At 63.4% G+C, this 114918-nt stretch carries 99 protein-coding genes and 3 pseudogenes (2 of these 102 running past the window's edge); 37 read left to right on the top strand and 65 right to left on the bottom strand.

The annotated features are described in order from the left end of the window. Window positions 1–1452 carry the 3' portion of a winged helix-turn-helix domain-containing protein gene (locus tag NLM27_RS04755; RefSeq protein WP_254142244.1) on the top strand. Its footprint begins 1389 nt before the window's first position, so 1452 of the gene's 2841 nt are visible here — the last part of the coding sequence; its start codon lies off the left edge, out of view; the stop codon is at window positions 1450–1452. A gap of 29 nt (window positions 1453–1481) precedes the next feature. Here NLM27_RS04755 and msrA read toward each other — a convergent pair whose 3' ends face one another. The 6 genes from msrA to NLM27_RS04725 all read right to left on the bottom strand — a co-directional run bounded on the left by msrA (window position 1482) and on the right by NLM27_RS04725 (window position 5271). Next, complete coding sequence (gene msrA / locus NLM27_RS04750) at window positions 1482–1997, bottom strand: peptide-methionine (S)-S-oxide reductase MsrA (protein WP_254142243.1); 516 nt, start codon at window positions 1995–1997, stop codon at window positions 1482–1484. A gap of 29 nt (window positions 1998–2026) precedes the next feature. Further along, window positions 2027–2272: a hypothetical protein gene (locus NLM27_RS04745; RefSeq protein WP_254142242.1), complete on the bottom strand. Its 246-nt coding sequence runs from the start codon at window positions 2270–2272 to the stop codon at window positions 2027–2029. 20 nt (window positions 2273–2292) lie between these two features. After that, window positions 2293–2715 carry an OsmC family protein gene (locus tag NLM27_RS04740; protein WP_254142241.1) on the bottom strand — a complete coding sequence of 141 codons (423 nt, stop codon included), beginning with the start codon at window positions 2713–2715 and terminating at the stop codon, window positions 2293–2295. A 112-nt stretch (window positions 2716–2827) separates the two neighbouring features. Beyond that, window positions 2828–3676 carry an enoyl-CoA hydratase/isomerase family protein gene (locus NLM27_RS04735; protein WP_254142240.1) on the bottom strand — a complete coding sequence of 283 codons (849 nt, stop codon included), beginning with the start codon at window positions 3674–3676 and terminating at the stop codon, window positions 2828–2830. Window positions 3677–3867: 191 nt separating this feature from the next. After that, entirely contained in the window at window positions 3868–4557 is a 690-nt protein-coding gene (locus NLM27_RS04730; RefSeq protein WP_254142239.1) for a VOC family protein, read from the bottom strand. 45 nt (window positions 4558–4602) lie between these two features. Continuing rightward, complete coding sequence (locus tag NLM27_RS04725) at window positions 4603–5271, bottom strand: sensor histidine kinase (protein WP_254142238.1); 669 nt, start codon at window positions 5269–5271, stop codon at window positions 4603–4605. Between the two features lie 325 nt (window positions 5272–5596). On the opposite strand from NLM27_RS04725, the gene NLM27_RS04720 reads away from it, so the two are divergent. The 3 genes from NLM27_RS04720 to NLM27_RS04710 all read left to right on the top strand — a co-directional run bounded on the left by NLM27_RS04720 (window position 5597) and on the right by NLM27_RS04710 (window position 10506). Continuing rightward, window positions 5597–8440: a winged helix-turn-helix domain-containing protein gene (locus NLM27_RS04720; RefSeq protein ID WP_254142237.1), complete on the top strand. Its 2844-nt coding sequence runs from the start codon at window positions 5597–5599 to the stop codon at window positions 8438–8440. A gap of 118 nt (window positions 8441–8558) precedes the next feature. Next, window positions 8559–9266 (top strand): hypothetical protein, encoded by a 708-nt coding sequence (locus NLM27_RS04715; RefSeq protein WP_254142236.1) that lies wholly within the window; start codon window positions 8559–8561, stop codon window positions 9264–9266. Between the two features lie 259 nt (window positions 9267–9525). Further along, window positions 9526–10506, top strand: a complete 981-nt coding sequence (locus tag NLM27_RS04710) for a helix-turn-helix domain-containing protein (protein WP_254142235.1) — start codon at window positions 9526–9528, stop codon at window positions 10504–10506. Between the two features lie 26 nt (window positions 10507–10532). On the opposite strand, the gene NLM27_RS04705 is transcribed toward NLM27_RS04710, so the two are convergent. After that, on the bottom strand, window positions 10533–12854 hold the full coding sequence (locus NLM27_RS04705; RefSeq protein WP_254142234.1) for a molybdopterin guanine dinucleotide-containing S/N-oxide reductase: 2322 nt from the start codon (window positions 12852–12854) through the stop codon (window positions 10533–10535). Between the two features lie 143 nt (window positions 12855–12997). Further along, a complete protein-coding gene (locus tag NLM27_RS04700; RefSeq protein ID WP_254142233.1) occupies window positions 12998–13852 on the bottom strand; it encodes a LysR family transcriptional regulator in 855 nt (284 codons plus the stop codon). A 240-nt stretch (window positions 13853–14092) separates the two neighbouring features. On the opposite strand from NLM27_RS04700, the gene NLM27_RS04695 reads away from it, so the two are divergent. Beyond that, entirely contained in the window at window positions 14093–15607 is a 1515-nt protein-coding gene (locus NLM27_RS04695; RefSeq protein WP_254142232.1) for an MFS transporter, read from the top strand. A gap of 69 nt (window positions 15608–15676) precedes the next feature. Next, entirely contained in the window at window positions 15677–16027 is a 351-nt protein-coding gene (locus tag NLM27_RS04690; protein ID WP_254142231.1) for a RidA family protein, read from the top strand. A gap of 19 nt (window positions 16028–16046) precedes the next feature. Here the strand turns inward: NLM27_RS04690 and NLM27_RS04685 are convergent. The 5 genes and pseudogenes from NLM27_RS04685 to NLM27_RS04665 all read right to left on the bottom strand — a co-directional run bounded on the left by NLM27_RS04685 (window position 16047) and on the right by NLM27_RS04665 (window position 22443). After that, window positions 16047–18069: pseudogene (locus tag NLM27_RS04685) on the bottom strand (TonB-dependent receptor). 1306 nt (window positions 18070–19375) lie between these two features. Then, entirely contained in the window at window positions 19376–20554 is a 1179-nt protein-coding gene (acdA, locus tag NLM27_RS04680) for a 3-sulfinopropanoyl-CoA desulfinase (protein WP_254142230.1), read from the bottom strand. 16 nt (window positions 20555–20570) lie between these two features. Continuing rightward, complete coding sequence (locus tag NLM27_RS04675) at window positions 20571–21146, bottom strand: peroxidase-related enzyme (protein ID WP_254142229.1); 576 nt, start codon at window positions 21144–21146, stop codon at window positions 20571–20573. Window positions 21147–21191: 45 nt separating this feature from the next. Then, entirely contained in the window at window positions 21192–21848 is a 657-nt protein-coding gene (locus tag NLM27_RS04670) for a TetR/AcrR family transcriptional regulator (protein WP_254142228.1), read from the bottom strand. A 94-nt stretch (window positions 21849–21942) separates the two neighbouring features. Then, window positions 21943–22443, bottom strand: a complete 501-nt coding sequence (locus NLM27_RS04665; protein WP_254142227.1) for an Lrp/AsnC family transcriptional regulator — start codon at window positions 22441–22443, stop codon at window positions 21943–21945. Window positions 22444–22601: 158 nt separating this feature from the next. Between NLM27_RS04665 and NLM27_RS04660 the strand changes: the two genes are divergently transcribed. From NLM27_RS04660 to NLM27_RS04600, 13 genes are all read left to right on the top strand, one after another. Continuing rightward, complete coding sequence (locus NLM27_RS04660) at window positions 22602–22889, top strand: hypothetical protein (RefSeq protein ID WP_254142226.1); 288 nt, start codon at window positions 22602–22604, stop codon at window positions 22887–22889. Then, on the top strand, window positions 22886–24118 hold the full coding sequence (locus NLM27_RS04655) for a 3-methyl-2-oxobutanoate dehydrogenase (2-methylpropanoyl-transferring) subunit alpha (protein ID WP_254142225.1): 1233 nt from the start codon (window positions 22886–22888) through the stop codon (window positions 24116–24118). The genes NLM27_RS04660 and NLM27_RS04655 overlap by 4 nt, the downstream gene beginning before the upstream one ends. Before the next feature lie 3 nt (window positions 24119–24121). Continuing rightward, entirely contained in the window at window positions 24122–25138 is a 1017-nt protein-coding gene (locus NLM27_RS04650; protein ID WP_254142224.1) for an alpha-ketoacid dehydrogenase subunit beta, read from the top strand. Next, window positions 25138–26424 carry a dihydrolipoamide acetyltransferase family protein gene (locus NLM27_RS04645; protein ID WP_254142223.1) on the top strand — a complete coding sequence of 429 codons (1287 nt, stop codon included), beginning with the start codon at window positions 25138–25140 and terminating at the stop codon, window positions 26422–26424. Before NLM27_RS04650 ends, NLM27_RS04645 begins: the two co-directional genes overlap by 1 nt. Window positions 26425–26445: 21 nt before the next feature. Then, entirely contained in the window at window positions 26446–27843 is a 1398-nt protein-coding gene (lpdA, locus tag NLM27_RS04640; RefSeq protein ID WP_254142222.1) for a dihydrolipoyl dehydrogenase, read from the top strand. Between the two features lie 128 nt (window positions 27844–27971). Next, window positions 27972–29177, top strand: a complete 1206-nt coding sequence (gene zigA / locus NLM27_RS04635; protein ID WP_254142221.1) for a zinc metallochaperone GTPase ZigA — start codon at window positions 27972–27974, stop codon at window positions 29175–29177. 11 nt (window positions 29178–29188) lie between these two features. Further along, complete coding sequence (locus NLM27_RS04630) at window positions 29189–29374, top strand: hypothetical protein (protein ID WP_254142220.1); 186 nt, start codon at window positions 29189–29191, stop codon at window positions 29372–29374. Window positions 29375–29962: 588 nt separating this feature from the next. Then, the gene (locus NLM27_RS04625; RefSeq protein ID WP_309144791.1) at window positions 29963–30787 is read left to right on the top strand and encodes a metallophosphoesterase family protein; all 825 of its coding nucleotides are present in this window, start codon (window positions 29963–29965) and stop codon (window positions 30785–30787) included. A 6-nt stretch (window positions 30788–30793) separates the two neighbouring features. Further along, window positions 30794–31963 (top strand): ABC transporter ATP-binding protein, encoded by a 1170-nt coding sequence (locus NLM27_RS04620; protein ID WP_254142218.1) that lies wholly within the window; start codon window positions 30794–30796, stop codon window positions 31961–31963. Beyond that, window positions 31960–32889 (top strand): carbohydrate ABC transporter permease, encoded by a 930-nt coding sequence (locus tag NLM27_RS04615; RefSeq protein WP_254142217.1) that lies wholly within the window; start codon window positions 31960–31962, stop codon window positions 32887–32889. The genes NLM27_RS04620 and NLM27_RS04615 overlap by 4 nt, the downstream gene beginning before the upstream one ends. Beyond that, a complete protein-coding gene (locus tag NLM27_RS04610) occupies window positions 32889–33764 on the top strand; it encodes a carbohydrate ABC transporter permease (RefSeq protein WP_375142229.1) in 876 nt (291 codons plus the stop codon). The genes NLM27_RS04615 and NLM27_RS04610 overlap by 1 nt, the downstream gene beginning before the upstream one ends. Before the next feature lie 29 nt (window positions 33765–33793). After that, window positions 33794–35098, top strand: a complete 1305-nt coding sequence (locus tag NLM27_RS04605) for an ABC transporter substrate-binding protein (RefSeq protein WP_254142216.1) — start codon at window positions 33794–33796, stop codon at window positions 35096–35098. Window positions 35099–35166: 68 nt separating this feature from the next. Further along, a complete protein-coding gene (locus tag NLM27_RS04600; RefSeq protein ID WP_254142215.1) occupies window positions 35167–36804 on the top strand; it encodes an inositol monophosphatase family protein in 1638 nt (545 codons plus the stop codon). 124 nt (window positions 36805–36928) lie between these two features. Here NLM27_RS04600 and NLM27_RS04595 read toward each other — a convergent pair whose 3' ends face one another. From NLM27_RS04595 to NLM27_RS04510, 18 genes are all read right to left on the bottom strand, one after another. Beyond that, window positions 36929–37318 carry an NUDIX hydrolase gene (locus NLM27_RS04595; RefSeq protein WP_254148752.1) on the bottom strand — a complete coding sequence of 130 codons (390 nt, stop codon included), beginning with the start codon at window positions 37316–37318 and terminating at the stop codon, window positions 36929–36931. A gap of 60 nt (window positions 37319–37378) precedes the next feature. Then, window positions 37379–38422: a zinc-binding dehydrogenase gene (locus NLM27_RS04590; protein ID WP_254142214.1), complete on the bottom strand. Its 1044-nt coding sequence runs from the start codon at window positions 38420–38422 to the stop codon at window positions 37379–37381. A 128-nt stretch (window positions 38423–38550) separates the two neighbouring features. Then, window positions 38551–39498 carry a sugar-binding transcriptional regulator gene (locus NLM27_RS04585; RefSeq protein ID WP_254142213.1) on the bottom strand — a complete coding sequence of 316 codons (948 nt, stop codon included), beginning with the start codon at window positions 39496–39498 and terminating at the stop codon, window positions 38551–38553. A gap of 97 nt (window positions 39499–39595) precedes the next feature. Further along, window positions 39596–41122, bottom strand: coding sequence for an alkaline phosphatase (locus tag NLM27_RS04580; protein WP_254142212.1), 1527 nt, complete (start codon window positions 41120–41122; stop codon window positions 39596–39598). Next, window positions 41119–41880 carry a glycerophosphodiester phosphodiesterase family protein gene (locus tag NLM27_RS04575; RefSeq protein ID WP_254142211.1) on the bottom strand — a complete coding sequence of 254 codons (762 nt, stop codon included), beginning with the start codon at window positions 41878–41880 and terminating at the stop codon, window positions 41119–41121. The genes NLM27_RS04580 and NLM27_RS04575 overlap by 4 nt, the downstream gene beginning before the upstream one ends. Before the next feature lie 9 nt (window positions 41881–41889). Further along, window positions 41890–42810: an ABC transporter permease subunit gene (locus NLM27_RS04570; RefSeq protein ID WP_254142210.1), complete on the bottom strand. Its 921-nt coding sequence runs from the start codon at window positions 42808–42810 to the stop codon at window positions 41890–41892. A 4-nt stretch (window positions 42811–42814) separates the two neighbouring features. Further along, the gene (locus NLM27_RS04565) at window positions 42815–43702 is read right to left on the bottom strand and encodes an ABC transporter permease subunit (RefSeq protein WP_375142228.1); all 888 of its coding nucleotides are present in this window, start codon (window positions 43700–43702) and stop codon (window positions 42815–42817) included. Between the two features lie 152 nt (window positions 43703–43854). Next, window positions 43855–45186: an extracellular solute-binding protein gene (locus NLM27_RS04560; RefSeq protein WP_254142209.1), complete on the bottom strand. Its 1332-nt coding sequence runs from the start codon at window positions 45184–45186 to the stop codon at window positions 43855–43857. Between the two features lie 158 nt (window positions 45187–45344). Next, window positions 45345–46853, bottom strand: a complete 1509-nt coding sequence (locus NLM27_RS04555; RefSeq protein WP_254142208.1) for a glycerol-3-phosphate dehydrogenase — start codon at window positions 46851–46853, stop codon at window positions 45345–45347. Then, window positions 46853–47596: a class II aldolase/adducin family protein gene (locus NLM27_RS04550; protein WP_254142207.1), complete on the bottom strand. Its 744-nt coding sequence runs from the start codon at window positions 47594–47596 to the stop codon at window positions 46853–46855. The genes NLM27_RS04555 and NLM27_RS04550 overlap by 1 nt, the downstream gene beginning before the upstream one ends. A 19-nt stretch (window positions 47597–47615) precedes the next feature. Beyond that, window positions 47616–48656: a 2-hydroxyacid dehydrogenase gene (locus NLM27_RS04545; RefSeq protein ID WP_254142206.1), complete on the bottom strand. Its 1041-nt coding sequence runs from the start codon at window positions 48654–48656 to the stop codon at window positions 47616–47618. Beyond that, the gene (locus tag NLM27_RS04540) at window positions 48649–50229 is read right to left on the bottom strand and encodes an FGGY-family carbohydrate kinase (RefSeq protein WP_254142205.1); all 1581 of its coding nucleotides are present in this window, start codon (window positions 50227–50229) and stop codon (window positions 48649–48651) included. Before NLM27_RS04540 ends, NLM27_RS04545 begins: the two co-directional genes overlap by 8 nt. A gap of 2 nt (window positions 50230–50231) precedes the next feature. Continuing rightward, on the bottom strand, window positions 50232–51347 hold the full coding sequence (locus NLM27_RS04535) for an ABC transporter ATP-binding protein (protein ID WP_254142204.1): 1116 nt from the start codon (window positions 51345–51347) through the stop codon (window positions 50232–50234). A gap of 16 nt (window positions 51348–51363) precedes the next feature. After that, window positions 51364–52470 carry an ABC transporter ATP-binding protein gene (locus NLM27_RS04530; RefSeq protein WP_254142203.1) on the bottom strand — a complete coding sequence of 369 codons (1107 nt, stop codon included), beginning with the start codon at window positions 52468–52470 and terminating at the stop codon, window positions 51364–51366. A gap of 5 nt (window positions 52471–52475) precedes the next feature. After that, window positions 52476–53333 (bottom strand): carbohydrate ABC transporter permease, encoded by an 858-nt coding sequence (locus NLM27_RS04525; protein ID WP_254142202.1) that lies wholly within the window; start codon window positions 53331–53333, stop codon window positions 52476–52478. A gap of 16 nt (window positions 53334–53349) precedes the next feature. After that, a complete protein-coding gene (locus tag NLM27_RS04520; RefSeq protein WP_254148750.1) occupies window positions 53350–54276 on the bottom strand; it encodes a carbohydrate ABC transporter permease in 927 nt (308 codons plus the stop codon). 129 nt (window positions 54277–54405) lie between these two features. Beyond that, entirely contained in the window at window positions 54406–55845 is a 1440-nt protein-coding gene (locus tag NLM27_RS04515) for an extracellular solute-binding protein (RefSeq protein WP_254142201.1), read from the bottom strand. A 13-nt stretch (window positions 55846–55858) separates the two neighbouring features. Further along, entirely contained in the window at window positions 55859–56872 is a 1014-nt protein-coding gene (locus NLM27_RS04510) for a sugar-binding transcriptional regulator (protein ID WP_254148749.1), read from the bottom strand. Between the two features lie 188 nt (window positions 56873–57060). Here NLM27_RS04510 and NLM27_RS04505 point away from each other — a divergent pair, with 188 nt between their 5' ends. The 3 genes from NLM27_RS04505 to NLM27_RS04495 are packed head-to-tail and all read left to right on the top strand — an operon-like array spanning window position 57061 to window position 60248. After that, window positions 57061–58341: an FGGY-family carbohydrate kinase gene (locus tag NLM27_RS04505; RefSeq protein WP_254142200.1), complete on the top strand. Its 1281-nt coding sequence runs from the start codon at window positions 57061–57063 to the stop codon at window positions 58339–58341. Next, on the top strand, window positions 58338–59201 hold the full coding sequence (locus tag NLM27_RS04500) for a TIGR01459 family HAD-type hydrolase (protein WP_254142199.1): 864 nt from the start codon (window positions 58338–58340) through the stop codon (window positions 59199–59201). The genes NLM27_RS04505 and NLM27_RS04500 overlap by 4 nt, the downstream gene beginning before the upstream one ends. 9 nt (window positions 59202–59210) lie before the next feature. Further along, entirely contained in the window at window positions 59211–60248 is a 1038-nt protein-coding gene (locus NLM27_RS04495; RefSeq protein ID WP_254142198.1) for a class II aldolase/adducin family protein, read from the top strand. A gap of 219 nt (window positions 60249–60467) precedes the next feature. Here NLM27_RS04495 and NLM27_RS04490 read toward each other — a convergent pair whose 3' ends face one another. The 3 genes from NLM27_RS04490 to NLM27_RS04480 all read right to left on the bottom strand — a co-directional run bounded on the left by NLM27_RS04490 (window position 60468) and on the right by NLM27_RS04480 (window position 63220). Further along, on the bottom strand, window positions 60468–61451 hold the full coding sequence (locus NLM27_RS04490; RefSeq protein WP_254142197.1) for a peptidyl-alpha-hydroxyglycine alpha-amidating lyase family protein: 984 nt from the start codon (window positions 61449–61451) through the stop codon (window positions 60468–60470). A 40-nt stretch (window positions 61452–61491) separates the two neighbouring features. Then, window positions 61492–62163: a 4-carboxy-4-hydroxy-2-oxoadipate aldolase/oxaloacetate decarboxylase gene (locus NLM27_RS04485; protein ID WP_254142196.1), complete on the bottom strand. Its 672-nt coding sequence runs from the start codon at window positions 62161–62163 to the stop codon at window positions 61492–61494. A gap of 97 nt (window positions 62164–62260) precedes the next feature. Beyond that, on the bottom strand, window positions 62261–63220 hold the full coding sequence (locus NLM27_RS04480; RefSeq protein WP_254142195.1) for a LysR substrate-binding domain-containing protein: 960 nt from the start codon (window positions 63218–63220) through the stop codon (window positions 62261–62263). 199 nt (window positions 63221–63419) lie between these two features. Between NLM27_RS04480 and NLM27_RS04475 the strand changes: the two genes are divergently transcribed. Genes NLM27_RS04475 through NLM27_RS04450 form a run of 6 tightly spaced genes read left to right on the top strand, consistent with a single transcriptional unit; the run spans window position 63420 to window position 68088 of the window. Further along, complete coding sequence (locus NLM27_RS04475; RefSeq protein ID WP_254142194.1) at window positions 63420–64178, top strand: SDR family oxidoreductase; 759 nt, start codon at window positions 63420–63422, stop codon at window positions 64176–64178. Window positions 64179–64225: 47 nt separating this feature from the next. Then, entirely contained in the window at window positions 64226–64684 is a 459-nt protein-coding gene (gene accB / locus NLM27_RS43765) for an acetyl-CoA carboxylase biotin carboxyl carrier protein (RefSeq protein WP_254142193.1), read from the top strand. Continuing rightward, complete coding sequence (accC, locus tag NLM27_RS04465) at window positions 64684–66039, top strand: acetyl-CoA carboxylase biotin carboxylase subunit (protein WP_254142192.1); 1356 nt, start codon at window positions 64684–64686, stop codon at window positions 66037–66039. Before accB ends, accC begins: the two co-directional genes overlap by 1 nt. Next, window positions 66036–66698, top strand: a complete 663-nt coding sequence (gene pxpB, locus NLM27_RS04460) for a 5-oxoprolinase subunit PxpB (protein ID WP_254142191.1) — start codon at window positions 66036–66038, stop codon at window positions 66696–66698. Before accC ends, pxpB (NLM27_RS04460) begins: the two co-directional genes overlap by 4 nt. Further along, on the top strand, window positions 66695–67672 hold the full coding sequence (locus NLM27_RS04455; RefSeq protein WP_254142190.1) for a biotin-dependent carboxyltransferase family protein: 978 nt from the start codon (window positions 66695–66697) through the stop codon (window positions 67670–67672). The genes pxpB (NLM27_RS04460) and NLM27_RS04455 overlap by 4 nt, the downstream gene beginning before the upstream one ends. Continuing rightward, window positions 67663–68088, top strand: coding sequence for an acetyl-CoA carboxylase biotin carboxyl carrier protein subunit (locus tag NLM27_RS04450; protein WP_254142189.1), 426 nt, complete (start codon window positions 67663–67665; stop codon window positions 68086–68088). The genes NLM27_RS04455 and NLM27_RS04450 overlap by 10 nt, the downstream gene beginning before the upstream one ends. Here NLM27_RS04450 and NLM27_RS04445 read toward each other — a convergent pair. The 9 genes from NLM27_RS04445 to NLM27_RS04405 form a co-directional block, all read right to left on the bottom strand. Beyond that, window positions 68081–68848, bottom strand: coding sequence for a LamB/YcsF family protein (locus tag NLM27_RS04445; protein WP_254142188.1), 768 nt, complete (start codon window positions 68846–68848; stop codon window positions 68081–68083). The two genes, NLM27_RS04450 and NLM27_RS04445, sit on opposite strands and share 8 nt — an antisense overlap. Before the next feature lie 35 nt (window positions 68849–68883). After that, complete coding sequence (locus NLM27_RS04440) at window positions 68884–69861, bottom strand: biotin-dependent carboxyltransferase family protein (RefSeq protein ID WP_254142187.1); 978 nt, start codon at window positions 69859–69861, stop codon at window positions 68884–68886. Continuing rightward, a complete protein-coding gene (gene pxpB / locus NLM27_RS04435; protein WP_254142186.1) occupies window positions 69858–70553 on the bottom strand; it encodes a 5-oxoprolinase subunit PxpB in 696 nt (231 codons plus the stop codon). Before pxpB (NLM27_RS04435) ends, NLM27_RS04440 begins: the two co-directional genes overlap by 4 nt. A gap of 138 nt (window positions 70554–70691) precedes the next feature. Beyond that, window positions 70692–71786 carry an ABC transporter ATP-binding protein gene (locus NLM27_RS04430; RefSeq protein ID WP_254142185.1) on the bottom strand — a complete coding sequence of 365 codons (1095 nt, stop codon included), beginning with the start codon at window positions 71784–71786 and terminating at the stop codon, window positions 70692–70694. A gap of 11 nt (window positions 71787–71797) precedes the next feature. Beyond that, on the bottom strand, window positions 71798–72862 hold the full coding sequence (locus NLM27_RS04425) for an extracellular solute-binding protein (protein ID WP_254142184.1): 1065 nt from the start codon (window positions 72860–72862) through the stop codon (window positions 71798–71800). 27 nt (window positions 72863–72889) lie between these two features. Beyond that, on the bottom strand, window positions 72890–73693 hold the full coding sequence (locus tag NLM27_RS04420; RefSeq protein WP_254142183.1) for an ABC transporter permease: 804 nt from the start codon (window positions 73691–73693) through the stop codon (window positions 72890–72892). Continuing rightward, window positions 73693–74625: an ABC transporter permease gene (locus NLM27_RS04415; RefSeq protein ID WP_254142182.1), complete on the bottom strand. Its 933-nt coding sequence runs from the start codon at window positions 74623–74625 to the stop codon at window positions 73693–73695. The genes NLM27_RS04420 and NLM27_RS04415 overlap by 1 nt, the downstream gene beginning before the upstream one ends. Window positions 74626–74843: 218 nt before the next feature. After that, window positions 74844–76046, bottom strand: a complete 1203-nt coding sequence (locus tag NLM27_RS04410; RefSeq protein WP_254142181.1) for a pyridoxal phosphate-dependent aminotransferase — start codon at window positions 76044–76046, stop codon at window positions 74844–74846. Further along, window positions 76039–76842, bottom strand: a complete 804-nt coding sequence (locus NLM27_RS04405) for an SDR family oxidoreductase (RefSeq protein WP_254142180.1) — start codon at window positions 76840–76842, stop codon at window positions 76039–76041. The genes NLM27_RS04410 and NLM27_RS04405 overlap by 8 nt, the downstream gene beginning before the upstream one ends. A gap of 240 nt (window positions 76843–77082) precedes the next feature. Between NLM27_RS04405 and NLM27_RS04400 the strand changes: the two genes are divergently transcribed. Beyond that, window positions 77083–77775 carry an SDR family NAD(P)-dependent oxidoreductase gene (locus NLM27_RS04400; protein ID WP_254142179.1) on the top strand — a complete coding sequence of 231 codons (693 nt, stop codon included), beginning with the start codon at window positions 77083–77085 and terminating at the stop codon, window positions 77773–77775. A gap of 13 nt (window positions 77776–77788) precedes the next feature. Here the strand turns inward: NLM27_RS04400 and NLM27_RS04395 are convergent, their stop codons facing one another. The 8 genes and pseudogenes from NLM27_RS04395 to NLM27_RS04360 all read right to left on the bottom strand — a co-directional run bounded on the left by NLM27_RS04395 (window position 77789) and on the right by NLM27_RS04360 (window position 86670). Then, window positions 77789–78961, bottom strand: a complete 1173-nt coding sequence (locus tag NLM27_RS04395) for a Gfo/Idh/MocA family protein (RefSeq protein ID WP_254142178.1) — start codon at window positions 78959–78961, stop codon at window positions 77789–77791. 13 nt (window positions 78962–78974) lie between these two features. Continuing rightward, complete coding sequence (locus NLM27_RS04390) at window positions 78975–80030, bottom strand: sugar phosphate isomerase/epimerase (RefSeq protein ID WP_254142177.1); 1056 nt, start codon at window positions 80028–80030, stop codon at window positions 78975–78977. Between the two features lie 115 nt (window positions 80031–80145). Beyond that, window positions 80146–82137, bottom strand: a complete 1992-nt coding sequence (locus tag NLM27_RS04385; RefSeq protein WP_254148748.1) for an alpha-glucosidase — start codon at window positions 82135–82137, stop codon at window positions 80146–80148. Window positions 82138–82202: 65 nt separating this feature from the next. Further along, window positions 82203–82349: pseudogene (locus tag NLM27_RS04380) on the bottom strand (3-oxoacyl-ACP reductase); the annotation flags it as partial. Window positions 82350–82387: 38 nt separating this feature from the next. Beyond that, a pseudogene (locus NLM27_RS04375) lies at window positions 82388–83241 on the bottom strand (carbohydrate ABC transporter permease). Then, window positions 83238–84179 carry a carbohydrate ABC transporter permease gene (locus tag NLM27_RS04370; RefSeq protein ID WP_254142176.1) on the bottom strand — a complete coding sequence of 314 codons (942 nt, stop codon included), beginning with the start codon at window positions 84177–84179 and terminating at the stop codon, window positions 83238–83240. Before NLM27_RS04370 ends, NLM27_RS04375 begins: the two are co-directional and overlap by 4 nt. Window positions 84180–84275: 96 nt before the next feature. Further along, entirely contained in the window at window positions 84276–85520 is a 1245-nt protein-coding gene (locus NLM27_RS04365; RefSeq protein ID WP_254142175.1) for an ABC transporter substrate-binding protein, read from the bottom strand. Window positions 85521–85596: 76 nt separating this feature from the next. Next, on the bottom strand, window positions 85597–86670 hold the full coding sequence (locus NLM27_RS04360) for an ABC transporter ATP-binding protein (RefSeq protein ID WP_254142174.1): 1074 nt from the start codon (window positions 86668–86670) through the stop codon (window positions 85597–85599). Between the two features lie 238 nt (window positions 86671–86908). On the opposite strand from NLM27_RS04360, the gene NLM27_RS04355 reads away from it, so the two are divergent. Beyond that, complete coding sequence (locus NLM27_RS04355; RefSeq protein WP_254142173.1) at window positions 86909–87949, top strand: LacI family DNA-binding transcriptional regulator; 1041 nt, start codon at window positions 86909–86911, stop codon at window positions 87947–87949. An 86-nt stretch (window positions 87950–88035) separates the two neighbouring features. Here NLM27_RS04355 and rhaI read toward each other — a convergent pair whose 3' ends face one another. After that, window positions 88036–89334 (bottom strand): L-rhamnose catabolism isomerase, encoded by a 1299-nt coding sequence (gene rhaI, locus NLM27_RS04350; RefSeq protein WP_254142172.1) that lies wholly within the window; start codon window positions 89332–89334, stop codon window positions 88036–88038. Further along, on the bottom strand, window positions 89331–91427 hold the full coding sequence (locus NLM27_RS04345; RefSeq protein WP_254142171.1) for a bifunctional rhamnulose-1-phosphate aldolase/short-chain dehydrogenase: 2097 nt from the start codon (window positions 91425–91427) through the stop codon (window positions 89331–89333). Before NLM27_RS04345 ends, rhaI begins: the two co-directional genes overlap by 4 nt. 184 nt (window positions 91428–91611) lie before the next feature. On the opposite strand from NLM27_RS04345, the gene NLM27_RS04340 reads away from it, so the two are divergent. The 6 genes from NLM27_RS04340 (at window position 91612) to NLM27_RS04315 (ending at window position 98607) form a co-directional block, all read left to right on the top strand. Further along, window positions 91612–92424, top strand: a complete 813-nt coding sequence (locus NLM27_RS04340; protein ID WP_254142170.1) for a DeoR/GlpR family DNA-binding transcription regulator — start codon at window positions 91612–91614, stop codon at window positions 92422–92424. A 2-nt stretch (window positions 92425–92426) separates the two neighbouring features. After that, window positions 92427–93968: a sugar ABC transporter ATP-binding protein gene (locus NLM27_RS04335; protein ID WP_254142169.1), complete on the top strand. Its 1542-nt coding sequence runs from the start codon at window positions 92427–92429 to the stop codon at window positions 93966–93968. Then, the gene (locus NLM27_RS04330; protein ID WP_254142168.1) at window positions 93965–94960 is read left to right on the top strand and encodes an ABC transporter permease; all 996 of its coding nucleotides are present in this window, start codon (window positions 93965–93967) and stop codon (window positions 94958–94960) included. The genes NLM27_RS04335 and NLM27_RS04330 overlap by 4 nt, the downstream gene beginning before the upstream one ends. After that, window positions 94957–95940, top strand: a complete 984-nt coding sequence (locus tag NLM27_RS04325) for an ABC transporter permease (protein WP_254142167.1) — start codon at window positions 94957–94959, stop codon at window positions 95938–95940. Before NLM27_RS04330 ends, NLM27_RS04325 begins: the two co-directional genes overlap by 4 nt. Window positions 95941–95989: 49 nt before the next feature. After that, complete coding sequence (locus NLM27_RS04320; protein ID WP_254142166.1) at window positions 95990–97105, top strand: substrate-binding domain-containing protein; 1116 nt, start codon at window positions 95990–95992, stop codon at window positions 97103–97105. A gap of 137 nt (window positions 97106–97242) precedes the next feature. After that, window positions 97243–98607, top strand: coding sequence for an FGGY-family carbohydrate kinase (locus tag NLM27_RS04315; protein WP_254142165.1), 1365 nt, complete (start codon window positions 97243–97245; stop codon window positions 98605–98607). Between the two features lie 173 nt (window positions 98608–98780). On the opposite strand, the gene NLM27_RS04310 is transcribed toward NLM27_RS04315, so the two are convergent. From NLM27_RS04310 to deoC, 8 genes are all read right to left on the bottom strand, one after another. Further along, window positions 98781–99875 (bottom strand): ABC transporter ATP-binding protein, encoded by a 1095-nt coding sequence (locus tag NLM27_RS04310; protein WP_254148747.1) that lies wholly within the window; start codon window positions 99873–99875, stop codon window positions 98781–98783. Window positions 99876–99956: 81 nt separating this feature from the next. Then, window positions 99957–101417 (bottom strand): extracellular solute-binding protein, encoded by a 1461-nt coding sequence (locus NLM27_RS04305; RefSeq protein ID WP_254142164.1) that lies wholly within the window; start codon window positions 101415–101417, stop codon window positions 99957–99959. A 25-nt stretch (window positions 101418–101442) separates the two neighbouring features. Then, window positions 101443–102480, bottom strand: a complete 1038-nt coding sequence (locus tag NLM27_RS04300; RefSeq protein ID WP_254142163.1) for a carbohydrate ABC transporter permease — start codon at window positions 102478–102480, stop codon at window positions 101443–101445. Continuing rightward, window positions 102477–103352 carry a carbohydrate ABC transporter permease gene (locus tag NLM27_RS04295; RefSeq protein WP_254142162.1) on the bottom strand — a complete coding sequence of 292 codons (876 nt, stop codon included), beginning with the start codon at window positions 103350–103352 and terminating at the stop codon, window positions 102477–102479. Before NLM27_RS04295 ends, NLM27_RS04300 begins: the two co-directional genes overlap by 4 nt. Next, entirely contained in the window at window positions 103349–104284 is a 936-nt protein-coding gene (gene rbsK / locus NLM27_RS04290) for a ribokinase (RefSeq protein WP_254142161.1), read from the bottom strand. The genes NLM27_RS04295 and rbsK overlap by 4 nt, the downstream gene beginning before the upstream one ends. A gap of 5 nt (window positions 104285–104289) precedes the next feature. Continuing rightward, window positions 104290–104745 (bottom strand): RbsD/FucU family protein, encoded by a 456-nt coding sequence (locus NLM27_RS04285; protein WP_254142160.1) that lies wholly within the window; start codon window positions 104743–104745, stop codon window positions 104290–104292. A gap of 77 nt (window positions 104746–104822) precedes the next feature. Beyond that, window positions 104823–107210, bottom strand: coding sequence for an aldehyde dehydrogenase family protein (locus tag NLM27_RS04280; protein WP_254142159.1), 2388 nt, complete (start codon window positions 107208–107210; stop codon window positions 104823–104825). Between the two features lie 10 nt (window positions 107211–107220). Then, the gene (gene deoC / locus NLM27_RS04275) at window positions 107221–108138 is read right to left on the bottom strand and encodes a deoxyribose-phosphate aldolase (RefSeq protein ID WP_254148746.1); all 918 of its coding nucleotides are present in this window, start codon (window positions 108136–108138) and stop codon (window positions 107221–107223) included. A 350-nt stretch (window positions 108139–108488) separates the two neighbouring features. Here deoC and NLM27_RS04270 point away from each other — a divergent pair, with 350 nt between their 5' ends. Continuing rightward, complete coding sequence (locus tag NLM27_RS04270; protein ID WP_254142158.1) at window positions 108489–109283, top strand: DeoR/GlpR family DNA-binding transcription regulator; 795 nt, start codon at window positions 108489–108491, stop codon at window positions 109281–109283. A gap of 89 nt (window positions 109284–109372) precedes the next feature. Here NLM27_RS04270 and NLM27_RS04265 read toward each other — a convergent pair whose 3' ends face one another. From NLM27_RS04265 to NLM27_RS04250, 4 genes are all read right to left on the bottom strand, one after another. Next, a complete protein-coding gene (locus NLM27_RS04265; RefSeq protein ID WP_254142157.1) occupies window positions 109373–110524 on the bottom strand; it encodes a substrate-binding domain-containing protein in 1152 nt (383 codons plus the stop codon). A gap of 56 nt (window positions 110525–110580) precedes the next feature. Next, a complete protein-coding gene (locus NLM27_RS04260; protein ID WP_254142156.1) occupies window positions 110581–111573 on the bottom strand; it encodes an ABC transporter permease in 993 nt (330 codons plus the stop codon). Next, window positions 111570–113111 (bottom strand): sugar ABC transporter ATP-binding protein, encoded by a 1542-nt coding sequence (locus tag NLM27_RS04255; protein WP_254142155.1) that lies wholly within the window; start codon window positions 113109–113111, stop codon window positions 111570–111572. Before NLM27_RS04255 ends, NLM27_RS04260 begins: the two co-directional genes overlap by 4 nt. Window positions 113112–113803: 692 nt before the next feature. Then, a protein-coding gene (locus tag NLM27_RS04250) for a Gfo/Idh/MocA family protein (protein ID WP_254142154.1) crosses the window boundary here: on the bottom strand, window positions 113804–114918 show its 3' portion. Its footprint extends 115 nt past the window's final position; the window shows 1115 of its 1230 coding nt (coding positions 116–1230); its start codon lies off the right edge, out of view; its stop codon occupies window positions 113804–113806.

The raw sequence follows: 114918 nt of genomic DNA, 5'->3' as shown, positions 1-114918 counted from the left end.
GAGCTCGGCGAAAGCAGGCAGTTCGCGCGGCGCCATGCGGAGCATTTTCGCGAGTTCTTCGAGCGCGCGGAAGCCGACACGTCGACGCCGCTGCCCGAATGGCAGAACATCTACGGCGCGGAGCTGGACAATGTGCGTGCGGCGCTGGATTGGGCCTTCGCACCCGACGGCGACGCCGCGCTGGGAATCGCCCTGACCGCCGCTGCGGTCACGCTGTGGGTGCGGCTTTCCTTGTTCGCCGAATGCCGCGAACGCACCAAAACGGCCCTCGCCGCGCTCGGCGACGCCGGCGATGACCGCATCCGGATGCAGCTGCTGTCGGCGCTTGGCTGGTCGCTGATGTATGGCGAGGGCCGCGCGCGCGAGGCGCGCCCGATCCTGGAGACGACCCTCGAGCTGGCCGACAGCCTCGACGACAAGGACTTCCGGCTGCGCGCGCTCTGGGGCTTGTGCATCGACCAGTTCAACAACGGGCAGTTCGGCAGGGCCCGCGCCCTCGCTGATCGCTTTGCGAACGCTGCCGCCAACTCACCCGACAAGACCGATCCCATGCTGGGCGACCGGCTGATGGCCGTCGCGCTGCACTATCTCGGCGACCAGAGCGAGGCGCGGGTGCGCATCGATCGGGTGAACGTCTCGCTGCATGTGCTGGCGGAGAAGCCGAAGATCTTCCCGCTCGACCTCAGAATCTCGACGCAATATTTCCGCGCCCGCATCCTGTGGCTGCAGGGCCTGGCCGATCAGGCCGAGGCGCTCGCCGCCAGGAACATCGAGGAGGGCCGCGCCAACGGTCACGCCCTGACCTTCTGTAGCGTGCTCGGACAGGCGGCCTGCCCGATCGCCTTCTGGGCCGGCGATTTCGACGCCGCGGAGCGCCACGGCACCGAGCTGCTCGAACACACCGAGCGCCACGCCATCCGGCTGTGGGGCCTGTGGGCGCGGGCCTTCAACGCGGCGGTCATTGCCAAACGCGGCGATGTCGCGACGGGCCTGCCACTGCTACGCGAAGAGCTCAATCGCGCCGGCGATGCGCGCTTCCTGCCGCGATTTCTGCCTCTCCTCGGTGAACTTGCGGCATGTTTTGGCGAGGCCGATCAGGCCGATCGCGGCCTGGACATGATCGACGACATCCTGGCGCGCTGCAACGATCGCCAGGAGCACTGGTATCTCCCGGAGCTGATGCGCATCCAGGGCGAGTTGATGCTCAGGAGCCCGCGGCACGCGTCGGGCGCCGACGCGCGCTTTCGCGAGGCCATGGACATGGCCGCCCAGCAGGGCGCGCGCTTCTGGGAGCTGCGATGCGCCATCAGCCTCGCGCGGTTCATGACCGGGGCTGGCCGGAGCGCGGATGCCCTGGCGGTTCTGAACAATGTCTGCGGGGCGTTTGCCGAGGGCGCAGACATCGCCGACATGCGCATTGCGCGCGACCTGATCGCACAATTGCGAACCTGACCGCGCTACCGACCGCACGACGACGCGGCCTAGCCTCCCGCAACCGTCGCGCGACGCGGCAACTTCCAGTCGGGCCGGATGAAATGGCAGGTGTAGCCGTCGGGATAACGTTCGAGATAATCCTGATGCTCCGGCTCGGCTTCCCAGAACTCAGCTACGGGCGCGATCTCAGTCACCACCTTGCCGGGCCACAGGCCAGACGCCTCGACGTCGGCGATGGTGTCTTCGGCGATCTGCTTCTGCTGATCACTCGTATAGAAGATCGCCGAGCGGTAGCTCGTGCCCAGATCATTGCCCTGGCGGTTGAGCGTGGTCGGGTCATGGATCTGGAAGAAGAACTCCAGCATGGTCCGGAAGCTCGTCTTCGCGGGATCGAAGATGATCTCGATCGCTTCGGCGTGGCCGTCATGATTGCGGTAGGTGGCATTCTTCACCCGGCCTCCGGTGTATCCGACACGGGTGGAGACCACGCCGGGCTGCTTGCGGATCAGGTCCTGCATGCCCCAGAAGCAGCCTCCGGCCAAAACTGCGCGCTCTGTCGTCATCTGATGCTCCATTTCGTTCGTCGAAACACTCAGCGCTTGTCCACAGCCTGATGCAAGCGCGGATCATCGTGGTCGTCGCGATATTCGAGGCCCAGCGGCCCGATGGCCGAGACCTGTGTGACGTATTCACCTGATTTCGCCCATTGAAAATGCCAGGTCTCGCCAGGCAGCACGATGACACTGCCCGGCGGATAGGCAGGAAACGGCTGCCATGCGACGTCCTCGGGCAGAATCGCCCGAAACCGGTCTTCATCCGGCTGATGTTGACGAGACATGGCAGCGCACCTGCGTTCGGTCAGGTCAGCTTGGCGTCGAGGGTGATTGCGGCGTTGAGCACCTTCGACACCGGGCAGTTCTTCTCGGCCTCGCCGGCGATGCGCGCGAAACCTGCGTCATCCAGCTTCGGCACCTTCGCGCGCAAGGTGAGCGCGGACTTGCTGATCTTGAAACCCTTGCCTTCGGACTCGAGCGTGACGGCTGCCTCCGTCGAGAGCTCGTCCGGCGTGAAACCTGCCATTTGAAGGCCGAAGGCCAGCGCCATCGTAAAACAGCCGGCATGGGCCGCCGCGATCAACTCCTCGGGATTGGTCCCCTTCTCGTTCTCGAAGCGGGTCTTGAACGAATAGGCGGTGTCGGCGAGCACGCCGGATTCGCTCGAGAGATGGCCCGTGCCATCCCGACCAGTGCCCTTCCATACTGCTTTTGCCTTGCGGATCATTCTGGTTCTCCTGGCTTGTTTTTTGAACACCGGCGCTCGGTACCGGTGGAAGGCGACCTCGACGTGACCGCCCATCCGCCATTCCAACCGGTCGAGCGCCATAGCGGTTCCGTTAGTTACCGATCTGCCCGACGTGGAAGCCAAGCCGGTTCTCGACGTCGCCTGCGCGGTGAAAGCCGCGCGCCATCAGCGCCTTGATCCGGCCCTGGCTGGCGGGCCGGCCGAGCGCAGCCAGGAACGCGTCCCACTCCGGCTTGATCTCGACATCCGACGGCAGGCTCGCAACGTCGACCAGGCGCTTGGTCTCCGCGATGGCTTCCTTGTCGAAGGACGCAATGCGCATGGCGAGCGCTTCGACGAAGCCGTCGAGCTCGGCATCCGGCATCGATCGGTTCACATAACCGTAACGTTCGGCGAGATCGCCATGGATGTCGTCGGCACCGAGCAGCACCTCGAGCGCGCGGCCGCGACCCATCAGGCGCGGCAGTCGCGCCATCGGCCCGCCGCCAGGCACGAGGCCCGCGCCGACTTCCCATTGCGACAGGATCGCCTTCTCCCGGCTGGCAAAGCGCATGTCGCTGGCAAGCGCGAGCTCGCTGCCGACGCCGGTCGCGCGGCCCCGGATCGAGGCAATGGACACGACGGGCGCGCGACTGAGGCGCACCAGCATGTCAGGCAAAGCTTGGAGACCGGTCGGCCCCGGCGGAACGCTGAGGGACTCTTCCAGCGGCGCCAGGAAATCGTAATGCGTGATGAAGAAGCCTTCGACGATGCTGTCGAACACGACCACCTTCACGTCGGAATCGGTCTCGATCTCAGTGATGATGTCGTTGAGTTGCGGCAGATGTTTGGGACCAAAGATGTTGACGGGCGGCATGTCGAAAGTGACACGCCAGTAGGATGGCAGGCGGCGCTCCAGATGGATGTCTTCGGTCGCGAAGGTACGCTCGGAACGGTTCATGGTCGGGCTCCTGGTGAGGATGTGCAGAGACAGTGGCGCAGGCATCGGCAATTTGCTCGGTATGGCTTGTTAGCCTACGTTAGCCGTTGCGAGTCCACGAACCGCAAGGCAGCGTACGTTCAGGACGGCGCACAACAATGACGATGCGCCGGCATGATGCGAAACGGCGCAGCTCGGAAGATGCATTCAACTCAGGACGGCAGCGGCTGACCGGCCTGTTCGCGCACGATGTATTCGGCGTACCAGTCCGGCCAGTTCTCGTCGTGCCCGCCGGTCCGCTTCTCGTGCTCACCATGTGCGACCGAGGCACGGCGCAATGCCGCCGCCAGATCGCTGTGCGAGGCGAATGTCGTCTCGTCTGCCGCGATGCGCCCGGGCAATCGCGTCGTGACTTCCTGGAACAGCCAGCCATTGCCGTCGGGATCACTGAACGAGGCGAACGAGCTGTAGCTGCCGCGCTTCGGGTCAGCGCCGCTGACGCGAATGCTGCCGAACAAATACGGCTCATCCGGCCCGCTGTGAACATCGCCGGCACCGTGGAAGGGTTCACTGACCGCGATGCCGCGGTCGAGCAGATCTTGTCGTGCGGCCTCAAGATCGGAGACGATCAGGTACAGGCCGCGCGCCGAGCCGGGCGCGGCCGCCGTGACGTCCCTGCCGAAGATCACCGAACAGGCCGAGCCTGGCGGCGTGAACTGGATCACGCGCCACTCGCTGCCCGACGCGAAGTCTGCGTCGAGCCGCCAGCCGAGGCGCGCATAGAACGCCTTGGCACGGTCGACATCGGACACGGGGATGACGACGACTTCGAGCTTCAGATCAAGGCTGCGCGATGTCGAAGGCTTGGTCGCGACGTCGCTATCGATTTCGATAGTAGCCATGTCGAACTCCCTGAGGTGAGACGTGAGGACGAGACCGTTTGATCTTCATGCGGCGACGGGCATCACGAGGGTCACCCGCGTGCCGCCCTGCCCCGCCTCGCCATGCAGCCGCCCGTGGATGCTGCGGGCGAGACCTTCCACGATGCGACTGCCGGTGCCCCGAAGCGGACCGGTCGCACCGATGCCGTTGTCGGCCACCGTGCAGGACCAGGCGCCATCGCGGTAAGCCACGTCGATGCGGATCAGCGCGCCATTCTTGTTCAGAAAGGCATGCTTTGCCGCATTCGTGACCAGCTCGGTCAGGATCAATGCGAGCCGATTGCATTGCGACGCCGGCAGCGTGCCGCTCTCGATCGCAGCCTCGCAGTGGATGCCCGCCGGCTCCAGCACCGCCCCGGAGAGCGCTCTGCACAGCCTTGCGAAAAAGACCTCCACCTGGACTGTCGACACACGATCGTTGTCGGACAGGAGCTGGTAGAGCCTCCCGAAGGCGACGATGCGCTGCTCGAACCGGTCGACCGCAACCGACACGTCCCCGGCGCCGGCCCGGGTGAAATCGCGGCGGACTGACGCACCCAGCAGCGTCAGCGTGTTCTTCATTCGATGATGGGACTCCCGCAGCACGAGCTCCCAATCCTGCGACTGATCATCATGGCCGGCGACAAACTGAGATCGAACCGCGCTGTCGTCCGACATGGAGCCGATAGCGGACATGATAGCCTCCCGTTGGATTAGGACCGAACTCGAGAGCTATACTGGACGCCTCGCGCGCGTTTTGCTCGTTAGACGTTGCAAGATTCTGTTATAGTTGGCGGCACCACCGTTCGCAGCCGACACTTTCATCTGGACCGTCAAGCACGCTGACGGATTGTCGCAATTCGCGTCGTAAGCCGCTCGCGTTTGAGCAAAATTGTGACGGATATTTCCATTGCGATCGACAAACAGCCGCGCGATTTCGCCACTTTCGGCCAGTTTACTCGGGGTTTCGTTCTGATAGATCAAATGCAGACATCAGTCCTTTCATTGGAATCGTTGGCCCGTGCCGAACACTAACGACCAGGATTCGGCCATTGCCTTCGGACCATTCCGGCTGTTTCCCAAGTCGCGGCTGATTGAGAAGGACGGCGCGGCGCTTCACCTCGGCGGCCGCGCGCTCGACATCCTCATCTTTCTCGCCGAGCGCGCCGGCGAGGTCGTGGACAAGCGAGAGTTGATGAGACGCGTCTGGGCCGACGTGAGCGTCGACGAAGGCAGCCTGCGCTTCCACATCACGACGCTGCGCAAGGCCTTGGGCGAAGCCGGCGAAGGTTCCCGCTACGTCGTCAACGTCCCCGGACGCGGCTATTGCTTCGCGGCCCCGCTGCTCCAGGCTGCACCGTCCGAGCACCGGGCCAGCCTGCCTACCGCTCTGCCCCACGCGCTTCCCTCGCCGCTTGCGAAAATGATCGGGCGGGATGATGCCGTCGAGAGGATCTCCGCAGAGCTGGCCCAACACCGCTTCGTCACCATCGTCGGCCCCGGCGGGATCGGCAAAACCTCGGTTGCGCTAGCCGTCGCGCACCGCGAGCTCAAGGCGTTCGATGGTCGGGTGAGCTTCGTCGATTTTGGTGCGCTGACGGATGCCCGGCTCGTGCCCGGAACGCTTGCGGCGGCGCTCGGCCTGACCGTCAACTCCGACGATCCCATGCCGGGCCTGCTGACGTTCCTGCGCGGCCAGCGGATGCTGCTGGTGTTCGACAGTTGCGAGCACATCCTCGATGAGCTCGCTCCCCTGGCCGAACGCATCATCCAGGAGGCGCCGGAGCTGCATATTCTCGCCACCAGCCGCGAGTCCTTTCGCACCGAAGGCGAGCGCGTCCACCGGCTGTTTCCGCTGGATTGCCCGCCGCAGCGGGAAGGGCTCGGCATCGCCGACATCCTTGCTTATCCCGCAAGCCAGCTCTTCGTGGAACGCATTGCCGAGAGTCTGAGCGAGTTCGAGCTCAGCGAGGAGGATGCGCCGCTCGTCGCCGAGATCTGCCGACGTCTGGACGGCATTGCGCTCGCGATCGAGCTCGCGGCCGGACGTGTGAACGCCTATGGCATTGCCGGGACCGCCTCGCTGCTGGACAGCCGCTTCTCGCTGCTGTGGCGGGGACGACGCACCGCAATTCCGCGGCACCAGACCCTGAGCGCGGCGCTGGCCTGGAGCTACGACCTGCTGCCGCCGGCCGAAAGCGCCACGCTGCGCGGACTGTCGGTATTCGTCGGCCCGTTCACGCTGGAAGCGGCGCTTGCTGTCGCGTCCAGCCAGGGCATCAGCGAATCCGAAGCGGTCGAGACGATCTCGAACCTGCTCTCCAAATCGCTGATCGCGACGTCGCCCGCGGAACGGCGGCTGCGCTATCGCCTGCTCGACACGACCCGCGCCTTCGCCGCGAACAAGCTCGTCGAGAACGGGGAAGCGGCCCGTGCTGCGCGCGCCCACGCCGAATATTTCCGCGATGCCTTGCGCGACATTGCCGTCAAATCCACCGGCATGCAGAGCGCAGGCGGCTTCCTTCCCCATGCCGACTACCTGCCCAATGTCAGGGCCGCACTGACCTGGAGCTTTTCGGACGACGGCGACCGGACGATCGGCGTGGATCTGGCGGCCTCGGCAGCCCAGTTCTTCCTCGAGCTGACATTGCTGACGGAATGCAACCGTTGGACCCGGCAGGCACTGGCGTCCCTCGATACTAATGCGATCGACATCCGCCAGGAGATGACGTTGCAGGCCGCGCTCGGTGTCTCCGTGATGTTCACGCAGGGCAATACGGAAGCGGTCCAGTCGGCGTTCACGCGCAGTCTCCAGCTTGCACGGGAGCTGGAGGATTTGCACTGGCAGCTCTGGCTGCTGCGCGGATTGCACATCTACCTTACCCGGGTTGGAGATTTTCACGGTGCGCTCGGAACGGGCGAACAGGGCGAAAGCGTCGCGCGCAGGCTGAACGATCCGGCCGCCACGCTGAACGTGGAATGGATGCTGGGCGTCGCGCATCATTTGATCGGCAACCAGGACAAGGCCGTGCAGTTCTGCCAGAGCGCGATGGTGCATAACCCCGGCTCGCAGCGGCTGAACATCGGGCATCTCGGTTATGACGACCGCATCGTCGCGCTTGTCGCATTGGCGCGCGGGCTCTGGCTCACTGGCAGCCCCGATCGTGCGGTCGAGGCGGCCAGATACACCGTTCGCGAGGCCGAGCTGCTCGAGCAGCCGCTCACCCTCGGCATTTCCCTGATCTGGACCATCTACGTGTTCCTATGGGTCGGCGACTGGGCCAATGCCGAAAGCCTGATCGAGCGGTTGATCGAGCATTCCGCCCGCCACTTTCTCGGCCCCTATCACGCGGTCGGGGTCGGCCAGAAGGGCGAGCTGCTGCTGCGCCGCGGCGACGTCGCCGCCGGCATGGAGCATCTTCGCCGCAGCCAGGCAACGCTGTACGCCACGCGGCACCGGATCATGACGACGGTGTTTGCGACGGCGCTCGCGGAGGGTCTGCTCGCCCAAAACCAGCCCGACGAGGCCCTGCGGACGATCAATGAGGCCATCGCGCAAATCCCCGATCATGGCGAGTCCTTCGACATGCCAGAGATGCTCAGGGTCAAAGGCGACATCCTTGTAAAGGCTGGCAATACCGCGGAGGCCGAAAGCGTCTTACGCAGATCGCTCGATCTGTCGCGGCGCCAAAGCGCGGTCGGCTGGGAACTCCGCGGCGCGATCAGCCTCGGCCACATCTGGGAACGGACCGGCAAGGCCGCCGACGCGCGTGTCCTGCTCGCCCCACTCGTCGCGCGGTATCAGGAGGGCCTCCAGACCCGCGATCTGGTTGCCGCAAGGGGCCTCCTCGCCGCCCTGAATTGAGAGCATCTTCAATAAGATGCCGTCATCTCACGCGCTTGCAAGTCCTAACAACTTCTAACATGCCAAGCCGCCCGCACCCCGCCATGGTGGTGTCACCTCACGGCGGATATGGCGGCTCATGGCGCTTCTCGACGATGTAATCGATGCCAATGGCGGGATGGCCCGCTGGAACAGCTTGAGTCGATTTACGCTCCACCTCTCCGTCGGCGGAACGCTGCTCTCCAGCACCGGACATGCCCGCGAATTCAAGGATGTGACCGCGGAGGGCTCGACACGGGCGCAATCCGTCCGCTTCACCGGCATCACAGGGGGCGAGCATTCCGGGACCTTTCAGCCGGACGCCATCACCGTCGAGAGCCTTGATGGCGAGGTTCTGCGAACCTGGCGCAACCCGAGCTTCGTGTCTCCCGGGGCCAGCTCGCCCGCGCTCGCGGACGAACTGCACCTCGTCTTCTTCTGCGGTGTCGCGATCTGGAATTATCTGACGACCCCATTCCTGCTCGCTGATCCCGATGTCGTCGTCGAAGAGCTGACGCCGTGGCGCGAGAACACCGAGACCTGGCGGCGGCTGCGGGCGCAATTTCCCCCGCGCCTGGTGACCCTCGCTCCCGAGCAGATCTTTTATTTCGACGAGAGCGCCCTGCAGCGGCGGGCGGATCACGATCTCTTCGGGATGAAGGTCGCGCATTCCTCCTGGGCCCATGACAGCTTCGGCGGCATCGTGGTGCCGACGCTTCGGCGGGCGCAGACGCTGCGGCCCGACGGAACCGTGATCGCCAAGCCCGTGCTGATGGACGTCGAGATCTTCGACGCCGTCTTCGAATAGCAGCGCATGCGTGTGCAAGCAGCGAGATATCGAACCGAGCTGCGCCGGCATGATGCCAACGGATTGAAGAGGTTCATAAAACAAGGTGCTCCTGCGGCGTGCTGTCGCACCGTTTCCCTCACACAAAAACTAACAGATCCTAATCAGCACTAACGGGCGTCCTGGCAAACTCGCGCCTATCCTCCGAGCATCGAAAGTATTGCGTTTGCGCGTTTGCCGGTGGGTTGCAAACGGCGGCGAAGCAAGGGGAGAACGAACGATGTTGAGCAACTTGCACGCGGCGCAGAGTTGGATTGATTTTCCGGCCAACCGGCGGGATCGCGAAGCCATTCGAGCGACACCGGCATTCGCCTGGGAAAGCCGCTGGCGTCAGGTCGATCGCAGCGCGGAAGCGGCGATCGACGGCATCACCATCTCGCGATGGGAAGATCCGCGTGGCACTTCATCGCACGAAGCGACGACGCCCAAAGATCGCTATTTCATCGGCATCGCGCTGAAGACGACGCGCGCGAAACTGACGCGGGACCGGCAGATCATTTTCGATGGCACCATGCCCGCGGGAACACTCTATGTCAGCGCGCCGTCGCAGTCTCTCGGCGCGCAATTCCAGTCGCCGTGCGCCTTCCTGCACTTTCATATCGCCACGGATCATTTTCCGGCGCAGTCCCCCGCGAGCGAAGGACTGAACGATCTCGTCCTGTTGCGCGACCCTCTCGCTGCCGAGCTTGCCAAGGCGCTGATCGATCGTGGTCACGCCGCGGACCACCAGTTCATGTGCTGCCTCGGCCAGACCCTTGCGATGCATCTCGCCCGGCTGGAGCCGCCGCGCGCCAGGGTCAACGCCCTGCCGAAATGGCGGCTACGGCGGGTCGAACAATATATCGCCGATCATTTCGACCGCTGCATCAGCCTGTCCGAGCTCGCCAATGTCGCCGGCCTGTCAAAAATGCACTTTGCGGCTCAGTTCCGCGCCGCGACCGGTTACCGCCCCCGCGAATATCTGCTCAATCACCGGATCGAGCGTGCGAAGACGCTGCTTGCGACCACCGGGCGGCCGTTGGCAGAGATCGCGCTTGCCGTCGGCTTCAGCACGCAGGCGCATTTTTCGACCGTCTTCAAGCGCATCAGCGGAGAGTCTCCGGCACGCTGGCGCCTCGCCAGTAAGGGCGACCGCGGTGAAGCATTGCCGCGGAGCCGGCCTGCGGTGGAGAGGGACTGGATCACCAGCGCGGCCGCGTAGCTCGTCGGGCCGCGGACCGCCCTGCCCTACACCGGATCGAACGCCCGGATCGGCGGCAGATTGCCGGTGAACTTCTCGACCTCGACCGACGTCAACTGCCCCGTGCAGCCCTGCGCGAAAGATGAAGTGCCGATGTCGCGGGTGAGCACGTTCGGATTGCCGTGAACGCAGAGCGGCGCGTCATCTTCGGGATCCATCGGGTCGTACCAGGCCCCGGTCGGAAGCTGCACGACGCCGGCCGCGATGCCGTCGGTGACGTGGACTGCAGCGAGGCAGGCGCCGCGGTCGTTGAACAGGCGGATGATGTCGCCGTCCTTGATGCCGCGCGCGTCCGCATCTTGCGGGTTCATGCGCGCGACCTCGCGACCGCGATGTTTTGAGCCGAGCGAATGTCCGCCGAAATCGAGCTGGCTGTGCAGACGCGTTACCGGCTGGTTGGCGACGAGGAAACACGGTGCCCCAGGCCGCGGCGTATCCGTCTTGTCGAGCCAGACCGGATGGCCCGGGCAATCCGCATCGCCATGGCCCGCGATCTTCGCCGAGAAAATCTCGATGCGGCCGCTCGGCGTCGGCAGCGCATGATCGACGGGATCCTCACGGAAGCGGCGCAGCCTGCCGCCGTCATCCGGCTGCTGCGGCACCACAAGGCCGCCGCGTTGCCAAAATTCTTCGAAGCTCGGCGCCTCCAGACCACGCTTGGCGAGCGAGGCGCGGGTCGGCTCATACAGATGTTCGAGCCACTCCCGCGAGGTGCGTCCTTCCGTAAAGGGTTCGCGCGCACCTAAACGCTCGGCAAGATCGGCAAAGATGTCATAGTCGTCGCGCGCGAGCCCGAACGGCTCGGCGATCCGGTGCATAGCGACCATCAGGGGATCGTTGGTGGAATAACCGATGTCCTCGCGCTCCAGCGTCATGGTCGCAGGCAGCACGATGTCGGCATGCCGGGCCGTCGCGGTCCAGCCGAGCTCGTGCACGACCAGCGTGTCGACCTTCGCAAATGCCTTGCGCAGGCGATTGATGTCCTGGTGGTGATGGAAGGGATTGCCGCCGGCCCAGTAGACGAGGCGGATATCCGGATAGGTCCGCGTCTCGCCGTTGTAGCGATAGGTGCTGCCGGGATCGAGCAGCATGTCGGCGATGCGCGCCACCGGAATGAAATCGGCGACGCCGTTGCGGCCCTGCCCTAGAGTCGGCCCCGGCACGTCGTTGACGCGGCGACCGTAATAACCGATCGCACCCAACGAATAGGCGTAGCCGCCGCCGGGAAGGCCGATCTGGCCGAGGGCGGCCGCCAGCACCATGCCCATCCACACCGGCTGCTCGCCATGCTCGGCGCGCTGCAGCGAATGCGAGACCGTGATCAGCGCACGCTTTCCGGCAAGGCGACGGGCCAGCGCGCGGATCGTATCCGCCTCGACGCCTGAGATCGCCGCGGCCCATTCGGCGTGCTTCGCCTGCCCGTCGCTCTCGCCGGTGAGGTAGCGTAGGAAGACGGGCCAGCCCTCGGTGTAGCGATCGAGGAAGGCCTGATCGTGCAGCCCCTCGCTCACCAGTGTGTGGACGATACCGAGCATCAGCGCGGTATCGGTACCGGGCAGACAGGTCATCCATTCAGCACCGGCCTCGACCGGCAGATCGTCACGGAGCGGGCTGACCAGGACGAACTCGCAGCCGCGCCGGCGCGCAGCTTGCATGGAGCCGCGCTCGACATGCTTGCTGATCGAGCCGCCGGCCACCATGGAGTTCTTCAGCGCCATGCCGCCGAACGCGAGCACGATGTCGGTGCTATCGGCGATCTGCTCCCAGGTGACGTTGCGCTTGGTGATGTCCTCGTATCCCGCCAGGATCTGCGGCAGCAGCACCGAGGACGCGCCGGAGGAATAGGTGTTGACCGAACGCACATAGCCGCCCATCGCGATGTTGAGGAAACGGTGCACCTGGCTCTGGGCATGATGAAAGCGGCCCGCGCTCGACCAGCCATAGGAGCCGCCGAAGACAGCACCGGGGCCGCTCGTGTCGCGGATGCGCGTCAACTCGTCACCGAGGAGGTCGAGCGCCTTCTCCCAGCTCACGGAGACGAAGTCGTCGCGGCCCCGACGATGGTCCGGGCCGGGACCGCGCTCGAGCCAGCCGCGACGGATCGCCGGCTGGGCAATGCGCGCCTGATGGCGGAGCGCACCGGGGAAATTGTCGATGATGCCGTTCGGATCGGGATCGCCCGCATAGGCTCTCACCTCGAGTCCGGCCTGGCCCTGACGCGCGGAAAACACGCCCCAGTGTGAAGTGTGTGGCTTGAAGCCGTCGGACAGGTCGAGGCCGGGGTCGGGGAAACCAATCGTATCGTCCATCGTCTGATCCTTGTTCCGGTGCGTGGTGGCAGTATACCGATCGGCACCTCGGTGTCATCGAGATCAGGGTTGACGCAAACGCCGGGCTCCCGTGCATTGTATCGCGTGACGAATCCGATGCTGTCGGCGAACGAAGTCAACGCTCACGCCGGCGTGCGATGCTCGCGGAACGCGGCTGACAACGCTCCCAGCGCGGCCCGCGACCGCCGGTCCGTCAAGGAGGAGTGAAGCACGACCTCGGACGGCGGGAGTTTTGGAAGCCCAAGCCTCTCGCCGATATCGATGGTTCCGCTCGGTGCTATGCGATACGACAGCGGCGCGATGGCGAGTCCTGCTACGACCGCGGCTTGGACCGCCGAGGAGCCGCCTCCTAAAAACACCTCGGTCCATTTTATGCCGACAGAATCCAGCGCCTGCGTGGCAGTGTTGCGGACGCCGCAGGTCGGAGCCAGTGCAGCGAGGCGCAAGGGCTCTCCCGGCCGGTGTTCAAACCCCTGCGCCGCGAACCAGCCGAAGCGTTCATGTGCCAGCGTCTCGCCATCGCGACGATCGTCTTCGCGCTGGACGATGGCCGCATCGAGCCTCCCCTGATCGAACAGGTCGAGGAGGTTGCGCGAACTGTCGAGCTGGACCTCGATGGTCAAGTTCGGATCGTGAGCGTGAAGCCGCGACAGCAAGGCCGGAACCTCCGGGCCCGCGACATGCGCGGCAATGCCGAGGCCGAAGTGGCGCGGCGGCGCATTGAGCCCGGCGATCGCTCGTTCGTGAGCCGCGATGAAGTCCCGCGCGCCTTGCAGGAAGGCGGTCCCCTGCGCCGACAGCCGCACCGATCGCGGAGTGCGTTCGAGCAAGCGATGCCCGATGCGATCCTCAAGCCGTTTGAGCTTGACGCTGATCGCACCTTGCGTTGTCCCCAACGCCTCGGCGGCGCGCGTGAAGCTGTGGAGGTCCGCCACGGTCACGAAGGCCCTGACGGCGTCAACATCGAGCGAGAGCATTGCATCATCCGGCTTTGTTGTCTCTGAAATCTATATTGATCGGATTTTGTTGTGATCAAGGGCCTCCTATGTTCGTCCGGCCTGACGCGAGGCGGCGCGCACCGGAAACCGATTTTTCCCGGGCGAGATGTCGCGCCTGCGCGCCGGCAATCTGCATCACGCCTGGAGGTCACGGCTTTGACGATCCCCCCATCACCACGAAACACGATCGCCCTGGCTGCAGCGTGCCTCGCATCCCTCATGTTCGGTCTGGAGATCTCCAGCGTACCCACCATCCTGCCGACACTGGAGACGGTGCTGCATGCAAGTTTCCAGCAACTGCAGTGGATCATGAATGCCTACACAATCGCGGTCACGACGGTGTTGATGGCAACGGGGACGCTGGCGGATCGTTACGGCAGAAAGCGAGTGTTCATCGTCAGCATCGCCGTCTTCGGCCTTGCCTCCCTGGTCTGCGGCCTGGCGCAGGACGCCCTCGTGCTCATCGTGAGCCGCTTCCTACAGGGCATGAGCGGCGGCGCAATGCTGATCTGTCAGGTTGCGGTTCTCTCCCATCAATTCCAGGAGGGGCCGGAGCGCGCACGGGCTTTCGCCGCCTGGGGGATTATCTTCGGAATCGGCCTCGGCTTCGGTCCGATCATCGGCGCGGCGATCGTCGCGGTCTCCGGCTGGCAATGGGTATTCCTGGTTCACGCCGTGATCGCCATCGCCACGACCGCGCTCGCTGTAGCCGGCGTGCAGGAGTCGCGCGATCCCGACGCCAAGCACCTCGACATCGGGGGCATCGTGACGCTCTCGACGTCGGTGTTCTGCGTGGCGTTCTATATCACGCAAGGCGCGGATTTCGGCTTCGCTGGCCCGACCGGCCTTGCCATCGCCGCGGCAGCCATTCTGAGCTTTGTCGCCTTCGTGCTGGCGGAAACGCGGAGTGTCCGCCCGATGTTCGACTTCTCCGTCCTGCGGATCCGAACTTTTTCGGGCGCGTTGCTGGGATCGGCCGGCATGAACTTTAGCTTCTGGCCCTTCATGATCTACCTGCCGATCTTCTTCCGCAGCGCGCTTGGCTACGACAATGTCGCGGCTGCCTTGGCGCTGCTCGCCTATACGCTTCCAACTCTCGTCGTTCCACCCTTCGGCGAAAGGATTTTGCTGAGGTTTGGTGGCGGCATCGCCATCCCGGCCGGCCTGTTCGTGATCGGTCTTGGCTTCGTTCTGATGTGGGCCGGCAGCGGCGCCGAGCACGTCACCTGGCTGACGCTGATGCCGGGATGCCTTCTGGCAGGCGTCGGCCTCGGCCTCACCAACACGCCGGTGACCAATGTCACCACCGCATCTGTGTCGAGCGCGCGGGCCGGCATGGCCTCGGGTATCGACATGAGTACCCGGATGATTTCGCTAGCAATCAACATCGCCCTGATGGGCTTCATCCTGATCGCCGGCATTTCCTCCTGGCTAAGCAGTACGCTTCCCGGCGCGCTCGATGCCGGCCGGTTGCATGAGCTTGCGGAACGGATTGCAGGCGGCTCGGTCCGCATGTCTGGCATCCCCGAGCTAGACCTGCTGTCGGCGGCGGACACCGTCCTGCAAGATGCATTGGTCCATGGCTTCAGGCTGGTGATGCTCTACGGCGGACTTTCCGTCTGGATCCTTGCACTGGCGAGCTTCGTGATCTCCGGCCAGCGCCATGCGCGACAGCGACGGGCTCGAAGAGCGATTGAACCCTGCTGCGTCCCTCGCTCCCCGTCATCGTCGTGATGCAGGGCCTCGCATTGGTGTTGCAAATGTGCGATATGCGTCTCCTCCTCAAGCAACATCGGTCGCATCATGATCAAGCGCGTCTTGCCCTACGAAGGTCTGCTCCACGAAGTCGTCGAGCATAACGGCGTGCTTTACATCGGTGGAATTGTCCCGGAAGACACGAGCCTCGATATGTCGGGCCAGGCAAACGATGTTCTCGGGCAACTCGCGAACCTGCTGAAGACCCTCGGATCCGATTTGGCCAACGTCTTGCAGGTGACCATCTACATGACCGACCTCAAGGAGAAGGCCGCATTCAATACGGCCTGGAAGGCCCGCTTTGCGGAAGCCGATCTGCCGGCGCGCGCCGCAATCGGCGTTGCCGATCTCGGTCCGGGGGTCAAGCTCGAGATGACCGCAATCGCTGCTCGGCAGTAGCCCAGCCACGGCATGTTGGTTAGAACGCCCCAGCCACGGTCAGGCGGATCGTCAGCGGTTCGACCGGATGGAGCACGTAGTCCATGACGCCGTTGCGGCAGACCGCGGCCGGCGCAGCGCCCGCTGTACAGAGACCGTACAGCGTGTCGGTCTTGAGCAGCGAGCCGTAGGCATAGGTGATCTAGTTCGCGCGCGTGTCGAACAGGTTGAGCACGTCGAGCTGAACGCGCCAGCCATTGTCGATGCGATAGCCGAGGCGTCCGTTGAAGACACTGGTCGCGGATGAACGGAACGCATTGTCCTCCGTCAGAGGGCTGGAGGCGAGATAGCGCCAGCGCAGGGTGCCGAACCAGCCCGTCTTCTCGCCGAGCGTGATGCCGGCCGAGGCCACCATGGGCGGCGCGTTGGGAATGTAGTTGCCGGGTGCGTTGCCGATCTGCGCCTCGGGATAGCCGGCAAGCTCGGCGTAGGCCTCGGCCTGCCCGCTGTCATACCCGCGAAAGCGCGCATGCGTCATGGCGAGATCGGCATCGATGTCGATCCAGGATGTCGGCCGGTAGTGGTTGGTCCATTCGAAACCGTAGCGGCGGCTGGCGCGCGTCGCCTCGGTGTCGCCGGCGTCGCCGGAGAACAAGATTTCGGAATCCTGATCAAGAATGAACGCGCTGAACGAGGTGTCGAGGCCGGGAACGATCCTGCTGCGAATGCCGATCTCGGCGCCCCTGGTCCGCACCAGCAGCGGCGACGGCGTGAGCCGTGTCGTGGGATCGGTCGGGTCTTCGGTCGCGGTCGCGCCGCGGGCGTCGTTGGAGTGCATGCCGTAGCCGGCGCCGAGGAAGAATTCTGTCCGGTTGAACGGGCCGAGCACCATCCTGAATTTCGGGCTGCCGAGCGCGGCATCGACCCGGCCGGAATTGCCGGAATTGAACAGCGAGGTGACGTCAGCGGCATAATAGTCGCCCCGCCACCCGGTTATCGTCCGAAGCCAGTCGGTCCAGCGCACGGTGTTCTCGGCGTAGACGCCGACGCTGCCTTCGCCGACCTTGTCGCTGCGGATGTTGGACAGGAAACCACGCTGGAACGTGTTCGTGAGCGCGAGGTCGATCGCGTCATAGCGCGATTGCAGGCCGAAGGTGGTCTGCATCGGCAGGCCCGCAAATGAGCCGTTCAGCGTGCACGAGATATTGGCGCCCGCCATCAGGCGGTCGTCGTGCTGGTGAAACTGGTCGCCGAGCACGGGATCGTTGAGGAAGTAGGTGAAGTTGTTGAAGAGATCGAGCTGGCTCTTCACGACGTAAGCGTTGGCCTTCCACGATCCTAGATCGTCGCTCTGGGCGATACGGCCCGAGAGCGCGAAGCGATTGGTATTGCCGCCATCGCTCGGGTCTTCCGAGCCGAAGCGGTCGAGCAGGCCGCTGGTGATCGCGCGCTGCGGCACCTGATCGGTCGAATTCCATTTGTTCGCGTAGGCCATGCCGGTGACGGACACGCCGTCGGTCGCGGTGCCCTGCTGTAGCGCACGAGTCCGTTGAGCTTGCGCACATTGTCCGGATTGTCCCAGGGACCGTTGTAGGTGCCGAGCTCGCCGGCCACGAGCAGCGCGCCGTCACCGAGCCTTGCCCAATCCATGCCGAGCAGGCGGCGATAGCCGAAGCTGCCGGCGGTCACCTGCGCGAGGCCTTTTTCGGTACGATCGATCAGGCCGATATGGACGCTGCCGACGGACGCGAAATCGCCCTCGTCGGCGAAGTACGGCCCCTTGCGCACGTCCATCGCGGCGATGGTCTCCGGGATCAGCCAGTTGAGATCGGCATAGCCTTGGCCATGCGCAGGGTGCGCATGTTGACGGGAACGCCGTCGACGTAGATCGCGAGATCGGTGCCGTGGTCGAGATTATAACCACGCAAGAAATACTGGTTGGCTTTGCCCTCGCCGGAATGCTGGGTCACGATCAGCCCCGGCACGGCTTCCAGCGCCTCGCCCGGCCGGGTCACCGGCCGCGCGTTGATCTCGGCACCGGTGAAGGTCATCTCGCTCGCCATGCTCGGCGAGCTCTTTGGACCGGAAGCAACGCTGGACGAGTCCGGTCCCGGCGTCGCTGCCGGCGACACGGGAATGCGGCTGCTGGCCGGCGCCGGCTTGCTCGCGCGCCGAACTGGCGGAGGCTTTCGGGCGCGCTGCGACCCGCCGCCGACGACCTGGACCGGCGGCAGTTCTTGCGAGGAAGCGTTCTGCTGTGCGGAGGCGCTCCCGCCCTCGCCGACGAGGGCGGCCCCGACGGGGCGCGCATCATCCCCGAATGCAAGAGGATTGAACGCGACCGAGCCGGACTCGAACGCTTGCTTTGCTACACGACCTGACAAACTCACGGCACCCCTCAGTATGAGGTTTATACATATACATCATACTCTCAAGCAAGAGCCGAGCCAGCTTCGGGAAACGGCGCCGGTCGCCCGACTGCCGGCAATGAGGTCATTGGTATCGGGCAAATTTGCATCGCGCGGTCAGCGATGTCTTCGACTGCATCGTGCCTCCCGCAAGCGAGTTGTCAAACAACGGACGCACGATCTCGTCCTCGCGGCACTTTTCGCCCGAGCTTTGCTTCGTCGCTCTCCCTCTAAAAGCCAAGAGGGCGCAGGGAAGGCCGGGTGCCAGCTTGCACCCGCGGTCCGCTGCGCGAAAAGCACACGCAGGAAGAACCGCACAGCAGCATACAGGTGTAGCCAATCACTCGGCCTTCCCTGCGCAGTGGTTGGACGGCTTATGCCGTGCTCTCCCGGGAGCCGAATTCCTTCTGGCCTCCCTCACCCTCACGGAATTCACCGGCACCGCGCCGGTTGACGCGACTGCCGCATCCGCAAGAGCTTGACCGTAGCAACGACGGCCAGGACCACACGGTTTTGCCGTACGCACGGCCCGCCATTTCGCCGCAGTTTTCCCGGCCCTGTCGACGGAGCCGGAAACTTACAGACGAGACGAATCTGACAGCGCCGTCCGTCCGCGCGATGGCTAAAGGGCTCACGGAGAGCAATCCGCCCTGCCCTTGGCCGCTCGCGCCCGACGCTGCTGCGTCCACCGCAAGCCCGGCCCTGCGATCACCACGACAATGACCGCCCCTCAAGGGTGAGCCGGGATGGGCAACACATACGATATTTCCGAATTTCGGTAAAGTGGAATGTTTTTGTGCGAAGGGATTGACAGAGCGTCGACACAGGGCGAGGTCTGTAGCCCGGATGGAGCGCCAGCGTAATCCGGGACAGTGCGAGATGCCGAGCAAGCGGACCCCCGGATTACGCTGGCGCTCCATCCGGGCTACCAGCACTCACCCCTTCGGCGGATGACCTTGCCTCACTGACGGGTCTGCGGCAGCTTCCAGCCCAGCACCTTGCTGGCGACCAGCGTTCGCAGCACCTGGGCCGTTCCGCCGCCGATCGTGAACATGCGCACGTCGCGCGCCATGCGTTCGAGCGGGAAGTCGCGCGAATAGCCGCGGGCGCCGAACATCTGAAGCGCATCATTGACGATCTTGATCGCCGCCTCGGACGCAAAGATCTTCGCCTGGGCCGCGAGGGTCGGATCGGGAAACGCGCTGCCGCCCGGACCGCGCGACGCTGCGGCCGCATGCAGCATCAGGCGGGATGCGGTGAGCTGCGTCTGCATGTCAGCGAGCATCCATTGCAATCCCTGGAATTCGCCGATCGGGCGTCCGAACTGCTCGCGCGTCTTGACCCATTCGACGGCGTGCTCCAGCGCGCCCGCGGCGATTCCCATGGCAACAGTGCCCGCACCGACACGCTGGCTGTTATAGGCGTTGATGAGATCGGCAAAGCCGCGCTTGAAGCCCGAGGGAGGCAGCAGCACCATGTCCGGCGTAATCTCCAGGTCCTCGAACACGAGCTCGCCCTCGGGCATGCCGCAGAGTCCCATCGTCGTTTCGCGCTTGCTCATGCGCAGCCCTTCGGCTTCCCCGCGCACGGCGAGGAAGCCGCCGACGCCGAGCTCTTCACCGCCCTCATCGAAAACCCGCGCGAAGATCAGGTGCAGGCGCGACACGCCGGCGCCGGTGATCCAATGCTTCCTGCCGTTGAGCACGTAGCGATTGCCGCGCTTGTCGGCCCGGGTCGTCATCCCGCTCGCATCACTGCCCGCGTCGGGCTCGGTAATGCAGATGGCGGGTTTGTCGCCCGCCAGGACGAGATCGGCAGCGCGCCTGCGCTGCGCATCGGTGCCGTAGGCCATGACGGTCGAGATCGCACCCATGTTGGCCTCGACCACGATGCGCGCCGAGACCGTGCACGCGCGCGCCATCTCCTCGATCACCAGAACCGTGTCGAGGAAGCTCCGCCCCTGTCCGCCATATTCCGTCGGGATGGTCATGCCCATGAAGCCCTCGGCTTTCAGCGCCTCGACAACGTCCCAGGGATACTCGCGCGACTGATCGATCTCGGCGCCGCGCTTGCGCAGCAGCCCGTTCGAGAAGGCGGCGGCTGTTTCCTTCAAGGCCAGTTGCCGGGATGAAAGCTCCATGGCATCGCTCCTTCCCTCAGCCGCGGCCCATGGAATAGAACTCGGCATTCGGGCGCATGCTCGTCACATTCGCGAGCCGGTTCGACATGCCGAAGAAGGCCGAGATCGCCGCGATGTCCCAGATGTCTTCTTCGGTGAACCCATGGGCCTTCAGCGCCGCGAAGTCGCTTTCAGACGTCTTTTGCGCCTCGGTCGAGACGCGAACGGCGAAGTCCAGCATCGCCTTCTGACGATCGGTGATGTCGGCCTTGCGGTAGTTGATGGCGACCTGATCCGCGATCAGCGGGTCCTTGGCACGGATGCGCAGGATCGCGCCATGCGCCACCACGCAGTACTGGCACTGATTGAGGTTACTGGTCGCAACCACGATCATCTCGCGCTCGGCCTTGGTGAGATTGCCGGGCTTGTCCATCAGCGCGTCGTGATAGGCAAAGAACGCGCGAAACTCGTCCGGCCGGTGGGCGAGCACGAGAAAGACATTCGGAATGAAGCCGGACTTCTCCTGCACGGCCAGGATGCGGCTGCGGATGTCGTCGGGCATGTCGCCGAGATCGGGGACAGGGAAGCGGCTGACGGCGGGTGTTTCGGTCATGAGTTGAGCTCCCGGGTTACGGCTCGTTGGAGACTGGCACAATAATCATCTTCCCTCACCCCTTGTCCGGATCATCGCGAGAAAGCCTGCAGCGAAGACGTCGAGCGCGTCCGGGCGCCGTTCGAGCTTGGCACGCAGCACTGCGCCCTCCCAGCCGATCCAGAAGAACTGCGCGAGACTCTCGCAGTCGAGATCGCCTCGAATCTCGCCCGCCTCTTGCGCCGACCGCAAGCAGCGGGACGTCCGCGCTTCCCAGTCCCGGAACACGGCGGCGAGACGTTTGCGGAACGGTTCCGGCAGAACACCCATCTCCTGCCCGAGATTGCCGACGAGGCAGCCGCGCCGGTAGCGATACCTCGCCATTCCCGAGCGAGCGTCCGCGATGAAATCACGGACGCGGTCGAGCGGAGCACGCTCGATGTTGTCGAACCATCGATCCAGCTTGCGAGCAAAATAGTCGGCATAGGCATCGATCAGTTCGAGACCGAAAGCCTCCTTGCTGTCGAAGTAATGGTAAAATGACCCTTTTGGCACGTCTGCGGCGTTCAGGATCTCCTCGACTCCCACGGCGCTGAAGCCCTTCTCGGTCAGGATCGCAACGCCGGTGCGGATCAGCCGCGCGCGTGGCGCATCTGATCGTGTCTGGTCCTTGGGCGGACGGCCACGGCGACGCGGTTCGGCTGCCGGCGAAATCGCTCTCATGGCGATTTATTAGACCGATCGTCTTGCAAAATCAATCCGGCATTTTCATCGCCAGCCTCGCGAGCAGACATTAATCAGATTGAGGCTGCGCCTGTTACGGCGGACTCGCCTTGGCAGGATCGATGGAGATCTGGCGCTTCAGCGTCCGCAAGCCGAATGTCGTTCGCGACTGCCGGATGCCCGGTATCCTGTACAACGCTTGTCGCAGGAAGCGTTCGTAGTGATCAGTGTCCCGCACGACGACCTTGATGAGATAGTCGTAATCGCCGGTCACCAGATAGGCTTCCATCACCTCCGGTATTCGCGAAAGAGCGCTGCCAAAGCGCTCAAGTGCCTTGTCGTCATGCTTGTCCAGCGTGATCTCGACGAACGCGATGTTGTTGTAACCGAGATTGGCGTGGTTGAGCACCGCGACATACTTCTCGATGGCGCCCGTTTCCTCCAGGCGCTTCACCCTGGTCCAGCATGGCGAACTCGAGAGCCCGACCCGCTCTGCCAGCGCGCTCGTCGTCAATCGGCCGTTCTCGCACAGCGCCGAGAGAATTCGCAGATCGAGTTGATCGAGCTCCTCGACGGGACTGCGCTTGGTGGGCATCGGTTTAGCTTTCTGTCTATCGGCATTTGAACGGGAAAATTTTCCGTGATTTCGGCCTATCGGTCTGAATTTTGGGAAATTTTCTCGAACAATGAGATTATCATTGTGCCGCGAGAGAACGTGACATGCAACCTCGACCGCGCCGATGCGTCAGCGTGATGGCCACGACGTCCGACCCCTTTGACGGGATCGTTCGGCTCGTCCTCGACACCGCGCGTTTCGGCTTCCGCCTCGACCAGATCTCGATGACGACTGGTCCCGACGGAGGCCGGTCGATCCGGATGGTCCTCGAGGTCCAGCCGTCCACCGATTGCGCGGACATCACGGATCGTTTGTCACGTCATCCGGCGATCACGGAGCTTCGCGTCGCGGAGCTCTCGCGCGAAGACCTGGGTCAAGCGGGTGTCGTCTCTCCAGAACCTGCCAACGAGCGGATGCTTCCATGAACAGCCTCACGCCACTTCGCTTTCGCGTTCCGGAGCCTGCAAGCCGGCCGGGCGGCAAGCCGGATTTCTCCGGCGTCGCGATCCCAAAGGCAGGCTCGACCCGACGCCCGCCGGTTGACGTCGCGCCCGAGGAGATCCGCGATCTCGCCTACTCGATCATCCGCGTGCTCAACCACGCGGGGCAAGCGATCGGGCCGTGGGTGCCGGACCTCACCCAGGACGAACTGGTCGCCGGGCTGCGTCACATGATGACGCTGCGCACATTCGATGCGCGCATGCAGATGGCACAACGCCAGGGGAAGACGTCCTTCTACATGCAGCACACGGGCGAGGAAGCCGTAAGTTGCGCTTTCCGCATTGCGCTCGGTCCCGACGACATGAATTTTCCGACCTATCGCCAGGCCGGCCTCCTGATCGCGCATGACTATCCGCTCGTCGACATGATGTGTCAGATCTATTCCAATGCGAACGACCCGATGAAGGGACGTCAGCTGCCGGTAATGTACTCGTCCAGGAAGCACGGCTTCTTCTCGATCTCGGGCAATCTCGCCACCCAGTTCGTGCAGGCCGTCGGCTGGGCCATGGCCTCGGCGATCAAGGGCGACAGCCGCATCGCGGCCGCCTGGATCGGAGACGGCTCGACTGCGGAGTCCGATTTCCATGCCGCCCTCGTGTTCGCCTCGACCTACAAAGCTCCCGTCGTCCTCAACGTCGTCAACAATCAATGGGCGATCTCGACCTTCCAGGGCATCGCGCGCGGCGGCTCCGGCACTTTCGCTGCGCGCGGCCTCGGCTTCGGCATCCCCGCGCTCAGGGTCGACGGCAACGATTACCTCGCGACCTATGCGGTCGCGAAATGGGCGATCGAGCGAGCGCGGCTGAACCTCGGTCCCACCCTTATCGAGTACGTCACCTACCGCGCCGGCGCGCATTCGACCTCGGATGATCCGTCCGCCTACCGCCCGAAGCACGAATCCGAGGAGTGGCCGCTCGGCGATCCCGTCATCCGGCTCAAGCAGCATCTCGTCGCGACCGGCGCCTGGTCGGAGGAACGTCACAAGCAGACCGAGGCCGAGATTCTTGCCACGGTCATCGCCGCACAGAAGGAGGCCGAAAGCTTCGGTACACTGCACTCGGGGAGCAAGCCCTCGGCCCGCGACATCTTCGAGGACGTCTATTCCGAGTTGCCGCCGCATCTGCGGCGCCAGCGCCAACAGATCGGGGTCTAAGCCATGCCGCGCATGACCATGATCGAGGCGATCCGCTCGGCGCTCGACGTGTCGATGCTTCGCGATGACAATGTCGTCGTCTACGGAGAAGACGTCGGCTTTTTCGGCGGCGTGTTCCGCTGCACCCAGGGGCTGCAGCAGAAATACGGCGTCTCACGCTGCTTCGATGCGCCGATCAGCGAGTGCGGTATCGTCGGCACCGCGATCGGCATGGCCGCTTACGGCCTGCGACCGTGCGTGGAGGTTCAGTTCGCCGACTACATGTATCCGGCTTACGACCAGATCGTCTCGGAGGCAGCTCGCCTGCGTTATCGTTCGGCCGGCGACTTCACCTGCCCGCTGGTCATCCGCATGCCGACCGGCGGCGGCATCTTCGGAGGGCAAACGCACAGCCAAAGTCCTGAGGCACTGTTCACCCACGTCGCCGGGCTGAAAACCGTGGTGCCGTCCAACCCGCATGATGCAAAGGGACTCCTGATCGCGGCCATCGAGGATCCGGACCCCGTGATCTTCCTGGAGCCGAAGCGACTCTACAATGGTCCCTTCGACGGTCACCATGATCGCCCGGTGACCGCCTGGTCCAAGCATGAGCTTTCCGACGTGCCCGAGGGGCACTACACCACGCCGCTCGGCAAGGCCGTGACGCGGCGCCAAGGCGAGGCCGTCACCATCCTCGCCTACGGTACCATGGTTCACGTCGCGCTGACGGCGGTCGAGGAGACCGGTATCGACGCCGAGGTGATCGACTTGCGTACGCTGATCCCGCTCGATCTCGAGACGATCGTCGCTTCCGTCGCCAGGACAGGCCGCTGCATCGTCCTGCACGAGGCAACCCTGACCTCCGGCTTCGGCGCCGAGCTTGCTGCGCTCGTGCAGGAACACTGCTTCTATCATCTCGAGGCGCCGGTGGTGCGTGTCACCGGTTGGGATACGCCCTACCCACATGCGCAGGAATGGGATTACTTCCCCGGCCCTGCGCGGCTTGGACAAGCCCTGCGTGATCTGATGGAGGCATGCTGATGGGCGAGCACACCATCAAGCTTCCCGATGTGGGGGAAGGCATCGCCGAAGCAGAGCTCGTCGAACTGCACGTCAAGGAAGGCGATCTCGTTCGCGAGGACGACCTGCTTGCCACCGTGATGACCGACAAGGCATCGGTCGAAATCCCCTCTCCGCGCGAGGGCGAAGTCATCTGGATCGGCGCCCGGATTGGCGACACCGTGGCGATCGGCTCGGCGCTCGTGAAGCTCAAGGTCGCAGGTGAGGATGTCGCCGAGGCTGACGACGGGAGGCCGACCAAGAAGCCCGCCACGCCCGCGGCTACGACCAAGGGTGAGAAGACGGTTGCACGCGCTTCCGCTCCGGCCGCTCCCGTCGCCCGGCGCTCGGTCGGAGATCAGCCGGCGGCACCACGCGCCATCCGCCGCGCACCCGGCGAGAAGCCCCAGGCCTCGCCCGCGGTCCGCCTCAAAGCGCGAGAAGCCGGTATCGACCTGCGCCAGGTCCACGGCACAGGCCTCGCCGGACGCATCACCCACGAGGACATCGATGCCTTCCTGTCGCGCGGGCCGGCGCCTGTCCATGGTCGCGGCTTGAGCCCGAAGACCGATGTGACCGACGTGAAGGTGGTGGGCTTGCGACGGCGCATTGCCGAGAAGATGGCGCTGTCGAAGTCGCGCATCCCGCACATCACCATCGTCGAGGAGGTCAATGTTTCTCCGCTGGAGGAGCTGCGTGCGACGCTGAACAGGAAGCCTAGCCCAAATCATCCCAAGCTGACGCTGCTGCCCTTCCTGATGCGCGCCATGGTCAGGGCGCTTGCCGAGCAACCCGCGCTCAACGCACTTTACGACGACGACGCCGGAATCATCCATCAGCATGCCGGCGTCCATATCGGGATTGCCACGCAGACGCCGTCCGGCCTCGTCGTACCGGTCGTGAAGCATGCAGAGGCACGCGACCTCCGGGATTGCAGCATCGAGCTCGATCGTCTGGCGCAGCGCGCCCGCGACGGCACCGCGACACGCGAGGAGCTGACCGGCTCGACCATCACCATCACCTCGCTCGGTGCGCTCGGCGGCCTGGCGACCACGCCGGTGATCAATCATCCCGAGGTCGCCATTGTCGGCGTCAACAAGATCGCAGTGCGCCCGGTCTGGGACGGCACCCGCTTCGTGCCGTGCAAGATGATGAACCTCTCCTCCAGCTTCGACCACCGCGTCATCGACGGGTGGGACGCCGCCGTCTTCGTGCAACGGCTCAAGGAGCTGCTGGAGAATCCGGCAACGATCTTCGTCGATCCCTAGAGGCGGAAGCAGGAAGCAACAATGACCGAGATCACTTGTCAGCTGGTCGTCATCGGCGCCGGGCCGGGCGGCTACGTATGCGCGATCCGCGCCGGCCAGCTCGGCCTCGACACCGTCCTCGTCGAACGCGGCAAACTGGGTGGAAGCTGCCTCAACGTCGGCTGCATTCCCTCAAAGGCCATGATTCATGTCGCCGAGGAATTCGAGAAACTGGTCGTTGCGGCCACCGGCAAGACGCCATTCGGCCTCACGGCGGCGCAGCCCGCGCTGGACTTCAAGCAGGCGATTGCCTGGAAGGACAGCATCGTCCACCGGCTGAACAACGGCGTCGCCGCGCTGCTGCGCAAGGCCAAGGTCAAGATCGTTCAGGGCCACGCGCGCTTCCGCGACGGCAAGACGATCGTCGTCGAGACCGAGACCGGTCCGAAGACGATCAAGGCCGAGACGGTGGTGATCGCGACCGGATCGGCTCCGGTTGAACTGCCGTCGCTGCCGTTCGGCGGCGACGTCATCTCTTCGACCGGTGCGCTGTCGCTCACCGAAGTGCCGAAGTCCCTCGCCGTCGTCGGTGGCGGCTATATCGGGCTCGAACTCGGAACGGCGTTCGCCAAGCTCGGAAGCAAGGTCTCTGTGGTGGAGGCCCAGGACAGCATCCTGCCGCTCTACGACGCCGAGTTGACCGCCCCGATCACCGGACGCCTGGCTGCGCTCGGCGTCGAGGTGTTGACCGGCGCCCGTGCACTCGGCCCGACTGCCCGAGGCGACGGATTGCGCGTCGAGACGGCCGATGGCCACGAGCGCAGCCTGCCGGCCGACAAGATCCTCGTCACGGTCGGACGCCAACCGGTGACGGCCGAGCTCGGGCTCGAGCAGCTCGTCCTCGACATGGACGGCCGTTTCATCCGCATTGGTCAACGCTGCGAGACCACGATGCGCGGCATCTACGCCATCGGCGACGTCACGGGAGAGCCGATGCTGGCCCATCGCGCCATGGCGCAGGGCGAGATGGTGGCGGAAATTGCCGCAGGTTTGCCGCGCGCCTGGGACCAGCGCTGCATCCCGGCGATCTGCTTCACCGATCCCGAGATCGTCTCCGTCGGCCTGTCGCCGAACGAGGCGCGTCAAGACGGACTCAACGTCAAGGTCGGACAGTTTCCGTTCGTCGCCAACGGCCGCGCGATGACGCGCCATGGCGAGACCGGCTTTGTGCGCGTCGTCACCAGGGCCGACAATCAGCGCGTCCTCGGTATCCAGACCGTCGGACAGGGTGTCTCAGAGCTTGCTGGCGTATTCAGCCTCGCGATCGAAATGGGCGCGGTCTTGCAGGATGTCGCCGGCACGATCCACGCGCATCCAACGCTGGGCGAGGCATTTCAGGAAGCCGCATTCAGGGCACTCGGCCACGCGATCCACATCTAGGCCCCAAGCGCGCCTTGACAGATCGCTGACCTTCGTAGATGTAATGTTATAACATTACATTGCGTCAGCTGAAATGCCCAGACCCAAGCGCGACCGCTCTATCCCCTTGAAAAGGCTCTTCGATCTCCATGCAGAAACTCCCCGTCACCGTCTTGTCCGGCTTCCTCGGTGCTGGAAAGACCACTTTGCTGACCCACGTCCTGAACAATCGGCACGGCCTGAAGGTGGCGGTGATTGTCAACGACATGAGCGAGGTGAACATCGATGCGGATTTGGTTCGCGATGGCGGTGCGAATCTGTCCCGGACCGATGAGAAGCTCGTCGAGATGACGAACGGCTGCATCTGCTGCACGCTGCGCGACGATCTCTTGAAGGAGGTCCGCGCACTCGCCGAACAGGACCGCTTCGATTACCTGCTGATCGAATCGACGGGTATCTCCGAGCCGCTGCCAGTCGCGGCGACCTTCGATTTTCGCTCCGAAGACGGCGAAAGCCTTTCCGACGTGGCGCGTCTCGACACAATGGTGACTGTGGTCGACGCCGTGAACCTGCTCAAGGATTATTCGTCGACGGATTTCCTGGAGCAACGCGGCGATGCTCTCGATAACGACAAGCGCACGCTGGTCGATCTCCTCGTCGAGCAAATCGAATTTGCCGATGTGATCGTTCTGAACAAGGTTGATGACGCCTCGCCCGAACAGCGTGGGGCAGCGCGGAAAATCATCCGGGCACTCAATCCGGAAGCGGACCTGATCGAAGCCAATCACAGCCGGGTCGCATTCGATCGCATTCTCGACACGGGCCGGTTCGACTTCGAAAAGGCTCAGCAGCATCCACTCTGGTACAAGGAGCTCTACGGTTTTGCCGATCACGTGCCGGAAACGGAAGAGTACGGCGTGAGGAACTTCGTCTATCGCGCGCGCCGACCGTTCGATCCTGCAAAGTTCGACGAGTTCATCAAGGAGCCTTGGCCTGGCGTCATTCGCGCCAAGGGGCACTTCTGGCTCGCGACCCGGCCACGATGGCTCGGTGAAATTAACCAGGCGGGTTCGATCATTCGCACCCAGGCCCTTGGTTTCTGGTGGGCCAGCGTACCGGCAGAACGATGGCCCGACGATCCTTTTTGGCGCAAGAAACTTCGACAAAACTGGAGCAGCATTTACGGCGATCGCCGTCAGGAAATCGTGTTTATCGGCGCCGGCATGGACGAAAATTCGATCCGCGCCCGCTTGGACGCATGTCTCGTGCAGGGAAAACCTGCCATGGACGTCGTGGAATGGGCAAAGCTCGCAGACCCGTTTCCGATATGGCGACGCGCGCACGAAGCAGCCTAGCGGGAGCGCACATGGGAGACATCATTCGGCTTGTCCCGAAATCCGAGCTTGAGCGGATTCGTCTCATTCAGGAAGCTCGCGCGATATACGACAGCATATTCCCGCCAAATGCTATGGTCGGTGAAGAGCCATGCCCAACACAAAGCGCGCAGAGCGCATTCGATTCTCTTGGAAATTCTGTGCCCGAGCGAGAATGATGAAAATCCTTTGGTTCGTGAGAAGGAACATTTCTCACTGTGCGTTGTGACGAAGAATGGAAGCGCCAAGCATCTATCGCCACGTTGCCGAAGTGTAGGTCTCGCAGGAATTAGCGGAGCCAGCTTGGCTGTCAGTTCAACGCTTGTGCACCGTACGGGGATCGTGAGCGCGAGGCCTAGCCTGACTGAATTCGGGCGCCATGACGTCCCTCGGCGTCGCCTGATCGAGCCGGGCTCGAACGTGATCCGCCGACCGGCAATCGAATTTGAAGCAACTACGTCGAGGCGTCACTGCCCCAGACCGTTCGACGGGTTCGTCTAGTTCGGGCGGAGGGTTTTGTACGGGGGCGCCGTGACCGGGATCTCGAAATTACATTTGTCACCACTACTGATCATATGTATAGTTGAGTGAAATACAATAATCCGCTCGAGCGACGTCACCAGCCAGGGAGAGCGCCAGAAACATGCAATCGCACGATTGCAATGACCGCCCAACTCCGCGCGGCGAGAGACAGCGCCCCCAATTCGAGCGAGCGACCGCTGCGGCGGCCAGCACGGCGTGACACGCGACCCACAAGCAGAGGCGTCATGGTCCGAGTTATTCAGATTTCCGATACACATCTCAGCCCGAAGAAGCAGCACTTCCACGCGAACTGGGCACCGCTTGCGCGCTGGATCGCGCAGCACAAGCCTGATCTCGTCATACATACCGGCGACGTGACGGTCGATGCTGCCGATCAGGAAGCCGACGCAGCATATTGCGCGACCCAGCTGGCGTCGCTCGGCGTCCCGGTCGTAACTGTTCCGGGCAATCACGACGTCGGCGAGGTTGGTAATCCGTATCAGCCGGTGAATGACGAGCGGCTCGCGCGCTTTCGCCGCCACTTCGGTGACGACCGATGGGTACGCGATATGGCTTGTTGGCGCTTGATCGGGCTCAACTCGATGATCTTCGGCGGCGGTCCGGAGGATGCGCAGCAGGCCGCATGGCTCGAAGCTACGATGGCGGATGCTGCAGGTCGCCGCCTTGCCTGGTTCATGCACCGGCCGCTCTTCCTCGACTCACCGGGCGAGGCCGACACCGGTTACTGGTCGGTCAAGCCGGAGCCGCGCCGCGCCCTCCTCGACTTGGTGCATCGTTATCGGGTGGAGATCGTGGCCAGCGGACATCTGCATCGCTGGCACGAAATTCGACTGAACGGCACGCACTACGTTTGGGGCCCGGCGGCCGGCTTTCTGGTTGGCGAGAAATTGGCACCGCCCATGGGCGGCGCCGCACGGCTCGGAGCAGTGATCTACGATATCAACGGCGAGAACATCGACGTGAGCATTCGTCGCGTTCCCGATCTTACCGACTACTGGATCGATGATGTCGTGCACGAGGTCTATCCGCCGCGCGAAGCAAAGGCGTGACTTGCCATGGCCGGCCTCACATTGCGCGGAATTCACAAGGCCTTCGGGGACACGCCCGTCCTTAACAACATCGATCTCGATATCGCGGACGGCGAATTTCTAACACTCGTTGGTCCGTCCGGATGCGGCAAGTCGACCCTCCTGCGCATCATCGCAGGCCTCGAATCGCAGGACCGCGGCTCAATATCGATTGGCGAGGCCTCGGTCGACCATCTGCGGCCGCACGAGCGCGGAGTAGCCATGGTGTTCCAGAATTACGCGCTCTATCCCCACATGTCGGTATTCGACAACATTGCCCTGCCGCTCACCATGACGCGCCTCAATCTGTTCGAGCGCCTGCCGCTGACGCGACACCTGTCGCTCCGCCGCCGACGCGTCATGGACGAGATCGCTCGGGACGTGCGGGCCGTCGCAGAGCAGCTTCGGATCGAAAACTACTTTGGTCGCCGCCCTGGGCAGCTTTCGGGCGGGCAAAGGCAACGGGTGGCGCTCGGCCGCGCGATGGTGCGTCATCCCAGAGCTTTCCTGATGGATGAGCCGTTATCGAACCTCGACGCCAAGCTGCGCGTGCACATGCGCGGCGAGTTGACCGAGTTGCACGCGCGCCTCGGCGTCACGATGATCTATGTGACACACGACCAGGTCGAGGCGATGACCATGTCCGATCGCCTTGCCGTGATGGACCACGGCGACATCCTCCAGCTCGGCACGCCCACCGACGTCTATGAACGACCCGCCTCGATCGCGGTCGCACAGTTCATCGGCAGTCCGGCAATCAATCTGCTCCCGGCACGTGTTGGAGCCTCCGGCCAGATCGAGCTGCTTGGCCGGACGCTGCCGATTGACGCTCGCAACGCGCCAACTCCGGAACTGATGGTTGGCGTGCGTCCGGAAGCGATGCGGATCGGAAGCGGACCGTGCGCCATCACGTGCAGGTTCCGGCGTCGCGAAAATCTCGGCTCGGAGAGCATCCTCCATTTCGACCTCGCGGCCTCTCCGGCCGTTGCGGTGCTCTGCCGGGTCGGCAATGACACGCCGATTCCCGAGGGCGAGGTCACGCTCGCCTTCGAACCACGCGATTGCCACCTGTTCGACGGCAAGGGACGTCGCATCGAAGTGGAAAGCCGCGACGCGGCCGGTAGCCGCGACCTGCGCCGCGTGGGCGACCTCCGATGAGCGCGGTCGCGGCCCAAGCCACTCCGCTCGACGACGCGGCGCCCGCCCGCCGTCAGCAATGGATCGAACGGCTCGCAGGCCTGGGCTTTGCAGCACCGGCGTTCATCCTGCTGGTTTTGACGAACCTGGCGCCGCTTGCGGCGCTCGCGTTCCTGAGCTTCACCAATTACGAGCTGGGCGCACTCGATTTTTCGTTCGTCGGCTTCAAGAACTTCAGCGCGGCGCTGCAAGATCCCGTGATCCGGCGCTCGGTGGTCAACACGCTGCTCTACGTGGCGATCGTCGTCCCCGGCGGCGTCCTGATCTCGCTTCTGGTTGCGATCCTGATCCATCAGCGCACCCGTACGCGCAGCCTCTATGAGGTGATCTATTTCCTTCCCGTGACCTCGACGCTCATCGCGATGGCGACGATGTGGCAATTCCTGCTGCATCCAACCCTCGGGCTGATCAACCAGACGCTGAAAGGGCTGGGTTTCGCCGAGACCGCGTTCCTGAGCGAGCCGCGCCTCGTCATCCCGACGCTCGCCGCGATCGGCATTTGGCAGCTCGTCGGCTTCAATATGGTCCTGTTCCTCGCCGGCCTCTCAGCGATCCCTCGCGACCTCTACGAAGCCGTCGATATCGATGGCGCGAGCCACCCCATTGACCGCTTCTTGAAAGTCACGTGGCCAATGCTTGGTCCGACGACAATGTTCGTGACCGTGACGACCTTCATCACGGCGTTCAAAATCTTCGACACGGTTGCGGTGATGACACGTGGCGGCCCCGGCGGCGCATCCGAAGTTCTGCTGTACGCGATCTATCTGGAGGGATTTCAATACTTCCACATGAGCTATGCGGCGACCCTCACGCTGGTCTTCCTGGCATTCACGCTCGTGTTCTCGGTGCTGCAGACCTTCATCCTCGACCGGCGGGTGCACTACTGATGAGCACATCGGCCACGATCGCACGCCCTCCTGCTCCGGTCGCGATCCGGTTGCGGCGCCTCGTGTCGCTTGCACTCGTCCATGCGGTCTTGATCGGGGGCGCGGTCTTCATGCTGCTACCGTTCGTATTCATGCTGACAAGCGCGATCAAGCCGCCAGGCGAGATCTTCGAGGCGACATTTCGGCTCTGGCCACGCCAGTTCTACGGATTGCAGAACTTCGAAGCCGCTCTGAGCACCGCGCCGCTGCTGCGTTTTCTGCTCAACGGCCTCATCGTTTGCGGCGGAATTCTCGTCGTGCAGCTGCTGGTCGCGATCCCGTGCGCCTATGCGCTTGCCAAACTGAAGTTCCCCGGGCGGCCGGTCCTGTTTTCCCTGGTCCTGCTCGGGCTGTGCATTCCGGTCCAGGCGCCCTCGCTGCCACTCTACATCGCGTTCGCCGAACTCGGCATCCTCAATACTTACCTCTCGATGATGATGCCGTTCTTCCTGTCGGTCTTCGCAATCTTCCTGTTCCGCCAATTCTTCAAGTCCTATCCGGACGAGATCATCCAGGCGGCACGGCTCGACGGTGTCGGCGAATTCGAGATCGTATGGCGCATCGTCGTGCCAAGCGCCTGGCCGGCCATCGCAGCGTTTTCCATCTTTTCGGTCGTGGCACACTGGAACGACCTGTACTGGCCGCTGATCGTCGTCTCGGACACCAAGCTCGCAACGCCGCCGCTCGGCATGATGTACTTCGCTGATTCCGAGTCAGGCTCCAACTACGGCGCGCTCGCCGCCGGCGCGACCATCATCACGGCGCCGCTCGTCATCGCCTTCCTGATCGCGCGACGGCGCTTCATTGCAGGCATCACGATGACCGGAATTAAGTGACCTTCAACCATGCCGAGGGAGACGCCATCATGCTGAATCGCCGAGATCTACTGAAGAACGCCGCGGCCGCCGGCACGGCCGCGCTCTCAAGTCCGTTCCTGGCGAGATCGGCAAACGCGCAAGATGTCACGCTGGACGTACTTTACGCCTTCCCGGCCTTCGCGAAATTCCATGAGCCAATTGCTCAGGAATTCATGAAGCAACAATCGAGCATCAAGATCCAATTCCGCGCACCGGCGGCCAGCTATGACGAGGGCCACCAGACCATGCTGCGGCAAGCCGTCACCAACCAGCTCCCCGACGTCTACTACTCCGGCTATCACCTGCTCGCCGAGCTCGTGCGCACGCTTGTGAAGCGCAACCAGATCACCGAGGTCGCGCCATTGCTCCAGAAAGAGGACGCCGCCTGGCGCAAGGCCAATTATTCCGACGGCATCCTGGCGCTCGGTGCGGTCGACGGCAAGATCTACGGTCTCGCATTCAACGCATCGCTGCCGGTCATCTATTTCAACGAGCAACTCGTGAAGGATGCGGGCAGCGATCCGAACAAGATGCCCGACAACTGGACTGACATGATCGCGCTCGCCGTCAACATCAAGAACAAGGGCTCCGACGTCGCCGGCATAGCCTACAACATCCATGATTGGCCGGACGACTGGCTGTTCCGCTCCCTGATCCTGCAAGGCGGCGGGCAGATGCTCGACGCCTCGGAAACAGCCGCCGGTTTTGGAAATGAGGCCGGGCGAAAGGCTCTGCTCCACTGTCGGCGGTTCGTCGCCGACGCCAAGATGCCACTGATCGATTGGGACGCTTCGCGCCAGCAGTTCATCGCCGGCAAGATCGGCATTTTCGCCGACACGCCGGCGCGGTTGCGCCAAGTCACGGACCTGATCGGCGACAAGTTCACCTTGCGCACCTGCACGTTCCCGATCGACGACAAACAGAAGGGCGGGCTGCCGACCGGCGGCAACGCGGCGATCATCACGGCGAAAGATCCAGCAAAGCAGCGCGCGGCCTGGGAGTTCCTCAAGTTCGTGAGTGGCCCGGAAGCGCAGAAAATCGTGGTCGAGACGACCGGCTACATGCCGACCAACTTGCGCGCTTCCGGCCCCGAATTCCTGGCCCCGTTCTATGACAAGAACCCGAACTTCCGCACCGTATCGCAGCAGCTCGAGCGCGCGAGGCCATGGCAGGGCTATCCGGGCCGCCAGTCCGTGAAGATCTGGCGTACCCAGCGCGAGATCATCAACGCGGTCATGCGCGGCGAGACGACCGCCGACGCCGGGCTCGAGCGTATCGTCAAGGAAAGCAATGCCCTGATGAAGAGTTCGTGAGCCATACGCGATCGGCTGGCAGGTGTCTAAGCGCCGGCCGCGGCTCTTCTCCTCGAGATGAGAATCCAGTGTTCATCGTTGCCCAGTTGAGCGACTTCCACGTCCGACCGCGCGGCAGGACCGCTTACGGTGACGTCGATACCAATGCGATGTTTCACGACGCGATCGATGCCGTGCTGAGCCTCGATCCGCGGCCCGATTGCGTCGTCGTAAGCGGCGACCTGACCGATTGTGGGCTCGACGAGGAATACAGGATTGTCGACGCTGGCCTCGCCAGGCTCCCGATGCCAGTGTTCGTCATTCCAGGGAACCACGACCGGCGCGAACAGCTCTTACAGTCCCTCCGCCCTCGCCACCGCTATCTTCCGCGCGACGGTTTCGTCAATTTTGTCGTGGACGATTTCCCGGTGCGCCTGATCTTCCTCGACAGTGTCGAGACCGGACAGACCTACGGGACTTTCTGCGCTGCACGGCAGACGTGGCTACGCGACGCGCTCGCGGCTGGACGCGGCAAGCCGACGGCCGTTATCATTCATCATCCGCCGTTCCTCGTCGGAGCCGACGGGATGGATGAATTGCGTCTCTTCAACGCTACGGCACTCAAGGCAATCATTGAAGATCACCCGGAAATCGAACGCGTGCTGTGCGGCCACTATCACCGCGCGATCACGGTCCGGTACGCCGGGACGGTCGGCTACGTGGCGCCAAGCACGGCGCATCAGGTCGCGCTTGACCTGCGGCCGGGTCGCAGCAATCGCTTCATCATGGAGCCACCGGCATTTGCCGTGCATAGTTGGCGGCCCGACATGGGCATCAGCAGCCATCTTGTTCCGATCGGAGACTACGGCCGCCCGTTCGAAATCGCGCTCGATCGGGATTATCCGGGGATTGATGGACCCAAGGGGATGGATGGGCCCACGAGTCTTCCGACCCTGCTGGCTGGCGCAGAGGCCGTTGTCGGTGAGGCCGCGGCCAAGCTGGTCGCGATGCAAGGCACGCCGCTGGTGACCGAGCGCAAGGACCGGCTCGATATCGTCACCGAGGCGGACCTCGCCTCGGAAGCGATCGTCGTCGCGGGTTTGAAGGAGCTGACGCCGGATGCCGGCATTTTGGCCGAGGAGAGCGGCACGAGCCAGGGGACCAACGGTGGGCGCTGGATCATCGATCCGCTCGACGGCACGATCAACTACGCGCAGGGACTACCGTGGTTTTCGGTGACGGTCGCCTACGAGGTCGGCGACGAGACCAAGCTTGGCCTCATCAATGCTCCCAAGGTCGGGCTGACCGCGCGCTATCTTGCGGGCCAAGGCGCGACGATCGATGGCGTGCCGGCACGAGTCTCCACGACGCGCTCGCTGTCGGACGCGGTCGTCTCGGTGGTCTTGACGTCGCATTTCTCGCAAGACGAGATCCATCGAACGACGCGTGTGATCGAGCTGCTCGGCAGGGTGGCACGCGGGGTGCGCATCGTCGTCTCTGGCGCCTTCGAGATCGCGATGGTCGCCTCGGGCCGCTTGGACGCATTTGTTTCGCTGAAAGCCGACGTCGTCTCGCATGCGGCCGCGATGCCGATGGTGTGGGCGGGCGGCGGACGGGTCACGACATTGACAGGAAACCCATGCCGCAACGATGATCTCGACAAGATCGCCTCCAACGGATTGATCCACGAGGAGTTGCTCTCTCACCTACACGAGGCGCTGAGATGATTCAGCAGCTCCATGCTCGCCTCGCCTGATCTTGTTACCCGGGAGAAACTCACTCAAGGAGAAATCGGCGAACGGCTCGGGCTTGCCCGTACACGCGCATCATCACGGAACGGTCGCTGACAAGTTAGCGACGCCCTCGCCTTGGAAACAGCCTATCGCGAATGTAGCGCGAGGTCGCAGTCAATCTGGCGCCACGCGGCTTGCGCCAAACCGCTCGATCGATCTCCTTCTTATCGCCCACCTTCAGACGACCTGACACCTTCTTTGCCAGGAAAATCGCGTCACTCATCCGGCGGCCCGATTGGCGATTCCTAGCTTTCACTTCCTTCCAGAGTTTCAGCGGCCCAAGCTTCAGCTTGGGAAGCTCCTCCTTGATCTCCCGACGAAGGCAGCTCCTGTCGCTCTCGCCAGCTCGCCGACGGCCCCCCGGGAACATCCAGAGCCCGTCGCGCCTGCGTCTCACCATGAGGACGCGGCCTTTTCTTGCGACCACCAGTTTCGACGATTTCGCCATCATCAGCCTGCTACTAGCCTACATTCATCGTACCAAACTCATGGCGAAACAGCCCTCAATCTACGGGCAAATGATCGCCTTGATGATTCCATCTCGTCGCTCGACCTGTTGCTCGAACGCCGCGGGCGTCTGGTCGAGCGAAAAGCGATGCGTGGCCAGCGGCGTGAGCTTGACGCGCCCTCCCTGCGCGAGCGCGATGGCCCGCGGATAGACCTCAGGCATGCGACGTGAGAACTTGATCGACAGGCCCTTTCGACGCGACTCCGCACCACTCAGGATGTACTGGTTGTTCTCGGGAATGCCGACGAGAACGACCCGGCCGCCGATACGGGCACAGCGCGCCGCATGCTCAAAGCCGTGCGAGGAGTCGGTCGCCTCGATCACCAGATCGACGCCGCGGCCCTCGGTGACGTCCCCGACCCCGGCGTAGCTACGGCACGCCACATCCGCGCCGAGGTCGCACGCCAGCGCGGTACGCTGATCGACCGGGTCGATCGCGATGATCTTTCCGGCACCGGCGAGCCGGGCGAGTTGCACCAACAACAGCCCCACTGGCCCGCAGCCCAGCACCGCCACGGATTCCAGAAGCCGTGGACGCGCCAGGTCCATGGCATGGATGGCGACGCCGAGTGTTTCCAGGATCGCAGCGCCGGCCGGGTCGATGCTGTCAGGCACCAGATGCACCGCGGATCTGGGCACGCAGACAAATTCGGCCATCGCGCCGTTGTGTGGTGCGTAGCCGAGGAACTTCACATTGGGACAGAGATTGGTGTGGCCGCGGTGACACCATTCGCAATGGCCGCATGGAATGGAAGGGTCGACGGCCACCAGCGCGTCGGCCGAAAGTCCCGCTTTCCGCGCCGAGTCCGGCGTGAGGACACCCGAGAATTCATGGCCCAGCACGAACGGTCTGACGCTCGTCGGGCCGGTTGTTCCGCCCTCGAGATAGGAATGCAGATCGCTGCCGCAGACGCCGACCGCTTTGACGCGGATGATGAGCTCATCGTCCGCCACCGGCTTCGGCTCGGGGATATCGAGGACGCGGATATCGCGAATGTCCTGGAGCACCGCAGCGCGCATGTCGAAATCATCCTGCTTGAACAATTGTCCTCACGATATTACATATGTAATTGCACTGTGACAAATGCTTTTGTGGCCTGCAGCCGCGCGGGGCGGTCACGCCAGCATCGGTGCCGAAGACGGATCTGATGCCTGCTCGCGGAAAAGCGCGGCTATTTCTGCTTGTCGATCAGCTTGAGCGCGGCGGCGGCGGCGTCCTCGTCCGTCACCAGCACCTTGCCGATCCGGCCGCGCAGCACCGCGGCGATGATCGGTGCCTTGTTGAGGCCGCCGGCGATCAGCATCGAGGTTGGCACGCGCGCCAGCTTCTCGAGCGGCAGCGCGATGGCGCGGCTGTTGATGCCGTGGTCGATCGGCCGGCCGGACTTATCGAGAAACTGCGCGAGTACGTCGCCGACGGCACCTGCGGCCCGCAGATGCTCGGCACGTACGTCCGGCGGCAGCCCATGCCGCATCAGCAGCGAGCGCGGCGTCAGATCTCCCATGCTCAACAGCGCCAGATCGATCTGCTCGACGCTCTTCAGCACCTCCTGATAGACCTCCTGGGCGAGGAAGGTGTCGCGCGAGCGCGGACTGCTGGCAAAAATCGGGGCTGCCATATAGCTGCATTGGGCGTGGAGCCGGTGCGCGAGCTCGCCCGCAATTTCGAAGGTGTTGAGCTCGAGGCCGCGCGACAGGCCGCCCATCATGGAGACGATGGAGAGATCGGGATAGTCGGCCGGCGTGACATAGCGGATGGTCTCGCGCAGGGTCGCGCCCCACCCGATACCGATGATGCGCGGGCGCTTCTGTTCGAGGAGTTTGGACAAATACGCACCCGCTGCCATCCCGACCAGGCTTGCAACCTGCTCGGGATTCCCCGGACTCGGTATGACGACCGCATCTTCGAGCCCGCATTCCCGACGCAACCGGTGCTCCAGCTCCGCGCAGCTCGCAAAGGCGGAATTCAGGCGGATGTTGACTATTCCGGTTTGTCGCGCCTCCGAGAGCATGCGGTTGACCCGGGCGCGGGTCAGCCCCAGCCGCTCGCCAATCTCGGCCTGGGTCAGGTTCTCCATGTAATAGAGCCAGGCGACCCGCAGAATGGTTTGATCAGTCACGGAGCAGCCCCCACTGCAGCCAAAAGCCTCGTCAGACGTCGGGTTATTTGAGGCGATCTTTCGTTGGTCGTCAAATGTGAGGCCATGAATTCGCCCGTCATGCGGCCTTCGCGCCCGGCGCGCCGTCCTCGACCACAAATGTCGTCAGCCGGCGTACGGCGCTCCTGGCATCCTTGACGTCGTCGAGCACCTCGAAGCCCACGGTGCCATGCCGGGCATCGAGCTCGACGGTCGCATAGCCGCGCTTGTCGCCGCGCGCAAAGATAAGATGCGGATTCTCCGCCAGTGCCTTGCGTACGCTGCTCTCGCTCGGCCCGTCCGAGGTGATGGAGGTGCCGACGAACTCGGTCGCAATGGTCGGGCCGTCAGGCCGGGCAAAATCATGCTTCAGATCGGCGGTAAAGAAGGCGTGGCGGTCGCCGCCGATCACGATCGGATTGCGCCGGCGATGCGCGAGGAGCGAATCAAGGAGACGACGCCGGGCGTTGGGATAGCCATCCCAGCCGTCCATCCAGAACCGCGCGCCATCGTCCCCTTCCCGCTTGTCCTGCGCCATCAATGTCTGCTGGGCGACGATCGTCCAGCGGCCGCGACAGTCGCGCAGGCGCGCATCGAGCCATTGCTCCTGTCGCTGGCCCAGCATCGTCCGGGCTTCGTCCAACCGGCCTGCACAGTCAGTCGCCCAGGTCGGGCGGCCGTTTCCGACACAGGCCGATGCCGAACGATATTGCCGGTCGTCGAGCAGCAGCACGTCGAGCATGTCGCCGAAGCGATAGTGCTCGTAGATCGTGACATCCGCGCCCCGTGTACGCGCCGAGGGCGGCAGTGGCATGTGCTCGTAATAGGCCTGATAGGCCGCCGCACGGATCTTCAGGAACTGGACGGGATCGCGCACGGTGTAGGAGCGATCATTGGCATAGTCGTCCATCACCTCATGGTCATCCCAGACTGAAAGCCAGGGGAAGGCGGCATGCGCCGCCTGCAGGTCGGAATCGCTCTTGTACAGCGCGTAGCGGTTGCGGAACTCCTCGAGCGTCGTCGGGATTCCGACGCCGTGCTGGCGGACATGGCGCGATCCCCAGGATTTCTCATAGATGTAGTCACCGAGATGCACGACCAGGTCGAGATCGCGCGCGGCCATGTCGCGGTAGGCGGTGAAATAGCCCTGCTCGTATTGCTGGCAGGAGGCGAAGGCAAAGCGGAAAGGCCGCCCCGACTCGGCCGGCGCGGTTCGGGTGCGTCCGACCCGGCTGAGCGCCGGACCCGCGCGGAAGCGGTACCAGTAGACGCGATCCGGCCGCAGTCCAGTCGCCTCGGCATGCACGGAATGTCCAAGCTCTGCCGTCGCCCGCACCACGCCGCGGCAGGCGATACGCGAGAAGCTCTCGTCCTCAGCGACCTGCCATTCGACATCCACTGGTGCCTGCATGCCACCGCCGTCGAGAGGTTGCGGTGCAAGACGCGTCCACAGGATGACGCTGTCCTGTCGCGGGCATCCGGACGCAACACCGAGCGTGAAAGGATCCGTGCCGAAGGAGATCGGCACTCCCCGCACGAACCCGGCGGGCGCAGCCAGGGCCGCACTCGCCAGCGATCCCACGAGAAAGCGGCGGCGGGGAATCATGGAAGCGTCGGCACGGCTTCGAACTTGCGGCGAATGCTCACGGCAAGATCGGGCCGATCGGTCGTGATCTGCCGCACCGGCTGGGCAAGCCAGTAGGCGATATCCTCCGGCTCGTTGGTTACCCATGCACCGAGACGCTCGGATCCCAGCACTTTGAGGGCCAACGGCAATGTGAGTCCCAGAAGCGATTTTTCGACCGCGACAATACAGCCCGGAATCGCGGCAAATTGCGCCAGCGCGGACGCAATTCCGCCCATCATCTCCGCCGAACGTCGGTCGAGCGAAGCAAGCACCCGCGCCTCCGGCCGCAGCCGGCGCACGGTCTCGATCACAGCCGGCACGAAGCAGGTAATGACGGCACGCCGTTCCAAGCCCCGGCGCTTGATCTCGTCGACCAGCCGCGCCTCGAGGCCCGAATAGGGATTACCGACCGCATCCGTCTTGATCTCGATGTGGAGCTCTAGCGTCGTTTCGCTGAACACATCGAGCACCTCGCCGAGGGTCGGAATGCATTCGTCACCGGCATCGCGAAGACGCGTTGCCGTCAACCGTCTCAGGCTCAGTTCGCCAACCGGTCCGCTGTCGAATGTTGTGCGGTCGAGCAGCGGATCGTGGATCACGACTAGCCCGCCATCCGCACTCTGATGGACGTCGAACTCGACCGCATCAACACTTTCCTTGTACAGGTTGCGGAAGCCGGTGAGGCTGTTCTCCGGCCAAAGATCGCGCCCGCCGCGGTGTCCGGCGATGAAAACCATGATCAGTCCCTATTTGCTGCTGTCGATAAGACCCTTGATGAACCAGCGCTGCAACAGCAGCACGACCAGCGCCGGCGGCAACATCGTTAGGAGCGCGCCGCTCATCGCGATGTTCCAGGCCGGCTCGCTGTCGGAGCGTGGGATCAGGCCCTTCAGTGCAATGACGGCCGTCGCCATGTCCTTGTCGGTCGTGAACAGCAATGGCCAGAGATACTGATTCCAGCCGAACAGGAACAGGATGATGGCGAGCGCCACCATGTTCGGAACGGACAGCGGCAGCAGGATGCTCCAGAAGAAATGCAGCGGCGAGGCGCCGTCCAGCCTCGCTGCCTCGCACAGTTCGTCCGGCACCGTGAGGAAGAACTGGCGGAAAAGGAACGTGGCAGTGGCTGAGGCGATCAGCGGCAGGATCAGCCCCGGATAAGTGTTGACCATGTTCCATTCGAGCGTGATCGCGATGTGGTGGCCGCTGATCCAGCCCCACAGATCCGCCAAATGCAGGGTGTCGGCGAGCCATTGCAGCGGCAGCGCTGCATTGGCCACGGCTTCGAAGGTCGGCACGATACGAACTTCGATTGGCAGCATCAGCGAGACGAAGATGAGCCAGAATGCGAGCATTCGGTAGCGGAATCGAAAGTAGGTGATGGCGAAGGCCGAGAGCAGCGATACCGCAATCTTGCCAGCGGTGATGCCGAGCGCCACGACGATCGAATTGGTGAAGGTGCGGCTGAAATTGCCCTTGCTCCAGGCCAGCTGCAGATTGTCGAAGAACTGGCCTCCCGGGAGCCATGGCAAAGGCACCTTCTGCACCTCGGCCACCGTAAGCGATCCCGCCACGAACGCGAAATACAGGGGCACGCAGACCGTCAGCGCGCCGGCGATCAGGATCGCGTGACAGACCATGCTGAGGATTGGTGAGCGCTCTACCATGCGGCTAGACCCCGTAGTTGACCTTGCGGTCGAAGTAGCGGAATTGCAGCAGCGTGCAGATCAGCGCGAAGCTCATCAACAGAACCGATTGCGCGGCCGAAGAGCCGAGGTCGAGATTGACGAAACCGTCGACGAAGACTTTGTAGACCAGAATGTTGGTTGCCCCGGCCGGGCCGCCTTTGGTGACGGCATCGATGATGGCGAAGGTTTCGAAAAAGCCGTAGATGAAGTTCATCACGGCGAGAAAGAAGATCGTAGGCCCGAGCATCGGCAGCGCGATCGAGACGAAGCGCCTGATAGGACCGGCGCCGTCCACCGCGGCGGCCTCCATCAGCGATACCGGCACCGCAAGCAGACCTACGACCAGGAAGATATAGTCGTAGCAGATGTGCTTCCATGACGCTGCGAGCGTCACCAAAATCAGCGCGTCGGTTGGATTGAGGTTGGGATCCCACGCGATACCGAAACTGTGCAGCACCTGCGCGAGCGGGCCGACCGCCGGATTGAACAGGAAGGCCCACAGGATGCCGGCGATCGCGGGCGCAATCGCATACGGCAAAAGAATGATCGTGCGATAGATCGAGCGGCCGCGCACGATCCTGTCGGTGGCAAAGGCAAGCACCAGCGCGCTCCCCAGCGTGAGTACGTTCTGCGCCACCGTGAACCAGAACGTCACCGCGATCGACTGGCGATATTCGCCGCTCGCAAACAGCGCCTTGAAATTGTCAAACCAGACGAACTGGACGTTGGTTCCGAAGGGATCACTGAGGAGAACGGATTGCGTCAGCGCCCGCAGCGACGGGATGAAGAAGAAGAACAGGAGAATCAGCAATTGCGGCAGCAGAAGCAGCGTGGGCAGGCCGGCGCCGTCGCCGAAATTGGCGCGCTTCAATCCTGCCTCTTGCGCGGGACGACGCGCCTTCCCCGACAGTCGGGATCGGCTGGCTACCGCAGCCGGCCCGACCTTGGTCTGGACACCCCCGCGGCTTCTTTGAAGCGCGGGGGCGGCGCGCGCATCACGCCAAGGGATAGACAGGCGCAACGTCATGGACGCTCGGTTTCGGGAGTCTTCCCGGCGTTGAGCTTTTCGAATTGCCGCAAGATCTCGTTGCCCCTCTTGACCGCGTCATCCATCGCCTGCTGCGGCTGCTTCTGACCAGCAAAGACTGCCTCCACCTCCTGGCGCTGGGCCAGCATCGTCTGCACGAAATTGCCGAAGCGGAAGCCGCGCGAGTTCTCGTTCGGCGTGCCGCGCGAAAGCTGTAGCACCGCAATCTCCCTGGTCGGGTGATCCTTGTAGTAGCCGCGTTCTCGCGCAAGCGCATAGGCACGGTTCGTGGCGGGCACATAGCCGGTTGCGCCATGCCACCACACCTGCGTTTCCGGCTGCGCGACAAAGTTCAGAAAGGCCGCCACCGCCTCGTATCGCTCCGGCGTGTGGCCCTTCAGCACCCAGATGGCGCCGCCACCGATGGTGCTATTGAGGGGCGGATTGATATCGCTCTCGTGCGGCAGGAAGGTGGCGCTCCACTTGATGGTCGCATTGCGCTCGATATTGCCGTGCGACGCGGTCGAATTGACGAAGGTCGAGCACCGTCCCGACGTGAACAACTGTTCGGGGCTCAAGCCCTGCCCAGCGATCTGCATCACGCCGTCATCGAGCCACTTCTTCAACCGCGCGACTTGCGAGACCACCTTCGTCTTGTTGTAGACGAACTCGGTACCGAGCCCGTCAAAGCCGTTTGCGAGTGTGCCGTAAGGCTGGTTGTTGATGGCGCTGTAGTTTTCAAGCAGGCTCCAGTAGAAATCGCCGGGCAGCACCGTGCCGCAGTCGCTGATGCCCTTCGACTTGATGGCATAAAGCTGGCTCTCCAGCTCCTGCCAGGTGTCAGCCGGCTTGTCGAAGCCGGCCTTCTGGAAGTGATCCTTGTTGTACCAGAAAATCGGCGTCGACGAGTTGAACGGCATTGCCGACATCCGCCCCTTGTAGCTCCAGAAGCTCGCGACCGGCTTGATGAAATCCGAGAAGTCGACCTTGTAGCCCTTCTGCTCCAGCAGGTCCTGCACGGGAACAACCGCCCCCGAGAGCAGCATCGTCATGTAACCACGCTCGGCGATCTGCACCATCTCCGGCGGCCGCTTGGCGCGGTAGGCGGCGATCACCCCGTTGGTCACCTCGTCATAATTGCCCTTGGCGACCGCGACGACCGTGTACTTGTCCTGCGACGCGTTGAACTTCTCAACCAGCTCATTGAGCCGGTCGCCCAAGACGCCACTCATGGCGTGCCACCACTGCACCTCGACGCGCGCCTGTGCCGGAGCAGCCAACACCAACGCCCCGAACAAGGCCGCAATGAATGCGACTTTCCTACCCATCCGCAGCCTCCCGTCGCCGGGCAGGAAGCCCAGCTTATACATTTGTATTTCTATAATGACATATGTGTCGAGATGATGAAAGAGGGATCAGCTGCTTCTTGCCCGTGGGCATGCCGGGTGGCGGCGGGCCTGCTTCCGTGGGGCGTGCCGACGGCGGCTTAAATGAAGCCGGCAAAGGCGTCCTGTTGTGCCGCCGTCAGGTGCAAGCCATGTTTGGTACGCCGATCCAGGAAGTCCGCGGGCTCCCTGGCCCACTCCGTCTCGCGCAGAAACGCGGCCTCGCGTTCGTAGAAGTCGCCACCGAAATGCCGGCCGAGATCGGCCGAGACGCGGACCGGACCCAGCAGTTCGCGCGCCCGCGTGCCGTACAGGCGCGCGTAGTGATGGACCAGCTTGCGCGGAAGGTCGGGATATTGGCGCGCCAGCTCGACGACGAAGGCATCGAAGTCATTGCCGATGTCGCCACCCGGCAGCTTCTGTCGCGCCGTCCAGGCCGGCGACATCTTCGGAAACCATGGCTCAAGACGTTGCAGCGCATGTTCCGCGAGCCGGCGGTAGGTCGTGATCTTGCCCCCGAAGATCGAGAGCAGCGGAGGCACGCCCTGCGCGCCATGAACCTCGAAAACATAGTCGCGCGTCACCGCGGAGGGGTTTTGCGCGTTGTCGTCGTAAAGCGGCCGGACGCCGGAAAATGCATGGACGATCTCCCGCGCATCCGGCGGGGTCCGAAAGTAACGGCGCAACACGGCGAGCAGATAGGCGATTTCGCTGTCGTCGATCGCGACATCCTCCGCGCGGCCACCATAGGAGATGTCCGTCGTGCCGATCAGCGCGAGATCTTTCTCGTAAGGATTGACGAAGATGACGCGACGGTCCTCGTTCTGGAGCAGATAGGCCTGCGTTCCGCTCCAGAATTTCGGCACCACGATATGGCTGCCCTTGACTAGCCGCACGCTGTGCGACGAATTCAGCCCGACGACACCCTGCACGACGTCCTGAACCCACGGCCCCGCCGCATTGACCAGTGCGCGCGCCCGGACGATCTCGGTGCCGCCGTCATCGCCCCGCATCTCCAGCTGCCATACATCCCCTTCCCGGCGCGCACTTAGGGCGCGGGTGCGGGGCAGGATGATGGTGCCGTTGCGCGCGGCGTCAATCAGATTGAGGATCACGAGCCGGGCGTCATCGACCCAGCAATCGGAATATTCAAAGCCATGGCGGAATTCTGCGCGCAGCGGCGCGCCCTCCGGCGCATGTGTGAGATCGAGACCCCGGCTCGACGGCAGCCGCTTGCGTCCGCCGAGATGATCATAGAGAAACAGGCCGGCTCGAACGAGCCAGGCCGGCCGTTGCTCCGGCGAATGTGGCAGCACGAAACGCATCGGCCAAATGATGTGCGGCGCGGAGGCGAGCAGGACCTCGCGCTCGATCAGGGCCTCGCGGACCAGGCGAAACTCGTAATATTCGAGATAGCGCAGCCCACCGTGAACAAGCTTGCCCGAGCGCGACGACGTGCCTTCGGCAAAGTCGTCCTTCTCGCACAACAGGACCTTCAGGCCGCGGCCTGCCGCATCGCGCGCGATGCCGGCTCCGTTGATGCCGCCGCCGATGATCGCGATGTCGACCAGCCCATGATCCCTGCCCGCGTGCGGCGCAGTCTCCGTCATCACATCCTGCTGCGCTTCTTCTCGATCCGTCGTCGCGCTGCCGCCTTTGCAGGTGCGCGTGCCTTGCCCGGCTTCGCCTTGGAAGCCCCGGACTGCTGGAGGCCGTAGGTCGAGAACCCCTTCGCGGTGTCCGCGATCTCGGCTGCGCTGAGAATGTGCGGCGATCCCAACGCAAGCGAGAGATAATATTGACGAGCGATGGTCTCGAGCTCGACCGCCAGCCACATCGCCTTGTCGAGGTTTGCGCCGACCGCGACCATGCCGTGATTTGCAAGCAGGCAGCCGTTGCGATCTTCGAGCGCGGCGAGCGCCAACTCGGACAGTTCCGCCGTCCCGTAGCGGGCGTAGCCGGCGCAGCGGATGTCATTGCCGCCGAATGCGGCCATCATGTAGTGGCAGGCCGGGATCGGCTTGCGCGCGATCGCCAGCACGGTCGCATAGGTCGAATGGGTGTGGACGACGCTGCCGACATCGGGGCGGCCGCGCATGATGTCAAGATGAAAGCGCCATTCGGTCGACGGCTGCAACGGCCCATCCCAGGCGCCGTAATCACCTTCAAGCGGCATCGAGGCGATCATTTCCGGCTTCATCGCGTCATAGCGCGTCGCGGACGGCGTAACCAGCATCCGGTCCTTGTAGCGGGCCGAGATATTGCCCGATGTTCCCTGGTTGAGGCCCGATGCGTTCATCCACCGACACTTGGCGATGATCGCCTCGCGCAACTGTCGCTCCTCACGGGTCATGGCAAGATACCTTTCGTCTTCAGCACGGATTAAGTGGCGGCTCGCCGGCGAGATAGCGGCGAACCTCTTCCGCCGCCTGATCGGCAGCAATGGTGACGGTGCGCAAGGAAGCCCCTGCAATGTGGGGTGTCAGCGTGACGTTGGGCAGCTGCAGAAGCGGCCAGTCGGCCGGCACCGGCTCCACCGCAAAGGTGTCGAGCATGGCTCCGCCGAGCGGCCCGGCAGACAGCGTATCGAACAGGGCCTCGTAGTCGACCAGAGGTCCACGCGCCGTATTGATCAAGATGGCGCCCGGCTTGACCTGAGCCAGCGCCGCGCGATCGATGAAGCCGGTGGTCTCCGCGGTCACGCGCGCATGCAGGCTGATGACGTCGGCGCGCGCCAAGAGTTCGCTCAAGCCGACGTGCTCGACGCCGTCATTGCGATCCTGCGCGCTGAGCTGGACGTATGGATCCGCCACCAGGATCTTGCAGCCGAACGCCTTGAGCAGCTTCACGACGCGACTGCCAATCGCGCCATAGCCGACGATGCCGACGGTCATCTCGCCAAGCTCGCGTCCGGTGCGGTCGGCGCGATAGAGGTCACCGCGCCATTCGCCGGCACGCAGGGATTCATGCCCGCTGCGGATCAGGCGCGTTTCGGCCAGAATGGCGCCAATGGTGAACTCGGCTACCGCGCTGGCATTGCGGCCGGGCGTGTTGACCACGAGCACCTTGCGGTCGCGCGCGGCCTGCATGTCAATATTGACGGGCCCACCGCGCGAGACCGCGATGAATTTGAGGTTCGGCAGACGCTGGAGCATCGATCGCGAGATCGGGGCAAGGTGCGTAACCAGCAATGCGGCGTCGCCGATGAAGTCCACGACCTCATCGGGATCGCCCATGAACTCCTTCAACCCGTCGAGCTTGGAACCGGCATAGCCATGTTCCATCGGCTCGTCCGGCCAGGGCTGTTCCAAAACGCGGATGTCGATGGCGTTGCTGCAGGCCGCCGTGATCCGTTCGGCAAAGACCTTCGGCAACATGAAGCGGTCACCGACGATAGCAATCTTGCTAGGCATGACCGGCTCCCGCACGCACGGCCGCGAGTTGCTTCCAGACCGGCCGCGCCGCGAGCCTGGCATCCAGATAGGCCGGAAATAGCCGCGCATAGCGCGACGCCAATGCCGGGTCCGGCGTCTGCGGAGCAGCGAGATACGGCCGCACCCATACATCCGCGCAGGCTGTCATGTCCGGATAGAGGCCGGTTGCCACCGCCGCGATCATGGCGGCGCCCGCGGCTCCCGCCTCGGCGCGGCTGCAGACACGGACGTTGCATTCGAGCGCAGCACCGAGGATGGCGCCGAGCGCGCGACTGCGCGCTGCGCCACCGGTGATACGCACGTCACGCGGCAGCGCGCCCATGGCGGCGTAGCAATCGCGGGCGGCGAAGGCGAGCCCTTCCATCACCGCACGCATCAGATCCCAATAGCCGTGGCGGGTGCGCAAGCCCAGGAACTGCGCGCAGGCCTCGTGCGCGACGAATGGGCCGCGCTCGCCGGCATCGGAGATGAAGGGATGGAACAGGAGCTCGCCGGGATGCGCCTGCATGACCCGGTCATCGAGTTTCCCGATCAGTTCGGCGCGCGAGCGCGCAACACCCTCGGCGGCGAGCAGGTCGCGCGCGAGATCCAACAGCCAGTCGATGTTCAGCGTCGCCGCCATATTCGATTGCATCTGGGCATAGTGACCGGGGACCGGAAACGGCATGGTGTAGCCGGTCGCCTCGGCATTGAGAACCACAGCTTCGGCGCTTGGTGCCAGCCGCATATGCATGCCGGTCGAACCAATGATGGTGCAGCCGACATCCGGCGCCGGATCGTAGAGGCCAGCTCCCAACGCGTTGCAGATCACATCGACATAGCCGAGCGATACCGGAACGCCCTGTGGCAGACCGATCTCGAGCGCCGCGCCGGCGTTCAGCGGGTGCGTGGTCACAACGCCATCGACGACGTCGGGAAACAGAGTCACACAATCGGCGATGCCGATCAGACGCGCCGTCTCCGCATCAAACCGGCGCTTGCGGAAATCCCCGCAGGAGAAGGTCGCCTCCGACGGGTCGGTCGCGCGCTCGCCGGTGAGCAGGAAATAGAGCCAGTCCTTGCAATGAAAGGCCGTGCGGGCGCGCGACAGGCGCTCGGGCGCATGCGCCTGCATCCAGGCCAGTTGCGGCCCCTGCTGGCAGGCGTTGAGCCCCGAGCCCGTCCGCCGGTAGAGCGCCGCGTTGCGCTCGCTATCGCGAATCCCCTCGACGAGACCGGCAGCCCGGGAATCCAGCCAGAGCAATGCCGGCGCGACGGGGCGGCCGTCATCGTCGATCAGCCAGGTGCCATCCCCCTGCCCGGTGACGGCGATGGCGGCGAGCCGCGAGGCGAGATCGGGGACGGCTGCCACCAGGCCGCGCAGCGCAGCAACGGTATCCTTCCAGGTCCGCGACATGTCCTGCTCGACATGTCCCCCGGCGGACGTCGTGTAGCTGTTCGGCAGCGAGCATTCGCCAAGCTGCCGGCCATCGCGCGTGAACGCGACCGTCTTGATCAAGGAGGTGCCGGCATCAATGCCGATGATGACGTCGCGGCCCGTCGAAGTGCTCATGATCAGGCTGCCTCCGCGTGGCGAATGCAGTTGCCGTCGGCGCCGAACAGGTGGAGGTGCCGCGCCTCCAGCGCGAAGGGAAGGATATCTCCGGGTCGCGCTGCGATCTTGTTCGGCGTCACCGCGATGAGGAGGCGGCCGTCGCATTCGCCTGCAACATGCGACTGGTCGCCCAGCCACTGGTTGGATACGACGCGCACACGCACATCCCCGCTGCCGACGGAAATCTTCTGCGGGCGGATGCCGACGCGGAGGCGCGCACTCTGCTCGAGCGCGCGGCCCGCGGCCGCGTCCAGCGTTCGCCCGTCGAGCCGGAGCGCGAGATCCGGACCGAACGAGAGACGGAAGCCGCCATCGGCCCGAGCGACCTCGGTGTCGAGCAGGTTCATCGGCGGCTCGCCAATGAAGCTCGCAACGAACAGATTCGCCGGATGATCCTTCAACTCCCGTTCGCTGGCGAACTGCTGAAGCACGCCGTCTTCCATGACCGCGATACGGTCGGCGAGCGCGCTCGCCTCGGTCTGATCGTGGGTGACGAAGATCGCCGTCATCCCGCGCTCGGCGAGCAATCCCTTGATCCGCCCGCGCAAGACCGCACGGAGCTGCGGCTCGAGCTGGCCCATCGGCTCATCCAACAGATACAGATCAGCATCGCGCACGAGGGCGCGTGCCAGCGAGACACGCTGCTGCTGCCCTCCGGAGATCGAGCGCGGATAGCTATCCAGGATATCCGAGATCTCGACCAGCAGCGCGATCGCCTCGACCCGGCGCGCGATCTCACCATGCGAGAGCTGCTGCGCCTTCAGGGCGAAGGCGATGTTCTCGCGGACGGTCAGCGGCGGGTAGAGCGAATAGCCTTCGAAGGCCATCGCCACCTTGCGCCTGGCCGGCGGCAATTCGTCGATCCGGCGCTGGCCGAGCGTGATCGTCCCCGAGGTAACGCTTTCGAAGCCCGCGATCATCCGCAAGGTCGACGTCTTGCCGCAGCCCGACGAGCCCAGGAGCGCGACGATCTCCCCCTTGCCGACCTCCATATCCAGCGCGCGCACCGCATGGACCGGTGGCTTGCCGCGGCTCCGGTAGACCTTGTCGACGTTCTTGATCTCGAGCGTGCCCATGGTTATCCCGGTCTCATCATGCCGCCTGCCGCCGATGCGACAATTCGATGCGCAGGCCCGTCGCGCGGTCGAACAAGAGCGCCGCCTCTGGCGCAAAGCGAACGAAGACGCTGTCTTCCGCGCTCGCCATGGCTGAATTCTGCGGCAGGGCGGCCAGCCATTCGGATCCATCGGCGAAGCGCAGCAGCAGCACGGCCTTCTCGTACATCGGCGTGATCGCGACGACGCGCGCCGGAATGGCATTCTCGCCCGCCTGGCGGGTGATGACGAGATCGTCCGGACGCACACCGAGCCAGCACGGACCGTGATCGATCGCCGCACGATCGGCGGCATCGAGCCGAACGGACGTGCCCGCCACCTGCGCGCTGAGACAGCCCTGAGCGGCGACCGGCTCGACCTCGGCCAGATTGATGCTGGGATCGCCAAACAGCCGCGCGACGGCAACGGACGCGGGCCTGGCATAAATCTCCTCGGGACGCGCGACCTGCATCAGATGACCGCCGACCAGGACCGCGATGCGGTCGGCAATCGCCATCGCCTCGCGATAGTCCTGGGTGATATAGAGAACGGCGGCCGAGCTCCGCCGCAACAGGCTCGGCAATTCGAGCCGCATCTCGTAGCGAAGCTTGGCATCGACGTTGCGCAAGGGATCATCGAGCAGCAGCACGTCCGGATTGCCGATCAGGGCGCGTGCGAGCGCGGTGCGTTGCTTCTGCCCGTTCGACAATTCGCGGGGCATGTGGCCCAGTACATGCTCGATCTTCAGGAGCCGGCTAATCGACTTGACCCGGGCCGCCACCTCTGCGGCGCCCGCCTTGGCACGCAAGCCGCTTGCGATATTGGCCTGGGCGCTCATATGGGGAAACAGGGCAAAGTTCTGGAAGGCCATGCCGATCCCGCGCCGCTCGGGCGGAGCACCCACGATCGACTGACCGCCGACCAGAATGTCGCCTTCGTCAGGCTCGAACATGCCGGCGATCATGCGCAAGAGCACGGTCTTGCCGCTGCCGGACGGACCGAACACTGCGACGATTTCACCGGGCTCGACAGCCAACGAAAGATTGTCGGCGCAGCGGACCGGACCGAACGACTTGCCGACGGAGTTGAGTTCGAGACGCGCCATGGCCTTCAGCCCTTCACCGCGCCGAGCGACAAGCCTTCGACCAGGTAGCGCTGCGCGTAGAGCGCGAGCAGCAGGGTCGGCGTGACGGAGAGCACGATCGCCGCCGCGATCTGGCCGTACTGAATGCCGGACGCGGTGACGAATGCCAGCGCGCCCACCGTAACCGGTTGCTTGTCGGCCGAGGCCAGGATCAGAGCGAATACGAAGTTGTTCCAGCAGAAGATGAAGGAGAGCAAACCCGCCGCTGCGATACCGGGGCCGGCGAGCGGCACTGCAATCCGGGTGAACGCCTCGCGCCAGGTATGGCCGGCGAGACGATAGGCATGCTCGATGTCGGGGCTGATGTCCTCGAAATAGCCGCGCACGATCCACAGGATCAGCGGCAGCGCGATGAGCTGGTAGACCCAGACAATGCCAAAATACGTGTCGTTGAGGCCGATCTGCTGATAGTAGAGCGACAGCGGCAGCAGCACCAGCAGCGGCGGAGCAAAGCGAAACGACAACAGCGTGAATGCGATGGTCTCGCCGAGCCGAAACTTGAACCGCGCGAAGGCGTAGGCCGCGGGCACACCGAGCAACAAGGCCAGAACCACGGCGGCGCTCGACAGCGCGAAGCTGTTCACGAGGTTGCGCATGAAGGATATCTCGAGATTGCCGGCGGCGGTCCGGAGCTGTCCCGAGATCAGCGCCTGGTAATTGGCGAGCGTCGGCTCGAACAGAATGTGCGGCGGAATCCGCAGGATCTGCTCGTTGCTCTGGAACGACATCAGGAAGATCCAGAAAATCGGAAACATGAAGAAGATGAGCACGAGCGTGAGCGCCACGCCGCGGAAGATGCGACCCGTGCGACTGGAATGATCCATCGCCGCCTCCCCTTCCTCACGCGTGGCCGTGGGCGCGCGCCCGCAGCCGCAGCCAGTTCTTGATGAAGATATTCGACAGGATATTGGTGATCAGCCACAAGATCATCAGCAGCGCCGCCGAACGTCCGACATTGGTGTATTGGAAGAATTCGAGATAGGCCTGGACCTGGAACACCATCAGCCGGTCGCCGGGGCCGCCCTGCGTCATCGCATAGATGATGTCGAACTGCTGGATCGAATCCAGCAGGCGAAACAGCGAGGCAGTGATGATGTAGGGCGCGAGCATCGGCAGCGTGATGCGGAAGAACACGAAGCTTGCCGGCACCCCGTCGAGCGCCGCCGCCTCGAACGGCTGCCGCGGTAACGAGCGCAAGCCCGCCAGAAGCAGAATCATGATGAAGGGCGTGTAGACCCAGACATCGACCAGCACGACCGTGAACAGTGCGGTCGAGGGATCGGACGCCCATTTGAAGTCATGCACGCCGAGCAGGCTTACGAGATAGGACAGGATACCGAAGCTCGGATTGGTCATGAGCTTCCACATCAGCGCCGCGATTGCGGGCGCCGTCATCAGTGGCAGCAGCAGCGCGATCGATACGGCGTTGTGAAAGCGCGTCGGGCGCCGCAGCAACAGGGCAATGCCGAGACCGAGCAGCAGCTCGAGCACCACCGTCAACGCGGTATAGGTGAGCGAGATGCGAAGCGTGTTCCAGAAGGCGGGATCGGAAATAAAGTCGATGTAGTTATCGACCCCGATGAAGCCGCGAAGGTAGGGCAGGTTCAACCGGTAGCGCTGAAGCGAATAGACGGCCGCCGTCACGAAGGGGACGAGGATGGCGATGCACACCAACAGAGCAGGCAGGCTGAGCAAGTAGGGCAGCATGCGCCCGCGCAGCCGCGTGGTGCGGCGCGGGAGCACATTCGTCGGGGACAATTGGACCATGCTCATGATGATACGCGATCACGCATTGGCTTCAACACCGCCGGCCCGGATCGGGTGGGCCCTCCGAACCGGCGGGTCGGCGTGGCGCGGAGGAATGAGGCGCCACGCAAGGCGTCAAGCACGGCCGATTCAACCAAGACCTGCCTGCTTAAGCTGACGGTTGATGCTGTCGGCAAGCTTGTCGAGCCCCTCATCGACGCTGACCTCCTTGGCCACCATCTTCTGGAGGGAAGCGGCCCATTCCGTCGTCAGGTCGAAGAACAGGGGCTGGGCGGTGAAGTAGATCTTGGCACCCGGCGACGACATATCATGCTGTTCGAGATAGCCCGGATAGGACTTCGCGATACGATCGCGGAATTCGCTGTCCTTCCAAACCGAAGCGCGCACCGGATTGACGAAATCCATCTTGCGGGCCCCGAACAGATCGTGCTCGGTCGAAGCTGCCCACTGCATGAACAGCCAGGCCGCGTCCTTCTGCTTGGAGAAGCTGGAGAGCGCGAGCGACCAGATCCAGACGTTCGGCGTCGGCGCCTTGGCGGCCGGATTTGCGGCAAAGGGCGCGTAGCCGAGATGGCCCCTTTCCTTGTTCTCGCCGCCGTTCATGAAGTAGCCGAGAATGTCGGCGTCGAAGATCATGCCGGAGGCGCCGGCGCCGAGGTCCGTGCCGACCTGGTACCAGGTGTAGGTCGACCAGTTCTTCGGCCCCGAGGTCTGGATCATCTTGACCCATTTCTCGTGGAACTCCTTGGAGGCCTTGGTGTTCATGGCGGCCTTCAGCTTGCCGCCCTCCATCACGAAATCCTTCTGGCCGAAATTCGAATAGGCCGACAGGAAACCGGGATGAATCGTCGCCCAGGAGCGCGAGCCGCGAACGCCGACGCCATAAGGCCCGCCTGCATCCTTGGTGATCTTCGCGGCAACCTCGAGCATCTCGTCAAGGTTCTTCGGCGGCTTGACGCCGACCTTGTCGAAGATGTTGCGGTTGTAGGTGATGTTGTTGAGTTCATAGCCCCACGGGATGCACCATTGCTTGGCCTTGCCCGAGCCGAGCTCGGAGCCTGCCACGCCATCCCACGCCGTTGACGAACGAAGACCGGGCAGAACGTCGTCCCAAGCAAAGGCCGGATTGGTCTTCGCGGGGTCCTTGATGTAGGCGTTGAGGTCCTCGATCCAGCCGGCCGGACCGTAGGTCCAGGTCATGTAGGCGCCGGTCATGAAGGCGTCGTACTGGTCCGACTTCGAGGACAGCGCCGCCGTGACCTTGTCGAAATAGACGTCCTCCGGGAAAATATCATAGGCGAGGTTCATCCCCGTAAGCGTCTTGAAGGCTTCGATATCGCCGATCATCGCATCGACGTAGGGATGCTTGTTCAACAGCAGCTTGACGGTCTTGCCGCTATAGGCCTTCCAGTTGAAGTCCGCTGCCATGGCCCGCGACATCGCGGAAACGTAGGCGGAATTGGCGGCAACGCCGGCAATGCCGAGCTTTGCGGCACCGTCCAGCAGATCACGCCGGCTGATGCGCTTGGCAGCGTAGGAATCGAACAGATTCTTCTCGCGATCGTACATGAGTTACCTCCCGTTATGCGCGTTTACTTCCCTTCCGACCCTTGTTCTTGGTCTTCGTGTTCTTGTCCTTGCCGGATGTTGCCTCCGGCTTGTCCGTTGCGAGGGCCTGAGCGGTCACCTCGTCGAGGATGAGTCCGTGCAGGAGACGGCTGCGCAGCACCGCGCGCAGCGCGGCGACCTTGGCCAGACCGCCGCCGATGGCGACGATGCGGTGCCTCCTGAGGTCGGCCGCCTCCATCGAGGTCGCGCGGGCCGACAGGTCGATGTCGAGCAGCTCGCCGTCGGCGTTGAAGAAATGTCCGAGCAGATCGGCGCAGGCGCCGGCACGCTTCAGTTCGATGACCTCGTCCGGCCTGATCATGCCGCTCGAGACCAGGAAGCCCTCGGCATGGATCTGTCCGATACCGACAAACAGGAGCGAGGCCTTGCGCGCCAGCGCGAACACCTCCGCGATGCCGTATTGTTTCATCAATACGCCACGATCGGCGACCGAATTGGCGAAGACCGGGACCGGCAGGAGATAGGCCTCCGCCCCCGTACGCTCCGCCAGCCGATGAATGACGTCAAACGGATTGGCTGCGAATTTCCGCGTCAATCCGCCGAGCAGGGAGACGAACTGGACGTCGCTCGCCTGCGTCTGCGGCAATTGCTCGACGACCGCCGCGAGCGTGCGGCCGTGACCGACGCCGATGATCTTGTGCTCGCCGCGCTCGAGGTTCTGCCGCAGAAAGCTCGCGCCTTCGAGCGCCAAGGCCTTGAGCGGCAGGTCGTCCTCGCCCAGATCAGGCGCGACGCGGCAGAAGGCAAGTCCGTAGCGCTCCGCCAAATTGTTCTCCAGCGCGACGCATTCGGCCACGGGCCCCTCGACGAAGACGCGGATCATGCCCTCGCGGCTGGCACGCGCGATCAGCCGATGCGCCTTGGTGCTCTGGATGTTGAGGCGGTCGGCGACCTCGGACTGGGTCAGCCCGGCGGCGAAATACAGCCACGCCGCCCGCGTTGCGAGCGACGCCTCACCATCAGCCATCGGCAGCCTGTCGGAAGATGTCGCCACGCCAGAAATGCCCGCTTGCAATTTTCTTCACGTCTTGCAAAAAATTGCAGATGCGCGTTGGGACGTCAATCCCCCAAACGTGCTGCGCTGCAATCGTGCGGCGGCTGGGTCCTTTGGCGCCGTTAGGTCAGTGCAGGCGCCATGACTTCTGTGGAGGTCGAATGGCGGGCGCGTTCCTCGGTATCGACGTCGGAACTGGCGGCGTTCGCGCCTGCGCCGTCGACGCGCGCGGCAGCATGTTCGGAATGGAATCGGCAACCCTTCCCCCGCCCCGGCACGATGGCAACGCCATCGATCAGGACCCGGAGCTCTGGTGGGATGCGACGATTGTTGCGATCTGCAAGCTCGGCCGCAGCGTCGATCTCCAGGCGATCGAACGGGTCTGCGTCGACGGCACATCCGGCACTCTCCTGATGGTCGACGCAGCCGGCCGGCCCTGCACGCCGGGGCTCATGTACAACGATACGCGCGCGACGACGGAAGCTGCCCGCATTGCGGCCGTGGCGCCGGCGGACAGCGGGGCGCACGGCGCGAGCAGTGCGCTGGCAAAACTGCTATATTTGTCAAGCCGTAGCGAGCGCAGCCAAGCGCACCTTGCCGTGCATCAGGCCGATTGGATCGCCGGTCGGCTAGCCGGACAGCACGGCATCAGCGATGAGAACAACGTCCTGAAGCTCGGCTACGATCCGGTCACACGCAGCTGGCCGGCCTGGCTCGACGAGCTCGGCGTATCGCGCAAGCTGCTGCCGAAGGCGATGATTCCCGGGACGCCGTTTGCGGACATCGATCGCACGGTCGCAGCCACGCTCGGCCTGTCGCCGTCGGCGCGCATCGCGGCCGGCACCACGGACGGTGTCGCCGCCTTCATGGCCACGCAGGCGGACGAGCCCGGCGATGCCGTCACCTCGCTCGGAACCACGCTGGTCGTGAAGCTGCTTGCGACTCGGCCGATTTTCGCCGCAAGCCAGGGCGTCTATTCGCACCGACTTGGCGAGCGTTGGCTTGCAGGCGGCGCCTCCAATTCCGGCGGCGGCGCCCTGCTCGCGCATTTCACGGCCGCCGATATGGAACGATTGACCCCGCAACTGCGGCCGGAGACACCGACCGGACTCGATTACTATCCCCTTCCCAAGCCAGGCGAGCGCTTTCCGATCGCCGATCCGGCACTGCCGGCGAGGGTCACACCGCGCCCGGCGGAGGACCATCGTTTTTTCCAAGCACTCCTCGAAGGCATCGCCGCGATCGAATCGCTCGCCTATCGGCGCCTGGCCGATCTCGGTGCGCCAAAGCCCCGGCGCGTCATCAGCATCGGCGGGGGCGCGAAGAACGCGGCCTGGACCGAGATGAGACGGTGCGCGCTCGGCGTTCCCGTGACGGTCGCCGAGGAGACGGAGGCAAGCTATGGCGCCGCACTATTGGCCTTGCGGGGCGGTCCGCCATGATGACCGACACGATCGATATCGACGGACTTGGCGCGATCGCAGACCGCTTCGATCACGTGCTGCTCGATCAATGGGGCACGCTGCACGAAGGCCAGGCGATCTTTCCGCTGGCGCGGGAGTGCGTCGTGCGGCTGCGTCAGGCCGGCAAGCACGTCCTTGTCCTGTCGAACTCCGGCAAGCGCGCGAGCAGCAATGCGGCGCGGCTTGCCTCGCTCGGCCTTCCACCGCACGCCTATGATGGCATCCTGACTTCGGGCGAGGTCACTTGGCGCGGCCTGAAAGCGCGTACGCAGACGCCATTCACCGAGCTCGGCCACGCCTGCCTGCTGATCGCACGTGGCGGCGACCATGCGATCGTCGATGGGCTCGAGCTCACTATCGTGAGCGATGTCGGAACGGCCGACTTCATCCTGCTCGCGGGCCTCGACGATGCCGTCGCCGAGCCGGAACACTGGCGCGTGCGCCTGGCGGACGCCGCTGCGCGCGGACGGCCGATGCTGTGCGCAAATCCCGACCTCGCGATGTTCGGGGCCTCGGGACTGATTCCCGCCCCCGGTGCCTTGGCCCGCTTATACGAAACGCTGGGTGGTCGTGTGGCCTATGTCGGCAAGCCGCACGCGCCCATCTTTGCGGCTGCGCTCGAACGGCTGGGGCAGCCGGACCCGACGCGCGTCTTGATGATCGGCGACAGCCTCGACCATGACGTTGCCGGTGCTCGCCGTGCGGGCATGCTGACACTTCTCCTCAGATCCGGCGTGCACCGGGATCATGCGCGGACTGGTTCAGTTGAATTGGCACGACCATCACCCCGCGCGGATGTGCCGATGCCGCACTGGACGATGCACCATTTGGCCTGGTGAGAGCCGCCGATGCAACAACATGCCCTACTCCACGAGCTCAGTCGCATGTCGGCGCGCGTTGGCCGCAATATCCTTCTGGTTCAGGGTGCCGGTGGCAATTCTTCGATCAAACACGGCGACCTGCTATGGGTGAAGGCCTCCGGCACCTGGCTTGCGGATGCCGAGCACAAGGACATCTTCGTGCCGGTGTCGCTTGGCATGGCGCGCGCTGCGCTCGCGCAAGGCGACGAACGGGTGCCGCTCGCCTCCGGTGCCGGCACGACGTTGCGCGCATCGATCGAGACGTCCCTCCACGCGCTCATGCCGCATCCGGTCGTCCTGCACGTGCATTCGGTCAACACGATTGCCTGGGCGGTGCGAGCCGACGCACGCGAGGAGTTTGCCAGGCGACTGGACGGACTGGCCTGGCGCTGGCTCGATTATCACCATCCGGGACTGCCACTCGCCAAGGTCGTGAACGACGCACTGGCCAAGGACAGGCTGGATGTGCTGGTCCTTGGCAATCATGGGCTGGTGGTCGGCGCCGAGACCTGCGCCGGCGCAGAGGCAATGGTCGACGAGGTCGAGAGCCGCCTTGCGCTTGCCCCGCGCTCCACAATTCCCGCAGATATAGACGCGCTTCGCTCAATCTCCGCCGGCACGGCTTATCGCCTGCCAAAGGATCCGCAATGCCATAGCGTCGCAATCGATCCTTTCAGCCGCGCAATTGCGACCAGCGGCTCGCTCTATCCCGATCACGTCGTCTTCCTCGGCCCGGGGCTGCCCGTTCTGGAACAGAGCGAGGATCTTCGCGCCCTGGCATCGCGAATGCAGGCGGACGGACTGCCACAGCCGGTCGCGCTGCTCGTTCCAGGCCTCGGTTGCATCGTTCGCAAGGATGCGAGCGACGGCGCCGAGGCGATGCTGAGCTGTCTCGCCCTGGTGACTTGCCGTTTGCCTCTCACTGCGCAGGTCCGCTACCTCACTCAGGAGAATGAGTCCGCATTGTTGAATTGGGATGCCGAGCGATATCGCCAGCAATTGACTGCAGATCGCGGACCGGACTGAAGCGACGCATCGGACACAGACATGCGCAAAGACGCATCGTCGAAGCGATCCAGGCACAGGTAGCGAAGCTCGACTTCGTCTCCTCGTTCCAGATCGCGAGCTGCCGAAGATGACTTGTGCCGCGCGCCGCAAGAGACCTTATGTCGGTAAGGTGCTCCTCGATGGCTTACAGCGAAAAATCTAACCGCACGCCGGCCGGTCTCGGCCAGCCATCAGCGTTCACCCTTCGCGAGGAATGCGCTCCAGCTTCTGCAAGCAACGTGTTGCGCGGACCACGGCCGGCATGTCCTCGTCCGGGAAGTTCGTCTTCCAGTCGGTGACACCGACCTCGCCAACATACATGTCGCCTCGGGAGTCCAGCGCGATGCCATGCGGTGCGAGGAATTTGCCGCTCGCGAGACCGGGGCCATCCTCGCCGCCGAGCCGCGCGATGCGCTTGCCTTTGGCGTCTACGATCGACAGCCGCGGGCCGAGATTGGGCACCTTCCGGTTGACCGGCATGGCGGGGCCGAGCTCGCCGATGACGAAGGTGGGATTCTTAGCCCCACCGCAACAGCACAGCGCGCACGGCCGGTGCAGATTGTTCCACTGCGTCTCATATTTGCCGTTGCCGTCGAACACCTGCACGCGATGGTTCTCGCGATCGGCGACATAGACCCAGCCATCGGCATCGGTGACGATGTTGTGCACGATGTTGAACTGGCCGGGATCAGTACCGGGCTCGCCCCAGCTCCTGATCAGCTTGCCGTCGGGCGTGAACTTGTGCACGCGCGCATTGCCATAGCCGTCGGAGACGTAGATCTCGCCCTTCGGCGACAACGCGGTGTGGGTGCAGCGATGGAAAGGATCGCCGCTCATGAACGGCGCGGGCTTTTCAGGGACGCCGATCGTCAGCAGCACCTTGCCGTCCGTCGTGCATTTTCGCACGGTGTGGTCGCCGTCGTCGGTGCAGTAGAGATTATCGTCGGCATCTATGTGCAGGCCATGGGCGCGCGAGAACAGCCCCTCGCCCCAGCTGCGCAGGAAATTGCCGTCACGGTCGAACACCACCATCGGATGGGCGCCGCGGTTGAACACGTAGATGCGATCCTTACTGTCGATCGCGACGGAAGCGACATCGGTGAGCTGCCAGCCATCCGGCAACTTCGCCCAATTGTCGACGACGCGGTAGCGGTGCTCGCCCGAGCCGAGAATAGCTGCCACCTCATCTCCCATCATTGCAAATGTGCGACGCGGGAGGGGCTTAACCGAACGTGCAGCCCTTGGATTCCAGCACCTTGCCGATACCGGAGAGCTCGAGGATGTCCCCGCCGGCCTTCAGTGCCTTCATCACGCCGGCTTCTTTTTCCTCGCGCGCCGCAGACTTCACGCAGACGTCGGCGATATTCTCCTTCGGCACGATCACGACGCCGTCGTCATCGGCACTCACGATATCGCCGGGGCGGACGGCAATGCCGCCAATGACGATCGGCTGATTGATGGTGCCGAGAGTCTCCTTGACGGTGCCTTTCATACAGAGGCCGTACGAGAAGACGTTGAAGCCGGTGTCGCGTACCGCAAGACCGTCGCGAACGCCGGCATCCGTGACGAGCCCGACGATGCCCTTGGCGACGCAGGCCGTGGCCAGCACCTCGCCGAAGCCGCCCTGCTCGGGATGATCGCCCGCGCTCACCACGAGCACGTCGCCAGGCTTGGCCAGCGAAATCGCCGTGATCAGCATGATGTTGTCGGCTGGATGGCAGCTCACCGTCAGCGCCGGGCCGCACGCGCGCATCCCGGAATAGATCGGCTTGATGCGGGAAGTCAGCGCGCCCAATCGCCCCTGGGCCTCGTGCAGGGTGGACGGAGGAAACTTCTTGATCCGCTCGACGAGGTCTGCACCAGGCCGATCGAATGTTCTGACAACGTGAACCATGGTCCCTCCGACGGTCCGCAATCTGCGCTTCACCTCAGATAATCGACCGCCTCACATCGGAGAATTTCAGATTTTAGGATTGCCACATCGTGTTTCGTTATGGCTCGTCCTTCGGCACATTCAGCGACGATGCAGTGATGGCGGCCGAACCAGGAGGACAATCGAACGGTCCCCAGGTCTTGACGATGATCTCGAGCAATATCTTGTAGACGGCGAACGCGGCGTCGGACAACGCAGCATTATCGGAAATGCATAGCGACATCTGTTGCGAGGCCGACGGTGCATTGATCCGCCGAATGCAGAGTTCGTCGAGGTTCGGCAACTCGTTTGCTATCGACATGGGCAGCACTGCCGCCCCTACTCCGGCTGCAATCGCCGAAGATAAGGTCGATTGGGAATGGATCTCGGCAACGATGCGCGGGCGAAGTCCTACCTCGGCGCAGACCCGCTCGACCGTCTGTCGCAGGAAGGATTCCCGATATGGAAGAAGCAGGTCGAATTGCGCGACCTCCGCCGCCGAAACCTCCTCCGGAGGCATCTGCTCCGGATAGATGCGGCGGGGCGCGACAAGGTAGAAGTACTCGCGCATCAGCGGCTTGTAATCGAGACCGGTCACCGGGCGCTCGCCGTAAAGGACAGCCATATCCATGCTCCCCTTCAGCATCATCTCGCTGAGCATGACCCCGGAGCTGTCGTAAATGTGCGGCACGATGCCGGGATAGCGTTCGCGGACCTGCATCAGCAGCGGGGTCGCCAGCAATGCCGCCGAGCTGAGCGGCGCCAAGCCGATCGTGACGTTGCCGGTCAGCTCCGGTTTGTTGTCCAGAATGGTGCGCCTGGCCTCTTCGATCTGCCGCTGGATCGACTTGGCATAACGATAGAGGATTCGTCCGGCCTCGGTGGGCTTGACCCCGCGGGCGCTGCGGTCGAGCAGCTTGCACTTGAAATCCGCCTCCAGGCTCGCAATGTGCTGGCTCAGGGCCGGCTGTGCGACATTCAGCACCTTCGCCGCGCTCGTCATGCTGCCGAGATCCACGACCTTGATGAAGGCCTCCAAACGTTTCGTATCCAATACGGCGTCTCCGGATATCCAGTCAGGGCAATGCAGCAGCAATAGGCTGAAGCTATGGGATCAGAAGGAATTGTTCTTACCACTGGGAACCCGAGGGGCCTATAGCTGGTGCTGAACTCGTCCGCCGCTCGTGTTGCAGCCGACGCCACCAGCGGGTTGGACGGTAGCAGAGGAGCCCTCGCGAATGGGATTTTCGGACTATCGGACGGCCCTGGTGACGGGCGCATCCTCCGGAATAGGGGCTGCGACGGTTCGCCGCCTGAGTGCGGAAGGGCTCGAAGTCTACGCCGTGGCCCGCGACGCCGCTCGGCTGAGCGCTCTGTCCGCGGAGACCGGATGCCGCGCCTGCGCCGTCGACATCAGCGACCTCGATGCGCTTGCGGCCTTGGCGAAGTCGGCCGAGTTCGACGTCCTGGTGAACAACGCCGGCCAGTCCCGGCGCGGCAATATCCTGGACACCACGCCCGAGGATGTCGACGCCCTCATCGACGTCAATTTGCGCGCGGTCCTGCATCTGACGCGACTGATCGTGCCGGGCATGGCGCGCCGTGATCGCGGCCACGTCGTCAACATCTCCTCCATCGCCGGCCACTATGCGTTTGGCGGCGGCAACACCGTGTATCACGCCACGAAGGCCGGCATTCATTCACTGTCGCAGCAACTGCGTGTCGATCTCTACGGGACCAGGGTTCGCGTCACCGAGATATCGCCGGCCCGGGTCGAGACCGAGGTTTTCGGCCGGCTGCTCGGTGATCTGGCCGAAGCCAAGCGTCGCTTCTTCGACGACTATGATTCACTTCAGCCCGAGGACATCGCCAATTCGATCTCATTCGCGATTGGATCGCCGGCGCGCATGAATGTCGCCTTCATGGAAGTCCTGCCGACCCAGCAAGTCGTCGGCGGTCTCAATTTTGCACAGAAGGGCCGGCCGCCGGCCGACTGACGCATGAACGCCCCGAACTCGACAGGCCGTCAACGCGGAGCGTGACCGTGGACCTCTCCAAAATCGAACAGCTCGTCGATCTCGTTACGCGCTCCTCCATCGCCGAGTTGGACCTCACCCAGGACGGCACCCGCATTCGCATCCTCAAGCGCGCGTCTGCAGGAGCGCCTGCGGTCCCGGCACAGCCTGCAAACCAGATCAAGGTCGAGGCCCCCACTCTCGATCGCCAGGAAAGTTCTGCTCCCGAGGCGACTGCCGACATCGTCGTGCCGGCACCGATGCACGGCGTCTTCTATCGGGCTGCTGCGCCGGAGGAGCCGCCGCTGGTCGAGGTCGGCGCACGGATCGAGGCCGGGCAAAAGATCTGCATCATCGAAGCGATGAAGACCTTCATCGACATCGCCGCCGAGGCACCCGGCGTCGTGCTTGCGATCCTCGCGGAGGACGGTGACGAGATCGAAGCGGGGCAATCCCTGTTCCGGGTCGGCCCTGCGGGTTCATCCTGATGTTCGACAAGGTCCTGATCGCCAATCGCGGCGAGATCGCGCTTCGCATCCAGCGCGCCTGTCGGGCGATGGGTCTCAAGACGGTGGTCATTCACTCGGAGGCGGACCGCGACGCGCGCTATGTCGCGCTCGCCGATGAGGCACTGTGCATCGGGCCGGCGCCGGCGAGCAGCACCTACCTCAACGTGGCGGCAATCCTGCTCGCAGCCGAAGTCAGCGGTGCCCAGGCGATCCACCCGGGTTACGGATTCCTCTCGGAAAGTGCGGAGTTCGCCGATCGGGTCGCGCGCGCCGGTCTCACCTTCATCGGCCCGTCCGCGGATTGTATCCGGACCATGGGCGACAAGGTCGCGGCCAAGCGCGCGATGCGGCTCGCGGGCGTGCCTTGCGTGCCGGGCCCGGACAGCGCCCTGCCGGATGATCCAGCCGAGGTGCGCGCGATCGCGCGAGACATCGGATACCCCGTGATCATCAAGGCCGCCGGTGGGGGCGGCGGGCGTGGCATGCGGATCGTACGCAACGAAGGCACGCTGGACGAGGCGCTTGCGTTGACCCGCGCGGAAGCCAGCAAGGCCTTCAAAAACGCTGCGGTCTACATCGAGAAGTTCCTCGAAAAACCTCGCCATATCGAGATCCAGGTGTTGTGCGATCAGCACGACAACCATCTCTGGCTCGGCGACCGCGACTGCTCGCTTCAGCGCAGAAACCAGAAGGTCGTCGAAGAAGCCCCCGCGCCCGGCATCGATCGCGCGCTGATCGAGCAGGTGGGCGCAAGCTGCGTCGAGGCCTGCCGGCGGATCGGCTATCGCGGCGCCGGCACCTTCGAATTTCTTTACGAAGGCGGGCAGTTCTTCTTCATCGAGATGAACACGCGCGTCCAGGTGGAGCATCCCGTCACCGAGATGACGACTGGGATCGACATCGTCAAGGAGCAGATACGCATCGCACGGGGCGAAGCGCTGGGCATTGCGCAAGACGAAATCGCCCGTGTCGGCCATGCCGTCGAATTCCGCATCAATGCCGAAGACCCCGCCACCCTCGCGCCCTCGCCCGGCACGGTCACGCGCTGGGACGTGCCGGGCGGCATCGGCATCCGCGTCGATTCGCATATCGCCGCCGGCGCCATAGTTCCCCGTCACTATGATTCGCTGATCGGCAAGCTCATCGCCCATGGCGGCACTCGCGAGGAAGCCCTGGCGCGCGCACGCGTCGCCTTGTCCGAGTTGCGCGCCGAAGGCATCCGAACCAATGTGCCGTTGCATCAGGCGATCCTCGCCGATCCGACGTTCTGCTGCGGCGGCTACGACATCCATCATCTCGAGCACTGGATGAATGCGCGGGTGGCCGCGCCATGACGACGCCGGACCGGCCACGGATCAGCCTGCTCGGGACATCGGCCCTCCTGTTCGAGGCGCCCGGCGCGTTCGACCTGCCGCATCAGCGGCGAATCTGGTCGCTGGCGGCGACGGCGTCGAAATGGCCGGGAATTCGCGAGGCCATTCCCGGCATCACCAATTTGATGCTGACCTTCGAGACGCCTCCCCGCGAACTCGGCCCCCTGATCGCCGCACTCAACGACAGCTGGGAAAAGGCAGATGGCCTCGCGATCGGCGGCCGCGAGATCAGGCTGCCGGTCGCCTATGGCGGCGAGATCGGATCGTCTCTTCAGTCCGTCGCTGATCATTGCGGCTTGTCCGTCGACGACGTGGTCTCGATCCATGCCGCCCCGCTCTACACGGTGTTCGCACTCGGCAGCCACCCCGGTTATTGCTACCTCGGCGGCATGGATCCGCGTATCACCATGCCGCGCCGTCAGACGCCGCTGCAACGCTCCGCGGGCGGCTCGGTATCGATCGGCGGATCGCAGACCGGTGTCTCCGCTTCGCCCGGGCCGAGCGGCTGGCACGCCATCGGGCATACGAGCTGGACGTTCTTCAATTCGTCCTGGCCGACGCCTGCCGCGCTGGCTCCGGGCGATACGATCCGGTTCGCGATCGAACGGGTGATCCGGTGATCGAGATCCTGTCAGTCACGGGGCCCGCCAGCGTCCAGGATCTCGGCCGCTTCGACCAGTATCGCTTCGGGGTCGGGACTTCAGGTGCGATGGACGACGTCGCACTGCGTGCCGGCAACATTCTTCTCGGCAACGACGAGAATGCCGCCGGCATCGAAATCCCGATGCCGCCGTTCAAGCTTCGTTTCGACCGGGACATGGCCTTTGCGCTCACGGGCGCCGATGTCAAGGCCGAAATCGGGGGACGCGTGATCCCGCCCTGGTGGCGGTCGCACGCCTGTGCCGGCGAAATCTTGACCATCAAGGCAATGCCCCGCGGCGCACGAAGCTATCTAACATTCGGCGGCGGCATCGACGTGCCCATGGCGTTGGGGTCGCGCAGCACGCAATTTCGCGGCGAGTTCGGCGGCTGGCACGGACGGCCGCTCCAGCCCGGCGACATCCTGCCCTGCGCCGCGTCGACTGCGGCCATCGAGGAGCTCGGGGTCGAGCCGGCCGAGATCACGCTGGCGCGACCGAGCGCCGCTGCGGACGAGACCGTCGTCAGGGTCGTGATTGCCGGCGAGTATGACGGGTTCGACGCCGCCACGCAGGCGCTGTTCTGGTCCAGTAGCTGGAAGATCACGCCGCAGAGCAACCGTTACGGCTACCGCCTGCAAGGCCCCGCCGTGAAGCCGAAGACGCCGATCGAGAAGCGATCGCACGGCATCGTCCCCGGCGTCATCCAGATTCCGCCGAACGGACAGCCGATCATCCAGATGCGCGACGCACAGACGTCCGGTGGCTACCCGAAGATCGCAACCGTGATCCAGGCCGATCTGTGGCGCGTCGGACAAGCGCGGCTCGGCAGCAAGTTGCGGTTCGAGCAAACTGCCTATGCCGATGCACTTGCAGCCGAGGACGAGATGTCGGCCTATCTCGCTCGGCTCAGGACCAATGCGCGTCTTGTCGAGGAGACCAGAACATGCCGATAGAGCTGACCGATATCGCGCGTCTGGCGCAAATCCTCGAAAGGTCCGGCGTCGACACGATCGAAATCGAGGAACCCGGCCAATCGCTGAAGCTCGTCGTCGACACGGGTCCGCGAATGGTGGCGTCACCGATGCTTGCCGCCCCCGCTGCAGACCATTCCATCATCGCTAAAACCGACGTCGCAGGGCATTTCCTTGCGGCTCATCCCTGGCGGGACAAGCCGTTCGTCGCACAGGGCGAGCGCGTCGAGGCCGGCGCGATCGTCGGCCTCGTCAAGATCGGGCTCTTGTATGCGCCCATCGTGGCGCCGGCCGCCGGCACGATCGATGCCGTGATCGCGGAGCCTGGCGCAACGGTCGGCTACGGCACACCGATTGTGCGCATCCGCCCGCATACTGGGGGCAACCCGATCAATTGAGCAGGACGGTTGCGGGCGTCACCTCGCCGCCACCCTGCTCGATCACGCGGCGCACCGTGCCGGCGAGGTTGACCGATCCCGGCGTATCGCTGTGGATCAGGATCGAGCGCGCCTCGACCTTGATCGACTTGCCTTCGATCGTCTGCACAGTGCCGCTGTCGAGGAAGCGCTTGACCCGCTCGGCCACCGCGTCAGTCGAGGTGATGACGGAGTTGGGAAGCTTGCGGGACACCAGATGGCCGTTCTCGTCGTAGGCGCGGTCAGCCAGGAACAGCGTCAGGATGCGCAGGCCCACCTTGCGCGCGGCGCGCACGATCTCGGCGTCAGGCTGCGAGAACACGATGAAATCGCGATTGATGGTCGCAATCGCACGGGCGGCGACATCGGCCATGTCAGGGTCGGCATTGACCATGTTGCCCATCGCGGCGTGGAAGCTGACATGGGTCACACGATGGCCCGCATTGGCCGCGATCGCCTGCAAGGCGCCGATCTGATAGACCATGTGCTTCTCGAGCTCGGCGGCATCCATCTGGATCACGCGCCGGCCAAACCCGAGCAGGTCGGGCAGGCCCGGATGGGCGCCGACCTCGACCCCCTTCTGCTTGGCGAGGCGAACCATGCGATCCATGATGATGGGATCGCCGGCATGGAAACCGCATGCCACGTTGGCCGACGAAATGATGCTCATCAGCGCCTCGTCGTCGCAGATGCGATAATTGCCGAAGCCTTCGCCCATGTCCGAATTGATGCCGATTTTCATGTTCGTACCCTGCTCTTGTTCTTGTTGACGTCCACTCAAAGCGCTCGGTAGAGGTCCGCGGTCGCACGCAACTTCGCGAGGTAGTCGTTGACGGGAGCCATGGCCGCGACCGCGTCCTGGTAGCTCACCTCACTGAAGGCGATGAACGATCCTGGCGCCGCCTGGCCGAGGCGCCAGAGATCAGCCTGGATCACGGCCGCCATCTTCGGATAGCCACCGGCCGTGTTGGCATCGCTCATCTGGATGATCGGCTCGCCGGCCGGGGGCACCTGCACGACGCCAGCCACCACGCCGTGCGAACGCATCTCGACCGGCGCATCCAATCTCAGCTTGCCACCGGTAAGACGGTAGCCGCCCCGGTCGCTCCGGGCGCTGATCTTCCACGTCGTGGACCAGAACGTCGCCTGCATCGCCTCCGAAAACAGATCATACTCGCCGGCCCGCATGACGCGTATCCGCAGCACACAGTCTTCCGCTGGAGCCGCACCCGCGATCGCAACATCCGGTGGCGCGACGCCGAAATCGAAGCGACCGTCGCTCTTGCCCTGCGTGTTCCCGATCGGCACGACATCACCCACCTGCAAGGTGCGTCCCTCGAGCCCGCCGAAGCCGCCGCGCAGATGCGTGCTGCGCGAGCCCAGCACGCGTGGAATATCGATTCCGCCACCGAAGGTCGCGTAGACCCGCGCGCCACGCCGCGGCGTCGCGATCGCGAGAACATCGCTCGCCTTCGCCCGCGTGCACCACCACGGCCGGACGGTTGATCCCGCCAGCGTCGAGTCGTGATCGGCGCCGGTGAGCGCAAATGCGGTGTCGGCCGAAAAACGCAGGCGGAACGGGAAGGTCTGGATCTCGATGCCGGCCGCATTGTCGTCATTGCCGAGCAGTGCATTGCCGGCGGCGAGCGCGACGGGATCCATTGCACCCGAGGTGCTCACGCCGAAACGCCGCGCGCCGTAGCGGCCCAGGTCCTGAATTGTGTTGAAGGCGGGGCTGGTCAGAATCTCGATCACAGCTCGATCCGATCGATCCTGAATTTGACACGGTCGCCCGGAAGCATGAGCGAGGGCTGTTCGGCGCTCGGATCGAACATCGCGACCGAGGCCCAGCCGATGGCATTCCATCCATTGGGACTTGTCAGCACCGCCACGCCTGTCTGCATCCCGCCGATGGTCACCGAGCCTGCCCGCATGTTGAGCGACGGCACCGATTTGCGCGGCATATGAATGCGCGGGTCGAGGCCGTGGAGATAACCAAATCCCGGAGAGCTCGCGACGGCGCAGACAGTATATTCGCCTTCGCTGTGAATCCTGATGACGTCGCGCTCGGACAATCCGGCGCGCTTCGCAACCGCAGGCAAATCAAAGCCGAGTTCGCCGCCATAGATCACGGGAATCTCGATGAGCTTTCCGTCGGCCTTGCGCCCGAGCGCACGATGCCACAGTTCGACGATCGAAGCGCTGAGCATGCCGATATCGGCCGGCGGCTGCTCGAACAAAAGCATCACATTGGTGACACCAATGACGGCCTCCTGGACGTTGGGCCAGGCGGAAACCGCATCCGCAAGTGCCCAGACGCGTCCCTGCTGCACCAGGTCGAAGTCACCCGGCGCCTCGACCAGCATCGCAAGCGTGCCGATCAAGCTGATCTTCGGGCTTTTTTCGATCGTGCCGACAAAGGGAGCGTTGGGCTGATTAATCGACAAAATGGCCTCGCTGGTCGAACGCCCGTGGCGCTGCCACCCTCAAATCTAGCGAAGCGGCGCAAGCCGATCCAAGACGATGTTCGTCTGCGGGTATAAGGGATGTCGATTGCCAGCAGGACGCCGCGCTCGCCTCCGACTTCAGTGACGCGCAATGACGTGATTGCTGGGCGACTCCCACCGCGCCACGACCTCCTCGCCCACGGCGTACCGGAGTCCGGCCTGCTGCGACTGGTTCTGCTCGAACACGATGATCTGCCCGCCACTCGGCGTCTTGAGATAGTAGTGACTGACGAATCCGCGATAGATGGCCTGATCGACACGCGCCGTCACGCTATTGGCACGTTGCGCCACCGAGCTCTGGCCAATTCGCTCGACGATGATTGCTTCGGGCCTGATCGAGACCATCACGTCGCTGGCCGACGATGATATCTGATCAACCTGAAGGCTGAGTTCGGGCGAGACACGAACGACCGCCCCGCTCCCGTTGCGCTGCTCAATGGGTCCCTCGAACAGATTCGACGCGCCGATGAACTGCGCGACGAATTTCGAGGCCGGCCGCTGGTAGATTTCCGTCGCCGAGCCGACCTGCTCGAGCTTGCCATCGCGCATCACCACGATCTTGTCGGCCATGGTCAGGGCTTCGTCCTGGTCGTGGGTTACCATGATGGTGGTCAGGCCAAGCCTGCGCTGGAGTGCGCGGAGCTCGACCTGCATGCTCTCGCGAAGCCCCTTGTCGAGCGCCCCGAGCGGCTCGTCGAGCAGCAGCATCGCCGGCTCGATCACCAGAGCCCGCCCCAGCGCGACGCGCTGTTGCTGACCGCCGGAGAGCTGCGAGGGATAGCGCTTCCCGAAGCTGGAGAGCTGGACGAGATTGAGGGCTTCGGCCACCTTCCTCGCAGCATCGGCCTTGGATATCCCGCGCATCTCCAGGCCGAATGCGATGTTCTCCTCGACGGTCAGATGAGGGAACAGCGCGTAGTTTTGGAACAGCATTCCGACGTTGCGGCGATGCACGAGAACGTCGGTCATCCTCTTGTCGTTGACGAAGACGTCGCCGGATGTCGGACGGATCAGCCCCGCGATCATGCGGAGGCAGGTCGTCTTGCCGCATCCGCTTGGACCGAGCAGCGCAACCATGTGACCCGGCTCGATCGCGAGCGACACCTCGTCGACCGCGACCATGCGGGCGTAATTCTTGCTGAGGCGATCAAGCCTGACTTCGGACGACCTCATGGCACCCCCGCTCAGCTCGTGAACACTTGGTTATAGCGTTCCAACCACGGACCGCGGCGCGGAACGATGAAGTTCCAGTCCGGCGTGAACAGCCCTAGATCGGTTGCCTTGGTGTCGGGATAGGCAAGGAACTTGGCTGTCTCCGGCTTGAAGTCGATACCGCCCACCGAGGGCGCGCTGAGGGTCTGCTCGGACAACATCTTGGCGACCGAAGGCTCCAAAATGCGGTTGATCAGGGCACAAGCGAGCTCGGGCTCGGGCGCATTCTTGACCAGTGTCATGCTGTTGATTCCGGTGAACGCGCCCTCCTTGGGGAACGTCATGTCGATCGGCATGCCCTTCGCCGTATGCGGATAGATCGCCTTCGAGTACTCGATGCCGCCGATCGCCGCCTGGCCCTGGGCTACCTGGAGAACCTGGGCCTCGCTGTCGTAGATCGTCAGGATGTTGGGCTTGAGAGACGCGAGCTTGTCCCAGCCGCTGTCGACCAGGTATTGCGCCTCCTTCAGCGGCTTTCCGGTCACCAGCGCCGTGGCGACGATGAGCATCAGCACGCTCTGAGTGTTCTTGGGCGTATTCAGCAGGATCTGCTTGCGATACTTCGCGTCGAAGATCTGCTCATAGCTCCCGAGCGGCTTTGTCACCTGCGGATTGATGAACATGGCGGCACTGGAGATCGAAAAACCGACGCCATGGCCGTCCTCAAAGAGATAGCGCTGATAGACCTTGGCGAGGTTGGGGATCTTGCTCGCGTCGAGCTTGTCGATCAACCCCTCCTGCTTGGCCTGGGGGATGCCGACGTCGTCCATCATCATCATGCTGAAGCGCGGTGTGTCGCGGGTCGCGCGGAGCGCGGCGATATTGGAGAGCGTCGCGCCTTCGATCGTGAAGACGCGACACTTGAACTCGGCCTCAAACTTGGGGATGACCTCTTTCTGGATCAGCTTGCCCAGCGCGGAGTTGTAGACGCCGACGTGCAATTGCTTGGTGTCCTGCGCCAATGCCCGGCTGATGATCGTCGGGAAGGCAATCGCAGATGCACCGGCCTGAATGAGAGTCCTACGTGTCAGCTTCATGAATCCAATCTCCATCACCAATGCACATTAAGCGGCCAGCGCGCGGCGAAGGCCGACCAGTTTCTCCAGCAACAGAACGCCGACCATCGCCATAATGATGATGATCGTCGACATTGCCGGCACGGAAGGATCGAAGACGTTGACCAGTTGCCGCATCAGGACGAGCGGCACGGGCGAGTATTCCGAGTTCGCCAGCCACATCGTGACCGGGTAATTGTCGAAGGACACCATGAAGGCGAACAGCCCGCCGGCAGCGACGCCGGAGGCGATCTGCGGCAGCGTCACGCGCCAGAAGGTCCACAACCGGTTCGCGCCGAGCGTGCGCGCAGCGTCCTCCAGATTCTCGTCGACCAGTTGAAGGCTGGTGACGACCGTGCGGATGACGTAGGGCGACGTCACGACCACGTGCCCGATCAAAAGATTGAGCCGCGCATCCTGGGAACCAAGCTTGGTCAGGACCTGAAGCAGCGCCAGGCCGGTGACCAGCGCCGGAAAGATCAGCGGCGACAGCAGGAACCCCTTGATCGCCGACAGGCCGAAGAAGTGGCCGCGCACCAGCGCAAAGGCCGCGGGCACGCCCAGCAGCAGCGATCCCGCCGTCGTGCCGAGCGCGAGCAGAATGCTCAGCCTCATCGCCTCGAGGAAGTCGCGGTCCTGGAGAACCTTGGCGTACCATTTCAGCGTGAAGCCCTGCGGAGGAAAGGTCACGAAATAAGAATCGGATACCGACACCGCCATGACGAGAAGCAGCGGCGCCAGGATGAACACCATCATGCCGGCGGTGACGGTGTAGAGGATGAATGCGCCGAAGCCGGAAAATCGCTCGTCCATCACTCGGGCCTCCTGAGACGCCGGCCTTCCAGCAGCCACATCGAGACACCGTTCACCGCGAGGACCAGGCCGACGAGAACGACGGCGATCGCAGCGCCGAACGGCCAGTCATAGACGACGAAGATCTGCTGCTCGATCAGATTGCCGAGCATGACCGCCGAGGCGCCGCCCAGGATCGCGGGAATGACGAAGGAGCCGGCGGTGAGCGAAAAGACCAGGGTAAAACCCGCCACGAAGCCCGGCATGCTCAACGGCAGCGTCACCCGAAGGAACACCTTCCACCATGGCGCGCCGAGCATACGGGCCGCATCCTCGAGGTTGGGGTCGATCTTGCCGAGCGCCGAGGCCAGCGGCAGCACCATCATCGGGAAGAACACGTGCAGCGACCCGATGACGACCGCCACTTCGGTGTAGAGGACCGAGATCGGTGCATCGACGACGTGCAGCGACATCAAGATCCAGTTCAGCATGCCCTTCGGACCGTTCTGGAGCACCAGCTGCCAGCCGTATCCACGAACGACCACGCTGACGATCAAGGGAGCAATGACGATCAAGGTGATGATGCGCGTGACCATCGGACGGCTCTTGACCATCACCAGCGCGACCGGATAGGCGAGCACCGTCGCAAGCACCGAGGTGATGATGCTGATCCGCAGCGTGGTCCAAAGCACGCGCGCGTAGAGTTCGACATTGACGAGGCGCGCGTAGTGCGCGAGCGTGAACGGGCGGCCGATGATACCGCGGCTGTCCTGTGTCTGGATGCTTGAGAGCAGCAGCCCCAGAGCCGGATAGAAGAAGAAATACGTCAAGAATGCCAGCATCGGGACGGCGAGAAGCCCGACCGGCAGAGCCAGACGCCACCGCAATGCCCGCCGGGTTGCCGGTGGAGCTTGAACACCTAAGACTGCCACCGCATCGTCGCTGGTGGTCATCGCTGGCCGTCCTCGACTGCGCGATCCCAAGGCATACCCCTCTTTGCACAAAGCTTATGCGTCGACATCCTACAGGACCAAGAACATCTTCGTTTAGGGGCATTAGGAACGATTATGACAACTGGTTCGGCATATTGCTCCGATCTTGATCGGTAAATGCCGCTGGCCGCAGCTTTCGCCCTCCATCCGGGGACTACCCCCGTATTTCGAATCCCCGGTCAGCGCAGGCTTTCGCAGAAGCTCGCGATCCGCCGGCAGCCTTCCTTCAGCGATTCGGTATCGGTCGCGTAGGAAATGCGGAAGTACGGGCTCATTCCATAGGCGCCGCCAGGCACGGCGGCGACATGCTGCTCCTCCAGGAGCGCCGAGATGAAGTCTGCATCGGTCTCCAGCCGCCGCCCGCTCTTCGTGGTCTTGCCGATGCAGCCGGCGATGTTCGGAAACACGTAGAAGGCCCCTTCCGGCTTGTGGCAGGTGATACCCGGAATCTGATTGAGGAGCTTGACCACGAGATCGCGCCGGTCACGATAGATGTCCGCGCGCTCCTTCAGGTAGTCCTGCGGTCCGTCCAGGACCGCGACGGCCGCCGCCTGGCTCACAGTGCAGATCCCACCGGTCGCCTGACCGTGGACATTGTTCATCGCCGCGATCAGGTCCTTGGGCCCCCCGCAATAGCCGACCCGCCAGCCCGTCATGGCGTAGGCCTTGGACGCGCCGTTCACGGTCACGACGCGATTCTTCAGCCTCGGCTCAACCTCCGCGATGGTACAGAACTCAAAGCCATCATAAGTGAGATGCTCATAGATGTCGTCGGTGAGTATCCACACGTCGGGATGCTTCAACATGACATCGGCGATCGCGCGCATCTCCTCGCGCGTACAGGCGGCGCCGGTCGGATTGTTGGGAAAATTCAGGATCAACCACTTCGTCCGGGGCGTGATCGCCGCATCCAGGTCCGCCGGACGAAGCTTGAACTGGTTGTTCTCCGGGCAAGGCACCGCGATGGGCGTCGCCTCCGCCAGAAGAACGATGTCCGCATAGGTGATCCAGCCCGGCGCCGGAATGACGACCTCGTCGCCGGAATTGCAGGTGGCAAACAGCGCGTTGAAGATGATCTGCTTGCCACCATTGGCGATCAGGATCTCGTCGAGGGCGTAGTCGAGATTGTTCTCGCGCTTGAACTTGCGCTGGACCGCGGTCCGCAGCGCGACCGTTCCCGGCTGCGCCGGATATTTGGTATCGCCTGCCAGCGCTGCCCGATGTGCGGCCTCGATGGCATGCGACGGCGTCGGAAAATCGGGCTCGCCGGACGACAGGCCCACGATCTTGACGCCTGCGTCGCGGAGCTCGCGCGCCTTGTCCGTCATCGCCGCCGAGGCCGACACCTTCACGGTCCTAAGGCGGTTTGCGAGGTCAGGCATGGTCAGCTCCACTTCTCATTTCTTTCAAACGTGCGGCCTCGGATCGGCTCGCGAATCGCAATTCACCGACGACCTGGAACGTGGGTACGACCTCGATCGTCGCGACGTTCATCCGCGCCGGCGATCCCACCGCGAACGCAATGGCATCCGCGACGTCTTCGGACTGGAGCGTCTCGAAGCCGCCGACGAAGCGGGCATCCGGATTGTCGGCGGCGTTCTGGTTCTGGAAGATGCTCGTCGCCACGCGCCCGGGCGAGACTTCGGTGACGCGGACGCAAGTGCCGTAGAGATCGACGCGCAACTGCTGCGACAGTGAATGAATGCCGGCCTTCGTCGCGTGGTAGGCCACGGATGAATTGAATGTCGTGGCGTTCGCGCCGAAGGCATAGTGGCCGGCGATCGACGAGATATTGACCACGTGGCCGCTGTTCCGCATCGCCATGCCTGGCACGATCAGCCTCGTCAGGTGCAAGACTGCCCGCAGATTGACGTCGACCAGGGCGTCGACATCGTCAGGCGTTGTTTCCAGGATATTGCCGCGCCGCGACTGGCCGGCGTTGTTGACGAGAACATCGAATTCGACCGAGCTCGCAAGGCGCCTCAAGGCGTCGAGATCGTTCACATCGGCCGCACATGCGTGGCATCCGGTCTCGGCCGACAGGCTGGCCAGCCGGCGGGCGTCGCGCGCCAGCGCATGAACCTCGAGCCCCTCGGCACGGAGACGCCGAACCGTCGCAGCCCCGATACCTGAGGATGCGCCCGTCACCAACGCCGTTCGGTAGTCCGAAAATCCCATCCGCAAGGCTCTCTTGCAGTCAGCCAGAGCGGCGGGAAGCTACGTGCGGAGGCCGGCGCACGCATACAGCGGATTTGTTCTGCCCTCATAAGGACATCCAATATCCCGGCCGAAAAGTCGCCGGGCGCGTGAGCCATAAGCACACCCGATGCAGGCAGAGTGAATTTCTCTTACTCGTCTTCGCGCGTGTCCCCTTACATTTTGCGATGCTCTTCGTTCACCCATGGGAGACGGACTAAGATGTTGGAAGTCGGCAATCGGATCGTCATGGTCTCGGGGGCTTCGCGCGGCATCGGACGCGCCGTCGTCGACCGGCTCCTGGCCTCGGGCTTCCGCGTATCGGCGGGGCTTCGCGACCCGAGCCGTCTCGCCGGGAGCGAGCGGCTCATGACGCACCGCTATGATGCCGAAGACACCAAGAGCCCGATCTCCTGGGTCAACGCAACGGTCGCGCGGTGGGGCGGCGTCGATGCCATCGTCAACGCCGCCGGCATCAATCCGAAGGTGCGTGTCTCCGACGAGGGCGAGAACGAGCTGGATGAAATGTGGCGCGTGAACGTCAAGGGTCCGCTGCGCCTCGTCAGAGCCACCCTCCCTCACTTAGCCGTCTGCGGTCATGGCCGGGTCATCAATCTGGGATCTCTCGCCGGAAAGCGTGTGGGGAGCAATGTTGGCTATGCGATGACCAAGTTCGCCGTGGTTGCACTCACCCACGGCATTCGCCGGGAAGGACGCGCGGCCGGCATTCGGGCGACGGTGATCTGCCCAGGCTACGTTGCCACCGACATGACGCTGAACGACGACGAGATTCCCCGGCACGAGATGAGCCAGCCCGGCGACATCGCCCGCCTGGTGGAAACCGCGCTCATGCTGCCGAACAATGCCTCGGTCTCCGAGATGCTCGTACACTGCCAGTTCGAGCCGATGCTATAGGGCGCGGCAGCATTTACGTCATCCGAACCCAGGTGCCTTTGCATGCCGAGGACCTCACAGCAGCATCGATGAACTTCACGCCTGCCAGGCCGTCCTCAACGGCCGGGAAGATCACATCAGGATCCGACTTTTCACCGACCCTTGCCGCGCGGATGGCGCGCGCTGCCTCAGCATAAATTGTTGCGAAACCTTCAAGGTAACCCTCGGGGTGGCCGGAGGGGACGCGGGTAACCCGACCCGCCTCGCCCAAGGCGCCGGCGCCGCCGCGGGTCAGGAGCTGCTTCGGCCGGCCGTAGGGCGTAAACCAGAGCTGGTTCGGATTCTCCTGCGCCCACTCGAGGCCGCCTTTGCTGCCGTAGACGCGCAGTGTGAGGCCGTTCTCATTGCCGACGGCGACCTGGCTCGCCCACAACATGCCCTTGGCACCACCTTTCCACTTGAGGAGGATCTGGACATCGTCATCGAGGCGCCGTCCCTCGACGAAGGTCGACAGTTGGGCGAGCAGTTCCTCGAGCTCAAGGCCGGTGACGAAGCAGGCGAGATTATAGGCGTGGGTGCCGATATCGCCGATGCACCCGCCGGCGCCGGATCGGGCCGGGTCCGTACGCCATGCCGCCTGTTTATGGTCGCTTGCCTCCAATCGCTCCGTCAACCAATCCTGGAGATACTCGGCCTGGACCAGCCGGATCTCGCCGAGGTCGCCATTCGCGACCATGGCGCGGGCCTGCCGGACCATGGGGTAGCCGGTGTAGTTGTGCGTCACCACGAAGACCCGACCCGTCTTCCTGACCAACGCCACCAACTCCTCGGCCTCGGCAACGGTCGTCGTCAGCGGCTTGTCGCAGATCACGTGAATGCCGGCTTCCAAGAAGACCTTAGCGACCGGACTATGCATGTGGTTCGGTGTCACGATCGAGACCGCCTCGATCCCGTCCGCTCGCGCGGCTTCCGCCTTGGCCATCTCCTCGAGGGAGCCATAGGCACGGTCGTCGGCGATGCCGAGCTCCTTCGCGGACGCTTTGGCTCGCACCGGATCCGACGCGAGCGCGCTGGCCACAAGTTCGAACTGGTCGTCGATGCGAGCGGCAATGCGGTGGACGGCGCCGATGAAGGCCCCCTGGCCGCCGCCGACCATGCCGAGTCGGATACGACCATGATCGCCGGCTTTGTTGGTTGCAATAGTCATGTCTTCTCCTCGCTCAGGAGATGCCGAGCATCTTGCGGTTCGCTGCGTCGTCGGTGCCGGAGCCTGCGAACTCGTCGAAGGCTTTATCTGTCACCCGGATGATATGGCTCTTGATGAACTCGGCACCTTCGCGCGCGCCCTGCTCGGGATGTTTCAGCGCGCATTCCCACTCGAGCACCGCCCAGCTGTCGTAGTCGTATTGCGTGAGCTTCGAGAAGATAGCGCCGAAATCGACTTGGCCGTCGCCGAGCGATCGGAAGCGGCCGGCACGGTCGACCCAGCTCTGGAAGCCGCCATAGACGCCCTGGCGGCCCGTCGGGTTGAACTCGGCGTCCTTGACGTGAAATGCCTTGATGCGCTGGTGGTAGATGTCGATGTAGTCGAGATAGTCGAGCTGTTGCAGCACGAAGTGAGATGGGTCGTAAAGCAGGTTCGCGCGCTTGTGTCCCTTCACCCGCTCGAGAAACATCTCATAGGAGATGCCGTCGTGAAGATCCTCGCCGGGGTGGATCTCATAAGCGAGATCGACACCGTGCTCGTCGGCATAGTCGAGGATCGGTCGCCAGCGCCTGGCGAGTTCGTCGAAAGCGGCCTCGATAAGGCCAGCCGGACGCTGCGGCCAGGGGTAGACATAAGGCCAGGCAAGTGCGCCGGAGAAGGTCGCCTGCGCCGTGATCCCGAGCCGCCTGGACGCCAAGATCGCACGCTTGACCTGATCGACGGCCCACTCCGTGCGCGCCTTCGCATTGCCGCGCACCTCCGGTACGGCGAAGCCATCGAATGCCGCGTCATAGGCCGGGTGAACGGCAACGAGCTGGCCCTGGAGATGGGTCGAAAGCTCGGTAATCGCAAGCCCGTGGCTGGCCGCGATCCCCCTCACCTCGTCGGCGTAGTCCTGCGACTCCGAGGCCCTCTTCAGGTCGAAGAGCCGACTATCCCAACTCGGAATCTGAACTCCCTCGTAGCCGAGCGAGGCAACCCACCCGCAGATCGAGTCCAAGGAGTTGAACGGCGCCGAGTCGGCCGCGAACTGAGCGAGGAATATCGCCGGTCCCTTGATCATCTTCATCGAGTACTTCCTTCTTCCCGGGATGCTCAAGCAGCTGCGCCAGCTGAATTCGATACCTGACCAAGACCCGCGTCTCTTTCCTCAGCCCGATCGACGCACACGCGACAAGGCGAAACTATACGTCCCGAAGTCCAACAAACAGCGTTTCGAATTCCGTATCTGCCCTGTAGAAGACTGCGGGCCGCCCGAGCGGCGCCTTGATCGATATGTCTTGGCCGCCGGCAAATGACTGGCCCGTCCAGACGTGAATCCAGTCGGTCCTCGCCGGAAGATAGAGTTTCCGCTCATCTTCTGATGCCTGCCAGACGGGTGCGACCAGCACGTCCCGACCATAGAGATAGCAATCCTGAATGCCGTAGGTCCGCCGGTCTTCTTCGTGATGCAGGAACAACGGACGCTGCACCGGAAGGCCCCTGCGAGTTGCTTCCAGCGACAATCTCCTGAGATAGGGCGAGAGTTGAACGTAGATCGCAGTCATTCTGGCGAAATGCGAGAGGACTGCGGGGTCGTCGTCGACCTGCAAATTGTCACGGGGCCTGTTACCTTCGTGACTACGCATCACCGGCGTGAATGCCGCCATCTCGGCCCAGCGCATGAAGAGTTCGGGCGTGCGGACATTGCCGAACAGGCTCGTGTAGCCGCCGATATCGGAATGGTGAAACGCATTGCCGAGCAGTCCCGACGACAGCGCGGCGCAGATCACCGTGACCAAGCCGTCATGCCGCGAAAAGTCGACCGATTGATCACCGGCCCAGAGCAAAGGGCAATATTTCTGCGCGCCCGTGAAGCCGGCGCGCATGAAAAACAGCGCTTCGCCAATCTTGCATCGGCTCGCCACTGCCTCCGCGTTCACCTCTGCCCATAGCGTCGGCCATTGATTGTGCATGAGCTTCGCATCGACGCCGTTGGCGAGACGCACGTCGGTCGGCAGGTACTCGCCAAAATCGGCCATCCAGCCAGACAGGCCGTAATCGAGCATCCTCACGCCGATGATCTCTTCGGAGAACCATGCCGCGGCGTCCGGATTGCTGAAATCGACGATGCCGCAGTGAAATTCGCCGAAATCGATCAGGGCGGTTCGGTCGGAGCTATCCTTGACGAAATAATCCGCATCCTCCGCCTCCTTAAACAGAACGCCGTCGTCGCAGAGGTACGGGTTCACATAGCCGAGAAAGCGAATGCCGTCGTTGCCCAATTCGGCGATGCGCTGTCGGAGGCCCGGATACCGTGTCTCGTTTGCCTGCCAGTCCCAGAACAGTCGCGCGCCGAAAGCAGTCTGCCGAATCCCGACCCAATCCTCGCACCACAGACCGGCAACCTTGACGCCTGCTTCACGTATCTTCGCGAGGCGATTGAACGAGTTCGCTCCATCCTTCAGGCCGATGATCGCGCCATTGTAGATCCACTCTGGAAGTGGTGGCTGGCGTCCAAAACGGCTGGACAGCATCTCCACCAGTCCGACGAAGGTCGGCGCGGCGAACAGCTCAATGCGCTCCGGAACGGTCCAGACTTCAATCTCGTGAAAGGAATGATCACGAAAATCAAAAGCACCATAGGCGAACGTTGCGACGTGAAGCGCATAGCGCGCCGAGGACACATAAGTCGGCTGGGGATAGTTCGTATGATAGTAGTCGCCGCCCGCTTGGCCCGCCACGTCTGCCTTGAACGTGATCTCGGTGGTCTTGTCGCGCCCGACGCCTGGCTCCGAACTCCACAACGGAAACCGCCGCCCGCGCAGATCGAAGTAGGAGAATTGCTCGCCTCCGCCCCAGACATTCTCGTCCCGGTCGGCAACGACACGCAGCCAAAATCGGTTGACGGATGGATCAAGGGCCCGCAGCACCAGCGCGTTGGCCTCGAGCGTGACGCCCAGCCGCGGGGGCTGCCCCTTGGCGGCGGCAAGCGCGATCATTTCGCCGTCCATCTCGGCATGCGCCAGCGGACAGCGTTCGGCAACGCGATCTTCGATCTCGAAGCGACCGCGATGCATCGTGATGCTATCGTTCCCCTGCCCCACAAAGAAGCATGGCGCCGTGGCACTATGGGTGAGAATTCGGCGGCCAGAAATGGAAACCGCGAAGCCGGATTGGGTGATCTCTAGTTCCAGGTTCATTCCTCTTCGTCCCTTCAGGTCGGGCCGGCATCAACGACGAAGTTCGTTCCTGTGCAGCCTGCGCTCTTGATGTCGACGCAAGAGACGATCGCACGTTGGGACGCAAAGGCCCTGACCATTTCGGCGCCAATTCCAGACGCCCCGCCAGTAATCAGCACGCTGCGACCAGCCAGTGAGGCGTAGCGAACCGAATCGTAAACTGCCATTTGGGAACCTCGTTAAGCTATATATCAAGCCCTGGACCTCATCCCTTGAGGCCGCCCGCGGTCAGCCCCGAGACGACGCGCTCCTGGAAGATCACGATCAGGATCGCGACTGGCACGATACCCACGACGAGCGCGGCGGATATGACCGGCCACGGAAACGCAAACTCTCCCTGATAGAGCTGGATTCCGACAGGCAGCGTCCGCAGTCCCGGGTTGGAGTTGAACGACAGGGCCAGCAGGAATTCGTCCCAGGAGTTGACGAAGGCAAGGATTCCGGCCGTGAATACGCCCGGCGCCGAGAGCGGAACCACCACCTTGAAAAGCGCGCCAAATCGCGTGCAGCCATCAATCATGGCAGCATTCTCCAGATCGCGCGGAATAGCTTCGAAGAAGGACGTCAGCACCAGGGTGCAGACCGGCAGACTCAGTACCGTGTAGGGCAGGATCAATGCGGTCCAAGTGTTGAGCAGATTGAGTGCACGCATCGTCTCGAACAGGGGAACCAGCAGCGTCACCAGCGGGAAGGTTGAGACCGCGATGATTACCGACATGATCAATCCTCTGAATCGGAGATTCAGCCGCGCAAGCGCATAGGCCGCCAGAACCGAGATCAGCAGGGTCAACGCGGTCGACAGCAGCGCGACCATGACGCTATTGAACAGGAACGTGAGCAGCGGCTGATCGGAGAACGCCTGGCTGTAATTCCGCAGCGTCGCCGCGTGCGGCAGCCAGGTGATCGGCTTCGCCGTGAGCTCCGCCTCGGTCTTGAACGAGGTCAGCAGAATCCACAGCGCCGGGAACAGGCCGTTCACGACGGAATAAGCGCGGCGATGATCCGCAACGGTTTGCCGGACAAGGCCGAGCCGGCGGCGGAGAATACAGCCATGTTCATGATGCGGACTCGCTGCCGCGGATCATGCGCAGGTAAAGCGCCGTGACGCACATCGAAAGGCCGAACATCACCACCGCAAGCGCCGATCCATAACCGAGGTCGAGGAATGACACGGTGTTCTGATGGATGTACATCGCCAACGTCGCAGTGGCGGTACCCGGCCCGCCTCCCGTCATCATGTAGGGAATATCGAAGGTCTGCAGCGCGGTAATGGTGCGGAAGATCAGAGCGACCACGATCGTGGGCTTCAACAGCGGCAGCGTGATCTCGAAGAACTGCCGCACACGCCCTGCCCCGTCGACGTCCGCGGCCTCGTAGAGGGAACGCGGAATGGTCTGCAATCCGGCAAGGATAATCATCGCCATGAAGGACGAAGCCTTCCAGATGATGGCGAGGCAGATCGCGGCGAAGGCGAGACGCGGCGAATTGAACCAGACCACGCCCGGCAGGCCGATCCGATTGAGCACGTCGTTGACGACGCCGTATTCCGAATGGAAGAACCATGCAAAGATCAGGCCCGCGAACGCAAGCGGGAGCGCCCAAGGAATCAAAAGCGAGAGCCTCACCGGCCATCGCATTTGGAACGGCAGATTGGCGAGCAGCGCAAGTCCGAGTCCGACCAACAGCGCGCCGGGCACTGTGATGAGCGTGATCAAGATCGTGTTCCAGGTCGCCTGCCAAAAGACGGGATCTTCCAGCATCTGCTGATAGTTGGCGAGGCCGGCGAACCGCGCCGGCAGGCCCGAGGTCAGCGACAGGTCGAGGAAGCTCGTGTAGATGAGCCGGCCCACTGGATAGACGATCATCACGCTGAGCAGGATCGCGGCGGGTGCCAAGAGCAGCACGGCGAGCGTCGTTTCGTCCGGGTCGAGCCAACGCGACAGCCTTGTACGTCGCGCATCGACGCGACCGGCTGCGTTCTTGAACGTGAATGTCATCGTCGTTAAGTCCGATCCGGATTGCGCGCAAGACGACGCTGGAATTCGCGACCACGAGCGGGTGCCAAGCACGCCCGCTCGTCGCCGGATCATGCCTTAGCGGAGGATCCGCTTCAGGCGAGCCTCGATTTGGGCAGCGCCGTCCGCCGGCGTGGTCACGCCCGCAAGCACCGCGTTGACGGTGGTCCGGATCGCTTCACTGACCTCGTTGTAACGCGGCGTCACCGGACGCGGCTTCGCCGTCTCGACAATCGGCTGAGCGTCGGCGAACCACGGCACCGCCTTAGTCACGTCCGCGTCTTTGTAGAGCTTGCCGTAAGTCGGCAGCAACGAGCCGTTGATGGCCATGAATTTGGAGACTTCGGGGCTCGACAGATACGCGACGAGTTTCTTCGCCTCCTCTTGATGCTTGGAAAAGGCGGAAACGCCCCATTCCCAACCTCCGAGGCAAGTCGCCTGTTCGCCGCCACTGACTGCCGGGAGCCGTGCGACGCCGACCTTGCCGACCACGGCGGAGTCCGCGCCCTGCGTCATGGCCCATGCGTAGGCCCAGTTCACCGCGAATACGACGTTGCCGGCTTGGAACTCCTTGCGCGTGTCGTCGGTCGCAACTTCGGCAATGTTCTTCTTGGCGACACCACTATCGGCGAAGCCCTTCCAAAGTGCGAGCGATTTCGCCGCGGCCTCACGATCGAAATCGAGCTTGCCGTCCTTCACAATCGTCTTGCCCTGGCTCCAGTAGGGTACGAGGAAAGTGCAGACCGCACCTTCGATCGCCTTGCCCTGGAACGAGAGGCCCTGCAGGTTCGAATTCTGCTCACCGTCCGCGATTTTCTTCGCGGCGGCCGCGAGTTCGTCCCAGGTTTTTGGCGGCTGGAGCCCGTATTTGTCGAGCAGGTCCTTGCGATAGTAGAGGAACATGGAATCCGCAAAGGCGGGGAGCGCCACGACCTTGCCGTCGACGGTGTTCGCCTCCGCATAAGCGCGGAGATAAGACGACATGTTTTCGCTTGCGATCGGGCTGGTCCAGCCCGCAGCCGCAAATTGCGCCGGCCTAATGACGTCGAGCATCAGCACGTCGAGTGAAGAGTCCTTCGCCGTGAGGACCGTATTGAGATATTGCGCCTGCAGATCCGAGGTCGCGCCGCCCAGTTCGATAGTGACTTTGACGCCCGGATTGCGCGCTTCGTATTGATCGAGCACCTTGCGCCAGATGCCGGGCTGACCCTGGCTTGTGACGAAGAGCTTCAACGAGGTGTCGGCGGACGCGCCGGTCGCGAATGCGAATACTCCAAACCCGAGCAGCAGTCCCGTTATCTTTGAAATGCGTCCCAAACTCATGCCGTCCTCCCGAATAAGATCGCCGCTTTGCGCGCGACGTTACTGACTTGTGGTTGATGGCCTCGCCGTGCACCTCTTACTGCAAGGCACGCTCCGTCTCCGCATCGAACAGATGAATCTTTGCAGGGTCGAGGCCCAGCCTGAACGCCTCACCGGTTCGCGGGCGTAACTCGGGCGGCAACCGCGCGGTCAATGTCGCGCCGCCCACCGAGAAATGCACCAGCGTATCGGAGCCAAGCGGCTCGACGACCTGGACCTCGCAGTTCAGGCCGACATCAGACGTCCCGGATGTGAAATGCTCGGGCCTGATGCCGACGATGAATTCGCGCCCGTCAGCGGCTGCGATTCCGGTGCGGGTCAAAGCCGCAAGCGGCAGACGGTTGCCGTCGGCGAAATCGAGATAGCCGTGGGAAGCCCTAGCCTTGGCGAAGTTCATCGACGGAGAGCCGACGAAGCTGCCGACGAAGACGTTGGCCGGATTGTTGTAGACCTCATCGGGCGTTCCGATCTGCTCGATATCGCCGCCGCGAAGAATGACAATGCGATCGGCCAATGTCATCGCCTCGACCTGATCGTGGGTCACATAGACGATGGTGGTTCCTATCGTCTGGTGCAGCCTTTTGATTTCCGTGCGCACCTGACCGCGCAGCTTCGCGTCGAGATTGGACAACGGCTCATCGAATAGAAACACCTGCGGCCGTCGAACGATGGCCCGGCCCATTGCAACCCGCTGGCGCTGTCCACCGGAGAGCTGTCCGGGCCGCCGATCGAGAAGATGGGTGATGCCGAGCATTTCCGCCGCGACGCTGATCTTTGCGTCCGCTTCCGCAGGGTTCGCGCCCCGCACCTTCAGGCTGAATCCCATGTTCTCGCGAACTGTCTTGTGCGGGTAGAGCGCGTAGTCCTGGAACACCATGGCAATGTCGCGCTCGCGCGGCGGCAGATCGTTGACGATCCGATCGCCGATCCGGACTTCACCGCTGCTGATGCTTTCGAGTCCGGCGATCATGCGCAGCGTCGTCGATTTGCCGCAGCCGGACGGGCCAACCAGCACCACGAACTCGCCATCGATGATCTCGAGATCGATGGCCTTCACGACGCGGAACGCGCCATAGCTCTTCTCAAGCTTGCGCAGGCTGACCGAAGCCATGACCCTTTTCTCCCGTCCCGACGGTTCTTGCAGCCGCGGTAGCTAGCCGATAGTAGCGCTGCGATTTTTGGAAATCAACGGCCGACCTACGCCAGCTCAATCCAGCGAGTTAGGAGGCAGAATCGTATTGTATCTATCTGATTATAATAGTAATATCATTCCGGCTGGAAGAATGCGATTGTATCGCACCAAAACCTAGGCTAGATAGTAGCGCTATTATTTTGGATCCACCAGGGGAATGGCGCCACCAAAGCCCACACGCACCCGGCGCAAGATGCAGCGGGTCACGATCATGGATGTGGCGGCGCGCGCCGAGCTATCGCCGTCCACAGTGTCCCTCTATTTCAGGAAGCCCGATGCGGTCTCGGCGGCGGCGAGCGAGTCGATCGCACGCGCCATCGAGGCGCTCGACTACGTGCCGAACCTGATGGCCGGCGGCCTCGCGGCGGCGTCATCGCGCGTCGTGAGCATCATCGTGCCATCCGTCCGCAATGCGTTCTTCGCCGAGACCGTCGCGGCACTGCAGGACGAGCTCGGCAAGCAGCGACTGCAGGTGATGCTCAGCCACACCGAGTACAAGGAGCACGACGAGGAAAACCTGGTCCGCACGGCGCTGGCCTGGGCGCCCGCCGCCGTCGTCTTGACCGGCCTCTCGCACAGCACCGCGACGCGCAGGTTGTTGTGTGACAGCAAGGTGCCGGTCGTCGAAATCTGGGAGCTCGGATCCCAGACCATGGACATGGCGGTCGGTTTTCACCACGATCAGGTCGGTCATGCCGCCGCGTCGCATCTCGTTCAGCGCGGCCGCAAGCGATTGCTGTTTCTCGGCGCCCGCCTGCACGAGGATCGCCGCGCGGCACGGCGCGCCCAGGGCTTCGTCGAGACGGCGCGGAACGTGCCTGATGTCACGGCGGAGATCATCCAGCATCCAGCACCCGCGAGCGCCGAGGTCGGTGCCATGCTGCTCGGCGAGGCCCTGCATCGCTTTCCAGATGTGAACGGGATTGCCTGCTCCAACGATCACATCGCCCTCGGCGTGATCTTCGAGTGCCAGCGCCTCGGCGTCGCAATCCCCGAGCGCCTGTCGGTGGTGGGCTTCGGCGACTTGAGCTTCAGCGCGGCGTCCAATCCGTCGTTGACCACCATCCGCCCGCCGGGCGACCTGATCGGGAAGGAGGCCGCGCGGCTGATCATCGCAAGAATCTCGCACGCCGATGTCAACCCGGAACAGGCCGTCATCGATACGCGTTTTACTCTGCTCCATCGGCAGAGCAGCTAGTTGGAAATTCAGTCACCTGTATGCACCGATAATCCAAACTCGGAAGTAGTGATGATGAAGTCCGCCGAAACAAGGGATCACCTTTCCTAGACGATGCCTGCCGAAGTCCCCCCGACGTTGGGGCGTTCCCTCGCCTTTTGCGCCCGATAGCTGGACGCGCGATAGGCCGCGATTGGTGCGATCGCCCCGCCGGCCCGCATACGGGCGACGGCCAGAAGCGGCGAGACGTCGGTCGTGAAGGCACGCTTTAATTCGAGATGCGCGCCGAGCGCATCATTGGCCTCTTGCGCCGCTTCGAGCGCCCTGCGATCAACCACCAGTGCCTGCGCATAGGCGCGCTGCAACTCGATCGCCGATTGCATCAGGCTCTCGATCGGGTCCGTCACGTTATGCGACTGGTCGATCATATAAGCTGGCGCGAAGTCTTCCGCCTTGCGACGCGCGGCGTCGATCAACTCGTTGAAGACGAGAAACAACCGGAATGGCTCGACCGAGCCGCTATCGAGATCGTCGTCGCCATATTTTGAATCATTGAAATGGAAGCCCGCGAGCTTCCCGAAGCGCACGAGCCGGGCGACGATCTGCTCGATGTTCACGTTCGGCGCATGATGGCCGAGATCGACGAGACAATACGCCTTGGGGCCGAGCTCCTGCGCGACAGCGAAACTCGTGCCCCAATCCGAGATCACGGTCGAATAGAACGCCGGCTCGTAGAGCTTGTGCTCGAGGAACACCCGCCAGTCGGCGGGCAGTGCCGCGACGATCTCGCGCATCGCGTCGATATAGCGGTCGAGCGCCTTGGTCAGATTCGATTGGCCGGCAAAGTTCGAGCCGTCGGCGATCCAGACGGTCAACGCCTTCGAACCGAGCTTCCGCCCGATATCGATGCATTCGATATTGTGTGCGACCGCCTGAGCGCGCACACGCGCATCGCTATGCGACAGCGAGCCGAATTTGTACGAAAGCTCCTGCCCCGGCTGATCCTGGAACGTGTTGGAGTTGACCGCGTCGAAAGCAAGGCCGTGCATCGCGGCCTGCTCGCGCAAGGCCGCATAGTCGTCGACCTTGTCCCACGGAATATGCGGCGAGATGGTCGGAGTGGCCCGTGCCAATCGCTGGATCACGGCGCAATCGTCGATCTTCTCGAAGACATTGCGCGGCTCACCCGGCTCCGGAAAGCAGGCAAATCGCGTCCCCCCTGTGCCGACACCCCAGGTCGGAATGGCGACGCCGAAGGCCACGACCTTCTGCACCAGGGCCTCCGCGTCGATCCCGTGCCGCGCCAACGTACGCTTTAGCGCCTCATAATCTTCGGCGGTCGCGTCTTCGAGTCGCGCGTTGTGGCCGGCAATGAAATCCGCGCTGATCGAGAACGGTGTGCTCATCGCGTAAAGGCCTGGGCATTGCCGGCGTCGACATTGAGGATGTTGCCGGTCGATTTGGCCGAAAGGTCGGACGCGAAGAAATAGACACCCTCGGCAATATCCTCAGGGAAAACTGACAGTTTGAGCATCGAGCGCTGTCGGTAGACTTCCTCGAGCTGGTCTTCGGTGACCTTGTTGGACGCCGCACGTTGCTGACGCCACTCGCCCTCCCAGATCTTCGAGCCGCGCAGCACCGCATCGGGATTGACCGTGTTGACGCGGATGCCATGTGCTGCGCCTTCCAGCGCCAGGCAGCGGGCGAGATGGATCTCCGACGCCTTGGCTGCGCAATAGGCCGAAGCGCCAGCCGAAGCGGCAAGGCCGTTTTTCGAGGCGACGAAGATGATGGCGCCGCCGATGCTCTGGCGCTGCATCAGCCGGAATGCCTCGCGCGAGACGAGGAAATAGCCCGTGGCGAGAATGTCCATGTTCTTCTGCCAGAGCCCAAGACTCGTGTCCTCGACCGGCGAAGCCGAGGCGATCCCGGCATTCGAGACGACGATGTCGACACCGCCAAAGGCGCGCGCGGCTTCTTCGAACGAGGCAACCACCGCCGCCTCGTCGGTCACATCGAGCTTCACACCGATCGCCGCGTCACGGCCATGGCGTTTCGTGATCGCCGCAACGCGCTCGCTGAGCGTCTTCTCGTCGATATCGGCAATGACGAGGCAGGCGCCTTCACCGAGCAGCCGCTGCGCGGTCGCCCCGCCGATGCCGCCGGCGCCGCCGGTCACATAGGCGATCCGCCCGGCGAGCGATTTCGGCTTGGGCATGCGCTGCAGCTTGGCCTCTTCGAGCAGCCAATATTCGATATTGAAGGCCTCTTGCTCGGCAAGGCCGACATAAGAACTGACGCCCGAGGCGCCGCGCATGACGTTGATGGCGTTGACGTAGAACTCGGCGGCGACGCGCGCCGTCGCCTTGTCCTTTGCAAACGTGAACATGCCGATTCCCGGCGCGAGATACACGACCGCGTTGGGATCGCGCATGGCCGGCGAGTCCGGATGTTTGCAGCGCTCGTAATAAGCGGCGTAGTCACGCCGGTAAGCGGCGAGAACGTCGTCGATGCCGGCGATCACCTCGTCGAGATTGTCGCGCATGGGATCATAGGGCAGCAACAATGGGCGGATCTTAGTACGAAGAAAGTGATCCGGACAGGAGGTGCCGAGCGGCGCCAGCTTCGTCAGCGCGCTGGAGTTGACGAACTCCAGCACCTCCAGAGCATCGGTGAAATGGCCGATCTTGCGCTCGTCAGCAGAGATCTTGCCGCGGATCAGCGGCATCAGCCGGGCCGCGATCGCGCGACGTTTTTCCGGCAAGGCCGTCGGGACCTTGGCGCTGCCGAAGGCCGGTTTCTGCTCATGCGTCGCAAGCCAATCGGCGGCCTGCTGAATCACGCGCAAGGTCATCTCGTAACAAGCTTTCGACGTCTCTGCCCAGGTGAAGAGCCCGTGCCCGCCCAGGACCACGCCGACATAGTCGGGATGCCGCGCGGCCATGTCGCCGAGTTTCAGGCCGAGATCGAAGCCAGGCCGCTGCCACGGCAGGAAGCCAAGCTTGCCGCCAAAAACCTCGCGAGTCAGACGCTCGGCGTCGGCGGAGGCCGCGATGGCGATGACCGCGTCCGCATGGACGTGATCGACATGCCGGTGCGGCACGAAGGCGTGGAGGGGCGTATCGATCGACGTCGCGCGCGGATTGAGATCGAAGGTGCAGTGATTGAACAAGGCGACCATCTCGTCCTCATGGGCGAGGCCGCGATAAAGGCCTTTCAGGCTCTCCAGCTTGTCGAGGTACAGCGTCGAAAAGCCGTCGCGCTTCATCGAGCCGAGGTCGCCGCCCGATCCTTTGACCCAGAGCACGGATACGTTCTCGCGCGTCAGCGGATCCTTCACCTGGACCTTGGCCGAGGTGTTGCCGCCGCCGAAATTGGTGATGCGCAGATCGGCTCCGAGCAGGTTCGAGCGATAAAGCAATTGACCTGCTTCATCGAACCCGGCGGCGAGTTCGTCGTCCCAAAGGTTGGACAGGGGCGTGGCCGCTACCTCGCTCATTAGGCATCTCCCTGTGCTTGATCTCTGGGCAGCTTAGGTCACGCATTCAATCAAGGTCAATCACCGACATTCAGAACTGCGACGCAATATGATTGATGCAGCGCGAGATTGATCGGTTGTGACGGTTTGCTGTTGACCGCTGGTCGAGGGCATGAATTAGTCAACGGCAAAGAGAGGATGGGACGTGCACGAGCGAGAACGCTGGCAGGTCATCAAGGCACTCTTGCGCGAGCGGTCGCTGGTGCGCATCGCTGACGCCTGTCGCGCGACCGGTGTCTCCGAAGCCTCGATACGGCGCGATTTCGCCAGGCTCGCCGAACAAGGTGTCGCGATCAGGGTGCACGGCGGCCTCGAAGCTCTGCCGGACACCGCCAACGTGCCGGGCGCCGTCCTCTCTCTTGCCACCCGCTCTTTCGACATCAGCCAGGCGCTCAATATCGACGCCAAGCGCGCCATTGCGAAAGCGGCGGTCGCACTCTGCGCCGATGGCGAGACGATCATCATCAATGGCGGCTCGACCACCTACCAGATGGGCGAATATCTGCGCGAGCGCCGTCTGAAGGTGTTGACCAATTCCTATCTGCTCGCCGAAGCGCTGATCCACACATCGAAATGTCGCGTCGCCTTGCCGGGGGGCGAGGTCTATCGTGAGCAGGGCATGATCGTCTCGCCCTTTGAGGAGGATGCGATCCAGCACTATTCGGCGACGCGGATGTTCATGAGTGCGATCTCGATCGCACCGCTCGGCGTGATCGAGGGCGATCCCCTGCTCGCCCGCGCCGAATCGAAACTGCTGAAGCGGGCCGACAAGCTGATCGTGCTCGCCGACTCCTCGAAGTTTGTCTCGCGCGGTAGCCTTGTCGTCTGCCCGCTATCGCGCATCGATACGCTGATCACCGACGCCGGCGCGCCAAGCGACGCACTCGACATGCTGCGCGGGCACGGTGTTCGCGTCGTGGTCGTCGATGCAGACTCCCAAACCAATGCGGCGGCGTGACCATGACAACGGACGCGCTCAGTGAAACTCCCACAACGCCGCTTCTATCGGTGCACGCGGTCGAAAAATCCTTTCCGGGCGTGCGGGCGCTGTCCGGAGTCTCGTTCGACGCTGCCAAGGGCGAAGTCCACGCCTTGCTCGGCGAGAACGGCGCCGGCAAGTCAACGCTGATCAAGATCGTTTCCGGCGTATTCCAGCCCGATCGCGGCGAGGTGCTCGTGGACGGCAAGCCGGTCGACCTCGCGCGGCCGGACGATGCAAGGCGCGCAGGCATCGCCACGATCTATCAAGAGCTACTGCTGTTTCCGGAGCTCACCGTCGCCGAAAACGTCTTCATGGGACATGCACCGCGTGCCAGCTTCGGACGGCTCGACTGGCGGGCGATGCGGGAGAGGACGAATGCGCTGCTGGCCTCGCTCGAAATTCACGACCTGCAGGCCGATCGCATCGTCGGCTCACTCAGCGTCGGCAATCGCCAACGCGTCGAAATCCTGCGCGCGCTGTCACAGGACGCTCGCATCCTGATCATGGACGAGCCGACCGCAGCACTGACCGAATACGACGTGACGCGGCTCTTTGATATCGTGCGCAAGCTGAAAGCCCGTGGCGTCGCTGTGATCTATATCAGCCACCGGCTCGACGAGATTTTCGCGATCGCCGATCGGGTCACCGTGCTGCGCGACGGCGCGCGTGTCGCGACCAAGCACGTCGCCGACACGGACACGGCCGAGCTTGTGCAATTGATGGTCGGCCGCAGGATCGAAAGCCTGTTCCCGAAGATCACGGTTTCGATCGGAAAGCCGGTGCTGGAGGTGAAAGACCTCGAACGACGGCCTCTGACGAGGAGCGTCTCGCTCACGGTGCGCGCCGGCGAGATCGTCGGCCTTGCCGGCCTCGTCGGTTCGGGGCGCAGCGAGCTGGCGCAAACCATTTTCGGCGTCACGCCAGCTGATGGCGGCGAAATCCGGATCGCCGGGCAAAGAGTCGACATTCGCTCGCCGGCACAGGCACGGTCCTTGAGCGTCGCCTATGTTCCCGAGGATCGCGGCACACAAGGGCTGGTGCGACCGATGACGGTGCGCGAGAACTTCAGCCTCGCCGCGCTTGGCAAGGTCGCATTCGGCGGCTTCATCGATCGCGGCGCCGAACGCAAGCTCGCCGGCGACGGCGTCAAGCGCTTTGCGGTCAAGGCTAGCTCGCTCGAGCAGATCGCGGGCAAGCTCTCCGGCGGCAATCAGCAGAAGATCGTGCTCGGCAAATGGCTCGCCAATGGGCCGAAGCTTTTGATCCTCGACGAGCCGACGCGCGGCATCGATGTGGGCGCCAAGGCGGAGATCCATCGGCTGATGGGCGAGCTTGCAGCCCAGGGGCTCGCCATCCTGATGATTTCGAGCGAGCTGCCAGAGGTGCTCGGCATGAGCGACCGCGTGCTCGTGATGCGCGAAGGCCGCATCGTTGCCGAATTCCCGCGCGAAGAAGCAACCCAGGAGGCGATTGGCGCAGCCATGATGGGCAGTCATGAAAACGCGGAGAAAGCGGCATGACGGCGGTGACTTTAGCCGGAGCCGAGGCTGATCCGCGGCGGCGGCTGAAGGTGCTTGCCTCGCAGGAGGCCTTGCTCGCGATCGCGGTGATCGTCCTCGCCATCGCCGTTGGCCTTTACAATCCGCGCTTTCTGGCGGCGCGCAATCTTTCCGACGTGCTGCTCGGCAACGCCTATATCGCCGTCGCCGCGGTCGGCATGTCGATGGTGATCATTTCTGGCAACATCGATATTTCCGTCGGCGCTCTGATCGGCGTTTTGGCGACGATCAGCGGCACTCTGGCAGTGAACGGCGCGCCGATCGTGGTTGCCTGGCTAGCCGCGGTCGTCGCCGGCATCCTCGTGATGGCCTTGCAGGGCGCCATCATCGCCTATCTGCGCATTCCGGCGATCGTGGTTACGCTCGGCATGCTGTCGATCCTCAAGGGCGGACTGATCAGCGTCACCGGGGGCAAATGGATCACCGACCTACCCGACAGTTTCCATCTCGCCGATATCGAGCTCTTCGGTGTGCTGCCGTTTCCGGTTTTTCTCATGATCCTGGTGACGATCCTGGCGGCGTTGTGGATGCGCTATTCCGCTTCGGGCCGCGCCATCTACGCGGTCGGTGGCAACGCCGAAGCGGCGCGGCTCTGCGGCATTTCCCGGCCGCGCACAGTCGTGATGGTCTTCGTGCTGCACGGTTTCTTCGCCGGGGCGGCTGCCCTGCTCTACGCGACGCAGCTCCGCGTCATCCAATCGACCGTGCCGCCCAATCTCGAGCTGACCATCATCACCGCCGCGGTCGTCGGAGGCGTCAGCATTCTCGGCGGTGTCGGCACGGTGATCGGCGCGACGCTTGCCGCCGTACTGATCGCCGAGATCGCCAGCGCGCTGGTCTTCATCGACGTCTCGCCCTACTGGATCCGCGCGGTCCAGGGCGTGCTCATCCTCGTGACCGTGATCGCCGACATCCTGCGGCGCCGGCGCATGGCCGGAGCACGGGCGCCATGAGCGAAGTCCCTCTCCGCCACCACGCCAAGCGTGTCGTACCCTGGTGGCTGCTGCGCCACGAGACCATGCTTGCGTTGATTCTGCTCATTGCACTGATCGTGCTCGGGAGCATGAACAATCGCTTCCTTACGCTCGACAATCTGCTCAATCAAGGCAGGCTGACGACCGAGGTCGGGCTGATCGCGCTGCCGATGACCTTCATCATCATCACCGGCGGCATCGATCTCTCGGTCGGCTCGATCGTCGGGCTCTGCGCCATCCTGCTCGGCTATTCCTGGAAGGTTCTCGGCTTTCCCTTGCCTCTGGCGATTTGCTTCTCGTTGCTCGTCGGTGCCGCGGCAGGCTTCCTCAACGGGATCGTCATCACCAGGGTGAAGGTGCCGCCGCTGATCATGACGATCGCGACGCTCGCCCTCTACCGCGGGCTCGCCGAGGGAATCAGCCAGGCGCGTTCGGTGCGTGGCTACCCCGAATGGTTCTACTTCATCGGACAGGAAAACTTCTTCGGCGTGCCGGCGCAGCTCTGGCTCTTGCTGATTGCGATCGTGGTCTCGGCAATCGTTCTTGACCGCACCACTTTCGGCCGAACCCTCTATGCGATCGGCAACAACGAGACCGCCGCGCGCTTTTCCGGCTTGCCGGTCGATCGCGTCAAGCTGATCATCTACACGCTATCGGGCTTGATGGCCGGCCTGTCCGCCTGTGTTCTCGTCTCGCGCGTGACCACGACTCGCTCCGACATGGGGATCGGCTATGAGCTCGACGTGATCGCGGCGGTGGTGCTCGGCGGCACCAGCATATTCGGAGGCGTCGGCACGATCTGGGGCACGGTGATCGGCTTGGCAATGATCCAGCTCTTGAAAAACGGGCTGGCCCTGACCGGTGTCAAGGGCGACGCGACGATCGTGGTCATCGGCACGGTCCTCATCCTTTCAACTCTTGTGGCGAGTGCGCTCCAGCGGCGACGCGAGGGCGTTTGATGGCGTGTCCGGCCGCGGAAAAGCGGCCTCAACATGGGAGGAAAACAAAATGAAACTCGCATTGGCTGCTACATTTCTCGGGGCGACGCTGCTGGCCGGAGCGGCCTCTGCGGCGGACAAGAGATGGGACGGCGCGGACGACCTGCCGGTCAATCCGCTTGCTTGTTCGGCTGGCGAGGCTAACGCCGCGCCCGCGGCCAAGCCTTATGACGGCGGCCGGCCAACCAATGCGGCCGACAAGGCCGGCAAACCGATCACGCTGGTCGACGTACCGAAGCTCATCGGCATCGGTTATTTCAACGCGACGTCGAAAGGCATGCAGGACGCCGCCAAGGCGCTCGGCAATGTCACGGTGAAGACCGACGGCCCGACCGAAGCCAAGATCGACGAGCAGATCAAGTTCATCGACAATTACATCACCAGCGGCGTCGACGGCATTCTCTTCGCCGCCAACGATCCGGTGGCGATCGCGCCGGTCCTGAAGAAGGCCCTGTCGAAGGGCATCCATGTCGTCGGCTATGACGCCAACGCGACGCCGGATGCGCGCGAATGGTTCGTCAACCAGGCCGAGTTCAACGGCATCGCCAAGGCGATGGTCGACTCGATGGCCAAGGAGGCCGGCGAGGACAAGAGCTTCGCGATCGTCACCTCGACCTTCACGACGCCGAACCAGGCACGCTGGATCGCCGAGATGTGGGCCTATGCACAGAAGTGTCATCCCAAGCTGAAATGGCTCGAAACGGTCGAGGCGCAGGAGGACAACAATCTGTCCTTCAACCAGGCGACGACGCTGATCAACAAACATGGCGACAAGCTCGCTGGCCTGTTCGGCATGACCTCAGTCGCGACGCCCGCTTCGGCGGAAGCCGTGACCAAGGCCAAGCTCTGCGGCAAGGTGGCGGTGGTCGGCCTCGCCACCCCCAACGCGATGAAGCCGTATGTCAACGCAGACTGCGTCAAGTCGGTCGTGCTGTGGAATCCGGTCGATCTTGGCTATGCCGCGACCTATGTGATGCGTGCAGTCGTCGACGGCAGCCTGAAGGCCGGTGCGACCTCGGTGGACGCGGGCAAGCTCGGCAAGCTGAACGTGGTCAATGGCAGCGAGATCCTGCTTGGCTCACCCTTCATCTTTACGAAGCAGAACATCAAGGACTTCGACTTCTGATCTGGACTCGTCGCCCGGTCGCGAGACGCGATCGGGCGGCGCACGTTTGGGCCTCCGCTGTCATGGCCGTAACAGGCCGGCCACGACACGATGGTGATGTTGTTTGTCGAGATGTTCCATCTGCCTTGAGCTTGACGATGAGCCAGACGGTCGCAGTCCTTGACATCGGCAAAACCAACGTGAAGCTTGCCTTGTTCGATGACGGCCGGCTTCTCTGGGAAAAGTCGGCGCCCAACTGCATTCGGCCGGGGCCGCCCTATCCGCACGAAGACGTTGAGAACGCGTGGAACTTCTTTCTCGATGCGCTTCGTGAGGCTGCGCACACGCATCAGATCAGTGCGATCGTTCCGACCGCGCATGGCGCAGCCGGCGCCTTGATCGGCGAGAACGCGCTCGCCGCTCCGGTCATGGACTACGAATTCGCGGGCGTGGAGGTGATCGAACCCGATTATGCCAGGCTGCGGCCGCCCTTTTCGGAGAGCCTGTCGCCGAAAGTGCCGGCCGGTCTCAATCTCGGTCGGCAGCTCGCCTATCAGAAATGGTGCTGTTCCGACCTCTTCGCCAAAGCGAGGCATTTCGTCGGCTATCCGCAATATTGGACCTGGCGCCTGAGCGGCGTCGCGGTCTCTGAAGTCACAACACTCGGCGCCCATACCGATCTCTGGGCGCCGCGGCAGGGAGAGGTCTCCAGCCTCGTCAAAGCTCTCGGCGTCAACCACTTGCTGCCGCCGCTGCGCCGCGCTTTCGATCCGCTGGGTCCGATTCGGCCTGAAATTGCGGCCGCAACCGGCCTCGCGCCTGAAACGCAGGTCTTTTGCGGTATTCACGATTCCAACGCCTCACTGCTGCCCTACCTCGTCTCGCGCCAGGCGCCGTTCACCGTGTTGTCGACCGGCACTTGGGTGATCTTGATGTGCGTGGGCCTTTCGCTCGATCAGCTCGATCCTCGCGACGACACGCTCGCCAACGTCGACGCGCTGGGCCGACCAACCGCCTGCGGGCGCTTCATGGGCGGACGCGAATACGCCGTCATCGCGGGCGGCGGTGGCAACCCGGCTCTCGACGCGATCGAGCGCGTCATCGAATCTGGCGCGATTGCTCTACCCTGCTTCTCGGGCCAAGGCGGACCTTATGCGACGACCGAAGGCGTGATCCGTGGCAAAGTCGCAGCGGGCGAACGGACCGCACTGGCGACTCTCTACTGCGCCCTGATGAGCGATTTGATGCTGACGCGCATGGGAGCGATCCGCGGCGATCTCATCGTCGAAGGGACCTTCGCCGGCAACCTTCCCTTCTGCCAGACGCTCGGCGCGTTACGGACGACGCAGCGCGTCTTTGCGGCGCAAGACACCGCAGGCACGGCCCGCGGTGCCGCAATGCTTGCGCATTGGCCCCCCTCTTACCAGATCGCGGAGCCGGCGCCCGTCGATCCGATTTCGATTATCGGCCTTGATTCTTATCGCAAGGCCTGGACGGCAGCAGTCGACATGATCGCTCAGTGAGCCTGACGCCGAACGGGCGGTCAGCTCTCGTGTCGCACGCATCCCCTCTCCTCGCGACCTAACTCTCAAGCCCAGCTAAACTTGTGCGGACAGCTCCAAGCGCGACCGCACACGGCGGCATAGATCTCCGCAGTAGTCGTTTGGCTGGTGATCGAGATAGAGCGCCGGAAAAATCAGGCGACGATCGCCTTTCCTGACGCCTTATCGAACAGATGTGCTCGCTGTAGATCGAGGCCCACGTCAAAGGGCTGATCGGGTTCGGCGGCAACTCCGACCTGCATCTGCGCGGTGAACGGAAAGGCGCCGACAGTGCCGATCACGAGCGTATGCGGTCCCAGCGGCTCTACGTCTTTCACGACCATGCGGATGGAGGTCCCTTGCGGCGCCCCTTGATAGATCACATGGTCGGGTCGCACGCCCAGCACCACCGGCTTGCCGACGCTTCGCGCATACGCCGCCTCGCGGGACTTCGGTAACGTCAACGCCGTGCCCGAAGGCTCAATGAAAACCAGTGCACCGTCCCGGGCGACAATCTCACCATGGATGAAATTCATGCTGGGCGCACCGATGAAGCCTGCGACAAAGAGATTGTTCGGCTTCTCATAGATCGTGATCGGGTCGGCTGCCTGCTCGATCCGGCCGCGGTTCATCACCACGACGCGGTCGGCCATGGTCATGGCCTCGACCTGATCATGCGTCACATAGACGATCGTCTTGGCGAGCCGGCGGTGCAATGCCTTGATTTCGGTACGCATCTCGATCCTGAGCTTGGCGTCGAGATTGGACAGCGGCTCGTCGAACAGGAAGACATCTGGACTGCGCACGATGGCTCGGCCGATCGCCACCCGCTGACGTTGACCGCCCGACAGCTGCTTGGGACGGCGATCCAGGTATTGCTCGAGGTCGAGCACGCGCGCCACGTCCTTGACGGCCTTCGCGATGCTCGCACGGGATTCACCACGCACCTTCATGCCATAGCCGATGTTCTCGCCGACCGTCATGTGCGGGTAGAGCGCATAGTTCTGAAACACCATCGCGCAATTACGCAGGCCCGGACGCAACTGTGTCACATCGTGGTCGCCAATGCGGATCGTCCCGCTGGTAACCGTTTCGAGTCCCGCGATCATCCGCAACGTCGTCGTCTTGCCGCAACCGGACGGCCCGACAAGCACGACAAACTCCTCGTCGGCCACTTTGAGATCGAGCCCCTCGATGATCTTGTAGGGCCCGTATTCCTTGCTGACGTTCTCGATCTCGACGTGCGCCATGAAATCCTGTTTCCGTCTCTGGCCAGCGGCCATAAGGCCCGGATAACGCGCGCGCGTCATCCGGGCAGTCTCAATAGGACGCTATTTCTTCGCGGGCAGCCCCATCGCTGCTCGATAGGCTGCGAGCTGCTTGGCGCGGCCGAATTCGTCGGTCAGGCGATTCCATTCCTTCGCCACCGCGTCGAGTGCGGCCTGCGGTGTGGTCTGACCCGCAACCGCCTTGCCAAGCTCGATCTCGACGACCTCGGTGTACGAGAAATAGCCGGGCAGACGCATGTCGAGCGCGACGTTCTTGGCATTGATGGAGTCCGCCTGCGCACCAAGATATTGCTTGGCTTCCTCTGGCGTGAAGATCTTGCTCCACAGTTGCAGATTAGCGGTGTGCGATTTGCGATAGGGATTGACGCCGCTGCCGCCGGTAATCGCCGCTTGTCCGGACACGTCCGGACTGGTCAAGGTCTTGACGAAGTCCCAGGCCGCCTGCTGGTTCTTGCCAACTTTCGGCACCGCGATCTGCCAGCCGCCGAACGCCATGAACGGCCCCGGCTGAACGGTCGGGAACTTGTCCCACTTCTTGGTCTTGGCGTTCCAGATCTCATCCGAGCCCGGCAGCATTGCCGAGCCGACCTTGCCTGATATCTTGGACTGCTTGGGATCGGCCGCGATCACGCCGGTGTCACCCCAGCCGATCGACTCCGCCACCTGGCCGCCGGCGACGGCCGCGTTGACCTCGCCGAACGAGAAGTTCAGAGCATTGGGAGGACCGAGCTTCGACGCCCTGATGTACTCCTCCAATCCCTTGACCCAACCCGGATTGTTGATCTGGGCGTCCATCGTCTCCGGATCGAAGAACATCGCGCCGGGATAGTTCGGGTTGTTGGTGTAGGCCGCCGCGTGGCTGAAGAAGAACCAGAACTGCTGGCGGCCGCGACGGAAAGCTTCCGCCGTTCCCCACAGCCCCTTGTCCGGACGCTGGAAGAACTCTGCGATGTCGAGATACTGTTTCCAGGTCTTCGGCGGCGCGAGGTCGTAGCCATATTTGGCCTTGAACGCGTCCTTCTCCTTGGGATCGCTGAACAGGTCCATGCGGTAGGTGTAGGTGTGAACGTCGCCGTCCATGGACTGCGAATAGATCTTGCCTTCCCACACCATCAGGCGTTCGCGATAGGCCGGCTCGATATCGTCCCAATCCTTTCCGGACTGCATCTCGTTCGGCATCTCGCTGAGATAGGGAACAAAGTCCGGTAGCCAGGCCGGCGCGAAGCTGACGAGATCGAACGTCGCATCGGATGCCGTGAGCGAGGTCGCTATCTTCGGATAAAGCTCGGACCAGGGAAACTCGACAACGTTGACCTTGCCGCAGGTCTTCTTCGCCCATTCGTCGGCGCCGAGCTTGAGCGCGGATGCGATATACGGTCCAGTTTGCGACGCGACTGTCAGCGTAACGCCGGTATAGTCCGGACTGCAAGCAGCGCTCGCCTGACTCGCGGCACAGGCCGTGGCAATCGAGGTGGCAAGCATCAGGAATGTTCGTCGCAACATGGTTTGTCCTCCCTACGGACGTTTCCTACTTGATGGCTCCGAGCAGCAGGCCTGATCGCATCATGCGACTGAGGAGGCCTGCCATGATCATCATTGGAACGATGGCGACGAGCGCCGCGGCCGAAGTTGCCCACCATTCGTCGCCGCGCTGGCTGTTCTGTCCCGCCACCAGAATCGGAAGCGTCTGCCATCTGGAATTGGTCAGGAAGAGCGCAAACAGGAACTCGTTCCAGACAAAGGCCAGCGTGATCATGAAGGTCGCCAACAATCCATTCATCGACATCGGCACCACGATGCCGAGGAAGATGCGCCAGCTCGGCACGTTGTCGACCATCGCCGCCTCCTCGACCTCGATCGGCACGGCCTCGAAAAAATCGCGCATCAGCCAGACCACGATCGGCAACGAGAACGCCACGTAGCACAGCGTCAGGCCGACGTAGCTGTCGATGAGCTGGAAGCCGAGCCGGCCGATCTCGCTATAGAGGAGATAGAGCGCAAAGGCGGTGACGATCGGCGGGAACATGCGCTGGCTGACGAACCAGAACAGGATGTCCTCATTGCCGAGGATCGGCCCCGGCAGAGACAGACGGTTGGCGACGATCGCAGCGACCAGTGCGATGGGAAACGCCAGCAGCAGCGCCTGCGGGCGGGTGAACCCAAGCGTATTGTTGAAGAGCAGATAGCCGCCCAGTGCGAGCAGGAAGAAGATAAGCCCGGCGCCGAAGCGCACCTTGAATTCGAAACGGACCAGTGCATAGGCCGCCATCGCGCCGATCGCCGTCGCAATCGCTGCCGCGGATATGCCCACGATGGTCGAGTTAAGAAATGTCCGGAAGAATTCGCCGCGGATTCCCTGAACGAGATCGATGAAAGGCTGCAATGTCGGCGTGAAGTCGATGAACGGCAGATAGGTTGGGCCGCCGACGACTCCCGGCGGCGTCTTGAACGCAGTCACGACCACCCAGTAGAGCGGAAACACCGTGATCAGGCACCAGACGAGACAGCCGGCCGCAACCAGGCGCCGGCCCCAGGGTGACAGTCCGGTCAGGCTCCGCCCGCTCATCGGCGCTTCTCCAGATGCGGCCGCAGCAGCGCCAAATAGGTCACGCCGATGATCGTGATTGCGATCAGGAAGAGGAAGCTGAGTGCCGAAGTATAGCCGAGGTTGAACTTCTTGAAGCCCTCCTGATAAGCGAACAGCGTCAGCGTCTCGGTATCGACACCCGGTCCGCCACCGGTCATCACGAAAACGGTGTCCATGATCTTGTAGCTCTCAATCAGCCGGATGAAGACCACCGCGGCCGATATCGGCAGCAACATCGGAAAGGTGATGCCCCAGAACTGCTGCCATGCGCTCGCATTCTCGAGCTCGGCGGCCTCATAGACATCCTCCGGCAGGGTTTGCAGGCCGGCCAGCATCATCAGGACAACGAACGGGGTCCACTGCCAGACCTCGACCGCGATGATGCAGGCAAGCGCCCAATGTCCGTTCGTGAGAAATGGCAGGTTGACCAGGCCGAACTTGGCCAGAAGCTGGTTGAGCGGTCCCATGGTCGGATTGAAGATCATGCGCGCCACGAGGGCGACGGCGACAGGTGCGAGCAGCATCGGCAGCAGCAAGGCGACGCGAAACAGCCGTTCGCCCGGCACGCGCGCATTCAGCGCCAGGGCAACGCCGAATCCGATCGTATATTGCAGCCCAACCGCGATGAAAGCGATCAGCGTCGTCGTAAAGATCGCATTCCAGAATCGGGGTTCCTGCAGAAGGGATAGATAGTTGCCGAACCAGACCACCCGGGGCGGGATTGGCGGAATCAGACGATAGCTGAGAAAGCTTGTGGTGAACGAATAGATGAGCGGAAAGATCGAGATCGCCAGCACGACGAGCACCGCCGGCCATATGAAGACATGCTTGATCGGATCGTTCCGCATCATGGAGGCGATTGCTCCTTCAGCAAGGATTCGATCTCCGCGCGCTGCGGCATCGAAGGCGCGGTCCCGGCTCGCGTCACCGAGATCCCCGCCGTCGCCGAACCGAAGCGCACGGCGTCGAGCGGATCGGCGCCGCCTGCGAGCGCCGCCGCGAAACCGCCGACGAAGGCATCACCAGCACCGGTGGTTTCAACCACCTTGCCGGCAGCAAAGGGCGGCACGTGGAGAGATCGATCCCGCGCGTGGAAGAGCGCTCCGCGTTCGCCAAGTGTGATCAGCGCCGTACCAGCCCCCTTTGCGAGCAGGGCGTCACCGGCACGGCGGGCGGCGGCAAGATCGCCCACGGCGATTCCCGTCAGCCCTTCGGCTTCGGTCTCATTGGGGACGACATAGTCGCAAAGCGCGAACAAGTTGGCGTCAAACTTGATTGCAGGCGCGGGGTTGAACACCGTGATGTTGCCCGCGGCACGCGCGATCTCGAGCCCGCGCCGCGCGGCATCAACCGGCTGCTCGAGCTGCGTCACGAACACACGGCTGGCGCGAATGGCATCAGCCGCCGCGTCGATATCCGCCGGGCTGAGACCGGCAGCCGCGCCCGGCACCACGATGATCGCGTTGTCGCCCCGCGTCTCATGGACATAGATAAACGCTGCGCCGGTCGACGCGTCGGCGGTCTTGGCAACGCACGGCCGGATTCCCTCGGCCTCCCAGGTCTTGATCGCAAGCTCGCCGAAAGCATCGCTGCCGATCCGGGAGATGAAGGTCACGTCAGCACCGGCACGCGCGGCCGCCACAGCCTGGTTCGATCCCTTACCGCCCGGCCCCATGGCGAATCCCGATCCGGCGATGGTTTCGCCGATTGCAGGCATGTTGCCGGCGCGGAAGGCCAGATCGACCACAAAGACACCAAGGATGGTGACGCCCTTCCTGCTCATGGTCATCACTCTCCGTCCGGCGCGATGACGCCCTTGCTGAACAGGAAGCAGCCATAGAAGCGGCGCTCACCAGTTGCGATCACGCAATAGGCTGCCTTGGCCTTTTCATAGAAGGCGTGGCGTTCGACGCCGACGAGCGGCCAGGATCGTCCCTCCGCGCGATCGATCGCGACTTGCACCTCGCGCTGGACCGCAGGGACTTCCTGAGGCTGGCCCACGATCTCCATGCGGATCGCCGCGTCGTCGACGAATGTATCGAGAGGCAGCACCGAGAGAATGGCTTCGACCGCCTTGGCGGCACTGACATTGTCAATGCGCAGCAGCCGACCAAGAACCGTCTGGCGTGCGATGGAGTCAGCGGGAAAATTGGTGTCGCAAACGACCAGACGATCGCCGTGCCCCATGGCGCGCAGTGCATAGAGCACATCGGCATTGAGCAGTGGATCGATGCTCTTGAGCATTGTCTCCTCCATTTCTTCGAAATCGTCCGAACTCTGCCGGTCCGGATCTTCGCTGATGTTACCGTCAGGTGGCTTCACTAATCGCCATAGGGAATCCAGATGTTCTTCACCTGCACGGCGTGGCGGAGCAGGATCGGGCCCTCACAGGCATTCGTATCGTACCAATCGAGCAGCAGCCCATGGTCGACGAATGTGCGCTTGAGATTGCCTGTCGACAGCCGTTCCGCTGATGCCGAAGCCTCCCGCGAGCCGAACACCCAGAATGCGTCGACATCGTCATGCTCAGCAAGGACCCTGACCAGATCGTCGCGGCTGCCTGTAACGATATTGACGACGCCCGCCGGCACATCCGACGTCTCCAGCACCTGGTAGAAATCGGTTGCAGCGAGCGGATGCCGCTCGCTTGGTACGGCGACGACCCTGTTGCCCATCGCAATCAACGGCGCGACCAGACTGACGAAGCCAAGCAGCGGTGCCTCATCGGGACAGGCAACACCGACCACGCCGATCGGCTCGTGCATCGCAAGCGCAACGCCGCGCAGCGGCGGCGTGTGAACGGTCCCCTCAAACTTGTCAGCCCAGGCCCCATAACTGAACAGCCGCTCGATGCTTGCGTCGACCTCCGCGCGCGCCTTCGTGCCTGACACACCCGTCATGTCGGCGATGCGCCCGGCGAACTCGTCCCCTCGCGCGGACAGATTCTCGGCAAGATAATAGAGAATTTGGGCACGATTATGCGTCGTCGCCCGGGCCCACGGCTCGGCCGCGCGCGCGGCAGCAACGGCATTGCGAATGTCCTTGCGGTTGCCCTCACCCGCCTCGCCGAGTTGCCGGCCCTTGGGCGACAGTACGGCGCGCGCATAATTGCCGTCGGAGCGGACCTGCTTGCCGCCGACGAACAGTTTGGCTGTCCGATCGATCGGCGGCACGCCGAACCCGGCGCCATCGGCCGATACGGCCGCCGGCGACGACGCCGTGACCCGTGCCTTTCGCCCGTTCCACGCCCGGGGCTTGAGATATTCGTACATGCCTTCTCGGCCGCCTTCGCGACCGAAACCGGACTCGCGATAGCCGCCAAAGCCGACGCCGGCGTCAAACAGATTGGTCGCGTTCACCCAGACCACGCCGGCCAGCAATTTGGGCGCGATATCGAGTGCCAGTCCAATCGTCTCGCTCCACACGCTGGCCGCCAAGCCGTAGCGTGAATTGTTGGCGAGCATCACGGCCTCGTCGGGCGTGCGGAACGTCATCGCCACCAGCACCGGGCCGAAGATCTCTTCGATCGCAACGGTCGAGGATGGATGCACATTCCAAAGCAGCGTCGGCGGGTAGAAGCATCCCTCTGCGGGAATTTCGACAGGAGCCTGATATTTCTCGGCGCCTTCTCTCACTCCGGTCTCGACCAGTGCTTTGATCCGCTCAAGTTGCACAGGAGCTACCACGGCCCCCATGTCGATCGCCTTGTCGAGCGGCATGCCGACGCGTAAACTTTCCATGCGGCGGATCAAACGTCTGCGGAAGGTTTCCGCGATCCCTTCCTGCAGGAGCAGCCGCGAGCCGGCGCAGCAGACCTGGCCCTGGTTGAACCAGATGGCATCGACGACGCCCTCCACGGCACCATCAATATCAGCATCGTCGAACACGATGAAGGGCGATTTGCCGCCGAGCTCCAGCGTCAGCGATTTGCCCGAGCCGGCGGTCGATTGACGGATCAGTCGTCCGACCTCGGTCGACCCCGTGAAGGCGATCTTGTCTACTCCCGGATGCTCGACAAGCAGCGCGCCCGTGGCGCCATCGCCCGTAATCACATTCAAGACGCCCGGCGGTAGGCCCGCCTCCGCTGCAAGTTCGGCAAACAGCAAGGCCGTCAGCGACGTGAACTCCGCGGGTTTCAGCACCACTGTGTTGCCGGCCGCGAGCGCGGGGGCGATCTTCCACGCCAGCATCAGCAGCGGGAAATTCCATGGGATGATCTGCCCGATCACTCCGATCGGCACCTGATCGGTAAACTCGCGGTCCTGCAATTGGGCCCAGCCGGCGTGATGCAGGAAATGGCGCGCCGCCAGTGGCACGTCGAGATCACGGGTTTCCCTGATCGGCTTGCCGTTGTCGATCGCCTCCAGCACGGCAAAAAGGCGGGCGTGACGCTGCAGCATGCGCGTCAATGCGTAGAGATGGCGCGCGCGGCCGTGACCGCCGAGCTTCACCCAGAGCGGCTGCGCAGTGCGCGCGGCGTTCACGGCCGCCTCGACGTCGGCCGCCGAGCCCTGGCCAATCTGGGCGAGCGCCTTGCCGGTGGCGGGCTCGATCGTCGTGAGATGCTTGCCGGCCTCAGGCGTAACGAACTTGCCGCCGATGAAGTGCCCGAACAGCGCACCATGGCGCTTGAGCCAAGCACGCGCTTCGCCGTCAGCTTCGGGAGCCGGACCGTATTCCATGGTCTCGTAGTAATGTGCGACGCTCATCGCCGGAGTCTCATCCCACGGGGTGACGGTTGAAGGCCGAGTAGCGGCCAGTGACATGATGCTCGAGCTGGCGCTCGATATCAGCGAGCAGGCTCGAGGCACCGATGCGGAACAGATCCGGCTCGAGCCAGTCGCGCCCCAATTCCTCCTTCATCAGGAATTGATAGGTGAGCACGTCCTTTGCCGTCGAGATTCCTCCGGCCGGCTTGAAGCCGATCTTGTAGCCGGTTCGCTCCTGATACGCGCGGATCATCCGCAGCATCGCAAGCGTCACGGGCAGCGTCGCGTTGACGCCTTCCTTGCCTGTGGAGGTCTTGATGAAATCAGCCCCCGCCATCATGCAGACCATCGATGCCTTGGCGACGTTGCGCAGAGTCTTGAGATCACCCGTGGCCAGAATCGTCTTCAGATGCGCGTTGCCGCAGGCCGCGCGAAAATCCCTGACCTCCGCGTAGAGCGCGCGCCAATCGCCGGTCAGCACGTGCTCGCGGGTAATGACGATGTCGATCTCCTGTGCACCGTCTTTGACTGACGCGTCGATCTCTTTCAGCTTCAGGTCGTGCGGTACGAGACCCGCTGGAAATCCGGTCGAGACCGCGGCAACCGGGATGCCGGATCCATCGAGCGCCTCGACCGCGGTCGCAACGAAACGGTGATAGACGCAGACCGCACCGGTGTGCAGGTGACGGTCGGCAAAGCCGAGCGAATCGAGGATGTCGCCCCGTACCGGCGCCTTCGCCTTGGCGCAAAGGCGCTTCACGCGCTCCGCGGTATCGTCCCCGTTGAGAGTCGTTAGGTCGATGCAGGTGATCGCTTTCAGAAGCCACGCCGCCTGCGCATCCTTCTTAACCGTTCGTCGGCCCGGCAAACTCGCAACGCGCCGCTCGGCAGCCGACAGATTGATCCTGATCTCATCGACCCAATCCATCTCGAGCGCGCGCCCGCTGTTGCGCGACGCCGGATGCGCACGCCCCTCGCCCCGGGCATGCGGCTGCACCGGCGCGGCGGACGAATTTTGTATCAAGACGCTCTGCGTCATCGAGGCACTGTCCGGTCCTAGCGAATCGGCGAGATCGCCAGATAGACTGAATGTGCCGATCGCAACATGTGAACCTCCCTGACCTTGCCCGTTAGACCTTGCCGCCCGCCGACGCTAAACCCATCGCCAGGAATCGGCCCCTGCCGCGGACTAAATGTTATTATTCCAACATTTCTTCGTTGATAAACTCACAACATTGTAGTTCATTGTCAATCGGATAAGCAGACTCGGCGAAAAAAATGGCTGAATCACCGAACTCACGACCAAGCGAGACACGCGTCCAACGCCTCCAACGGCTGCGTCGCGCCGTCGAGAGCAACGGCGCGCTGCACCTGAAGGACGCCGCCGAGCTTCTCGGGGTCTCCGAAATGACGGTGCGGCGCGACCTTGCAGGTCCTGAAGCCGCGCTTGCCTTGCTCGGCGGCTATGTCGTGAACGCGGCTTCGCCGACCGGGGTCAAGTACGCGTTCGAGCAGGAGATCGACCAGCACACCCAGGACAAGCGTCTCGCCTGCCGGTCCGCCGCTGCCTCGATCAAGGAAGGCGACACGATCTTCATCGACTGCGGAACCACGATGCAGTCGCTGGCGGACTGCCTGCCCGACGATCTGCCTCTCTCGGTGATCTGCTATTCGCTGAACGTGGCGTCGATCGTCACCCGGCGTCCGGCAACGCAGGTGATGCTGATGGGCGGGCTCTACCATCCCTCATCGCAGTCATTCTCGTCGGATGACGGCTTGTCCTATCTGCGGCGGCTCGGGATCAACAAGGCCTTCATATCCGCTGGCGGCCTGCATTGGACCCGCGGCGCCAGTTGCTCCAACTTTCATGAAGTCGCGATCAAGCAAGCCGTCATCGCCTCTGCGATGGAGAGCATCCTCGTGGTCGATGCCAGCAAGCTCGGCAGCCTCAAACCGGCATCCTTCTCGGACATCTCAGCGTTTTCGCGGATCATCGTCGGCGGGTCGGTGTCGTCAGAGATGCGCAAGCACTTCCGCAGCCTGCCCGTGGAGTATGTGACCAGCGCAACATGATGCGGACGAGGCTGCGCCTCGTCCGCGATGAAGTTTGCGCGGCGACGATAGGCGGCCGCTCGCGCGAGGCCGCGCATCGCCGGCCGAGATCAGTTGCAGGCGGGCTTCGCCTTGGTGCAGGCGTTGACCAGTTCCGGCGGCGGCTCCTTCTTGAACACCGTCTTGTAGGACTCCAGCACGTTCGACTGGGTCACCGGCAGGGACTGCACACCGATCCAGCCTGGCGTTTCCTTGCCGAGAAGCGCGTTCATCATGGCCATCGCCTCCGCGACGCCTTGATCATAGGGACGCTGCGAGCCGGTCGCCTTCAACGGCCCGCCCTTGGCGACCTCGATTGCGGATTGCAGGCCGAGGTCGACCGTCGTGACGGGAATGTCGATGCCTTGAGCCCGCATCGAGCTCAGCGTGTCCAGCGCCGGTTGGTCCCAAACGGCGAACAGTCCCTTGATGTCGGGATTGCCGGTGAGGAAGTCGCCTGCGATCTGCGACACCTTGGGCGGGTCGGTGAAATCGACCTGCTTCATCTTGATATCCGGCCGGTTCTTCGCCATCCACTCCCGAACGCCCTTGGTCCGCTCGTTGGTGCTGAAGTAATCGACGCCGAAATTGACCAGTCCGATCGTGCCGCCCTGTGCGACGCAGGACGCAAGGATTTGTGCTGCGATCTGGCCGTTGCCCTGGCTGTCCGCAGAGACCATCGCGGCATATTCCTCGGGGTGCTTCAGGCCGGTCGGAATGCTATCCATCAGCACCAGCTTGATGCCGGCCTTGGCGATCTTCTTGTAGGTTGGCGCGGTCGCGGTGAAATCGACCGGGATCGAGATGATGCCGTCCGGGTGCTGCTGGATGGTGTTCTCGATATCGGCGATCTGCTTGTCCACCTGATACTCGGCGGACGCCACGCCCGTCACCGTCACACCGTATTTCTTCAGCGTGTCGGTGATGCCCTGGATCTGCAGCTGCGACCAGTCGAGATTGACCGTCTGCATGGAGATGCCAACCTTGAAGTGGCGACCCCTTATCTTGGCAGCATCTGCTTCCGAAAGCGCGAGCACCTCCGGCGAAGCGGCCTTTTCGCCGTGGGGCCCTTGACCGACAATCGATTTCGGTCCGAGCGATGCAAGATCGACGCCCTTGACACAGGTCGCGGGCACTTCCGCGTGGGCCGAGGCAGCGATCGAAACGGCTGCCGCGGCGATGAGTGCGGTTAGCGGCAGGGTTTGTCGCAAGATTGGCTTCATGGTTTTCCTCCCGTTTTGGTCGCCGATTTGACCTGAGGCCAGCGACCTTGCCCCTATCAGCGTTTCGTAAAAGCGACGGCGGCGACGATGATTGCGCCCTTGATCACGAGCTGCATCGGCGAGCTGACGCCGAGCAGCACGAGGCCGTTGTTGAGCGTGCCGATGATCAGGCTACCGAACAGCGTCCCCAGGATGTAGCCGCGTCCACCGAACAGGCTGCAGCCGCCGAGGATCACTGCCGCAATGACGTCGAGCTCCATACCCTGCACGACATCGGGCCGCGCTGCATGCGATCGCGCCGACAGCACCAGCGCGGCAAGACCGGCCAGAACGCCGGTGAGGACAAAGGCCGATGTCGTCACCCATTTGGTGTTGATGCCGGAATAGAGTGCCGCAGTCGGATTGCCGCCGACGGCATAGATTCGCCGGCCGAAGACGTTGTAGTGCAGAAGCAGGATGCCTACGATCATCGCCGCGAACGTCCAGGCGATCGGCACCGGCATCCCCAAGAACGTGCCTTCGCCGAAGATCGCAAAATAGGTTTCGTTAGTGATGATGACCGGCTTGGTGTTAGTCACCATCATCGCCAGTCCCCGCGCCATGCTCAGCGTGCCGAGCGTCACCAGGAAGGACGGGATCGAGAGCTGTGTGGTCAGGATGCCGTTGAGCAGTCCCACCAGCGCGCCGGTTCCGAGCCCGGCCACGGCGCCGACGATCCAGCTGTTGTTGATGTGGCTCATCGCCAGGGCGGCCGCCATGCCCGACAACGCCAGTGTCGATGCAACGGAAAGATCGATCTGGCGCGCGACGATGACAAAGGTCATGCCCACCGCGATGATCGATACCAGCGTCGTCTGCCGACCGATGTTCAGAAAATTCTCGACCGACAGGAACCACGGCGAAGACAGGCTGAATACGACGAGTAGGATCACGAAGGCGATGTAGAGCATGTACGGTCGATCACCGCGCAACAGCTTTTGCAAGAGCTTGCGGCGGCGATCGGATGGCGTAGGCGTCGCGACGACGTTGGGGGCGATGAGATCGGTCATGCTGGCAGCTCTTGAAGTGCGCCTTTGTCGAATGCGTCCTGGCTTGATGCCTGGAACAACTGGAGCAGATGGTGCAGTTCCTCGGCATCGTCGATTTCGCCGCGCACCAGGGTTCTGGCGACGCGACCGTTGACGATCACGGAGATGCGGTCGCAGAGCTCGATCAACTCGACGAGGTCAGACGAGACGACGAGAACGCCGGCGCCGTCGCTGACGGCATGCCGGATCACTCCGTAGATCTCCTCGCGCGCACCGACGTCGACACCGACGGTGGGTTCGTCAAGAAGCAGCACAAGCGGCCTTGGATCGTTCCATTTTCCGAACACGACCTTCTGCTGGTTGCCGCCGGAAAGCGTCCTGACCAGGCTCGACGCCCCTTGCGCCTTCACCGCGAGCTTGCCGATTGCGGTTTCAGCGCGCCTGATAGCCGCACGTTGCTGCATCCAGCCCCACCGCGAGAAATAGGGCAGCCGCGACAGCGTGACGTTGCGCTCGATCGAATGATCAAGGACCAGGCCCTGCACATGACGATCTTCCGGCACCAGGGCGATCCCCTGATCGATCGCGTCCGCCGGGCTCTTCGGCAACCATCGCTTCCCGTCGATCTCGAACGTGCCGCTCTCGATCGGCCGGAGGCCGAACGCGGTCTCCAGAATCTCGGTGCGTCCGCTCCCGATCAATCCGGCGAGCCCGTGTATCTCACCTTTCATGACAGATAGGTCGACCGCGCGCAGCCGGTCGTTGGAGACGTTCGACAGCGACAGGACCGGAGACGAATTGAATGCGCGCGTTGCCTGCGGCCCGGCCCGCGACACCACCGGCGTCGATCGATCCGTCCCGACAATCGCGTTCACAAGGCGCTTCATGTCGGTGTCGGCGGTGACGAACGTACCGGCATTGGCGCCGTCGCGCAGCACGGTGACACGCTGCGCGATCTCGAAGACCTCGTTCAATCGATGGGTGACGTAGATCACGCCGACACCGCGGCGCGTCACCTTCCCGATCGCATCGAAGAGAATCCCGACCTCGTCCGACGTCAGCGAGGACGTTGGCTCATCGAGGATGAGCAGCCGCACGTCACCCATCAGCGCCTTTGCGATCTCGGTCATCTGCCGGTAGGCGAAAGGCAGCGACCCCACCGTCGCCTTGATGTCGAGGGGAATGCCAAGTTGCGTCAGGAACGCTCCGGCCTGCGCCATCAGCTCGCGCTTCCTGACAAACCCGAAGCGGGTTCGCGGCTCGCGGCCGAGCATCAGATTGTCGCCGACGTTGAGCGATTCAACGAGACTTAAATCCTGGTAGACGACGGCGATGCCCGCTTCGCGTGACTTCGCCGGGCTGTCGAACGCCACGCCCGCGCCCGCGATCTCGATCGCGCCGCTGTCAAGGGCATGAACGCCGCTGAGTATCTTGATCAGCGTGGATTTCCCGGCACCGTTCTCGCCGAGCAGCGCGTGCACCTCGCCGGCACGGACCTCGAGGTTCACGGCGCGCAGCGCACGCACGCCGCCAAAGCTCTTGCTGATGCCGTTGACCATCACAAGCGGTATCGGCGGTCGGGGCTGTGTTGCAACCGAACCAAACGGCTCCAAATTCTCCTCCCGCTCCGCACACCGCTGCTACGAAGGTGACATATTGTTATTATTACAACTTACTATGTTATAATTCTATCATACAAGGCCGGCTGTCAATGGGAGATAGTGCCCGGCGAACGTAGAGGATCGGGGCTAACAAGACTGAAGCGCGACACCTCCCCGCCGGGAGAAGGCCAGCAATCGCAAACCACTGTGAGCGGTACAGGTCGGTCCTTGGACGCGCGACCGCCCGTACTGTTCATGTCGTCAGACGTCGCGTCAGAGCGCGGCCAAAGTGAATGCGCTCAGCCGCCCGCGCATCACACCCGGAGCTGGTTCGAGGAAACCTCCAAGAGCGCTCGCGCCGCGACAAGCGGAAAGGGAATCTCCGCCAATCCCGGATTTGTGTCGGGGTTGGGACTTCAAGCGCCGCGAGCCAACCAGCCGGCAAATGCCGGTGTTCCGCTTTGATGGCGGCGGCGAATGCTATGCAACGCGCATGCGTATTAACTTATCAGCATGGGACTGAGTAACGCAGAGCCGTTCTCTTACATGGTTGGCGCCAAAGAATGGCCACCGCCCTCAAGCGTCGCGTGTCGCCGAGCCTTCTAGTCACCAGCGCTGTCAGTGTGTCACTCGTTCACTGGGCTGTGCCACTATCGCGCGACGAGAGGGACGTAATGCTCAAGGTCCGGATCTGGGAAATGCACGGTGCGGCCGAGTTCCGCTGAACGGTACAGCCCCATCAGCATTTCCATGACCCCCACACCATCGTCGAATGTTTCAGCAGGACTGACGGCGCGCCTGAACGCTTCGACCATGTGCCTGTTTTCGTCCGTGTAGCCATAGATGCCGGCTTCGTCCTCGACGACGGGCATCAGACCCTGCTCGGCATTCTGCTTTTCGATGAGGTCTTCACCTTCAGATCCGCTGAGTGTGCGGGCGAGGAAGACCTTGAGGCCGGTCGAGAGTGATGAGAACTCCATGGAGTATTCCGGCCCGAGCAATTCGAGCTGGATGCGCAGGCCGGCCCCGACATAGGCCCACGACGTGGTCGCTTCGATCAGGACCTGGTGCCCGTCCTTGTCTTCCATTGTCAAAATGCCGCGCGCGAAGTCTTCGACCGGACGACTTGCGAAATCGATTCCCATCCGCGCCTTGAGGTCGGCGGCGTAGCGCGGGTGCGTCCATTTGAGATTGGCCGTCGTTGCGCTGGCACTGACCAGCCGCAGGCTGTCGCGGCTTGCCCCGGGCGCCGTCAGCATGAAGCGCGCGACTTCGACCGAATGGCACATCATGTCGGAGAGCACGCCGCCGCCCTGCTTGTCGCCTTGCCAGAACCAGGGCTCGTGAGGTCCGGAGTGTTCCTCTGCGGCGCGGGCGAGATAGGGACGTCCGCTCCCCGGCACGGCACGCCGCCAGATGATGTCCTTGCCCCGCGTCACCGCGGTCGAGAACAACTGGTTCTCCAGATAGCCGTGCAGCAAGCCGGCATCCTCGACAAGGTTGCGCATCTCGCGTGCTTCCGCGAGTGTGCGCGCCAGCGGCTTTTCGCAGGCCACGGCGCGCAGCGGGGCGCCTGACTTCGTCACCCTATGAATCTCTCGCATGATATCGAGACGCGTATCGTTCGGCGTCAAAAGCCAGAGCGCATCGACCTCACCGGAGGTCGCCATCGCCTCGATGCTGTCGAATACACGCGCCGGTCCAAGCCCGAGACTGCGCGCTTTCTCCGCGATGCGCGTCCGCCGCTCGGCAGAGCGACTGTAGA

It is taken from the genome of Bradyrhizobium sp. CCGB12 (assembly GCF_024199845.1).
Classification (GTDB): domain Bacteria; phylum Pseudomonadota; class Alphaproteobacteria; order Rhizobiales; family Xanthobacteraceae; genus Bradyrhizobium.
This window is presented reverse-complemented; position numbering and strand designations above follow the sequence as displayed.

What these genes read in the sequence shown, in the direction of transcription:
- msrA (WP_254142243.1), bottom strand. Translation starts at nt 1,997, where the DNA reads ATGACGACAGAGCGCGCAGTTTTGGCCGGAGGCTGCTTCTGGGGCATG.
- NLM27_RS04745 (WP_254142242.1), bottom strand. Translation starts at nt 2,272, where the DNA reads ATGTCTCGTCAACATCAGCCGGATGAAGACCGGTTTCGGGCGATTCTG.
- NLM27_RS04740 (WP_254142241.1), bottom strand. Translation starts at nt 2,715, where the DNA reads ATGATCCGCAAGGCAAAAGCAGTATGGAAGGGCACTGGTCGGGATGGC.
- NLM27_RS04735 (WP_254142240.1), bottom strand. Translation starts at nt 3,676, where the DNA reads ATGAACCGTTCCGAGCGTACCTTCGCGACCGAAGACATCCATCTGGAG.
- NLM27_RS04730 (WP_254142239.1), bottom strand. Translation starts at nt 4,557, where the DNA reads ATGGCTACTATCGAAATCGATAGCGACGTCGCGACCAAGCCTTCGACA.
- NLM27_RS04725 (WP_254142238.1), bottom strand. Translation starts at nt 5,271, where the DNA reads ATGTCCGCTATCGGCTCCATGTCGGACGACAGCGCGGTTCGATCTCAG.
- NLM27_RS04715 (WP_254142236.1), top strand. Translation starts at nt 8,559, where the DNA reads ATGGCGCTTCTCGACGATGTAATCGATGCCAATGGCGGGATGGCCCGC.
- NLM27_RS04710 (WP_254142235.1), top strand. Translation starts at nt 9,526, where the DNA reads ATGTTGAGCAACTTGCACGCGGCGCAGAGTTGGATTGATTTTCCGGCC.
- NLM27_RS04705 (WP_254142234.1), bottom strand. Translation starts at nt 12,854, where the DNA reads ATGGACGATACGATTGGTTTCCCCGACCCCGGCCTCGACCTGTCCGAC.
- NLM27_RS04700 (WP_254142233.1), bottom strand. Translation starts at nt 13,852, where the DNA reads ATGCTCTCGCTCGATGTTGACGCCGTCAGGGCCTTCGTGACCGTGGCG.
- NLM27_RS04695 (WP_254142232.1), top strand. Translation starts at nt 14,093, where the DNA reads ATGTTCGGTCTGGAGATCTCCAGCGTACCCACCATCCTGCCGACACTG.
- NLM27_RS04690 (WP_254142231.1), top strand. Translation starts at nt 15,677, where the DNA reads ATGATCAAGCGCGTCTTGCCCTACGAAGGTCTGCTCCACGAAGTCGTC.
- acdA (WP_254142230.1), bottom strand. Translation starts at nt 20,554, where the DNA reads ATGGAGCTTTCATCCCGGCAACTGGCCTTGAAGGAAACAGCCGCCGCC.
- NLM27_RS04675 (WP_254142229.1), bottom strand. Translation starts at nt 21,146, where the DNA reads ATGACCGAAACACCCGCCGTCAGCCGCTTCCCTGTCCCCGATCTCGGC.
- NLM27_RS04670 (WP_254142228.1), bottom strand. Translation starts at nt 21,848, where the DNA reads ATGAGAGCGATTTCGCCGGCAGCCGAACCGCGTCGCCGTGGCCGTCCG.
- NLM27_RS04665 (WP_254142227.1), bottom strand. Translation starts at nt 22,443, where the DNA reads ATGCCCACCAAGCGCAGTCCCGTCGAGGAGCTCGATCAACTCGATCTG.
- NLM27_RS04660 (WP_254142226.1), top strand. Translation starts at nt 22,602, where the DNA reads ATGGCCACGACGTCCGACCCCTTTGACGGGATCGTTCGGCTCGTCCTC.
- NLM27_RS04655 (WP_254142225.1), top strand. Translation starts at nt 22,886, where the DNA reads ATGAACAGCCTCACGCCACTTCGCTTTCGCGTTCCGGAGCCTGCAAGC.
- NLM27_RS04650 (WP_254142224.1), top strand. Translation starts at nt 24,122, where the DNA reads ATGCCGCGCATGACCATGATCGAGGCGATCCGCTCGGCGCTCGACGTG.
- NLM27_RS04645 (WP_254142223.1), top strand. Translation starts at nt 25,138, where the DNA reads ATGGGCGAGCACACCATCAAGCTTCCCGATGTGGGGGAAGGCATCGCC.
- lpdA (WP_254142222.1), top strand. Translation starts at nt 26,446, where the DNA reads ATGACCGAGATCACTTGTCAGCTGGTCGTCATCGGCGCCGGGCCGGGC.
- zigA (WP_254142221.1), top strand. Translation starts at nt 27,972, where the DNA reads ATGCAGAAACTCCCCGTCACCGTCTTGTCCGGCTTCCTCGGTGCTGGA.
- NLM27_RS04630 (WP_254142220.1), top strand. Translation starts at nt 29,189, where the DNA reads ATGGGAGACATCATTCGGCTTGTCCCGAAATCCGAGCTTGAGCGGATT.
- NLM27_RS04625 (WP_309144791.1), top strand. Translation starts at nt 29,963, where the DNA reads ATGGTCCGAGTTATTCAGATTTCCGATACACATCTCAGCCCGAAGAAG.
- NLM27_RS04620 (WP_254142218.1), top strand. Translation starts at nt 30,794, where the DNA reads ATGGCCGGCCTCACATTGCGCGGAATTCACAAGGCCTTCGGGGACACG.
- NLM27_RS04615 (WP_254142217.1), top strand. Translation starts at nt 31,960, where the DNA reads ATGAGCGCGGTCGCGGCCCAAGCCACTCCGCTCGACGACGCGGCGCCC.
- NLM27_RS04610 (WP_375142229.1), top strand. Translation starts at nt 32,889, where the DNA reads ATGAGCACATCGGCCACGATCGCACGCCCTCCTGCTCCGGTCGCGATC.
- NLM27_RS04605 (WP_254142216.1), top strand. Translation starts at nt 33,794, where the DNA reads ATGCTGAATCGCCGAGATCTACTGAAGAACGCCGCGGCCGCCGGCACG.
- NLM27_RS04595 (WP_254148752.1), bottom strand. Translation starts at nt 37,318, where the DNA reads ATGGCGAAATCGTCGAAACTGGTGGTCGCAAGAAAAGGCCGCGTCCTC.
- NLM27_RS04580 (WP_254142212.1), bottom strand. Translation starts at nt 41,122, where the DNA reads ATGATTCCCCGCCGCCGCTTTCTCGTGGGATCGCTGGCGAGTGCGGCC.
- NLM27_RS04575 (WP_254142211.1), bottom strand. Translation starts at nt 41,880, where the DNA reads ATGGTTTTCATCGCCGGACACCGCGGCGGGCGCGATCTTTGGCCGGAG.
- NLM27_RS04570 (WP_254142210.1), bottom strand. Translation starts at nt 42,810, where the DNA reads ATGGTAGAGCGCTCACCAATCCTCAGCATGGTCTGTCACGCGATCCTG.
- NLM27_RS04560 (WP_254142209.1), bottom strand. Translation starts at nt 45,186, where the DNA reads ATGGGTAGGAAAGTCGCATTCATTGCGGCCTTGTTCGGGGCGTTGGTG.
- NLM27_RS04555 (WP_254142208.1), bottom strand. Translation starts at nt 46,853, where the DNA reads ATGACGGAGACTGCGCCGCACGCGGGCAGGGATCATGGGCTGGTCGAC.
- NLM27_RS04550 (WP_254142207.1), bottom strand. Translation starts at nt 47,596, where the DNA reads ATGACCCGTGAGGAGCGACAGTTGCGCGAGGCGATCATCGCCAAGTGT.
- NLM27_RS04545 (WP_254142206.1), bottom strand. Translation starts at nt 48,656, where the DNA reads ATGCCTAGCAAGATTGCTATCGTCGGTGACCGCTTCATGTTGCCGAAG.
- NLM27_RS04540 (WP_254142205.1), bottom strand. Translation starts at nt 50,229, where the DNA reads ATGAGCACTTCGACGGGCCGCGACGTCATCATCGGCATTGATGCCGGC.
- NLM27_RS04535 (WP_254142204.1), bottom strand. Translation starts at nt 51,347, where the DNA reads ATGGGCACGCTCGAGATCAAGAACGTCGACAAGGTCTACCGGAGCCGC.
- NLM27_RS04530 (WP_254142203.1), bottom strand. Translation starts at nt 52,470, where the DNA reads ATGGCGCGTCTCGAACTCAACTCCGTCGGCAAGTCGTTCGGTCCGGTC.
- NLM27_RS04525 (WP_254142202.1), bottom strand. Translation starts at nt 53,333, where the DNA reads ATGGATCATTCCAGTCGCACGGGTCGCATCTTCCGCGGCGTGGCGCTC.
- NLM27_RS04520 (WP_254148750.1), bottom strand. Translation starts at nt 54,276, where the DNA reads ATGGTCCAATTGTCCCCGACGAATGTGCTCCCGCGCCGCACCACGCGG.
- NLM27_RS04515 (WP_254142201.1), bottom strand. Translation starts at nt 55,845, where the DNA reads ATGTACGATCGCGAGAAGAATCTGTTCGATTCCTACGCTGCCAAGCGC.
- NLM27_RS04510 (WP_254148749.1), bottom strand. Translation starts at nt 56,872, where the DNA reads ATGGCTGATGGTGAGGCGTCGCTCGCAACGCGGGCGGCGTGGCTGTAT.
- NLM27_RS04505 (WP_254142200.1), top strand. Translation starts at nt 57,061, where the DNA reads ATGGCGGGCGCGTTCCTCGGTATCGACGTCGGAACTGGCGGCGTTCGC.
- NLM27_RS04500 (WP_254142199.1), top strand. Translation starts at nt 58,338, where the DNA reads ATGATGACCGACACGATCGATATCGACGGACTTGGCGCGATCGCAGAC.
- NLM27_RS04495 (WP_254142198.1), top strand. Translation starts at nt 59,211, where the DNA reads ATGCAACAACATGCCCTACTCCACGAGCTCAGTCGCATGTCGGCGCGC.
- NLM27_RS04485 (WP_254142196.1), bottom strand. Translation starts at nt 62,163, where the DNA reads ATGGTTCACGTTGTCAGAACATTCGATCGGCCTGGTGCAGACCTCGTC.
- NLM27_RS04475 (WP_254142194.1), top strand. Translation starts at nt 63,420, where the DNA reads ATGGGATTTTCGGACTATCGGACGGCCCTGGTGACGGGCGCATCCTCC.
- accC (WP_254142192.1), top strand. Translation starts at nt 64,684, where the DNA reads ATGTTCGACAAGGTCCTGATCGCCAATCGCGGCGAGATCGCGCTTCGC.
- pxpB (WP_254142191.1), top strand. Translation starts at nt 66,036, where the DNA reads ATGACGACGCCGGACCGGCCACGGATCAGCCTGCTCGGGACATCGGCC.
- NLM27_RS04450 (WP_254142189.1), top strand. Translation starts at nt 67,663, where the DNA reads ATGCCGATAGAGCTGACCGATATCGCGCGTCTGGCGCAAATCCTCGAA.
- NLM27_RS04445 (WP_254142188.1), bottom strand. Translation starts at nt 68,848, where the DNA reads ATGAAAATCGGCATCAATTCGGACATGGGCGAAGGCTTCGGCAATTAT.
- NLM27_RS04430 (WP_254142185.1), bottom strand. Translation starts at nt 71,786, where the DNA reads ATGAGGTCGTCCGAAGTCAGGCTTGATCGCCTCAGCAAGAATTACGCC.
- NLM27_RS04425 (WP_254142184.1), bottom strand. Translation starts at nt 72,862, where the DNA reads ATGAAGCTGACACGTAGGACTCTCATTCAGGCCGGTGCATCTGCGATT.
- NLM27_RS04420 (WP_254142183.1), bottom strand. Translation starts at nt 73,693, where the DNA reads ATGGACGAGCGATTTTCCGGCTTCGGCGCATTCATCCTCTACACCGTC.
- NLM27_RS04415 (WP_254142182.1), bottom strand. Translation starts at nt 74,625, where the DNA reads ATGACCACCAGCGACGATGCGGTGGCAGTCTTAGGTGTTCAAGCTCCA.
- NLM27_RS04410 (WP_254142181.1), bottom strand. Translation starts at nt 76,046, where the DNA reads ATGCCTGACCTCGCAAACCGCCTTAGGACCGTGAAGGTGTCGGCCTCG.
- NLM27_RS04405 (WP_254142180.1), bottom strand. Translation starts at nt 76,842, where the DNA reads ATGGGATTTTCGGACTACCGAACGGCGTTGGTGACGGGCGCATCCTCA.
- NLM27_RS04400 (WP_254142179.1), top strand. Translation starts at nt 77,083, where the DNA reads ATGTTGGAAGTCGGCAATCGGATCGTCATGGTCTCGGGGGCTTCGCGC.
- NLM27_RS04395 (WP_254142178.1), bottom strand. Translation starts at nt 78,961, where the DNA reads ATGACTATTGCAACCAACAAAGCCGGCGATCATGGTCGTATCCGACTC.
- NLM27_RS04390 (WP_254142177.1), bottom strand. Translation starts at nt 80,030, where the DNA reads ATGAAGATGATCAAGGGACCGGCGATATTCCTCGCTCAGTTCGCGGCC.
- NLM27_RS04370 (WP_254142176.1), bottom strand. Translation starts at nt 84,179, where the DNA reads ATGACATTCACGTTCAAGAACGCAGCCGGTCGCGTCGATGCGCGACGT.
- NLM27_RS04365 (WP_254142175.1), bottom strand. Translation starts at nt 85,520, where the DNA reads ATGAGTTTGGGACGCATTTCAAAGATAACGGGACTGCTGCTCGGGTTT.
- NLM27_RS04360 (WP_254142174.1), bottom strand. Translation starts at nt 86,670, where the DNA reads ATGGCTTCGGTCAGCCTGCGCAAGCTTGAGAAGAGCTATGGCGCGTTC.
- NLM27_RS04355 (WP_254142173.1), top strand. Translation starts at nt 86,909, where the DNA reads ATGGCGCCACCAAAGCCCACACGCACCCGGCGCAAGATGCAGCGGGTC.
- rhaI (WP_254142172.1), bottom strand. Translation starts at nt 89,334, where the DNA reads ATGAGCACACCGTTCTCGATCAGCGCGGATTTCATTGCCGGCCACAAC.
- NLM27_RS04345 (WP_254142171.1), bottom strand. Translation starts at nt 91,427, where the DNA reads ATGAGCGAGGTAGCGGCCACGCCCCTGTCCAACCTTTGGGACGACGAA.
- NLM27_RS04335 (WP_254142169.1), top strand. Translation starts at nt 92,427, where the DNA reads ATGACAACGGACGCGCTCAGTGAAACTCCCACAACGCCGCTTCTATCG.
- NLM27_RS04330 (WP_254142168.1), top strand. Translation starts at nt 93,965, where the DNA reads ATGACGGCGGTGACTTTAGCCGGAGCCGAGGCTGATCCGCGGCGGCGG.
- NLM27_RS04325 (WP_254142167.1), top strand. Translation starts at nt 94,957, where the DNA reads ATGAGCGAAGTCCCTCTCCGCCACCACGCCAAGCGTGTCGTACCCTGG.
- NLM27_RS04320 (WP_254142166.1), top strand. Translation starts at nt 95,990, where the DNA reads ATGAAACTCGCATTGGCTGCTACATTTCTCGGGGCGACGCTGCTGGCC.
- NLM27_RS04315 (WP_254142165.1), top strand. Translation starts at nt 97,243, where the DNA reads ATGAGCCAGACGGTCGCAGTCCTTGACATCGGCAAAACCAACGTGAAG.
- NLM27_RS04310 (WP_254148747.1), bottom strand. Translation starts at nt 99,875, where the DNA reads ATGGCGCACGTCGAGATCGAGAACGTCAGCAAGGAATACGGGCCCTAC.
- NLM27_RS04305 (WP_254142164.1), bottom strand. Translation starts at nt 101,417, where the DNA reads ATGTTGCGACGAACATTCCTGATGCTTGCCACCTCGATTGCCACGGCC.
- NLM27_RS04300 (WP_254142163.1), bottom strand. Translation starts at nt 102,480, where the DNA reads ATGAGCGGGCGGAGCCTGACCGGACTGTCACCCTGGGGCCGGCGCCTG.
- NLM27_RS04295 (WP_254142162.1), bottom strand. Translation starts at nt 103,352, where the DNA reads ATGATGCGGAACGATCCGATCAAGCATGTCTTCATATGGCCGGCGGTG.
- rbsK (WP_254142161.1), bottom strand. Translation starts at nt 104,284, where the DNA reads ATGAGCAGGAAGGGCGTCACCATCCTTGGTGTCTTTGTGGTCGATCTG.
- NLM27_RS04285 (WP_254142160.1), bottom strand. Translation starts at nt 104,745, where the DNA reads ATGCTCAAGAGCATCGATCCACTGCTCAATGCCGATGTGCTCTATGCA.
- NLM27_RS04280 (WP_254142159.1), bottom strand. Translation starts at nt 107,210, where the DNA reads ATGAGCGTCGCACATTACTACGAGACCATGGAATACGGTCCGGCTCCC.
- deoC (WP_254148746.1), bottom strand. Translation starts at nt 108,138, where the DNA reads ATGGATTGGGTCGATGAGATCAGGATCAATCTGTCGGCTGCCGAGCGG.
- NLM27_RS04270 (WP_254142158.1), top strand. Translation starts at nt 108,489, where the DNA reads ATGGCTGAATCACCGAACTCACGACCAAGCGAGACACGCGTCCAACGC.
- NLM27_RS04265 (WP_254142157.1), bottom strand. Translation starts at nt 110,524, where the DNA reads ATGAAGCCAATCTTGCGACAAACCCTGCCGCTAACCGCACTCATCGCC.
- NLM27_RS04260 (WP_254142156.1), bottom strand. Translation starts at nt 111,573, where the DNA reads ATGACCGATCTCATCGCCCCCAACGTCGTCGCGACGCCTACGCCATCC.
- NLM27_RS04255 (WP_254142155.1), bottom strand. Translation starts at nt 113,111, where the DNA reads ATGGTCAACGGCATCAGCAAGAGCTTTGGCGGCGTGCGTGCGCTGCGC.